Genomic DNA, 115,343 nt, shown 5'->3' on the forward strand with positions numbered 1-115,343 from the left:
TTGTTCTCGCCTGTCAGTTAGATCGTATCGAAGTTTGGGACAAAAAATCTTACGAAGATATTTTTGATGATGTTCCGGAGAATTTTGCAAACCTTGCCGAACAGGTAATGGGTGGAAAGAAAGGAGGTGCTGATGGCGAATAATTATCATGTGCCCGTAATGTTGCAGCCTTGCATTGATGGCTTGAATATTAAGCCTGATGGTGTTTATGTTGATGTAACCTTTGGTGGTGGGGGTCATTCAAAAGAGATTTTGAAACACCTTGGGCCAAAAGGGAGATTGATTGCTTTTGATCAGGATCCTGATGCGCAGGCGAATATTCCTGTCGATGATCGTTTTATTTTTATCGACCAGAACTTTGGTTTCCTGAAGAATAATCTCCGTTTAAAAGGTTTTAAACAAGTTGATGGTATTCTGGCTGATCTTGGTGTTTCCTCGCATCAGTTTGATGTGCCGCAACGTGGTTTTTCTATCCGTCATAATGCCGACCTGGATATGCGTATGGATCAGCACCGCGATTTAACCGCTGCTGAAATATTGAATACCTATACTGAAGATAAGCTGCATAAAATTTTTGGGATTTATGGTGAGGTGAAAAATGCGAAATCTTTAGCGCGTGCTATTGTTACTTCGCGTTTAGAGCAGCCTTTTACCGATATCGACAGTTTAAAGTCAGCTATTACCGGCTACATCCCGAAAGGAAAAGAGAATAAATATTTGGCGCAGGTTTTTCAGGCACTGCGTATAGAGGTGAATGCTGAAATTCAGGTGCTTGAAGATTTTTTACTACAAGCTGCTGATGTGTTAAAGCCCGGCGGTCATTTAGTGGTAATGTCTTATCATTCATTAGAAGACAGGCCAGTTAAAAACTTTATGGCTAAAGGTAAATTTCAGGGTGAGGTTGAAAAGGATTTCTTCGGAAATCAGCAGAAGCCATTTAATGTAATTACTCGTAAAGCGATAATTGCCACTGATGAGGAGATTGCTCAAAACAATAGGGCCCGCAGTGCGAAACTAAGAATTGCAGAAAAGATATGAACAGGTTTAGGGAAGAGATAGAAGAAGAAGAGGTAGGGCCCGAACCAGAGCTAAAAGCCGCACCCAAAAGGCCGAAAACTGCTGAAGAAAAAATGGATAGTAATTCATTTATCAGCAAGCTTTTTAATGATGGCTTAGTGAGTAAAGAGGCGGCAACTGACGCTTTACCTTATTTGTGTTTTCTGGCCCTTTTGGGGATGATTTATATTGCCAATAGCCATTTTGCGGTAAACAATGTTCGCCGCATTGATAAATTAAATAAAGAAGTAAAAGAATTAAGATGGGAGTATAAATCGCTTAAGGCCGACCTGATGTTTAAAAGTAAATTGACAGAGGTTGCCAAAAAGGTAGATACCCTTGGAATAAAAGAACTGATTGAACCACCAAAAAAAATAATTGTTAAAAGCGATGAATATTAGAGCAAACATCTTGCTTCGTGTATACCTGGCATTTGGCTTAATTGTGCTTTTTGCTTTCGCGGTGTTTTTGCGCCTCGGTCAGGTACAGTATGTGCAAGGGAAAAAATGGAAAGCTATGGCAGATAGTCTTTCTACGCGATATGTAAATGTTGAGGCTACCCGTGGGAATATTTATTCAAACGATGGTAGTTTGCTGGCTACTTCGATACCGGAATACGAACTGCGTATGGATATGTTTGCTGGCGGTATTGCCGAAGATAAAGTATTTAACGAGAAGGTAGATTCGCTGGGTTATAAATTATCGCAGCTCTTTCAGGATAAAACCGCTAAAGAATATGCGCGTTATCTGCGTAAAGGACGTCAGGATAGCGCACGTTATTTGCTAATCCACCGTAAAGTAGGTTATGCTGACCTTAAAACCATCAGAACTTTTCCATTATACAACATTGGTAAGTTTAGCGGGGGCTTAATTGCTGTTCAGCAGAACAAACGTATTCTTCCTTTTCAGGCTTTGGCTGCCCGTACCATCGGTTATAAAAACGAAAATGTTAAAAACGGTGTAGGTTTAGAGGGCGCATATAAGGAATATATCAACGGCGAAACCGGAAAAAGATTAATGCAGCGCATTGCTGGAGGGGTTTATATCCCGGTAAATGAGGAAGCTGAGGTGGCGCCGAAAGATGGTGCTGATATTATTTCAACCATTGATGTAAATATGCAGGATCTGGCGCAGAGCGCGTTAGAAAAACAGTTGATCAAATCGCAGGCTGATCACGGTACGGTAATTTTAATGGAAGTGGCAACTGGCGAGATCCGTGCTGTAGCCAATTTCTCGAAGGTAGAAGAAGGGGTGTACAAAGAAAAATTTAACTATGCTATCGCGGGTAATCAAGATCCGGGATCGACTTTTAAGCTGGCTTCGTACATGGCACTTTTGGAAGATAAGTTGATCGATACCAATACCATGATCGGTACAGGGTATTATCAGATTCCAGGTAAGCTGATTACGGATTCACATCCAAAAATTGAAACAGTTACAGCAAAAAAAGCCTTTGAAACGTCCTCCAATGCTGCAATCGCAAAGCTGATCAACATGCATTATGGCAGCGATCCGATGAAATTTACAGATCACCTGTATGATTGGCAGCTGAACAAAAAAATGGACTTGCAGATTCCGGGTGAGGCAATGCCTGTAGTTAAAAATCCTAAAACGAACAAAAGCTGGAACAAAAACATGACCCTTCCTCAAATGGCTTATGGATACGAAATGATGTTGACACCGTTAAAGATGCTCTCATTGTATAATGCGGTAGCCAACAACGGTAAAATGGTAGCGCCGATTTTTGTGAAAGAGATCAGAAGGCTGGGTAATCCGATCGAACAGTTTAAAGCCAGGGTAATCAATGATAAGATATGTTCGGATGTTACCCTGAGCAAGATCAAGAAAATGCTTGAAGGTGTGGTTACGGAAGGTAGTGGAAAGCAGATCGTTTATAATCCGCTATATGCGATCGCGGGTAAAACCGGTACTGCCCAGGTGGCTGATGCAAATAAAGGATATAAAGGGAAAAAACAATATCAAGCTTCTTTTGTAGGGTATTTTCCCGCCGATAAACCCAAGTATTCTTTAATCGTGGTAATCAACGATCCAAAAGGTGCTTATTATGGTGCTACGGTTTCGGGCCCGGTATTTCGGGAAATTGCCGATCGTATTTATGCCAGCGATATGCAGATGTACAACGATGTTCCTACGCGTTTGGTTGGGAATACCGGTACGCCACCTACAAAAGCCGGACAGAGTAAAGCTACTCAGAAAGTGTATAAAGCATTTGGTTTTAAACCGCTTTTTGCTTCAAAATCTGAGTATTACAATATTATAGATACCAGTGCAGGAACAATTTTCCAGGAAAATAACGAGCGTAAAGGGGTAATGCCAAACGTAGCAGGTATGGGACTGAAAGATGCGCTCTACCTTTTGGGAAATGCGGGTTTGAAAACAAAAGTTAATGGCTCGGGAAAAGTAGTCAGTCAATCCATTATCGCCGGAACAAAGGTGGGTAAAGGATTGGGTGTACAGATAGAATTGAATTAAGGTGTAAGGTAAAAGGTATAGGGTTTAAGGTCTTGTTACTCGATACTCACTACTTAATACTAAAAAAATAAAAAAATGCAATTACAAGATTTACTTTACGGCGTAACGATTAAAGAATTGGTTGGTAAAACCGATAGGGAAATCAATGCGCTGAATTTCGATTCGCGTAAGGTATGTAAGGATGATGTTTTCTTTGCAATAGTTGGTACAGCAGCAGATGGACACCAGTTTATTGAGCAAACCATTCAACAAGGCGCAGCAGTGATTATCTGTGAGAATTTACCGGAAATTCATGATTTTACGGTTACTTATATTAAAGTAGAAAATACATCGGTTGCTTTAGCGATTATTGCCGGTAATTATTTTGGAAATCCATCAGCAGATTTAAAACTGATCGGTATTACGGGAACCAACGGAAAAACTACCATTGCCACCATTCTTTTTAAATTATTTAAAGATTTAGGTTATAAAACCGGGCTTTTATCAACGGTAGAAAATTATATCAATGATACTGTTGTGGCGGCAACCCATACTACACCGAATCCAATTGCCTTAAATCAGCTTTTAAGGGATATGGTTGATGCAGGCTGCGATTATTGCTTCATGGAAGTGAGTTCGCATGCGGTATCGCAACACCGGATCGAAGGATTAACTTTTTCTGGCGGGGTGTTTTCAAATTTAACACATGATCATTTAGATTTTCATAAAACTTTTGATAGTTACCTGAAGGCTAAAAAAGCATTTTTTGATGTTTTGCCTAAATCGGCATTTGCATTGACCAATATCGACGATAAAAACGGCGTGGTGATGCTGCAGAATACCAAAGCGCATAAAAAGACCTATGCACTTAAACAACTGGCCGATTTCAAAGCAAAAATTATCGAGAACCAGTTCAGTGGGCTGCATTTAGATATCGATAACGAAGACGTCTACTTCAAACTTGTAGGCTCTTTTAATGCGTATAACCTACTGGCCGTTTACGGAACGGCAATCTTGTTAGAACAGGATAAATTAAAGGTATTGACTTTGTTGAGCCGTTTATCAGGTGCTGAAGGAAGATTTGATTATATCACTTCTGCCGATAAGATCATTGGTATTGTTGATTATGCGCATACACCCGATGCTGTTCAGAATGTGTTGAGCACCATTGCCAATATCCGCAAAGGAACCGAGCAGGTAATTACGGTAATTGGATGCGGAGGAGATCGTGATAAAACCAAACGCCCAATTATGGCCCAAGTGGCTTGCGATTGGAGCGACAAGGTAATCCTGACCTCTGATAATCCACGTACAGAAGATGCCCAGACAATAATCAACGATATGGAAGCTGGGGTTTCGCCAACAAATAAGCGTAAAACCTTATCCATTTTAGATAGAAGAGAAGCAATAAAAACGGCTTGTCATTTAGCACAGCCGGGAGATATTATTCTCGTTGCCGGTAAAGGACACGAGAAATACCAGGAAATTAATGGCGTAAGGAACCATTTTGATGATAAAGAAATTTTACTTGAACAATTAAAACCTATCAGCTAATGTTATATTTATTATTCGAATACCTGCATAAGCATTATGATATACCTGGGTTAAGGTTGTTTCAGTACATCACTTTCCGTGCATCTATCTCTATTATTTTATCATTAGTAATCACCACCGTTTACGGACGTAGGTTGATTGATTATCTGCATAAAAAACAGGTTGGAGAAACGGTAAGAAATTTAGGTTTAGAAGGACAGATGCAAAAACAAGGTACACCAACAATGGGAGGTATCATTATTTTGCTGGGTATTCTTATTCCGACCTTGTTATTTGCCAATATTTCCAATATCTATGTAATCCTAATGATTATCACCACCATTTGGATGGGGGCAATTGGGTTTCTGGATGATTATATCAAGGTTTTCAAGAAAAACAAAGAAGGTTTAGCTGGTCGGTTTAAGGTTGTTGGTCAAGTGGGTTTAGGCCTAATTGTAGGGACTACGATGTATTTTCATCCCAATATTGTGGTAAGAGAAACCGTTCAGGACAATGTTAAAAGCACTTCTACGGTTCCAATGGTGTTGCGCCAAAAAGGAGAAACCTTCTATTATACTCAAGATGTAAAATCGACCAAAACCAATATGCCTTTTTATAAGAACAATGAGTTCGATTATGCCAAGGTATTGAAGTTTTTAGGAGGCGATTATCAGAAATATGCATTTGTCATATTCCTCATCTTTACCGTATTTATCATAACAGCAGTTTCAAATGGGGCCAATATTACCGATGGTATCGATGGCTTAGCCACCGGAACGTCAGCTGTAATCGGGATTACCCTTGGTATTTTGGCCTATATATCTGGTAATACCATTATGGCCGATTACCTCAATATCATGTATATACCCAACTCTGGGGAGCTGATGATTTTTGCAGGAGCCTTTGTTGGGGCATGCGTTGGTTTTCTTTGGTACAACTCTTATCCTGCTCAGATTTTTATGGGCGATACCGGAAGTTTGGCCATTGGTGGTATTATTGCCGCATTTGCGCTCATGATCCGTAAAGAACTTTTGATTCCGATTTTATGTGGAATATTCCTGGTAGAACTGGTGTCGGTAATTATGCAGGTATCTTATTTTAAATATACCAAGAAGAAATTTGGCGAAGGACGCAGGATTTTCCTGATGTCGCCTTTGCATCACCATTACCAGAAAAAGGGATATCACGAAGCCAAAATTGTAACCCGCTTCTGGATTATCGGAATTATGCTGGCGATTATGACCATTGTAACATTGAAATTAAGATAGGTAAGCCTAAAGTTGAAAGACCAAAGCTGAAAGCTTGAATAACTGGAATAGAAAAATACTAAGATGCCCTTAGGTGTCTTAGATGATGAAAAAAATAAAGTAGTAAAATAATGAGCACGAATAACATCACATCAAGCAATACTAAGTCAGCGATGACTGGGCAGGGCCGTGTGGTTATTCTTGGTGCCGGAGAAAGTGGAGTTGGCGCTGCAAAATTGGCTCAGGCAAAAGGTTTTGATGTTTTTGTTTCCGATTATGGTATAATTACCGATAAATATAAAGCTGCTTTAGAAAAACTTTCCATTCCGTTCGAGTCCGAAAAACATACCGAGGAGCTGATCTTAAACGCTAACGAAGTAATTAAAAGTCCAGGTATCCCGCCTACAGCACCAATTATTAAAAAACTGGTAGAAAGCGGGATTTCAGTGGTTTCGGAAATTGAGTTTGCCAAAAGATACACCAACGCAAAAACCATCTGCATTACGGGTTCCAATGGTAAATCAACCACCAGTTTATTAACCTATCACATCTTAAAAAATGCCGGGTTAAACGTAGGCTTGGCGGGTAACATCGGGCAGAGCTTTGCAGCACAGGTGGCTACAGAAGATTACGAATATTATGTACTGGAAATCTCGAGCTTCATGCTTGATGATATGTTCGAATTTAGAGCCGATATCGCAGTTTTGCTCAACATCACCCCAGATCATTTAGATCGTTACGATTATAAATTGGAGAATTATGCCGCATCTAAAATGCGCATTATCCAAAATCAGACTGCAGAAGATGTTTTTATCTATTGTGCAGATGATGAAGAAAGCTTAAAAGCCATTGAGCTAAATGAGCCTTTGGCCAAAACCTATCCTTTTTCAATTACTAAAAAGGTTGAGCCGGGTGCTTATTTAGAAGAAACTACTATACATATCCTTACAGAACCAAATAACCTACTAACCATGACGATTTCAGATTTAGCCTTGCAGGGCAAGCACAATATTTACAATTCTATGGCCTCAGGCATTGTGTGTAAAGTTTTGGAATTAAGAAATGAAACCATCCGCGAAAGCATGGGCAATTTCAAAAATATTGAGCACAGGTTAGAGCATGTGGCCAAAATTTCTGGCATCGATTTCATCAACGATAGTAAAGCTACTAATGTAAACTCTACCTGGTATGCTTTAGAAAGTATGACCAGTGATGTGGTACTGATTATGGGCGGCGTTGATAAAGGTAACGACTACGACATGCTTAAAGATTTGGTTAAAAGTAAGGTTAAGGCGATTGTTTGTTTAGGCAAGGATAACAAGCGTATCCATGATGCTTTTGAGGATGATGTAGAAGTAATTGTAAATACTTTTTCTGCTGATGAGGCAGCACAGATTGCTTTTCATTTGGCTAAACGTGGTGATGTAGTTTTATTATCACCAGCATGTGCCAGTTTTGATTTATTTAAAAATTACGAAGACCGCGGTAACCAGTTTAAAGCGGCAGTTAGAGAATTATAATAGGAGGCTTATATATGTTGCAGGCACTACTTAATAAAACAAAAGGCGATAGATGGATCTGGTTGATCATCATCCTGCTTTCGCTTATATCTGTAATGGCAGTGTATAGTGCAACAGGTACCTTGGCATATAAAAAAGGAGAGGCAGTAGAAAAGCTTTTGCTCACCAAACACTTAATTTTTGTGCTGATGGGTATTGGGATGATCTATATTGCCCACCTGCTCGATTACCGCTATTATGCGGGTATTTCGAAAGTGCTGATGATTGTAACCATTCCTTTGTTGTTGTATACGCTAATATTCGGAACCAGTTTAAACGATGCTTCGAGGTGGGTTAAAATACCCGTAATTGGATTAACTTTTCAAACTTCCGATTTGGCTAAACTGGCATTGATTACTTTTTTGGCCCGGATGCTGACCAAAAAGCAGGAAAATATTAAAAACGTTAAAGAGTCATTTATACCAATTATGGGCTCGGTTTGTGTGGTATTTGTTTTAATCGCACTGGCCAACCTATCTACAGCATTAATGCTGTTTGGTGTAAGTATATTGCTGTTAATTATCGGTAGGATCAGTATTAAACAGATCGCGATTGTTTGTGCAGGTGGTTTCGTACTGCTGCTGTTTGTTTTCTTTTTGGGCCCAAGAAGAAAAACCTACATGTCGCGTATCAATACGTTTATACATCCTGAAATGCAGCATTCTGATAAAACTTTCCAGGCAGATCAGGCGAAAATTGCTTTGGCTACTGGTGGTGTTTTTGGTAAAGGACCAGGTAATAGTACACAACGCAATTTCCTACCACACCCGTATTCCGATTTTATTTTCGCCATTATTATTGAAGAATGGGGAACCCTGGGAGGAATTGTAATCATGGTGCTTTACCTGCTGCTTTTATATCGATGTATCAAGATCGTAACCCGGGCGCCCAAGGCCTTCGGTGCGCTCCTGGCAGCCGGACTGAGTTTTAGTCTCACCATTCAGGCTTTTGCGAACATGGCCGTAGCTGTTGGGCTGGGACCCGTAACGGGAGTTCCGTTGCCACTGGTGAGTATGGGTGGTACATCAATGATCTTCACTAGTGTGGCCTTTGGAATTATACTCAGCGTGAGTAGAGATGTAGAAGAAAATGCAAGTGCATTAACAAAAGAAGAAAAAGAGAAAGTAAAAAATAAAATAATAATAGGTGAAATACCTGCAATTGCTTAGATAAGTTGAATCGTCATTGCGAGGAAGAATGATAAAGCAATCTATTAAAAAAATATAATAAAGTAAAAAGTTTAACCACAGAGAACACAAAGGTAAGGCGCAGAGAAACACAGAGGTATGTTTAGACAGGCTGCTTAAACCTTTAAATTGAAAAACTTAGTGTTCTTAGTGTCTTTGTGGTTAAAAATAAACATAAAAACTCAGTGCCCTCAGTGAAAACTTTGTGCACTCGGTGGTTAAAATATAATTAAATTGTAAATGAATAATTCCCCAAAAATTATCATATCAGGTGGTGGCACCGGCGGGCATATTTTTCCCGCCGTGGCCATAGCCAATGCGCTGAAACGCATGGTGCCAACCTGTGAAATTTTGTTTGTGGGTGCTATTGGCCGAATGGAAATGGAAAAAGTTCCCGCAGCCGGATATAAGATTATAGGATTAAATATTAGTGGAATGCAACGCGGCTCGATTATTAAAAATCTGGCACTCCCATTCAAGGTAATCGGTAGTGTGCGTAAAGCGATACAGATTATTAATGATTTTAAACCAGATGCCGTAGTGGGTGTTGGTGGTTATGCCTCTGGGCCGCTGTTATACGCAGCCTCTTTGAAAGGAATTCCTTACCTCATCCAGGAACAGAATTCTTATGCGGGGGTAACCAATAAATGGCTGGGTAAAAAAGCTTCAAAAATCTGTGTCGCCTTTGATGATATGGATCAGTTTTTTCCAGCTGATAGGATTTTGAAAACAGGAAATCCTGTCCGCCAGGAAGTGGTTGATATTAAAGGGAAACATTTTCAGGGTGCCGAACTATTAAAGCTCGATCCATTGAAAAAGACCATTATGGTTACCGGTGGAAGTTTAGGTGCAGGTACACTGAATAAAGCAATTGAAAAACACTTGCCAGAAATTCTTGCACAAGATGTGCAGGTGATTTGGCAAACAGGTAAATATTACTACAAAGGAATTATAGAAAGATTGGGTTTGGAATACCATCCTAATGTTCGGATCCTGGAGTTTTTAAATAAAATGGATTTGGCTTATGCCGCTGCAGATGTAATTGTCAGCAGGGCTGGTGCGGGAACGATAGCGGAACTTTGTTTAATTAAAAAACCGGTGATATTGGTGCCTTCGCCAAATGTAGCAGAAGACCATCAAACTAAAAATGCGATGGCCCTGGTTAAAAATGGAGCAGCAATATTAATTAACGACCGCTCTGCAGAAGATACATTGGTTAGAGAGGCACTGGCATTATTAAACAATAAAGAACAGAGTGAAAAGCTATCGGAAAACATAGGTAAAATGGCATTGCCAGCGGCAGACGGAATTATAGCGAACGAAGTATTGAAACTAATAAGGCTGAAAGACTAAAGCAGAAAGACCAAAGCAAAGACAGATCGTCATTGCGAGGTACGAAGCAGTTTTAAAGCAGAAGAAAATAGAAAATAAAACGGTAGAAGGGCAGCTTTAAGCTTTGGTCTTTCTGCTTTTAGCTTAAAAAAATGGAATTAAGTAAAATAAATAGGGTTTTCTTTGTAGGTATCGGTGGTATCGGCATGAGTGCGCTTGCCCGTTATTTTGCTAAACGCGGACAGGTAGTTTGTGGTTACGATAAAACCAGGACTAAGCTGACCGAAACCTTAGAGCAGGAAGGTATTCTCATTACTTATCTTGATGAAGCCGCTTCATTGCCCTGTGTATTTTTAGATGATCATGATGATACCCTTGTGGTTTACACACCAGCAATCCCAAAAGATTCGAAAGTCTTAAACCATTTTATAAACAAAGGTTTTTCGCTTAAAAAACGTTCCGAGGTTTTAGGGATTATCAGTAAAGGGATGTTCTGTATTGCAGTTGCGGGTACGCATGGCAAAACCACAACATCATCTATTGTTGCACATATTTTAAAAGATACCGGGTACGATTGCACTGCTTTTTTAGGTGGCATAACCAGTAACTATAACAGTAATGTGCTTTTTGGGAAAAACAATGTGGTAGTAGTAGAGGCAGATGAATATGACCGTTCTTTCCTAACCCTGCACCCCGATGTTGCTGTGGTGACCTCAATGGATGCCGATCACCTGGATATTTACGGTGATAAGAGCCATCTTGAAGAATCGTTCAGGCTGTTTGCCGGTCAGCTTAAGGCGGAAGGTACCCTTTACGCACATGAAGGATTGCCGCTTGAAAACAGTATCAACTATGCTGCGAGTTCAACCGCAACGGCAAGGGCTGAGAACTTAAGGGTAGCAGGATCGAAATTTGTTTTTGATTATGCAGATGGTACGCAAAGTATCAAAGACATTAGTTTAATGCTTCCCGGTAAGCACAATGTCGAAAATACAACTGTTGCCATAGCGATTGCCCTGCAACTGGGTATCGATGCGGAAAAGGTAAAACAGGCGGTTGCAAACTTTAAGGGCGTTAAGCGCCGTTTTGAATATATCGTGAATAATGGTAATCAGATTTACATTGATGATTATGCACATCATCCAGAAGAACTGAGGGCTTGTTTTGATGCGGTGAGACAACTGTATCCTGATAAAAAGTTAACGGTAATTTTTCAACCACACCTGTTCACGCGGACAAGGGATTTTGCAGATGAATTTGCAAAAGTTTTAAGCACTGCTGACGAACTGATGCTGTTGGAGATTTATCCAGCAAGAGAATTACCACTTGAAGGGATAAATGCACAGTTTTTATTGGATAAAATCACTTTAGCAGATAAAAAAATATGTGGAAAAGATTTTGTGGTTCAGCATGTTAAGGATACAAAACCTGAATTAATTTTAACAGTAGGTGCGGGAGATATCGACACGATTATCGAACCTTTAAAAAACACTTTGAACAATGTTTAAAAGGATAAACTGGAGCGCAATTTTTACTGGCTTTGCCTGGCTGATTAGCCTGGCAGGGGTGGTTGTGCTTTTGAGTTTCATCAATGTGAAGAAGCAGACTGTTAAATGTACCGATGTTAAGATCCTGATTCCCGGAGCTGATAATTTTATTGAGCGTGAAGAGATTGATGCCATTTTAAAAGAAGATCAAGGTGTTCTTTTAGGCCGCAACCTCGAAAATATCAATATACATAAAATCGAGAAAAAATTGCAGTCCAATCCATATATCGGTTTTGCCAAGGTGTATGTAGATATGGATGGCGTGCTGCACATTGAAGTAAAACAACGCCAGCCTATCCTTCGCATATTGAATGAGAACGGGCAGGATTTTTACATCGATAATGATGGACTGAAAATGCCAATTTCATCAAATTTCACCGCTAACGTGCTTGTGGCAACAGGACATATTACGGAGGTTTTTGGGAGTAGAGTCGATACCTTGCACACACAACTGGCAAGAGATTTATATAAAACCGCACAGTACATTAAAAAAGATACCCTTTGGGATTCACAGATCGAACAGATTGTGGTTGATCAGAAAAACGATATCGAACTGATACCAAGGGTGGGTAATCAACGTATTATTTTAGGTAATGCCGATTCTCTTGAAAAGAAAATGAATAACCTGTTGTTGTTTTATAAAAAAGCCATGCCACAGGTAGGTTGGGATACTTATAAAACCATCAATATTAAATATACCAACCAGATTGTTTGCGAAAAAAGAGATTCGACAGCTTTAGGAAAAAAAGCTAAAACAATTTCAGCAGCTGATAGTTTGAGGATACAGCGAAGCGTGACCGATTCATTAATCAAGAGTACAATTGTTGCTGAGATGGATGACCGGCCCGAGGCTGATCAACCAGAAAAAGAGGAACCTAAAAAAACTGAAGTTCTAAAGGTTGCGCCCAAAAAAGTTGAACCAAAAAAAGTAGAGCCGAAAAAAACGGTAACAGCTAAAACAGAAATAAAAAAGCCAGCAGTTGTGCAGGCTACCAAATCAAAGGAAACTAAACCTGCGGATAAAAAAGAAAAACCGAAGCAAACGGTAACAACACAGCCAAAGCCGGCAAAATCTGAGGCCCAACTGAAAAAAGAAAAAGAAGCAAGAGAGAAAGAAATCAGGGCCCTGGAAAAACAGTTTAAAACTCAGCAAAATTAACGAATATGGACAAGGCAAAATTTACCAGTCAGTCGCCCATCGTAGTAGGATTGGATATCGGTACTACAAAAATTTGTGTTATCGTTGGTCGTAGAACACAACACGGTAAGATAGAAATCTTAGGAATAGGCAAGGCAGAATCGGCGGGTGTGACACGCGGGGTGGTTTCTAACATTCAAAAAACCGTGCAGGGTATTGCTCAAGCAGTTGAAGTAGCAAGCGGACAATCCAATGTAGAAATACAGGTGGTAAATGTGGGTATTGCTGGTCAGCACATTAAGAGCTTACAGCACAGAGGAATTTTAACAAGAAGAGAATTAAACAACGAAATCGGTAAAAAAGATATCGATAAGTTGATTGATGATATGTTTAAACTGGTAATGCCGCCGGGTGAGGAAATCATTCATGTATTGCCACAAGAATTTACCATCGATAACGAGCCGGGAATTAAAGATCCGATCGGTATGGCAGGGGTTCGCCTTGAAGCTAACTTCCATATCATTTCAGGTCAGGTTACGGCTGTAAAAAACATTATCAAATGTGTAAACAATGCAGGATTACAAACCCAGGATTTAATTCTTGAGCCATTGGCTTCTTCCGAATCGGTGTTGAGCGATGAAGAAAAAGAAGCTGGTATTGCATTGGTTGATATTGGTGGAGGTACAACAGATATTGCCATTTTCCATGAAGGTATTATCCGCCACACGGCAGTTATCCCTTTTGGAGGAAACAGTGTAACCGAAGATATCAGAGAGGGCTGCTCTGTAATGCGTAACCAGGCTGAGTTGTTAAAAACACGTTTTGGTTCGGCATTGGCTGAGGAGAATAAAGAAAACGAAATTATTTGTGTTCCGGGCTTACGTGGTCGCGAACCAAAAGAAATTTCGGTTAAAAACCTGGCTTACGTAATTCAGGCACGTATGGAAGAAATTATTGAACACGTGTATTACGAGATCAAATCTTCCGGATATGAGAAAAAACTGATCGGTGGTATTGTAATTACCGGTGGTGGTGCTTTATTAAAGCACTTGTCTCAAGCGGTTGAATATGTAACCGGTTTAGATTGCCGTATTGGTTATCCGAACGAGCATTTATCTAAATATGAAGATATGCCCAAAGCCATTTACGATGATTTGAAAAGCCCGATGTACGCAACCAGCGTAGGCCTACTAATCAAAGGAATCCAGAAAGCAGAAGAGTTAATTGAAGAAATGAAACAGCCTGGTGTTTTTGTAGAAAAACCAAAAACAGCAAAAGAAAAAGAGAAACGCGGACCAGGTTTGTTTGATAAATTACTGGCAAAAACAAGAACTTTCATTCAGGATGACATGAATGTAAGTGATGAAGATTACTTAAAAAGTTAATTATTTTTCCACAAAAGATGAGTTTTCCACATTATTAACAGTTGTGGAAAACGTCTGTGGAAAAAGTGTTAATATTACATTGAGTAATGAACAGAATTTAAAAATTTTTAAACAACTGATTCATAAAGATATGCAGTTCGAAATGTTAAAAGATAAGTCTTCAATCATCAAGGTAATTGGTGTTGGAGGCGGTGGCGGCAACGCAGTGAACCATATGTACCTGTCTGGTATTACTGGTGTGGATTTTATTATTTGTAATACAGATGCCCAGGCTTTGGAATCTAGCCCGATACCTAACAAGGTACAATTAGGTGCTAGCTTAACCGAAGGAATGGGGGCTGGCTCTATTCCTGAGGTTGGTAAAAACTCGGCGATAGAAAATATAGATGATATTAAGGCAATGTTAGGTAGTACAACCAAAATGCTTTTTATTACAGCAGGAATGGGTGGTGGTACCGGAACAGGGGCTTCTCCAATTATTGCTAAAGCGGCTAAAGAACTTGATATTTTAACTGTTGCCATCATTACTACACCATTTTCCTTCGAAGGAAAAAGACGTAGACTGCAGGCCGACGAAGGAATGGAAGAGTTGAAGAAGTATGTAGATTCTTACCTGGTGATCTCTAACGATCGCCTCCGTGAAATCTTCGGAAACTTAACCTTGGGTTCTGCCTTTGGTCAGGCCGACGATATTTTAACAACGGCAGCAAAAGGTATCGCAGAAATCATTACAGTTCCGGGTTATATCAACGTGGATTTTAAGGATGTGCGTACGGTAATGAAAGATAGTGGCGTAGCCATTATGGGTAGTTTTGCCGCTGAGGGCGAAGACCGTGCATTACAAGCTGTAGAAGGTGCTTTGGCTTCACCACTTTTAAAAGACAATGAAATTGAAGGTGCCCGTTATATTTTATTGAACATTAGTTCTGGTCTGCGTGAAGTAACTATGGATGAAGTTTCGATCATTACCGATTACATTCAGGAGAAAGCTGGCTTATCGGCTGATTTAATCTGGGGTAACTGTACCGACGAATCTTTAAGTGATAAGCTTTCTGTAACCATTATCGCTACAGGTTTCCAAACATCAGAAGAACGCGTAAACGAAGAAAAAAATAAAAAGAAAATATCACTTTTAACACCAGAAGAAGCGCCGCTAGTTCGTCCCGTTGAACCAGTAAACTCTTTCATTCAGCCTAAAACAACGCCATCTTATGAGCCTGTTTTAAAAACGAAGGAAGAAGTTTCGCAAGCAGATCTTTTTGGTGGTATGTTCAATAAATCTGAACCTCAAAAAGTTCAGGAGCCTGAAAATAATGCGGTTCGTCATACTTTAATGGAAGAAGAGCCTCAGGTGGAAGAAGCACAGGAAACTGGTTTTGAGTTTGAAGTAAAATTAGCTGAAACTAATTTTGTGTTCGAGACGCCTGCTGCCCAAATGCCGCCAATGCCTGAGCCTGAACCAGAAATCGAAATGCCGGTTGTAGGTTTAGACGATGACAAAAGTGATGAATCGATGGAAGAGCAATTGAAAAAATCTAAAGAACGTATTTTACGTTTAAAAGATTTAAGCATGAAATTGCGTACCACCAATGGTTTACAGGAATTGGAAAACGAACCTGCTTATAAACGCAAGCAAATGCAGTTGCAACAAGTTCAGCATTCTTCTGAATCACAGGTAAGCCGCTTTACATTAAGCAACGATCAGGACGGCGGTACGGAGATCAGACCGAACAATTCTTTCTTGCACGATAACGTTGATTAAATCAAACCAAGTATAATTTTAAAGCCCCGATATAATACCGGGGCTTTTTTGGCATAAAATTAGCGTGTTAAAAAATCTTAATTAACATCTAATGCACCAAGTAGGTTGATTTTAAGACGAATAAAGCTTAAATTCGCAAAATTTTATTATAAAAAACACATATTACATTGGATATATTTGATAAGATAGCAAAGCACATGGGGCCCCTTGGCCAACACCAGAAATGGTCTCATGGGTATTTCTCATTTCCAAAATTAGAGGGAGAAATTGCACCTCACATGCAGTTTCGTGGAAAAGAGCATTTGGTTTGGAGTTTAAACAACTACTTAGGTTTAGCCAATCACCCAGAAGTTAGAAAAGCAGATGAAGAAGCTGCTGCAAGATTTGGTATGGCTTACCCTATGGGTGCCCGTATGATGAGCGGTAACTCAAACTATCATGAGCAATTGGAGCAGGAGCTTGCAGAATTTGTAGGTAAACCGGATGCCTTTTTATTAAACTATGGTTATCAGGGTATGGTATCCATTATCGATACTTTAGTTGATAGAAACGATGTTGTGGTGTACGATGCAGAATCGCATGCCTGTATTGTAGATGGATTACGTTTACACATGGGTAAACGATTTGTTTACAAACATAATGATATTGAAAGTGCCCGTAAGCAATTAGAACGTGCTACCAAACTGGTAGAAGAAACCGGAGGTGGTATCCTTTTAATTACTGAAGGTGTTTTCGGAATGAGCGGTGCTCAGGGTAAACTAAAAGAAATTGTTGAACTGAAAAAAGATTTCAATTTCCGTATCCTGGTTGATGATGCACATGGTTTCGGTACAATGGGTAAAACCGGTGCAGGTACACACGAAGCACAAGACTGTATTGAAGGAATAGATGTTTATTTTGGAACCTTTGCTAAATCTATGGCAGGTATTGGTGCTTTTGTTGCTTCAACAGAGCAAATTACCAATTTCTTAAGGTATAACATGCGTTCTCAGACTTTTGCTAAAGCATTACCTATGCCAATGGTAATCGGTTTGTTAAAACGCTTAGAATTGCTGAAAAGCCAGCCCGAGCTAAAAGATAAACTTTGGGAAATTGCAATGACCCTGCAAAAAGGATTACGCGAACGCGGATTCGATTTAGGTGTTACCGATTCAGTAGTTACTCCGGTTTTCTTAAAAGGTGAACTTTCTGATGCCACTGCAATTACTTACGATTTACGCGAGAACTATAGCATCTTTTGCTCAATTGTAGTTTATCCGGTAATTCCAAAAGGTATGATCGAACTGCGTTTAATTCCTACAGCTGTTCATACGCTGGAAGATGTTCAACGTACTTTAGATGCTTTTAGCGAAGTTGCTGAAAAATTAGAAAACGGATATTATAAAGAGAATCTCTTCGCTACCGTTTAAGATCAATTAAAATCTTACAAAGCCCTTTAAATGTATTTAAAGGGCTTTTTTGTAAAAGTCGTTTTTGTAAAAATCTGTATTTCAGTTACTTGATATGATTCTTTTCCCCATAATATGTTTATAAATGCATAGCATGTGGAAAAAAACGGCGTGGAAGGCTGTTTTTTATTGTTCTAAAAATTTTTTTATTTCATCAAACCCTTTAAATTAGAGTAGATAATTAAAAACTAAACCTTAAAGAACCATAGGAGTAATTAAAAATGAAAAAATTCGAAGAAGTAAAAAGTTTAGTAGCAGCTTTAGAAGCTGATGCAGACAAATTTTATAGCAAAGGTAACAGCGCTGCTGGAACCCGTATACGTAAAGGTATGCAGGATTTGAAAAATTTAGCTCAAGCGATCCGTTTAGAAGTTCAGGATACGAAAAACAAAGCTTAAGCGATCAAAATATTATTATGAAAAGCCTCAGAATATTTTCTGAGGCTTTTTTTTTCTATGTTTTTAATTTTTACATCAAATATGTTTTTTACTATAAAATATATAAGACAAATAATTTTTCCTTGAAAAGTTTTCTTAGTTTCCTATTTTTACAACTGATATGCTCTACTGGAGAAATACATCTTACCAGAAACCTAATTATTACCAATTTGTATAATATTCATTTTAGTATTTAAACGTAGAACGTAATAAACGCTAAAAAATAGCTTTTTCAATTTTATCACACTTTTTTGGTGCAATAACAGATAAATGGGAATAAAGTGTTAACATTATTAACCGTTACTTAAGTGTCAAAATATTTGCAATATACTCGGCCAGCTAGTGAAGATGTCAGCCATGTTCTGAATATCATGGGCGCTGTTCATCCAATAGATAGTGAATTAATTGAAGAGTTTGATAGACATTTGTTAAGGCTGAGGATTAAGAAAGATCAGATACTTTTCAATGAAAATGAAGTGTGTGAATACATGTATTTTATCATTAAGGGAGCATTGAGAGGTTGTACCACGCACAACAAACAAAAAATAACCACCTATATTTCTGTAGAGAATGATTTTGTAAGTTCTATTTCAGGTCTTCATGGACTGGGCTATTCGCAGGAATATGTAGTAGCTGTTGAAGATACCGATCTTCTGGCGATACATAATAACGAACTCAATCGTCTTTTTGCACATCACTTCGAGCTAAATTATATCTTTAGGGTTATTTTGGAGAAATATTACAAGGATGCCCAGCAGAGAGCGCATATTATACGAGTAGGAAATGCAAAAGAAAGGTATCTGTATTTTGCTAAAACCAATCCGGGTTATTTAGATCGCCTTCCTTTAGAACTGGTGGCTTCTTTGCTGAATGTTAAGGCCTCTACATTGCTATCCATCAGGAAAAGTTTTTCAAAACCTAAAGAGCGCAGCAAGGATTTAGCAGAATTTGGGCGAAAATTAGAACTTCAAGTTAACAAACATCAATTATTTAGGCACAAGGATATCAGACTGCATGCTCTTGCTCAAAAGATAGGCCTAAGCAGTCATGAACTTTCTGTTGTATTAAACAGCCATTTCAATAAAAGCTTTATTGATTATATTAATCAGTATCGGGTAAACTGGATTAAGGATAGTATCCGCAATCCGGAGATTATGCAAAATTTCACGCTAGAGGCATTGGCTTATAGTGCAGGTTTTTCTTCCAGGAGTGCTTTCTATAACTCTTTTAAAAAATTAGTGGGAATGAGCCCTGTTGAGTATTCAAAGAACATCGAGAAACAAAAGAGTTAGATTAACGTTTTTGTGACAGAAATGCCACTTTGAGCTGGTTTTTGCAAGTTAGTTGTATTGATTTATAATATAGGACAAAGTTAGTCCTCCTATCTTCGCCAGAGGAAACCTGATTGGCTAATTTCGTTAAATAAACATTAACGATATAGCTTTCACTGGCTTTTTTAGCCACAATTGGTTAAGACTATGATAAGAATGATGCGTGCTGCAGACTGGAGTGAGGTTAGTGCTATTTATCAGGAAGGAATCGATACAGGTACTGCGAGTTTTAGAACTCCCGACGCTTCCTGGAAAGATTGGGATTCATCACACCTTAAAGCTTGTAGGTTTGTAGCTCGAAAAGGTAAAGAAATTATAGGCTGGAGCGCTCTTTTGCCAGTATCTGCAAATTATGATATCGGTAGGGTAGGCGAGATAGAAGTGTATGTTAGATATGGTTATAAAGGTCAGGGGATAGGTTCTTTATTGTTAGATGCCCTGGTTAAAGAAAGCGAAAATAAAGGCATTTGGATGCTTCAGGCTGGGATATTTTTGCAAAATTCGGCCTTACTGAAAATTCATGAAAAAGCTGGGTTCAGGCTAGTGGGATACAGAGAAAAAATTGGCAAAGCTAAGGGTATATGGCAGGATAACCTGCTGATGGAAAGAAGAAATAAATTGATTGCATGATAAACAAAAGGCCTAAGAAAATAATTTCAAAGGCCTTTTGTTATTTTTAGTATCTGAATGACTTATAATCATCAGCATAAATTCCTTTCTCAAACCTCACAAGTTTTTCATTTCGAAAAAAGAAAAATTTGTAATTCGTGCTGGCGTAATATGTGCTATAAATTCTGGTTCCATCTTCTTCATTCGCAGCGACCAATTCCGGCTTGTTTTTCTTTTTGAAATCAGATTCTGACATGCCCATCGTAAAAGTAGGTTCGAAGCCAACAAAGGCCCTACAGCTCAGCATAACCAGTGCCAGGCCAATTAAAATTAATTTTTTCATTGTGTGTTTAATTTGTGTGTATCGAAGCCAATTCAATAATGATGCCCTTAATATTCCTAAAACTTTTGTGGGGTTATAGTTTTTGGTGTGTGTATTAAGGTGTTGATTGTCAGTTGATTTATTTGCGTAATTTTTTATTTACACACAAAAAAACAGATTGTCCTCATTTGCGTTTTTAGCAAAATCTAACAATCTGTTCTAAAATTTAATGTGGATAGTGATTTAAACTACCACACTTAGTTTTTCTATTTCTACTATAATTGATTTCTCTAAAGATGCAGAAGCTTTAACCAATGGTAGTCTTACCGTATCGCCACAAACACCTAAATGTTTTAATGCGGCTTTTATTCCGGCCGGATTCCCCTCAGCAAACGCCAAACGGGTAAACTCTATTAAGCTTAAGTGAGCAGGTAAAGCTGTCTTGTAATCGCCAGCTAAACATTGTCTAACCATATCAGAAAGTTGCTTAGGCAATGCATTGCCAATTACCGAAATTAAGCCCGATGCGCCCAAAGCAATCATAGGTAAAGTAATCGGATCGTCGCCAGAGATTAAAAGAAAATCTGCGGGTTTATCTCTCATAATCTGGTTAAACTGATCGAAACTTCCTGAAGCTTCCTTGGTAGCGATGATGTTTTTAAAATCATGCGCCAGTCTGCAAGTAGTTTCCGGACTCATGTTGCTTCCTGTACGGCCTGGTACATTGTATAAAATCAAATCCAAAGGAGAAATTTCAGCCAGGTATTTATAGTGCTGATAAATTCCTTCCTGTGTGGGCTTGTTGTAATAAGGACTAACCGATAAAATGGCGCTATAGCCGGTAGTATCAAAAGTTTTAATGTCTTCAGCAACGGCTAATGTATTATTGCCGCCAATTCCGGCAACTAAAGGTAATCTGTTATTGTTAATTTCAGCAGTATAAGCCCACACCTTCTTCTTCTCGTCCTTGGTCATTGTAGCGGTTTCGCCGGTTGTACCTAAAGAAACGAGGTAATCTATCCCTCCGTCTACCAAATGATTAATCAGGTTTTTTAAGCCGTTATAATCAACTGATCCATCTGTGTTGAAAGGTGTAACCAATGCTACACCAGTACCCTGAAATTTGTTCATTATATAATTTACTTTTTGTTTTTACCACGGAGCCACAAAGGACACCAAGGTTTTTATTTTTTGGTTATAAATAGCCATTTATAACTCTTTTTATCCCATCTTTTATTTTTGCCTCGTTAAAGTTAATGAGTAATCCTAGCTTACAGTTAGAGAGCTTTAAGTAGGTTATTGTTTGTGCTAAGTGAACATCTTTAAGAATATTTACAGCTTTCACTTCAATAATAACTTTTCTTTCAACCAAAATATCTATCCTGTAATTACAATTAAGCTTTATATCCTTGTAATGAACAGGAAGATCTATTTGATTGGAAACCTGCAATCCTGCATTAATCAATTCATAAACCAGACAAGCCTCATAGGCTGACTCTAACAATCCTGGACCCAGCTCAATATGAACTTGATACGCAGCATTAACAATTAATTTAGCAATTTCATCTTCAGTCATCCCTTAATATTTTAAAATAATTTATTTTGAAGCAATAGGGATGCTTTAATCAATTAACTTTGTGTTCTTAGTGTCTTTGTGGTAAAATATTAACCATTTATCATTTCTAAAAGCTCGGCATCGCTGATGATCGGAACGTTTAGTTTATTCGCTTTTTCCAATTTCGATGGACCCATATTGTCACCTGCTACCAGATAATTCAATTTGCCCGAAATACCACTCAGCATCTTACCTCCATTGGCCTCAATCATATCTTTTAGCTCATCGCGGCTAAAGCTTTCAAAAACGCCCGAAATTACGAATGTTTTTCCAATAAGTCTATCACTATCAAGCGTAATTACTTTTTCTTCAATTTCAAACTGTAATCCGGCTAATTTTAATAATTCTACCTGCTGTAAATGCTCCGATTTTCCAAAATACTCAACAATACTTTCCGCAATCCGCTGCCCAATTTCATCAATGGCGATTAATTCTTCTACAGTAGCCTTAGAAAGGTTGTCGATATTCTTTACGCCGGCCGCAGTTTTTTTCGCAACTGTTTCGCCAACATACCGGATACCCAAGCCAAAAAGCACTTTCTCAAAGGGCATTTCCTTCGACTTTTCAATTCCTGCAAGCATGTTCTCGATTGAACGTTCTCCGAAACGGTCTAAGGTTTTCAGTTGATCCGATTTTTGATACAGCGTATATAAATCGCTGATGTGATTTACCAGGCCATGTTTGTAAAACGTTTCGATGGTTTCATCACCAAGCCCATCAATATTCATGGCCTTGCGCGAAATAAAATGCTGGATTTTCCCAACAATCTGCGGTGGACAGCCTTCATCGTTAGGGCAGTAGTGTACCGCTTCACCTTCTTTTCTGATTAGTTCAGTTCCACATTCAGGGCAGTTATGAAGATAATGTACCTTGGTTGAGCCAGGTAAACGTTTATCGAGATTTACCTTGATGATTTTGGGAATAATCTCACCACCTTTTTCAACATAAACGGTATCGCCTTCATGTAAATCTAAACGCTCTATCTCATTTGCGTTGTGTAGGGTGGCACGTTTAACCGTTGTTCCGGCCAGTAATACAGGTTTTAAGTTGGCAACAGGTGTAACTGCTCCGGTTCTACCCACCTGATAGGTTACCTTTTCTAAAACAGTTTCAACCTCTGCGGCTTTGTATTTATATGATATGGCCCAACGCGGAGATTTTGAAGTGAAACCCAATTCTTGCTGTTGTGCATAACTATTTACTTTAATTACAATGCCATCAATATCGTAACTTAGTTTAAAACGTTCGTTTTCCCAATGGTGGATAAAATCAAGCACTGCATCGATGTTAGAAACCAATTTATTGTGTTCGCAAACATGGAAACTCCAATCTTTTACAGCATTTAAACTTTCCCAATGGGTTTTGAATTCATTTTTATCAGTGTACAAGAAATAAATAAAACCATCTAAAGGCCGTTTAGCTACTTCCTTGCTATCTTGCATTTTTATGGTGCCCGATGCAAAGTTGCGGGGATTTGCATATGCAACTTCACCCAATTCCTCTCTGGCTGCATTTAGGCGTAAAAAAGCAGCCTTGTGCATAAAAATCTCCCCACGGATTTCGAAATGTTCAGGTGCGACAGTCGATTTGATCTGGTGCGGGATAGTATGAATGGTTTTTACGTTATTGGTCACGTCATCACCTTTAGTACCATCGCCACGGGTAACTGCACGTAAAAGTTTGCCCTTTTCATAAGTAAGGCTAATGGATAAGCCATCAAATTTTAATTCGCAAACGTATTGGAAATTATCACCAATCGCTTTACGGATGCGTTCGTCAAAATCACGGAGATCCTGTTCGTTATAGGTATTCCCCAACGATAACATGGGGTATTTATGGTTTACGGTAATGAAGTTTTTGGTGATATCGCCACCAACACGCTGAGTAGGCGAATTCGGATCGGCAAAATCTGGATTTGCTTTTTCGAGCTCGGCGAGGTACTTTAATTTTTTATCAAACTCATAATCGCCAATGGTGGGCATAGCCAGCACATAATAGTTGTAATTGTGCTGGTTTAATTCGGCCACCAGGGCATCCATTTCTTCTTTTATTGCAGTTAGCGACATAGGACAAACTTAGAAAAAATACTTCTTTTTTACTTGGCTAAACCCAGAAATTATATTGTTTTTGTGTGCCAGTATATCTTATATAAGGGCTAACAGAGATTTATTGATCTAGTAAAAATTTAGGCTAACTTTCCTTCAATCTCTTTAAAAATATCCATATAGTCTTTTTCTAAAACTGCCTTGAAAATCCCCAACTGAAAAGTAAGCTCCAGAAGTTGTTTCTCACTTAACGTTTCTGGCCATAAACGCATACAGATCCTGTTAAGGGCGTAACTGATATTTTCGAGTTTTTGGTAACTTAACAGGTATTTACTGCTGATGAATTTTGCTAAAAAACCAAAAAATATTTCAGGATCTTTTAGTTTACAGTGCTCCAGAAAATCGCTTAACGATTCTTTTTTTACCGTTTCGAGTTTATCGTAGAAATGATTCACCTGAACCAGGTTATGCTCCACTAATAAATGATCCAATAAAAGTTCTAAGCCAATATGAGCAAGAAATGACGGGCGAACAGCAGTATTTTCTACAATAGGTTTAATGAGCTGCTTAAGTTCGGTGGTTTTCTCCAAAAAGAAATTAGAGGAATGAAAAAGCAGGTCAACAGCTAAATGTCTTTTCCAGCCAATTAGTAGGTTTTCTTCATCAGGATTTCCTTTAAATAGAAATTCATTCTTCTGGGGATATAAATTTGCCTCTTTTGCAGCATTTTTAATCAGATCAGGCAAAACCGTTCCCATTACCACATTGGCATCATTATTTGTCCGGTCGAAATAATAATGGGATAAAAAGTTCATCTTGCAAGGTAATGTTTTCTGATATGGTTGTAAAGAGCCAATGGTAAAATATTGGTAAGGATAGAGGGCTGTAAAGTGCAATTGCGATAACTCATTCACAAAACCAACTAATTTGCTTTAAACTAAGCTAAAATTTTATCTTTGCACGCACATTATTAAAGTGTTTGTACAATGACGAATTTTGTTGAAGAGTTAAGATGGCGTGGCATGCTGCATGATATTATGCCGAATACTGAAGAAAAGTTAAACGAGGGTATGACTTCTGGTTATATCGGTTTCGACCCTACTGCAGATTCGTTGCACGTTGGTCACTTAACGCAGATCATGACACTGATTCATTTTCAAAACGCTGGCCACAAGCCATTTGCTTTGGTTGGTGGTGCTACAGGTATGGTAGGCGATCCTTCAGGGAAATCTGATGAACGTAACCTTCAGACGCCTGAAATGATTGAGCATAACCTGAAAGGGATGAAAAGCCAATTATCCAAATTCTTAAAATTTGAAGAAGGCGGAAATGGCGCAGTAATGGTTAACAATGCCGATTGGTTTAAGGATATGAATCTTTTCACCTTTATCAGAGATGTAGGTAAACACATTACCGTGAACTACATGATGGCAAAGGATAGCGTTAAAAGACGTTTGGAAGGCGATTCTGGACTATCTTTTACTGAATTCTGTTACCAGTTGATTCAGGGTTACGATTTCTATCATTTATGGAAAAACGAAAACTGTCTGGTACAGATGGGTGGATCTGATCAATGGGGCAATATTGTTACCGGAACGGAGCTGATCAGAAGAAAAGATGCAGGTACAGCTTATGCCATTACAACACAATTGATTAAAAAAGCAGATGGAACCAAATTTGGTAAAACCGAGAGTGGCGCAGTTTGGCTAGACCCGGAGAAAACTTCTCCATATAAATTCTACCAGTTTTGGTTAAATGCATCAGATGATGATGTGAAAAAATGGATTCGCATTTTTACCCTTAAAAATAAAGAAGAAATAGAAGGCTTAGAAAAAGAACACGATGCTGCTCCGCATTTGCGTATTCTGCAGAAAGCTTTGGCTGAAGATATTACAGTAAAGACCCATTCAGTAGAGGCTTTGGAAACTGCTATTAAAACTTCAGAATTTTTGTTCGGAAACGGATCTTTGGAATTTTTAAGAGGCCTATCTGATAAAGAAGTGCTGGATATATTTGATGGTGTACCACAATATAAGATTTTGATAGAAGAACTTGGTGCCGGAATTGATGCAGCAAGCTTACTTGCCGAAAAATCGGCTATTTTCCCTTCAAAAGGCGACGCTAAAAAAACCATTCAGGGTGGAGGTGTTTCTGTAAATAAAGAAAAGGTAGCTGAAATGGCTCAGATCTTTAACGCAGATCATTTAATAAACGACAAATTTATCGTGGTACAAAAAGGAAAGAAAAACTATTTCCTTTTAATCGCCGAATAATATTTTCGAGCCCAATGAAATTAAAGATTTATTCATTGGGCTTGAATTTAAAATTGAACGGGAAGTTAATCTCCCGCAAGAGCTTCTGTTAAGCTGTATCGCCCATGAGTTACGAAACTGGATGATGAAGGTATTTATCTGTACCCGAATATGGTGAAAATGCCCTCATCTTCTTCATAAGGTATATGCAACTCTTTTAAAAGGTTTTTAAATTCTTCCGTTTCGTCAAATATTTTAGGGGCAACTAAATTTCCTCTATGTTCCGCATAACATGGTCGTACTTTTATATACTCAATAGTAAAAAACAAATACATGCCCTCATTGTAAAACGGTTCCCAATTTCCTAACCAATGCGGGGTCTTACTTATTTTTACTTCTTCATAAGTTTTGTCTTCAATAATGAGTTTTTCTATATATGGAGGTGGGAAAGGCAATTGTTTTATAGCATTTTGAAGTTTCAACCATTTTGTATCGTTCATTACTGATGATAACCCTTTTTTTGTAACAATTTTTCTTATTTTTTCTTTTTCCACTAAAACATTCGAATTGTTTAAGGTATAGTATTTATACTTTTCTCTTTCAGAAATATCAGGATTTCCGAAGAAATCATTGTAAAAATCGCTTCTCTCACTCATGTCCATTTTAGCTTTGACAACACTTAAATATTTGCTTTAAGTACACTGCATCTTAAAAAGAAAAAAGCCACTAGCGTGGCTTAAATGAGATGCTAATTAATAGATTTTAATTAAATACGTAAAACTTATTAAAGCACTTATAACACTTGTATCTCTTAACTGAAATCCACGGCATAAGCGTTTTAAAGAGAAAGCTCCTTGGTACCCTATAAGTTTCGAAGTTTTTACACTTCGGGCAAGATAGGCGGGTTTTAACTAAAGTTAGTTCTTCTGAGGGTTCCATAATAAGCATAGTTTGGTTGGGTAAATCAAATTTACGCAAAATAAAACCTAAGAATATCATAGAAAAACTACCATTTTATTCATTTCATCGACTATTATTTTGTGTTAAGATAAAATATGTTCAAAAGGATTCTTAAAGCTGTTTTTTGTTTTGTAAACTTTTACTTCTGTATCAGTTAATAGACAGTATTCGAGTGATTTTTTTAGCTTATCGCCATTCATTTCCTGGCCAATAAACACAAGTTCATTTTTACGGTCTCCAAAATCATTATCCCAATTTGCATCAATTTCAGTTCTGTTTTCCAGGTAATCGAGGTATTGTTCACGTTCCTGTTGGTGCATACTTGCCCACCAAACTCCAGCCAGATCGATGCGTAAAGAGCCACCTGCCTGAGAGAAGTTAATGGCCTGCTCGGGCAGGCAGCTAAGTAAAAGATGCCTTTTGATCGGATAATGTTCTGTGGAAATTCCTTATTGATGTAATTCCATAATCTTTCAGGGTGAAAAGGTTTTTTAGCGCGGAAAACTATTGAGCTTATTCCATATTCTTCAGTTTCGGGCTGATGGAATTCTTCTAACTCTTTTTTCCATCCGGCACCTGCTGATGCAGATTCAAAATCGAATAGGCCGGTATGTAAAATTAAAACAGGATCTATTTCTCCAAAAAGTGTCTGATAAATTTTGGCGGTTGGATTCAGTTTTGCAATTAACGCCTTTAATATTTTAAGATCGGTATCGCTTACCAGATCTGTTTTGTTCAATAAAATTACATTGGCAAATTCGATCTGGTCGGTAAGCAGGTTTACAATAGTGCGTTTATCTGCCGCATTATCAACCATATTACGATCGGCAAGCTTTTCTGCCGAACCAAAATCCCTGTAAAAATTATAAGCATCTACAACAGTTACCATTGTATCTAACCGGCTAAATCTACTCAGATCTATACCTGAAGCTTCATCAATAAAAGAAAATGTTTGTGCAACAGGAATGGGTTCAGATATCCCCGTGCTTTCGATCAAAAGGTAATCAAAGCGGTTTTCTTTTGCCAGTTTTTCCACTTCGATCATCAGGTCTTCCCGCAGGGTACAGCAGATGCAGCCATTGCTCATTTCTACCAGTTTTTCTTCAGTTTTAGATAAGATATGCTGACTTTTAACCATGGTAGCATCGACATTTACTTCACTCATATCGTTTACAATCACAGCCACTTTCAAATCTTGCTTATTCCTTAATATGGCATTGAGCAGCGTGGTTTTGCCGCTGCCTAAAAAACCGTTTAATACGGTAACAGGTAATTTCTTTATCATTTTAATGCAATTATGTTGCAAATATAAGCTTGATTATTGCAAATGCAACTAAATTGCTTTTATATTTGTGCACTAAATTTATTTTAATGAAACTACGGAGTTATAAAATCAACCTCGACCGGATCGGTATTACCGCCTCAGCGCTTTGTGCCATACATTGTGCTGCATTACCATTTTTAATCACCGTTTTACCCATGTGGGGAATGGGTTTCCTGGCCAATGAAGCGTTTGAGATTACGATGATTGCAGTTTCATTGATTATTGGTATCTGGAGCTTAAGTACGGCATACCGCAAACAACATCGCCGTATTATACCAATTCTGGTACTTATTGCAGGCTTTGCATGTATAACATTGGGGCATTTTTCGGGCATTGAACCGCTGGAGCCAATCTTGATTCCGATTGGTGGATTTACCATTGCTGCGGCCCATTATATCAATTTACGAATGCTTAAGTCTTGCCCATTGGGCAATTAATAGTTAATTATGTCAATGAGTTATAAAATCTTATTTATCCCCGCATTGTTGTTTATTACGATGTTAAGCCCTGCCTGTAAGCATGGTACAAATGATGGAATAGAACTTTACAGGCGTTATGCCATCAAAAACCTGACAGTTAAAAAAAAGCAAAGCGTGTTGCATCATGATTAAAATCAGCTCATTAGCACATGTTTATGAGAAGGGGAGAAGATTAAAATTTCCATGCTGGGAAATTGCCGATATGGAGCAATGGCTTTTACTAGGTGCATCTGGCAGTGGAAAAAGCACATTGCTCAATATTATTTCTGGTCTTTTGGAGCCAAGCCAGGGTGAAGTTTTAATTAATGGAACTGATTTATATACTTTGCCTGCAAGAGGGCGGGACAGGTTTAGGGGAAGGCATATCGGCATCATTTTTCAAAGGCCGCATCTTATTCGTTCTCTTGATGTAATTGATAACCTGGAGCTTGCTGCGGTAATGGCTGGGTTACCTATAGATCATAAACGGAACCATTCACTTTTGCACGATCTGGGTATTGCCGAGCTGGCTAAAAATTATCCCGACGAATTAAGTCAGGGACAGTTGCAAAGGGTTTCGGTGGCCCGTGCATTGGTAAACAAACCCGACTTGTTGATTGCTGATGAGCCTACTTCTAGTTTAGATGATGGGAATGCCAATCAGGTAATCCGGATGCTGACTACCCAAGCTAAAGATAATGGTGCTGCACTGATCATTGCCACACACGATAGGAGAGTGCAAGAATATATTACTAAAACCTATCTACTCAATGAACATCTTTAAAATCAGCAGCAAAAACCTCATCAGGAATAAGCTAACAACAGTTTTGAATATTATTTTAGTTGCCTTTGGCATTGGCATCCTGTCTATTCTCTTTTTGGCTACCAACCAGATTGGAAATAAACTGGAAAAAAATGCTAAGGATATTGATTTGGTTGTTGGGGCAAAAGGAAGTCCGTTGCAGTTGATATTAAGTAGTGTTTACCATATCGATTATCCAACTGGAAATATCCCTGCTAAAGATGCTTACAAGTTAATGCAGAACCCTATGGTTAAGCGGGCCGTTCCTTTGGCATTGGGCGATAATTATAACGGTTACAGGATTGTTGGCACCGATAGCACTTTCTCGAATCTTTACGGTCTATCTATCCAAATGGGCAATTTTTGGCATAAAGATTTAGAAGTAACCCTTGGTAGCACCATTGCTTTAACATCCAAGCTGAAGATCGGTGATTCTTTTTTCGGTGCACATGGCTTAACTGGCAATGGAGATATTCATAAACAACATGCTTACCTCGTAAAAGGAATTTTAAAACCACAGGGAAATATAACTGATAATCTGATCCTTACCAATATTGGGAGTGTGTATAAAATGCACGAAGAAAAGCATAAAGAGGGGTATAGTCATACTTCTGCAGAAGAAGCCAAAGAAATTAATGATAAACAGATTACTGCCTTGCTGATACAGTACAAATCACCAATGTCGGTTATTCTTTTCCCGCGGATGGTTAATCAAAGTACAAACATGCAGGCCGCTTCTCCGGCAATGGAAAGTGCAAGATTATTTTCACTGATCGGTGTTGGAATTGATACTTTACAATGGTTTGCGATGTTTATTATGGGGATTGCTGCCCTCAGTATTTTTATCAGCCTTTATAATGCGATGAAAGAGCGAAAATACGACCTGGCCATTATGCGCTGTCTTGGTGCATCAAAATCGAAACTGTTTTTCCTGGTGATGTTTGAAGGGGTTTTGGTTACATTTATCGGTGCCTGTTTGGGTTTGTTGATCGGGCATTCAGCGCTTGAAGTAATCGGAGCCTATCAGGAATCTTCACAGGCAAAATTAACAGGGTTTACTGCAGTTCCTCAGGAAATATATTTAATCTGGATCGGGCTGTTTATCGGCACTTTGGCCTCGCTTATCCCTGCTATGCAAATTTACAAAGTGGATATTGCCGAAACTTTAACGAAAGACCGTTAAGTGATGAAGAAATTGTTTTTTTTAGTTTTTTTATGTTTAGGTGTCCAGGTACTGGCGGCGCAGGTTAGGGTACATACCGACATGCGCACGCCAACTTGGAATGTAATCGGGCTAAGGTATGATGCCGAAATCGCCCCAGGCAAATGGGGAAGTGTTTTTCCACCTGCTTTAAAAGCTTTAAATAATAAGGTAATCGAGCTGCCTGGCTACATCATCCCCACAAAGGTAGGGTCGAAATTTAGCGAATTTATGTTTTCTATTGTGCCCATTGCCTCCTGTCCTTACTGTGGCTCAGGCGATATTCCGGCAATGGTGCAGGTAAAAATGTTAACAGCTATTCCCATTACAGAAAAACCAATCAAACTCAGGGGAATTTTCATTATTAACGATTCCGCGGATGATAGGAGTGAATTTTTTCTTTTAAATGCAAAACTTTTATAATCTCATTCGATAATGAAGAAATACATTTGGGTGCTATTGGTTTTAAGCTCCATTACAGCAGCGGCTCAGGTATCTGTACACACAGAGATGCGAACCGCTACATGGAATCTTATCGGTTTAAAGTACGATAAGCAGGTAAAACCATTGGTTTGGCAGGCTGTTTTTCCACCTGCATTAAAGGCAATCCATAATAAGATAATTGAACTTCCTGGCTATATTATCCCTACAAAAGTGGGCAATAGCTTCAGTGAGTTTATGTTTTCTATCGTGCCCATTGCCTCCTGCCCGTATTGTGGAACAGGCGATATCCCTTCGATGATAGAAGTTAAGACTTTAAAGCCCATTAACTGGACTGAAGAGCCCATTACCCTGAGAGGAAAATTTATAATCAATGATTCTGGTGATAGCCGATCTACTTTTTTTCTTTTAGATGCCACAAAACGATGAGACATTTGCATTTTATTTTCTTTCTGTTTTCGGTTTGCACAGTTGCCGCACAAACGCAAAAGCACAACCCAAAAGACCAGTTGCGATCTTTGAACTGGGATGTAATCGGCTCGGTGAAATTTGAACTTACCGAAAAGAACGAACTTTTGCCCCTCTTTACAGAATCGGTCAAACGTTTTGAAAATAGGGAGTTTGATTTAACAGGTTATTTAATCCCAATAAAAAGTGGACAGAAACAGCAGAAATTTCTGCTGGCAACCCTGCCCATTAACCAATGTTATTTTTGCGGGCAAAATGGCATTCCGGTAATGATTATGATTGAGATGGAAAGTGCAGTGCCTTATAGCGAAAAACCTATCCGTGTAAAGGGGATTTTAAAATTAGAAAAAAAGGATGCGAGTTATGCACCACCAATAACCATCAGAAATGCCAAACTCATTAATTAATTGCTTATTTTTGTAGTGTTATGGGAAATAATACATCGCGTTTCGAAAAACTTTTGGTTAAAAACGGACTAAAAAGAACTGTCCCTCGTTTGCAGGTGCTGGAGATTTTGAGTGGAAGAGATTCTGCAACATCTCAGCCTTATTTAGAGCAGGTGATGGGTAAGGATGCAGACCGTGTTACCTTGTATCGTGTTTTGCAGGCTTTTGAAGAAAAAGGAATTATCCATAAGGTTTTAGATCAACAGGGCACCGCGAACTATGCTATTTGTTCTGATGGTTGCAGTGCACACGAGCATCATGATGAACATGTGCATTTTAACTGCGATAACTGTCATAAAATTTACTGCTTGGATACTGTTAAAATTCCGGCATTAAAAGTTCCGGCTGGCTTTAAAGTAGCGCATCTTAATCTGATTGCTACTGGTTTATGCGCTAGCTGTTCGGGTAAGGTAAATTAGCGTTTACTGCACCAAAAGATTACATCCCCTTATATCGGCATTGTCAAATCTGCCCAATACTTCAAAACGCTGATCGGGATTAATCCTTCCCAGATCTTGAGTGGCAATAAATGAGCAAGAATTGAGATTGGCCAGATCGATTACATTGATGCCACCAGTTCTGCCATTTTCAATTAAACTTAAAGGATCATTGGTATCGCGGATTAAAACCTGCATCCAGTTAGGGCAGTTGAAAACTCCGTTTCCTAATGAATAAGCCTGAGAAAGTAGCTCGGTCATTCCATATTCACTATGGATAGCTTTTACACCAAATCCTTCTGTTAGCTGTTCGTGTAGCTCCTCCCGCACCATTTCTTTACGTTTCCCTTTCATTCCTCCGGTTTCCATTACAATCAGTTCGGGGAAATCGATATCAAACTGTTCTATAAAATCGAGCAGGGCATAAGTAACACCAATTAAAACGGTTTTTTGTTTTTTTGATTTAAGATCTAGGAGGGTTTTAAGCAATTCATCGTGGTTGTATAAAAAGTATCCACTTTGTGGATGTCTGCTCTTTTCGATCAGATCGTTAACCATGTAGATCAGCGATGAACCAGATCGCTGTTGATAGGATGGGAGCAAGGCCAAAAAGCAATATTCGGTGATATCTCCGTAAAATTGCGCAAAAGCTTGTAGATAGCTCTGCTCATATAATTTAACATCGGTTACATGATGGCTGCTCTGTACCATACCCGTAGTGCCTGAACTACTGAAGGTAATTTCAACAGGATCGGTACTGCTTAAAATAGAATGGCTTTTAAAAAAGCTGATCGGTAAAAATGGAATCTGTGTTACTTCAGTTACCTCTTCTGCATCTACACCTAAATGAAAGATATATTCACGGTAAACATTGCAGTTTTGGGCCTGTAGCTTAAAAATGTTTAAGGCAAGCGAGTTAAACTCATCGGTACTTTTTATAGAAAATATATCCTTAGCTGTTAAATTCACAGGGTAAAAGTACAAAGCATTATGCTATTTTCTCGTCAGTTTTTTTAGCCAGCATAGCCATGCGAAACTGATAACCACAATAACCGCTTATTCCGGCAACCAGGCCACTTAAAATCCCCGTAACCAATAGCAGTGCCCACCAGAGTTTTATGCCCGTCATTATGGCCACACGGCCAGCAAGTACATTATCATTAGGTAAGCTTTTAAATAAAGCATAGCCTATCCAAAGTAACGAAATGGCAAGGAAAGATTGCCAAAAGGCTATTTTTCCTGTTTTACCGATAATTCCACAGGTGGCAAAAGAAATTACAATGATAATCCACCAAGGGGCAATCATTTGCAAAAGAAAACAGATTATTAATATAACAATGAAAACCATTTTAGCCTATTTAGAAATTTTTAAACGAGAAATAACTGTACCCGATTTATCATCAGGACCTTGCATATAAAATAGATCGTACAATTTACCATTTGCCCAGGTATCGATCATGTTATCATAAAATTTACTTCCAGGGTTGCCTGATTGACCGCCTGGATAAACACCATGTCCTTTTGGCGTTTTACCCAGTTCAATTACCATCCGCCACGAAGGTCCATTGGCTTCGCTTAATGCGTTAATCGCTGTTTTCGCGCCGCCAATCTGTAAAACTTTCGAACCGAATCCTGGTATTTTGGCCAGATGCGGTACATTGGTCTGCTTTACATTTGCCCAGTCCCAATCTTTGTTTATTGGCCCAAAGCGTCTTTCTAAACTATCGCAGCTATATTTAAAAGCTTCGTTAACCAGATCAGATAATATTTCCTTTTTGCTGGTTTTAATATTGTCGTACCAGGTTGCATTGGGTTCTTTCAAAATCATCTCAACCGTGCGGTCTCTTGAGGGGTAACGCATCGGGATTCCTTTAACCTCGAATTCATCAGCCCAGATATTGTGCGATAAGCGTTTTGTCCATATTTCGAATACACTGGCTGCAATTTCATGGGCATCATAACGTTTGTTCCATTTGCCCAAGTAAGCCAATGCTTCTTTTTGCGTTGCATTTAACTGTTCGTTGTTTAGTAACGGTAAGAGCGCAGGAACCAAGTTTTGCGCCATAATACTGTAATTGTCGGTCTGCATGAGGCGGATGCTATCTAAGGTAGCTTTGTTCATTGCCGATAGTCGATCGTTGATCCGTTTGCCACGCTCATAAGGTGCAAATTCCCAGTTAATATAATATGGATAAGTAGTATCGGTAGAAGATTGATTGGCTGAACTAACAAAACCCCGTGCCGGATTCTTAACCGTTGGGTTCTGTGCATTTGGAATCCATCCCTGCCAATCGTATGATGGGTCGGTACCATCCAATATAAACTTGCCCTGATCTTTCCATTTTAATGGGAATTTTCCATTTGGCGTGATGGCGATATCATTATCTACACTGGCAAAAACGAAGTTCTGTGCAGGAGCAGTATAAAAAGTTAAAGCCTTGCGGTAGTCATTGTAATTTTTACCGCGATTTAAATAATAAAAAGTCATGAGTTCGTTCGATTCATCATGCGCTATCCACCTTAAAGCATCGCCAACGGGTACATTATCAGCCCTGCCATATTTTGGCTTCTGGAAATATACCACCGGCCCGTGGTGGGTATAGTAAACCGTATCTATTTCGTCTTTTCCGCCACGTATTTTAATCGTTTCCAATCGCTTGGTGGTAGCTTTCCATTTATTATCGTACCAATATTCGTTGTGGGTCGAATCCTTAAACTTGATCTGATAAAAATCCAGCACATCGGCAGCAACATTGGTTACGCCCCAGGCTATTTTCTGGTTAAAGCCAATAATCACCCCGGGCGCACCAGGTAAAGAAACACCATAGGTATTTACGCCAGGTGCATGTAACTGAATCTGGTACCAGATTGATGGAAGCGTTAAATCCAAATGTGGATCGTTTGCCAAAATCGGGTATCCCGATGCGGTTTTAGCGCCCGATAATGCCCAGTTATTACTGCCAATGCCTTCTATTTTTTCGGTTGTTTTTACCTCGCCAGTTTGAGCCCTGGTGAAGCTTTCTGGCGTTTTAGGTGTTGGTAAGGGAGAGAAATCCCATTTTGTGCCAACTGGGATGATCGGGTCTTCGCGGAACGGATAATCTGGGAAAAGATTTTTGGTAACCTCTGGCCCAAATTTTTTCAAGATGTTGGTCATGTAAAATTCGTCGGAACCCATGGCTAACACTGCCGACATCTGTTTTAGGAGCAGAGCACATTTTACAGGTGTCCAGTTTTCGGGTTTAAAATCGAGTATCTTGTATTCTAAGGGATAATTGGCTTTAGAAAGTGTTTTGATGTAGGCATTAATCCCTTCGGTATAAGCTAAGATCATTTCTTTGGCTTTAGGATCGGCCATCATGCCTTTTAACGAGTTTTCTGCACCATAAACCATACCCATCCGGCGCTGATAACGGTCTACTTCTATGGCTTTATCGCCCACAACTTCACTAATTCTTCCGGCTGCAAAACGGGTTTGAAAATCCATTTGCCAAAGGCGGTGCATGGCGGTTACATAACCCTGCGCCAGATACAGATCATGATCATTCTGCGCGAAAATATGTGGAATCATGCGGTCGTCAAAAACGATTTCGATTTTATCTATCGCCCCCTTAATCTTCGCTGTATGGTTAAACATAAAATGATTGTTCTCTGCATTTTGCCAAAAACCCATAAAAGGATTTAGGAATTTTAACAATGGAGGCGTACTGCCTAATTTGGTGTTAAATAAAAAAGCTAATGCTATCGGAATGATGATACAGAACAGGGCTTTAATTTTATTCATAATGGCTAGCTAACAAGTCAGTCTACTAAGGTAGGGCAAAATGACGGTTTATGTTTAATGCAAAATACAACAAACTGTATATCAATCAAAATTATAATTTGAATTGAAATTATTATGCTAACATAATTTGTTTAATTCAAAAAAAGAATTTAAGTTTATATAACTAATAATACAAACAACCAAATTAACAATCGTTTATGAGCAGAATTTTTACACAGATCTTCTATGTGTTATTATTTGTGTACGCAGGCAATAGCGCGGCACAGGCACAAAGTATTACGGTGAGTGGAACCGTAAAAGATAAGCAATCGAAAGAAGGACTAGCAGGGGTTAGTTTAACTATTAAAGGTCAGTCAGGTGGTACGGCCTCCACGAGTAACGGTAGTTTTACTTTTACCACAACAGCAAAAGTTCCCTTCACTTTAGTCGCATCTTATGTAGGTTATGGTACAGTTGAACAGCAGATTACCGGAAGCACTTCTGGTGTTAATCTGGAGCTGGAAACCGCGGTTGTATTGGGAGGTGATGTAGTTGTTTCGGCATCGCGTACACCCGAGCGTATATTAGAATCGCCAGTTTCTATCGAGCGGATGAGCGCAGCCTCTATTAGGGAAATCGCCGCACCATCATTTTACGATGCCTTGAACAACATGAAAGGCGTAGAAAGCAGTATGCAAAGTTTAACTTTCAAGTCGATTAATACACGTGGTTTCAATTCTAACGGTAATACCCGTTTTAACCAATACATTGATGGAATGGATAACCAGGCACCTGGATTAAATTTCTCGGTAGGTAATATTGTGGGTATAACTGAACTTGATATAGATAATGTAGAGCTTTTACCGGGTGCTTCTTCTGCCCTTTACGGTGCAGGTGGTATTAACGGTACCTTGTTAATGACTTCCAAAGATCCTTTCAGATATCCTGGAGCAAGTTTCCAATATAAAACAGGAGTAAACCATGTTAACGATGATAATAGCAGTGTGCAACCTTTCAATCAGTTGGATGTACGCATGGCAAAATCATGGAACAATAAGTTTGGCGTAAAAGCTGCATTTTCATTCTTACAGGCTAAGGATTGGATCGGTAATAATTATTCTAACTTTGACCGGGTTTCCAGAAGCGTGAAAGGCGGTGATAGAAACAGCGATACGAATTATGACGGAATAAATAGCTATGGTGACGAAGTGAGCCAAAATATGCGAAATGTGGCGCTAAGTGTTCAAAATGCAACCATTGCCGGAATTAATACAGGGTCTGGTGGTTTAATACCAAACATTAAAACATTAATGGACGGAACTTTTGGCGCTGCTATTCCGAATCCAGCACAACAAGCGGGATTTTTGGCAGGATTACCATCTGCACTACGTGGTCCGGTACAAAATTATTTTCCTTTTTATGTTGGCTTAAAAGCAGGTTTAATCCCTGATCAGAATATTTCGAGAACGGGCTATAACGAAGAAAACCTGGTTGATTATAATACAAAGTCATTAAAAGCATCAGGTGCATTATACTACAACATTAGTAATACCGTGCAAGCAGTAGCGTTGGCTAATTGGGGTACTGGAACTTCAGTTTATACTGGTTCTGACCGCTATTCTTTACGTAATTTTAATATTGGCCAATATAAATTAGAGGTAAAGGGCGAAGACTTTTTTGTGAAAGCCTATACTACTCAGGAGCGCTCTGGCGATTCTTATATTTCTTCTATTTTGGGTAGTTATGTTAACGAGATATCTAAACCATCAACAAGTTGGTTTCCGCAATATATTGGCAACTATGTTGGTGCAAGAGCAGCAGGACAAAATGATGCCGCCGCGCATGCATTTGCGAGGGGAATTGCCAATCAAGGTCGTTTCGAGCCAGGTAGCCCGCAGTTTGAAGTTGCGAAAGATAAAGTAATGAATACCACAATCAGTGCAACAAGCATTAATGCCCTCGATCCATCAAAAAGCGTTTATGGCGCAAAATTCGATGATAAGTCAAATCTATATCACTACGAAGGTATGTACAACTTTACCAATCTTTTCGATAAAGTGGTAGAGTTTCAGGTAGGCGCATCATATCGTTTATATGACTTAAATTCGGCCGGAACAATTTTTAACGATTTAACTGAATCGATTGACATTAAAGAATACGGTGCATTTGCACAGATCGGTAAAAAACTCTTTAATGATAAAGTTAAATTTACCTTTGCTGGCCGTTATGATAAAAGTCAGAATTTTGAAGGCCGGTTTACACCAAGGATAACCGGAGTGTTCACTGTGGCCAAAAACAACAACATCAGGGTTTCTTACCAAACGGGTTACCGTAACCCAACCACGCAAAATCAATATATAGACCTGTCTGTAGGTGGAGGATCTCAAAGATTAATTGGTGGTTTGCCAGAAATTATGTTCAATAAATACCATCTTGATAATAATAAAGCATTTACTGATGTAAGTTACCGTGCGTTCTTAGCATCTGCAGCTGCAACAGGAACGCCTAACCCGGCGTTATTGCAACAATATACTTTTGATGCAAGAGGTGTTCGTCCGGAGAGTGTTCAGTCTTATGAGTTAGGTTATAAAGGTTTGCTCCTTCCTAATTTATTGCTTGATGCCTATGGTTATTATAACATTTATAAAGATTTTATCACTGCAGTGGATGTTTATCAGAATGTTAACGGAAGTTTTGTGAAATTCGGTGTTCCGGTTAATGCAGAAGGTAAAGTAACCTCTTATGGAGCAGCTTTAGGTTTAGATTATTTAGTAGGTAAATATACCATCAGTGGTAACGTTTCTTATAATGAAATTGGTGATTTACCAGTTAACTATATTAACGATTTCAATACCCCGAAAATCCGTTATAACCTGGGTTTTGGCAATAAAGAAATTATTAAAAACTTTGGTTTTAATTTGGCATATCGTTGGCAAGATCAATTCTACTGGAATTCTTCTTTTGCCTCAGGTCAAGTGCCTGCTTATAGCTCTTTAGATGCGCAGGTGAGTTTAAGAATCCCTTCAGTACAATCTATTATTAAACTTGGTGGTTCGAACGTACTAAATAAATATTATTTTACTTCTTACGGTAACCCACAGGCTGGTGCAATCTATTACCTAGCCATTAGTTTTAATCCATAATCAGTTAATTGAGTTTTAAGGGCCTTCTATGCTAAAAGTATAGAGGGCTTTTTTGTGCGCTGGCTATCAGGGTTATTTTTTACTGCATTATTGCTCAATAGTTTAATGTCAATAAAGGCTGAAAATAAATGGCTTAGTGTAAAATTCACACTATTGAAATAATCTTTTCAAAAAAAGCTACATCCCTTTTGTAAAATATTTGTATTATAGTACTTTCTTAAGCACATCCCGGTTTAAGAACCATGAATTTAAAATTTTGAATAAATAAGGATGGAAGCGCAAAACGACAAACCTAACGAGACAAGTGATCTGATCGAAAAGGAGCAAGAAATACAGCATTTAAACAATCCAGTTGATATATCGGTAAAACCAATTGTTAAACAATACCTTGGTGCGGTTAAAAAAGTAAAAAAGGAGGGCAACCGTTTTTATTTTTCTGATGGGGATGCAAGAGTAGAAGTTAGGGTGGTAAGCGACGATATTATCCGCGTTCGCCTGGCTCCACATGGCGTTTTCTTAGATGATTTTTCTTACGCTGTGCCCGAAGTAGATCAAAAAGTTTCTGTTTTTAAAATGCAGGAACACGACGATCATTTCACGATTTCTACCCATGCGGTAACCTGTAAAATAGAAAAAGCAAACTTTCATATTTCTTTTTCTGATAATATCACCAATGTGGTAATGGTTGATGAACCCAATTCTATGCACTGGGAAGAAAATGTAGATTTTGGCGGTTATTATATCTATGCAACCAAAAAATGCCACCCTGAAGAAAATTTCTTCGGTTTGGGTGATAAATCTGGTAATTTTAACCTACGTGGCAGGCGGTTCGAAAACTGGAATACCGATGCTTACTCTTTCGGTTGGAACCAAGACCCACTTTACCGCACCATACCTTTCTATATCGGTTTGCATAATCAGGCTGCCTATGGTATCTTTTTCGATAATACCTTTAAATCGTATTTCGATTTCGGTTCGGAAGATGTAAATAAAACCAGTTTCTGGGCCGATGGCGGAGAACTGCAATACTATTATATCCATGGTCCACATATTATGGACGTGGTTAAACGTTATGCAACTTTAACGGGAACGCACCCAATGCCACCAAAATGGACTTTGGGCTATCAGCAGTGCCGTTGGAGTTATTACCCTGAAACAAAAGTTAAAGAAATAGCTAAACAGTTCAGGGAACGTAAAATTCCTTGCGATGCCATTTATCTGGATATCGATTACATGGATGGCTACCGCTGTTTTACCTGGAATAAAAAATACTTTCCAGATCCACGGAGAATGATTAAAGAACTTTCTGATGATGGCTTTAAAACCGTGGTAATGATCGATCCGGGAATTAAGGTAGATGACGATTACTGGGTTTTTAAAGAAGGTAAAGAGAAAAGATTTTTCTGTCGCCGCAGCGACGATTATTATATGGAAGGGCATGTTTGGCCAGGGCGCTGTCAGTTTCCCGATTTTACCAATCCAAAAGTACGCAGCTGGTGGGGTAATTTATACAAAGAGCTGGTAGATATGGGCGTTGCAGGTTTCTGGAACGATATGAATGAACCAGCCGTGTTTGGTTCAGGAACTTTCCCTAATGATGTCCGTCATAATTATGATGGTTACCGCGGCTCACACCGTAAGGCACACAATGTTTATGGCATGCAGATGGTGCGTTCTACCTACGAAGGGTTAAAAAAACTAATGCGCAATAAACGTCCATTTACCATTACAAGGGCTGGTTATTCGGGCATGCAACGTTATGCAAGTGTTTGGACCGGCGATAATATTGCCACTTGGGAACATTTAAAGATCGGAAATATCCAGTGCCAGCGTTTATCGGTTTCTGGCGTGCCTTTCTGCGGAACAGATATTGGAGGGTTCAGTGGTGAACCAGATGGCGAATTATTTACCCGTTGGATCCAGCTAGGTACATTTTCTCCCTTTATGCGTGCACACTCTGCCGGCGATACTGCCGAAAGGGAACCTTGGAGCTTTGGCGAATTTTTCGAAGATATTAACCGCAAGTTTATCGAATTAAGGTATCGTTTAATGCCATACCTGTATTCGGTATTCTGGGAGCATCACCGTTATGGTTTTCCTATTTTAAGGCCGTTAGTGATGCTTGAGCAGGAAAATATCAGCAACAGTTTCCGTCAGGATGAATTTTGTTATGGTGATAAACTATTGATCTGTCCGGTTTTAGAGCAAGGTGCAATATCTAGAAAAGTTTACCTTCCAAAAGGAACATGGTATAATTTCTGGACCAACGAAATTTTAGATGGCGGTAACGAATATACGGTTGATGCTAAGATAGACAGTATGCCAATGTTTGTAAGGGCAGGTACAGTTTTACCAGAATATCCTGTAATGCAATATGTTGATGAAAAATCGATTACTGAAGTAGTATTGAATATTTATCATAGCGATTACGAGGTAAATTCGTACATGTACGAAGATCATGGTGATACATTTGCCTACGAGCAGGACATTTATCTGGAAAAGAAATTCACTGTAAAAGGTGATACCCAGGCCATTAAAGTGAACCAACGTAACGAAGGATTGTACACGCCTAATTATGAATTTTATGTTTGCAATGTTATCGGCGTAAAATTCCAGGTGAAAAAGATCATTATCGATAATAAAGAGGTTAATGATTTTTATACTGACGATCAGCATATCCTGCATTTTAAATGCAATAAGAACTTCTCAGAAATACAGATATTGAGTCTGTAATATTGAGCCCCAAATGCTGTTTGGTATTTGGGGCTTCATTTAATCTAACCAAAATACCTATGCCAGCAGCAAAAAATGTTCCTGTAAAAAAAGCATCCCAACCAAAAATTGATAAACAGAAATCCGTTTGGATCCACAGTTTATTTACCGATTACGATATCGATCTTTTTCTTGTTGGAAAGCATTTTAGGCTTTACGAGAAAATGGGCTCACACTTAATTACTGTTGATGGGACCGCCGGAACTTATTTTTCGGTTTGGGCTCCCAATGCCATTTGTGTAAGTGTAGTGGGTAATTTTAACGATTGGAACAACAGTTCGCATCCACTGAGCGTGCGGTGGGATAAATCGGGTATTTGGGAAGGTTTTATCCCTGGTATTGCAAAGGGCGAAGTTTATAAATATTTTGTTAAAGGTTTTGATGAATCTGAGCATTTAAAAGGCGATCCTTATGCCAGAAGATGGGAACATCCACCGCAAACAGCTTGTATTGTTTGGGATACCGATTACACCTGGAAAGATAAAGCTTGGCTCAAAAAAAGAGCAAAATTAAATGCTTTGGATCAACCCATTTCAGTGTACGAGATACATTTAGGCTCCTGGGAACGCGATCCGGATAATCCAGAACGTGTTTTAACCTGCAGGGAAGTAGCTGGGAGGTTGGTGCCTTATATAAAGGAAATGGGTTTTACACATGTAGAACTGATGCCTGTAATGGAATTTCCATATTTTCCGAGTTGGGGTTATCAGATTACAGGTTATTTTGGGGCAAGTTCACGCTATGGTTCTCCACAGGATTTAATGTATCTGATCGATGAACTTCATAAAGCCAATATTGCGGTGATATTGGATTGGGTTCCTTCCCATTTTCCAGGCGATAGACATGGCTTATATGAGTTTGATGGAACCCATCTATACGAACACGCCGATATGCGGAAAGGCTTTCATCCCGACTGGAAATCATATATTTTCAATTATGATCGAAACGAAGTACGCTCTTTCCTAATTAGTAATGCCTTGTTTTGGATTGATCAATATCATGCAGATGGGTTAAGGGTAGATGCCGTGGCATCGATGTTGTATTTCAATTTCTCCAGAGAAGATGGAGACGCCGCAACAAACGAATATGGAGGAAGTGAAAACCTTGGCGCCATACAGTTTTTGCAGGACCTGAATGTTGCCGTTTATGGAAATTTTGAGGGTGTACAAACTATTGCAGAAGAAAGCAGCACTTATCCTGGCGTAACCCACCCGGTACATGCGGGCGGATTAGGATTTGGGATGAAATGGATGATGGGCTGGATGAATGATACTTTAAAGTATTTTAAAGTTGAAACCCTTGGCCGGAAACACCACCATCACCAGCTAAGCTTTAGCATGACTTATGCCTTTACCGAGAATTTCATGTTGCCTTTCTCTCACGATGAAGTAGTGCATGGTAAGTCGCCAATGCTGTATAAAATGCCTGGAGATGACTGGCAGAAATTTGCGAATTTAAGGGCGCTTTATGGTTATATGTTTACCCATCCAGGAGCAAAACTGCTGTTTATGGGGAATGAGTTTGGCGAAACCAATGAATGGAACTTTACACAATCGTTAGATTGGCATTTACTGCAACATGCACCACATAAAGGCATGCAGGAAACGGTTAAAGCTTTAAACTTTCTGTACCGCAAAGAACCTGCATTGTATCATTTCAATTTCAGTTATGAAGGTTTTCAATGGATTGATGCAGATAATGCAAACGAATCTACATTTGTGTATATGCGTAAAGGACCAAAGGCAAAAGATACTTTGCTTGTTGCCATAAACTTAACACCTGTGGTTCGGGAGAACTATAGAATTGGGGTGCCTTTTAAAACCAAATGGACAGAAATTTTTAATACCGATGATATTGTTTATTACGGAGGTGGTATTAATAACAGGGGGGATATTGTTCCTGATCTGGAAAATTATAATGGACAGGAATATTCAATAATTGTCGATTTGCCACCGTTGGCTGTAGTGATTTTTAAAAGCAAGTAAAAGATTATTGCTTGCTATATCACGCCAAAACTGCACGTAAAATATAGTTTTGGCGTGATATAGTTTTTTATATCACGCCAAAACTTCATGTAAAAACATAGTTTTGGCGTGATATAGGTTTTTGTATTACGCCAAAACTTAATTTTTTCTTAACTTTGTTGCTATTAATTAATTGTTTATGGAACAGGTTGTAGGAAGGAATGAAGAAAAATTGCTGTTAAACAAGATTGAAAAATCTGGTGAAAGTGAACTGATTGCTGTATATGGGCGTAGACGGGTAGGAAAGACTTATTTAATCAGAAACGGGTTTACTAAAGAAATTGCATTTGAATTTTCTGGCATCCATCATGCAACATTAAATCAGCAGTTGGAAAACTTTAGTTTGGCACTTACAAAAGTAACGGGAGGTTTTCCTTTAGCCAAACCAGAAAGTTGGATAGCTGCCTTTGAAATGCTGGTCAAATACCTCACTCCCTTGGTAAAAAGGGAAAGAACAATAATTTTTATTGACGAATTTCCCTGGATTAATACGCCCCGCTCAGGATTCTTGCCTGCATTTGAAAATTTTTGGAACAGTTGGGCTTCGAGGGAAAAAAAGCTCATTGTTGTAATTTGTGGTTCGGCAGCTTCTTGGATGATCAATAAAGTGATTAATAACCGTGGAGGATTGCATAACCGTGTAACGAGGAGAATAAGACTTCTTCCTTTTACTGTTGGTGAAACTGCAGCATATCTTAAATACAGAAAAATAAAACTCGATAAGTATCAGCTTTTGCAGGTGTACATGGCTATGGGTGGGATACCACAGTACCTTAAAGAAATAGAACCGGGCGAGAGTGTCGCCCAGATCATAGACAGACTATTTTTTACCAAAGATGGGCTACTTCTTGAAGAATTTAAGAATCTGTATTATTCGTTGTTCGATAAAGCAGAAAACCACATCGATATTGTTCAGGCACTGGCAAAAAAAAGTAAAGGACTTACCCGTACAGAAATTATTAATGCCTGTAAGCTAAGCAGTGGTGGTTACGCTACACAGTTACTGGCAGAACTTGCCGAGTCTGGTTTTATTACGCCTTATATTCCCTTTGGGAAAAGTAGTAAAGACTCTTTATATAAACTAACCGATGAGTACTCTATATTTTATCTCAAATTTATTGATGGTAATAAGGCAAGGGGTGCTGGAACCTGGTTGAAATTTTATTCGGGTACATCATGGAAAAGTTGGAGCGGATATGCCTTTGAAAGTATTTGTATGAAACATACTTCGCAGATTAAAAAAGCGATAGGGATAGACAATGTTTATACAGAAATATCTGTTTGGCGTTATCTGCCCAAAAACAAAGAAGAACAAGGTGCGCAGATTGATCTGCTTATTGATCGAAATGACTCTTGCATCAATATATGCGAAGTTAAATTCTCTATTATACCTTTTGAAATCACTAAATCTTATGAAAGGGAATTAGTTAACAAACTAAAAGTATTTCATTATCAAACCAGAACAAGAAAAGCATTGTTCTTGACCATGATTACAACTTATGGAGTCTCAAATAGTGAACGTTACCCTGGTCTGGTGCAAAAAGAGATTACTATGGATGTGCTTTTTGATGATTAGCCAAGCTAATCAATTTAAAATAAGAAAAGCCTCCCATTGCTGGAAGGCTTTCTTAAACTCTGGAGTGGAAGCTTCCAGAGAGGGTGCAAAGATACAATAACCATTGTTTTTTGCAAGTATTATTTTTTAAATAATTTTTAAGGTAAAAACCTTTATATAAAATATTGTTATAAAGTGTTGCCTATTAGAGTTTAAGCTTTATACCTGCATTAAAAGTTCTTCCTTCGGTATGGGTCCAAATATCATCGAAGCTTGGGTTAAGGTGCGAACCGTTAACCACACTTTTGTACCTGCTCTGCCTGGTATCGGTAAAGTTCTCTGCATTGATAAATACCGAAATTTTTCCAAAAACCTTTTCTGCCATAAAACCAAACTCCCAAAATGGACTAGTCTGCTGGTTGTTGTAAAGGTATTGCCTATCGGTAAAATAACCCTCCAGGCCCATTTTAAAATTCCTTTCCTTTTCGTAAAGCAGCGCCAGATTGAGTTTGTTTTTAGGTAGCAGTCTAATGTCTTTCACTACAGAAAGATAATCTGCTTTTGCATTTGTAAAAGTATAGCCTGCAAAAAGCTTAAAATATTCCTTAAATATGATCTTGGCATTGGTTTCAAAACCTAAACTCTGCACTGGCAAGTTCGTATTGTCAAAATAAAAATATCCCGTAGCATCTTGTAGCAGGATGGTAGAGTTAGTGATCCGGGTGTAAAAGAACATTTGGTTCAGGCTGATCATCCAATCGTCGCCAATGCTGGTTTTATAGTTTACATCGGCAGTACCACCATAACTTTTTTCTGCTTTTACATTATTTAAGGGAAGTAAATTCTGGTATTGAAACGTTTCAGTCTGTTCGGTAAATAGGGTAGGGGTTTTATAGCCTAATCCACCACCAATTCTCGAACTCCATTTATCGTTAAACTTATAAAGTGCAGAAACACGAGGCAATACAAAAACTTCATTTTTACGATAGAAAGCGTTAAAATAATGGACAAAATCGGCCCTTAATCCGCTTTCTAATTTGAATTTTGTGGTAATATCCCAGGTTTGTTGTGCGTACAGCCCCCCCGTTTTGGTAGTGAAGTTTTTTGCCAGGCTTAACTTTTGATTTTGTTCGATGAAATCATCATAAACCAAATTTGCGCCAAAAATTAAACTCTGGTTTTTAATGTTCTTCAAATAACTGATATCGGTGTAAGCATTATAGTTGATACCATCAAAGCGGTAATCAGGAATGGATATACCTCGCTTAAAATAGTTAAAGCTCGTTTTAACGCGTAACAGGTCTTTTTCGTTGGTTTTGTAACTGAAATCCAGCGTAGAGGTATTGCGAATACTGTTATTGGTTTCAAAATAACGGTGGGCTGCATCTGCATCATTATTCACTACAAAGATATCACCTCCCGTTCTATCGCTCTTGGTAAAAGCATTGCCAATAATTAGGGTAGCTTTTTCATTCGGGTAAAAGAATAACTTTGGGTGAATGGTAAAATCTTTCGTTTTAGGTAGCTCCGTAAAGTCATCCTTGTCTACATCATATGCCTTTTGAAAATTTGCCAAGGCCAACAGGCTATAACCGAACTTTTTATTGCGTTGCATCCCAAAACCGCCAATATTGGTTTGGCCTACGTTAGATTGGTTTAGAATAAAGTTAAATTCGGCTTTTTCTTTTGGTGTTCTCGAAATAAAATTAACTACACCTGCAATTGCACCAGCACCATAAAGCGTAGAAGAAGGACCTTTTATAATCTCCACCTGACTTAAATCTAATGGTGGGATTTCCAAAATACTCAATCCACTGGCAAAATTACCAAAACTGGCATAACCATCTTTAAGTAGTTGTGTATATCGTCCATCTAGTCCCTGTATTCTAATACTCGCATTGGCGCTTGTTGCCGAGGTTTGCTGTACAGAAATACCGGTACTTTCGTGTAAAATCATCGAAACGTTGGCTGGGCGCATATTGCTTTTTTCATCAATTTCTTCCAGTTCTATCGTTTCTACCCTTGTTGGCGTATTTTGTATGCTACGGCTTGTCCTCGTAGAAGAAACAATCACTTCTTCCAGCTCATCTTCCGATTCTGCCAAAAGAATTTCCAATGGACCTGTTTGTTTTACAGGGAAATTTAATGGGATAAGCTGTTCGGCATAACCAACATATCTAATAATCAGGGTTTGGTTGCCCGCTGGTATATTATTGAAGCTGGCCGTTCCGTTTTCTCCTGTTTTAGCGATAACGTTGGTTCCTTTAACCAGGATGGTTACTCCGTTTAACGTGGATTTACTTTTTTGATCTTTAATTATAATCTTAAAGGTTTCTTGTGCATAGGCACTTACCGTGCACACGAGCGCGCACAACAATACTATTATTTTTTGCATGTATTCTTTTAATAAAAATGATTGAATAAATAGATCGTTTTTGGTTACGATCTGAAATTATCGGTTACCCGATGGATGTTTTATTCAATTTTGGTGGCTGCCAGATATGCTGAAGATAAGAAGAAATAAACTGATCGCTATAAGGGGTGTTCAGTTTCAGAACAGGCTCGTTCTTTAAAAAATTGAATGAAGAAAAAGCAAGGCTGCTCACAGAAGGCTGTCCACAGCAATTACAGGTGCACATGGGCGAGCAGTTATCTTTATCGGCGCTGCTTTCCGTTTTGCTTATTTTGGCTGATAATACTTTAGTCTGAATATCATAGCCAAATTCCGGTAAATCCTCGCAGGTGATGCAAGAGATAAACAAGATGCTAAGGCTTAACAGGTAGACTAAAATTTTCATTCTTGAAGCAAATGTACAAATCATGTTCGAATGATTTTGGTTTTATTGATAAATATCAACAAAACAGGCTTTTACGTTTCAGTAAAGGACTTAATGAATAAAGTGAACGGATAATGTGACATTGGCTCGCAGTACTTTTGTATCACGAGCAAACAAACAAAATTTAATTTTCACGTCATCCCAAACTTACATTGAAAAGGCGCTCTTGTCTATCTTTCTTGGTGTTTGTGTTGTTTTTTATGCCTGCATATTTATATGCACAGTGTGAAAATACCGCACGGACTTATGCAAACTTTCAAGGTTCTTACATTGATGGATTAGGTATTTTAGGCGCAAATTTATATGGAAGTATTTCAGATGCATCAAATGCTGTAAATGGACAGGTTAAAGATGCTTCAACATTATCTGTTCCGATAGGAATTCTTGGTCTTACCGGATCGGCCACCCAATTTCTCGAATTTACTACAGATGGCACTAATGCAAATAAACGCACAATAGCTGCAAATACCCCTGTAACGGTGAAACTGGCACTTCCAAAAGAATTATTGGGGCTTTTGAGCAGCTTTGAAATCGGTAGTTTTACAGACCTTCATGCAGTTCCCGGAAACAAGCCGTTAATTGGTTATGGATATGAGCCAGGCTACGATGCAACCCGGACTCCTATTTATACATCTGCAAATATTGCCGGTGTAATTGGTGGAGGGGGAGAGATTGAAATTACAGTAACGCCAACGCAGGCTTTTAACGGGATCTATGTAAAGATTGCCGGTGCCGTGGTTTCTACAGCGTTATCATTAAAGGTTTTTCATGCTTATATCATGGAGCTGAGCACAGGATCAATCAACTGCGATGAAGCAATAGATGTGCTCTCTGGTGTGAAACCAACTGCCTTGGGTGGGATTGCAAATTTAACAGGTACAGTTGCCAATCCCTTTAATGCCATTGATCCAGATCCAAATAGCTACGCCTTGATTGATGTTGGTGCGTCCGTTTTAAATCAGGTATATCTTAATGCGATTTTCAATAAACCATCTCAACCGGCTGATTCCGTAACCATTATCCTCGAAAATCCCGGAGGTGGTCTTTTAGATCTTAGCCTTTTAACTGGCTTTACTATACAACCTTATTTAAATGGAGTTGAAGCTGGACCTGCGTTTGAAAACACAGGTACTTTTTTGAATCTGAAATTATTACCTGGATCAACCAGCAAATATTCTTTAACCTTTTTGGTAACTGATGTGTACGACCGTTTGGAGATTACAATGGGCGGGCTTACGGGTGCTTTCAGCCGTTTAAGGATTTATGACATTAAGCGCAAGCTGGCAAAACCACGCACACTGGTGGATCCATCTACTACTGACGAGAAAATTATTTGTCAAGGAGGTTCCGCTTCATTTTCTGTTCAAAATGCTCAAGATTGCACAGAATATAAATGGTACGATGCCGAAAATGGAGGTAATTTAGTCCATACTGGTTTGACCTATACCCCTCCTTCTACTCTTGCCGCCGGAGAATATAATTATTATGTGCAGGCAAGTAGAACATATTGCGTTACTGCTGTTTCTGAACGCTTAAGGGTAAAACTTAAGGTTAACCCTTTACCAACGCTCATGGTGCCCGGCGCAACAATCTGTAGCGGATCTTCTACCATACTAGCGGTTACCACGCCAGATGCTGGTTTTACCTATAACTGGTATGATTTACCATCGGGAGGTGCGCTAATAAAAACAGGTACAACATATACAACTCCTATTCTTACAAACACAACCAGTTATTACGTAGAAGCTGTTAATACCCTAACGGGATGTAAAAATGCCGGAGGTGCGCAGGTGGTAGAAGTTAAAGTAAAACAATATGCCTCTGTTCCTGCAATTGGTGGCCTTTCAGTGATGTGTAGCGGAACTACTGCAACATTTACAAATACTTATCCAAATGGAGTATGGAGCACTAGCGATGCAGCCATTGCAACTATAGATGCTACAGGAAGAGTTACTGCTGTTGCTACTGGAGGTGCTGTAATTAGTTACACTGTTGCTGATGATGCTACGTATTGCGGAAAGAAAGTGGATTTTAACTTAACTGTAAACCCATCACCAAATTTAACCTTGGGGCCAGATCCAAGCATTTGCGAAGGACTTACGACAACCAAGATTGCTTATACCAATCCGATTTTTGACCCCATTACCTATAGCATCTCTTGGACAGGAAATTTACTTCCTTCCGTTTCAGACCAGACTTTGCCAGCAAACGAAATTACAGTCAATATCCCATCAAATGCGCCTGTTGCGGTGTATCAAGGAATATTAACCATAAAAAATGCAAACGGCTGCGAACGTGTTATCCCTTTTAGTTTTAGGGTAAAGCTCGTGCCACATAAACCAACAGTATCTATTAATTAAAAAAGAAAATAAATTATTCATCTCTAACAAATTAAAATCATGACAAAAAAATCTACAAAACGAAATTTAAGAATCTTTGTATTCTTGTTGTTCTTATTACCCTTGGGTGCTTTTGCACAAAGCACGCCAAATGTGTACCTCTGCGGAACTGGTACTGTAAAACTCACCCCAACATTTACGGGGTATACTCCTGTTGCTAATGATAAAATTATCTGGTCGGTTGATGGTACTCCGCAGGCTCCTGTTACATATGCTACCGCAGCTGATGCAATCTACAACGTTCCCGCAACACTAGCCACTGGAACACATACTTATTCTGTCCAGGTTGTACCGGCTGATGCGAACCTTTGTCCCAGTGATGCCTCAGACAATACTGTTGTGGAAAAACTTCCTCCTCCTGCAATTGCTGTAAATGCACCAGGAAGCGTTTATTGTACTGATCAGACTGCAACCACAATAATTACTGCAAGCAAGGATGCTGGACTCACATTACCGACAGGTGTTTCGTTGGTTTACACATGGTCTGCAACCAAAGCTGGCGTAGCAATTACTGATCTTACAACGGTTGGTGCATCTTCTGGTACAAACAATGAATTGTTTACTTTAAAAGCAGGAGTTACGCCTGATGCATATGTGTTTACTGCAGAAGGTAAATATTCAGTTGGGGCTGCTACTATTGTACCTTCTACAAGTTGTACTGCAACTGCATTTAAAGCAATCACTGTTACTGTTAAACCAGGTAAAGCAACTATTGCTATAGCACCATAAGGTGTTAATGTTTATAAGGTTTAACCATCATGATGTTTAACAGGTTAGGGATAATTGTGTTCGGTGTGCTGCTGCTTACTGCAGCAGCATGCTTTGCGCAATCTACCAATCCGAATACGCTTAACCTTAAACCAGGTGTCACCGTTAAACTCAGGGCCAATGGTACAGGAGCTACATCTTATCAATGGTTCAGAAATGGCGAGGCTATTCTAGGTGCCACAACGCAAGATTATGTTGTAAATACTGCTGGGAAATATACCGTTATTACTTTTAGTTTGGGCGGTTGTAGTTCTGATCTATCCGAAGAAATGGAGGTGATTATGGAGACAGCCATATCAGCAGATGTTTCCATAGTTAAAAGGTCTGAAAGCAGGCAGGTAATCAATACAGAGGTATTTAAATACAATTTATTGGTGCGCAATAATGGGATGGGCAATGCCACCAACATACAAGTAAAAGATGATCTTCCAGAAAATCTAACTTTTGTAAGTGTCGGCCCTACAATTGTAGGTACGGCGAGTTATAATGAGCAAACCAAGACAGTTTCGTGGGCAATACCTACATTGGCCAACGGCAGTTTTGTAGAGCTCGTAATTAATGTAAGGGCCATGAAACCTGGTAATGTGGTAAACAGCGCCTCCGTTACCATCAATGAGGTAGATCCCGATCCATCCAACAATATATCAGTTGATACCAAAGAAATCACCGGGCTTAAAATACCAAATGTATTTACGCCAAACGGCGATGGAAAAAATGAAACCTTTTTTATTGAACGCTTAGACCGCTATAGCGAAAATCAGCTTACCATTATTAACCGCTGGGGAAGTACTGTTTATGAGAAAGACAGCTATTTAAACGACTGGACAGCTAACGGTTTGGTCGATGGAACTTATTTCTATGTGCTTAAAGTAAAAACGGCAAGTGCTCAATGGCAGGAGTTTAAAGGTTATGTTACCGTGATCAGATAAATGGATTTAAAATTTGAGGATATGAACCATCATGATTTTTCAAACCACATAATAGGATGAATAATCTGATCGCTTCATCGCACTTGAAACTAAATTATACAGATGAAAAATATAGTTTTAACGGCATTGTTTAGTTTAATCTGCGTTTGTTTGTTCGCTCAGCAGAATGCGCAGTTTGGGCAATATATGTTCAATGGTTTATATATTAACCCAGCTTATGCAGGCTACAAAGAAGAGCTATATATGCAGGCTTTTGTCCGGGCTCAATGGACTGGTATTCAGGGTGCTCCCCAAACACTTTCCATATCAGTAGATGAAGCGGTTAAGGAAGAAAGTTTAGGTTTGGGTTTATTGGTGTCGAAAGATAAAATAGGCGCACAGAACTCGTTAAACCTATCGGGGAATTTTGCTTACCGCATTAAACTAGACCGTACCGAAACCAATGTGCTTGCTTTTGGTGTTGGTATAGGAGTAATGCAAATGGGGCTTAACGGAAGTTTGTTAGATCCAAATGAAACTGGCGACAATAAGATTCCAACGGGATATGAAAGCCGGATTGTACCCGATATTAGGGCTGGTGTACATTATTCGAACGAAAAATTCTTTATCGGTTTCTCTGCCAATAACCTGCTTACACAGTATCTTCCTGTTTTTAGGGATAATAATCTTTTAAGTATTACTTCCAAGCCACATTTTTATTTAACGGCCGGAATGGTATTTCCAATGAACAATGATTTTATGTTCAAACCTACTTTTTTAATCAAAGACGATTTGAATGGGCCAACCTCATTGGATCTTAATGCTTTTTTAATGATCAAAGAAAAACTTTGGTTAGGTGCTGCATATAGAACCTCCGTAAAATTTTATCCTAAACCAGCATTACAAAGCGATTTAAGGGCAAGGAGTGCAATCGGATTGATTACCGAGTTCTTTGTTCGCGAAAATCTTCGGATTGGCTATGGTTACGATTACAGTTTAAATAAATTCGGTAGTTATGATTATGGCTCGCACGAAATTTCTATTGGCTATTACCTGCAAACGGCAAAAAGCCGAAGGCCAAAATGTTACTTCTAATAATTGGGTGCCTTCCATCCAAACTTTTCTGATTTGCTGGCTTTTTTACCAGTAGTTGCATTGTTCTTAAGAAATCCAAATCATAAAGGGATTTAAACATCATAATTGTCTCAATAATCTACTTTATTTTTATATCCCGTTAAAAATCGCTATAATTAAGCGTCTAAAGTCTATCCCTATTTGTGTATGCTCGAATCCCGAAAGGTATTTTTAGTGAACGCTGTATTAAATTATTTCAGCAGTTTATGCCCTATAACCTCTGGATTTATCCAGGAAATAGAAAAAAGTGTAGAGCCTCTTCTAATCAAGAAGAATAAATACATTTTATCTCCTATTGATAATAATGATTATGTTTTTTTTGTAGTATCAGGTTTAGTAAGGGGGTTTATTAAAGATGATAATAAAGAGATTACCACTTGGATAAGTTTAGGGAACGAGTTTATTGGAGCCATTCAGCATCCCAATGAAAACACCCAACCCTCTATTGAATATTTACAGGCATTGGAAAATTCAGAATTGGTTGCCATTCCGCACTTATTGATTGATAAGCTTTACGCCAGTTATCAGGAAACAAATGTTATTGGCAGAAAAATTTTAGCACTCCAGTATCATGCCGCCTCAGAACGGGCCATAATCGCACGGATCCCTTCGGCAGAAAGGCGTTATGAAAAATTTTTGGAACTAAATTCTTTTGATGTATCTAGAGTGCCTTTAAGGTGCATAGCCAGTTATTTAGGTATGCGTTTGGAAACACTCAGCCGTATACGGAGTAAGTTGGTAAGAGAGCTGGTATAGTATGATAAAACACCTGTTTCTCGGTTGATTATCATAATCACAAAAGGTTAGATCGATTCGCCTGCAAAAAATACTCATTTTAAACGCTATGTTTACATAACATTATACACTTTTTACAAATTGATGTACAACATGAATTTGCCCCTACTAAACACCGCATTTGTAGTTAAATTTGGTTAAGTAAAAATTAAATCAACGGGACGATTTAGATTACACTCGTAAGCCTCTCTGTTAAGGGAGGCTTATTTCGTTTCAACCAATCGGTTCAACATTCCCTATAATCAAATGGATTTTGTTAAAGTTTTATCAAATGCTATTATTTAATTAAAATCTTCATCAAATCTTAATCTTTCTATAGTAATATTGTACCCATAAGGGGTGAGAGCCTTATATCAACTTTTAGTTGAGAGCGTTAATTTAGATAGAGGGTGTAGCCAGAGGCTACACCCTTTTTTTCTTGGCTGTTCTTTATTTGGGTGGACTATCTACATTTTCTTTTTAAAGCACCCGGTAAGCAATAAAAAGGGGCTAAATATTAACTACACCACCGTAAGATTTGCTTCTTCCAGCTCCTTTAATAAACCTGATACCTCATTCCAGTGATTTATCCTTTGATGATGGTCTTTCTCTACATTGTGAAATGCTGTAAACATTAAGGGTTTTCCTTTGCAGAAATCGAGGTTTTTGCAATGGTCATCAATCAAATAATCGGTATCTATAATGCTTTTATCGCCACAAAAGATAATGTTCCTCCAGCCGATAAAAGGAAAATGCTCCGCAAGCCATTCGCGTTTTTCGAAGAGCGATAAGGGAAATTCCATAGCGGCCGAAACGATATAGATCTCGTAGTCTTCCATTATTTTTTTTACGGCTTCAACTGCGCCCTCCATAACAGGAAGGTTCCTGAAAAAGCCTGCTCTGTTGCAAATCTTCATTACCATTGCCCTATCCGGAAAAAGTTCTTCTTCCGATTTGCCTTTTATATCATTGCGGGCAAGGGAAATACCTGTTTCTTCCTGGTATGTCTGGAGTATATGATCTTCTATATCGGCGAGAACGCCGTCCATGTCAATGCCTATTGTTTTTCTCATGATTTGCTATATTTTGCAACAAAAATATTTAATATTGCAATAAATTGCAAATTTTAATCCTGATAAATTTATATATTTGCAATATATTGCAGTAATATGGTGAAAGAAGAGCGTCTACAGATCATTATAAATACCCTGGAAAAAGATAATAAGGTACGGTTGGATAAGTTAAGTTCATTGCTGAATGTATCAGAAGATACTGTACGTCGTGATATTAAGGAACTTGATATGCAAGGGTTGCTCAGGGCGGTTAGGGGTGGTGCAATTTCTCATTCACCTATTCCACAGCACTACCGAGATAGGGAAAAGTACAATCAGCAGCACAAACAGGTTATTGCAAATAAAGCCTTACAGTTTTTGAAAGATGGTCAGGTAGTATTTTTTGATGGTGGTACCTCTGTAGTTGCATTGGCTGCAGCGTTGCCTAAAGATTTAAAAATCACCATCATTACCAATAGCTTTCCGGTTGCCAATATTTTGGAAGACCACCCCAATGCCGAAGTGATATTTGCTGGCGGAAGATTGCATAAAACTGCATTTACCACCATGGGGCAAGAAACTATTGATACTTTTAGAAAGGTCAGGGCCGATATTTGTATGCTTGGTATCTGTAGTTTGCACCATAGCATGGGCATTACCTCCATTATATATGAAGATGCCCAGTTGAACAACATCATGATTAACCAGGCACAGAAAACCATTGCGCTCTCGGCACTCGAAAAAATAAATACCGTGGAACCCTATTATGTTTGCCCGGTTACTGATGTAGATGTGATCATTACCGAAACCGATTCAGGTAATACGATCTTGGAGTCCTATAAACAGTTGGGGATTGAGGTAGTTTAAATACTTGTATATCAATACTAAATAAATGACTTAATTTGTGTAATCTAAATTTTAATCCTCATTAAATACTTTCTTCTGTTTTGCCAAGCTACATTTTGCAAGAACAAATGCTTATTTATGCTTGTTGGAGTGTTGGGCTATTCTTCTTTAGAAAAACTGAATTTATCAGCAAATTTGATATCTCCATTATTTGGCTGATTAGGGTTGTGGGTATTGTGTATTTCTTGGAGATTCCTGTAATTTTATTATCTGATTGGTTTAGTGGAAACTATGTTCAGTATGCACTCGTAAATCGCTTTACAGGACCATATTGGTTCCCGGCAGTTTTTTCTCTATTGGTATATTTATCTTCCACACAAAGTCTTTGGTTAGTCTATTTCCAGAAGGCGAGGTATTGGCGTTTAAGTTTTGGGTTATTGATATTAACCATAACATTTATTAGTAATATAATATTATGGCTTAGCGGCTTACAAAGAGATTGTGTCTCTCCTTCTTGGAGGATATCTTATCAATTGCCTCTTTTGCATATCGAATCAATTATCGTATTTGGTTTGATAACAGGATCTGGTTATTTGATACTCAGAGAAAAGGATAATTAAGTTGTTATACGCTGCAGAATGATAAATATTTTTTAATGAAAATACAGATCATAAGTGATTTGCACCAGGAATTTGGGCTTTCTGAATTAAACTTCAGAAATGCCGATTTGATAATTTTAGCAGGTGACATCAATTTAGGAACAAAAGGTATCGAATGGATTAAAGAAACCATTCCCAGTAAGCCTGTAATTTACGTTTTAGGTAATCATGAATATTATAAAGGAACATATCCTAACACGCTCCATAAAATAATAGAAGCTTCAAGAGGTTCGAATGTTAGCGTTCTGGAGAATGAAAGTATTGAATTCGATGGAATAAGATTTCATGGAACAACTTTATGGACAGATTTCTCCTTATTTGGAAACCCCATAGAATATGGTATGATTTGTCAGGGTAAAATGAATGATTACCGGGTGATTAGAAGAGATCCTTCATATTCAAAATTAAGAACAATCGATACGTATAAAATCCATCAGATTTCTAAAAAATGGCTTGAGAAAAGTTTAGCGGAATCAAAATCTGATAAAAATGTGGTTATCAGCCATCATGCCCCAAGTATAAGATCTATACCTCAGGAATATAAAAATGATCCTGTCGCATCAGCTTATGCATCAGATCTTGAGTATATCATGATGAAATACAAACCTGGTTACTGGATACACGGTCATGTTCATACCCCTGTAAGATACAAAGTAGGTCAAACTGAAATAATCTGTAATCCACATGGGTATATTAGTGAAAGGTATAACGGTTATGATAAAGAATTGATTGTTGAAATTTGATGTGTTATTTTGAATAATATTTGAATATAGAAATAGAATGGTCGTCATATCGACTGAAGCGTGGCGAAATGGAGAGGTCTATGATAGATTTCTCGGCTGCGTTGCACTCCGCTCGAAAAGACGATCTCTTGCGGACTTTCATCGCGCTCCTATGTTTGTGTAAAACTGATAAGTTCTCTGCGGGACAATGGATTTAGTTTCAATTTCCCCTTAAATAAGAAAAGAGACAATCTATCCAGACTTGTCTCTTTTTTCTAACCAAATATAAACCTGTTATGAGCCAGGCTTTGTCTTTAATCTTCTATCAGAACCGAAGCGCTTCAAGAAAATGATTTATCTTTTTTAGTGGTGATAAACATCGTTCCGTTTATTACTCTACAAATATAGTAAAAAATTTGATAGTGTAAAAAATACACTAAGAAAAATTTAAGTATTTTTTTTGTCATTTTTTATTTACCGACCCTTTTGTAAGAGATTTTGGTGTTTAAAACGACTGTGATGCAAATATAGTAGAAAAATATGTTAATTAATTGTTAAATATTGTCAATTTATGGTGCGATTTAGTCAAACGTTTGTTTAATTCTTAGTAAAAATTCGATTTTATAAAATTTATTGGTGATTTTTTGGTTTTTGTAAGATATTAAGTGAATTTTTGACGTGAAAATTGAATAAAAATAATTTTACATATGGTTTTGAAATTGAATTTTATAGGTGAAAATTGTGTTTAAAATAAAAAGGCAACATTAAATGAATAATGTTGCCTTTTATATAGCCTTGTAAAGCGCTTAAAGTACTTTTTTGTTACAAACTTGCGTAATATTCTACAAATTTAGCTAATGCAGAAGAATATCCCCATTCGTTATCGTACCAAGATACCACTTTAACGAAATTATCGTTCAATGAGATACCAGCTTTAGCGTCAAAAATCGAAGCGTGATCATCACCGATAAAGTCAGAAGAAACAACTTCGTCTTCAGTATAAGCCAACACGCCTTTTAATTCGCCTTCAGAAGCTGCTTTCATAGCTGCTTTAATTTGCTCATAAGTAGCTGGTTTTTCTAAACGTGCAGTTAAATCTACTACAGAAACATCAGCAACAGGTACACGGAAAGACATACCGGTTAGTTTACCTTTTAATTCAGGTAAAACCATTCCAACTGCTTTAGCAGCACCTGTAGAAGAAGGGATTATGTTAGAGAAACCACCACGGCCACCTCTCCAGTCTTTAGCCGAAGGGCCATCGACTGTTTTTTGAGTTGCAGTTACCGCGTGGATTGTGCTCATTAAACCTTCAACAATACCGAAGTTATCGTTTAAAACTTTAGCTATTGGTGCTAAACAGTTTGTAGTACAAGATGCATTAGAAACAATAGTTTGATCTGCAGTTAATTTATGGTGGTTAACACCCATTACATAAGTAGGGATATCGTCATCTTTAGCAGGAGCAGAGAAAACTACTTTTTTAGCGCCAGCAGCGATGTGTTTTTCAGCATCAGCACGGGTTAAGAATAAACCTGTAGATTCGATTACTACTTCAACACCTACAGCGTCCCATTTTAAATCAGCTGGATTTCTTTCTGCAGTTACACGGATTGTTTTGCCATTAACAACTAAATTACCATCAACAACTTCAATAGTGCCATCAAATTTGCCATGTGTAGTATCATATTTTAACATGTATGCCATATAATCAGGCTCGATCAAATCATTGATCGCTACAATATCCAATCCTCTTTTTAATGCGGCTCTGAAAACCAGTCTGCCAATACGGCCAAAGCCGTTTATTCCAATTTTGCTCATTGTTCTGTTAATTAATGTAATGTTTTAATAAATTTTGTATTGGTTCTTTAATAATGCTTTTAATTGTGATGTCGTATTTACCAGCTACAAGCTTTAATCGGTCTTCGAGCTCTGCAGCTACTTTGCCTACAATATGTACATCCCGATCGCTGTATTTTTCGGTCATTGGCAAAACATAAGTTTCGATATATTTTTCAAAGCCCTCATCAATCAGCTTACGGATGTATTCGTGTTTGCTGTTTTGCGTAATGAAATCAAAAAAAGAGGTTAAAAATATATTAGCATGTGGCTTATTGTAAATACGTTCTAATATTTGAGGGCGGTCTAAATTGTAATTCAGCATGAATTTGGTTTCAATATCTTTAGGCATTTTAAGGCTTAGAAATTCTTTAAGGAGTATTTTTCCAAAGTAATTCGAAGAACCTTCATCACCCAATATATAACCTAATCCAAAGTTGTTGCTTATTGGTTTTTTTCCGTCGAAGTAGGCGCAATGTGCACCACTTCCCAGCATGCCAACAATTCCGGGTTGATCATAACAGGCCGCTTTAGCGGCGCCAAATAAATCATTTTCTACTACAATTTTACTGTATTTGAAAAACGACGAAAGGGTTTTGGCCAATTCTTCTTTTCTGTCTGCTGATGATGCCCCAGCTGCAAAAAAATAAATTTTCTTTATGTTTTCTGCATTGTTAACCAAAGCAACTTTTTTGTTTAAAATCTGTAAGATCGTTTTTGGATCAACAAAGCAGGGGTTTAAGCCCGTAGTATTGCAATGTGCTACTACATGTCCATTTTGCGTTATTTTCCAAAATGCTGTTTTCGATCCGCTATAAACAACTGCTACCATATTATATTGAAAGTACCTCTGTCATTTCCATTAAATCGGGCTCGAGTTTAAAGGAATGAGCGGTTAAAGCTTCTCTTATGCTGGTTAATTTTATTTCGTTTCCTTTTAAACCTACCATTTGCTCCGTTTCGCCTGCAATTAACGCATTTACTGCGGCAAAACCTAAACGACTGCCCAAAATTCTGTCGAAACTGCTCGGGCTACCACCCCGTTGAAGGTGGCCAAGTATGGTTACTTTGGTGTCGTAATGATCAAAAGTTTCTTTTACCTTTTTAGCAATATCGTAAGCACCGCCTTGTTTATGACCTTCGGCCACGATAACGATGCTTGATGATTTTTTTGTAGCTGCACCTAAGGCCAGTTTAGTAATCAATTCGTTAACGCTGGTTTCCTTTTCAGGTAATAAAACAGCTTCGGCACCACTGGCAATCGAACTTCTTAATGCAATACATCCAGAATCGCGGCCCATTACTTCTACAAAGAATAACCGGTCGTGCGCATCGGCAGTATCTCTGATTTTATCGATCGCCTCGATTACGGTGTTAATAGCAGTATCGTAACCTAAAGTGAAATCAGATCCAACTAAGTCGTTATCAATAGTACCCGGTATACCGATTACCTTAACGCCAAAGGTTTCTGAAAAGCGTTTCGCTCCTGTGAATGTTCCGTCACCCCCGATTACCACCAGTCCATCAATACCATTTTTCTTTAAGTTATTGTAGGCAATCTGTTGACCTTCGTCTGTTTTAAACTCTAAACAGCGCGCAGTTTTTAATATGGTACCACCCAAGTGTAAAATATTACTTACAGAACGGGCATCCATTGGTTTTATGTTGTCGGTAATTAAACCTTGGTAACCTTGCATTACACCAAACATGTTAATGCCATGGTAAATTCCAGTACGAACAACAGCTCTGATTGCAGCATTCATTCCAGGGGCATCGCCTCCAGAAGTTAGTACAGCTATATTTTTTATATTTGGCTCCATCTTTATAACACGAATATAGTGTGTATTTTTTACACTAAGTAATTTATTTTATTTTTTTTACTTAATATTGAAAGTCATACCTTTATCTGCTTAAAATAACTAAATTTTACTTTGGAACAAATTTTACCTCATTTAGATTCTGTATTCTCGATAGATTGCGTTTTGTTTGGATTTGATGGTAAGGAATTAAAAATCCTGCTCATTGAAAGGAATGAAGAACCATTTAAAGATTGGTGGGCATTGCCCGGTAACATTGTTGGCCCTGATGAAAGTTTAGATCAATCAGCCTCCCGGATTTTGTACGAACTTACTGGTTTGCGTGGTATTTACATGGAGCAGTATTATGCTTTTGGCGATCCGCATAGGCACCCGCAGGGTAGGGTAATTACTTTGGCTTATTATGCTTTGATCCGTTTGGGCGGAGATAAAGAGCTTAGGCCAATCAGTAGCTATGCCAAGCGAGCCAACTGGTTGCCGATTACCGATCTGCCTAAACTGGCTTTCGATCACCAGAAAATTTACGATAAAGGATTAGAAAAAATAAAACGCCGGATCAAACACCAGCCAATTGCCTTCGAACTCTTGCCAGAGAAATTTACTTTAACGCAATTGCAGCATGTTTATGAACTGGTGCTGGGTAAAAAACTCGATAAAAGGAACTTTAGAAAAAAGATTGTGAGTTTTGGCGTGTTGAAAGAACTTGATGAAAAACAAAAAGGTGTGTCTTACCGTGCTGCTACTTTATACCGTTTTGATAAACGTAAGTACGCGAAACTTTTTGGTAAAGAGATTTCTTTTTAAAGATCTGAGATACTAGATTTGAGACAATGAAGAGACAAGATTCGTCTAGAATAGATATAAAAATCCCCGATTTGAAATTTCAAATCGGGGATTTTTTGTTGTAATTATAATTTGACTCCGGACTAAAGACTCCAGATTTAGGACTTAAGACTAAGCCTTAGGAGCCAGCTCCAAGTGGTAATGAACCAAATCATCTATAGGAGAACGGATAATTTTACCCACGCCCATTTCGTAACGGTCGGCTACAATACTTAAAATATCACGGAAACTATAACCTACAGAACCTACACAGTTTAATTTGTGGTCTTTGTAGTTAGGGTAGTGAATGACCAAAGCTTCGAAAAATGCGGTAAAAGCATAATCAATGGTAGTAAAAGCATAATCCTCGTAGTTATCTTTAAAATCGTATAAGAACTTACTAAAGCTTGCGCAGAAACGGTTTGGCAATGGCTTATTATAAATGTTATCGAAAATATCTTCGTTGGTTAAAGCATAATTATCGTAAAAAGCTTCACGTAAGCCTTTCGGCATGTAACCTTTCATGTAATCGCTCAAAATACGTTTACCAATGTACGAACCGCTACCTTCATCACCTAAGAAATAACCCAATGAATCGATGTTCATGGTAATTTCAGATCCATCGTAAAGACATGAGTTTGTACCTGTACCTAAAATAGCAGCAAATCCTGGCTCGTTTCCAAGAAGTGCTCTAGATGAAGCAAGTAAATCATGGCCTACAAAAATGGTTGCATTGGTAAAGATCTGTTGCATGGCATCAGCCACAATCTTAACATTTGCAGGTGTAGAACAGCCGGCACCGTAGTAATAAACTGCTGTTAATTTCTCTCTTTCCAAGTGGTCTGGAAGAGTGTCATTCAAAGACTTTACAATGTATTCTCCTTTTGAAAAATATGGATTGTAACCTTCGGTGTTAAAGTAAATTTTTCTGCCGGCCTCGTTAATCAAACACCAATTTGTTTTGGTAGATCCGCCGTCTGCAATTACTATCATTTTATTTATTTTTGGTTTTAGCAAGATAAAAGTATAAAAAGTCTTATATTTTGTATCCTTTTTTTTAATAATTTTTTAACAATTTGTTGTTGTTAAAAATTAAGTGTGTAAAAAATACACTATATAAGGCGTTTAATCGCCGAAAAACCTTAAAATTATACCAGAAAAGGCATTGGTCTTTTTTTTAAACGTCAACAGTATTTTACAACCAGATAGCGAAATGAACAACAGATTTTTAGATTTCAGGAGTGATACGGTAACCAAACCAACCGCCGGAATGTTGGATGCCATGATGAATGCAAAAGTGGGCGACGACGTTTTTGGTGAAGACGAAACGGTACATGCATTGGAAACAAAACTGGCTTCGACCTTTAACATGGAAGCAGGATTATTTTGCCCATCCGGAACGATGACCAACCAGATTGCAATTAAGTATTTTACCCAGCCTATGGATGAGGTGATCTGCGATCAGACCGCACACGTTTACCGCTACGAAATTGGGGGTATTGCCTATCACTCAGGCGCATCGGTAAGGTTGTTGTATGGTGAACGCGGTATCTTGACACCAGAGCTTATTGAGCCAGAAATAAACGAAGATAATATCCACTATCCCAATTCGAGTTTAGTTGTTTTAGAAAATACAGTAAATAAAGGTGGAGGAAGCTGTTATACCTTATCACAGATTGCGCCGATTCATCATTTATGTAATATAAAAGGATTGAAACTGCATTTAGATGGTGCGCGTATTTTTAATGCGCTTGTAGCCACAGGCGATCAGGCGAGCGAGTACGGTAAATATTTTGATGGGATTTCGGTTTGCCTATCTAAAGGACTTGGTTCACCTGTTGGTTCAGTGCTGTTGGGCAGCAAACAAATGATCCATAAAGCACGGAAGATCAGAAAAGCTTTTGGTGGGGGTATGCGCCAGGCAGGGTTTTTAGCAGCTGCGGGTATCTATGCACTCGATCATCATGTAACACGCTTAAAAGACGATCATGCTCATGCACAGGCATTAGCTAATGCTTTAGCAACTGCAAAATATGTAAAATCGGTAATGCCGGTTGAAACCAACATTGTTATTTTCGAAGTAGAAAAGGGATCGGCAGAGAAAATTGTGCAACATTTGAAAGAAAAAGGCCTGCATTGCAATACCACTAGCGCGAGCACGATCCGTTTGGTTACCCATTTGGATCTGAGTGCAGAAATGATCGATCAGGCAATTGAAATAATATTACATTTGTAAGTATAGTTGGAGGTCCGAAGTCGGGAGTCCGAAGTCAATAGTTTTATAGTTCATGTTCAATAGTCAGATAGTTTATTTACAATCTGCATTTACATAAAGTCTAGCCAAAATGTCTAACAACTCCAACCTCCTAACTCCAATCTCCAAACTTTTAGTTGCTAACCGTGGCGAAATTGCTTTGCGCATTATGCGCTCGGCGAAAGAAATGGGAATTAAAACAGTTGCAGTTTTTTCTGAAGCAGATCGTAATGCACTGCATGTACGTTACGCCGATGAGGCGGTTTGTATTGGGCCAGCCCCATCTAACCAAAGTTATCTGGTAGGAGAGAAGATTATCGAAGCCTGTAAATTAACCGGCGCAGAGGCCATTCATCCAGGCTATGGTTTTTTATCTGAAAATGCAGGTTTTGCACAAAAAGTTGCTGATGCCGGGTTGATTTTGGTTGGGCCTTCGCCAGCAGCGATGGAAACAATGGGCAATAAACTCTCGGCAAAGGCAGCAGCGCTAAAATATAACATCCCAATGGTACCAGGAACGGAAGAAGCCATACAGGACGTAAACGAAGCAAAACAGCGTGCTATCGAAGTTGGCTTTCCGATTTTGATCAAAGCAGCTGCAGGTGGCGGGGGTAAGGGTATGCGTATTGTAGAACGGGCTGAAGATTTTGAAGAGCAGATGCAGCTAGCGGTAAGCGAGGCTACATCGGCTTTTGGCGATGGGGCTGTTTTTATCGAACGTTATGTTACTTCGCCAAGACATATCGAAATACAGGTTTTGGGCGATACCCATGGCAATATTGTTCATCTTTTTGAACGTGAATGTTCTGTACAGCGGCGTCACCAGAAAGTGGTAGAAGAAGCACCTTCTTCTGTTTTAACTGAAGAAATAAGGCAACGGATGGGCAAGTGCGCAGTAGATGTAGCCCGTTCGGTAAATTACACAGGAGCCGGTACGGTGGAATTTATTTTGGATGAGAACCTCGATTTCTTTTTCCTGGAAATGAATACCCGATTGCAGGTAGAACATCCCGTAACCGAATTAATTACTGGCGTAGATCTGGTAAAAGAACAGCTAAAAATCGCCGCTGGCGAAAAGCTGAGCTTTACCCAAGAAGATTTAAAAATCAATGGACATGCCGTAGAACTTCGCGTTTATGCCGAAGATCCAGCCAATAATTTTCTACCTGATATTGGTACTTTACTAACTTATAGCACGCCCAAAGGAAATGGAGTAAGGGTTGATGATGGATTTGAGCAAGATATGGAAATCCCTATTTATTACGACCCGATGATAGCCAAACTGATTACTTATGGCAAAGATAGGGCGGAGGCCATTGAGCGCATGGTGAGGGCTATTGAAGAATATGATATTACGGGGATAGAAACTACTTTGGGTTTTGGTAAATTTGTAATGCAGCACCAGGCTTTTAAAACGGGTAATTTCGACACGAATTTTGTAGGCAAACACTTTAAACCCGAAAGTTTAAAGGTACACGACGAAACAGAAGCCCTAATTGCAGCGGTAATTGCGGCAAAGTTGTTTGAGAAGAAGGATGTGAAGCTGGGCGATAGCCTGGTTAAAAAGACCTCTGATTGGAGAAAAAATAGATTGAAATATTAGAGAATAGATTAGCGCGATCGTCATTCCCAACTTGATTGGGAATCGTAATGCCTCGGTAGGATTGTATGGGGAGTTAAGATTCCCGCCTGCGCGGGAATGACGATGTAAAATAATAAAATTAGATTATAAATGTTCACTGGAATTATAGAAACACTTGGCGTGGTTACCGCCATTAAAAACGATCATACCAATATCCACTTTACCATCTCTTCTGCAATTAGCCACGAGTTGAAAATCGACCAAAGTGTAGCTCATAATGGGGTGTGCCTCACAGTGGTAGCCTTAAATGATGGAACACATACCGTTACGGCAATAGATGAAACCTTGAACAAAACCAATCTTGATGGTTTAAAAGTAGGTAGTAAAATTAACCTTGAACGCTGCATGCAGATGAATGCCCGTCTGGACGGACATATCGTGCAGGGCCACGTAGACCAGACTGCCATTTGTGTGAAACGTGAAGAACTGGATGGCAGCTGGGAATACCGCTTTAAATATGATGCTTCGGCTGGAAATGTAACGGTAGAAAAGGGCTCTGCTTGTGTAAATGGCATTAGCCTAACCGTTGTAAATTCTGAGGCCGACGAGTTTTCGGTATTTATCATCCCTTATACTTTCGAACATACCAATTTACAGGAAGTTGAAGTTGGCGATACCGTAAATTTAGAGTTCGATATCATCGGTAAATATGTTGCCAGATTAATGAATCGGTAATCTTTATTTTTTTTAAGTAACTGAATTATAGGTGATTGTTTGTTTATTTGCGTTATGTTGACGTTTAATTATCATAACAGTGCAGGATGGTTGGTTGAATAATATTGCTGAATATCGTATTGTTAAGATTAAAAAATTAAGGCTAGCCATTTATGAACAAGATTTCCCGTACCTCAAGTGTAATATTAACTATTGCCTTGCTGTTTTCATTCACCACGCAAATATTCGCACAGAAAATCTCAGTAAAAGATTTAACTGTTGAGCATTTAGTAAATCCTTTTAGTATTGACAATCCAAAACCCAGATTTAGCTGGAAAATTATTTCGGATATCAAAAATACCAAGCAAAGTAACTTCGAAATTAGATTGGGTACATCAGCTAGTATTGATAAAGTTTTATGGAAAGCAAACGTAAACAACGATCAATCAGTACTGATTGCCTATGATGGTCCTCAACTATCGTCGAAAACTAAATATTATTGGCAGGTTAGGGTAAAAGACAATCATGGTAACACCTCTAAGTGGTCGCCCGTTCAGTTTTTTCAAACAGGTTTAAAACCTGAGGATTGGGCTGCAAAATGGATCTCGGTAGAAGGAAAGGATACTTCGCTGGCCAGTCCTATGTTCAGAAAAGAAATTAACCTGAAAAAAAAAGTTAGGACTGCAACGGCTTATATTACTGCTAAGGGTTTGTATGAGGCCAATATTAACGGCGAGCGTGTTAGCGATGCTTATTTTGCACCAGGCTGGACAAGTTATAAAGATCATATTCAATATCAGGTTTACGACATCAAAAAATCACTAAAGAAGGGCTCCAACGTAATTGGTGTTTCACTTGGCGATGGCTGGTACAAAGGACGTATTGGGTTTAGTAATCAAAAACATTTTTATGGCGATACCAGGGCATTATTACTGCAATTGGAAGTGGAATATACTGATGGAACAAGAGAAGCCATTATAAGCGACAACAGCTGGAAAACAGCTTATGGACCTATACTCGCTTCCAATATTTACGATGGTGAAACCTACGATGCCCGATTAGAACTGCGTGGATGGAATAATATTGGCTATAAAGAAAACGCTAGCTGGAAACCTGTGCAGGAACTGGCCAAGGGGCCAGAAAAACTGGTTGGGATGAGCGGACCGCAGGTAAGCAAACACGAAACATTTAAAGCTTTAAAAGTATTTAAAACCCCAAAAGGTGAAACCGTTGTCGATTTTGGACAGAATTTAGTAGGTTGGGTAATGTTAAAAGCCAAGGGTGCGGCAGGTACAAAAATTAGCATCAGCCATGCTGAAGTATTAACCAAAGAAGGGAATTTTTATACCACAAACCTCAGATCGGCCAAGCAACAGAACAATTATATTTTAAAAGGTGAAACCGAACAGGTATTCGAGCCACATTTTTCTTTCCAGGGGTTTCGGTATGTAAAAATAGATGGATTCCCTGGTGAACTGAAACTGGGAAATCTTACTGCAGTAGCTGTTTATTCGGATATGAAAACCAGTGGAAAATTTACTACTTCAAATCCTTTGCTCAATCAATTGCAACACAATATTAGTTGGGGACAGAAGGGGAATTTTGTTGATGTACCTACCGATTGTCCGCAAAGAGATGAACGTTTAGGCTGGACAGGCGATGCCCAGGCATTTGCCACAACAGCGGCATATAACATGGATGTATCGGGTTTTTTTACCAAATGGCTAAAAGATGTTTCTGCAGATCAGCTTCCTAACGGTAGTGTTCCTTTTGTAGTACCAAATGTGCTGAACCAAAATGATGCGGGTTCTGCGGGCTGGGCCGATGTAGCCACTATTATCCCCTGGGACATGTATGTATCGTACGGAGATAAAGGTATTTTGGAAACGCAATACGGCAGTATGAAAAAGTGGGTCGATTATATTTCATCCGTAGCAAAAAATAATCTTTGGAACACAGGTTTCCACTTTGGCGATTGGTTGTTCTACCGTCCTAATGATGATAACGATGGCCGTGCAGCAGTGACGGATAAGTACATGATCGCCCAAACATTTTATGCGCATTCTACGCAATTGCTTATAAATGCCGCAAAGGTATTGGGTAAAACAGATGATGTAACCAAGTATAGCTCACTATTGGAGCAAATTAAAGCGGCTTATATCAAAGAAAATATGACGCCGAGTGGAAAATTGATCTCTAACACCCAAACTGCATATGTATTGGCATTACAATTTGATATGCTGCCTGAAAACTTACGCGCACAGGCCGCACAAAGATTGGTAGACAATGTAAAAGATTATGGAAACCACCTTACTACAGGTTTTTTGGGCACACCATATCTTTGCCATGTATTGAGCCGTTTTGGGCACGAAAATGTAGCTTACGATTTATTACTGCAAGAAAGTTATCCTTCATGGTTATATCCTGTTAAAACGGGGGCAACCACCATTTGGGAGCGTTGGGATGGCATTAAACAGGATGGCTCTTTCCAAACGGCAGATATGAATTCTTTTAACCACTATGCTTACGGAGCCATTGGCGATTGGATGTATAAAAATATTGCCGGTATTAATCCGGTATCAGCACAACCAGGTTACAAAACCATTTTAATTGCACCAAGACCTGGCGGGAAATTAACCAATGCCTCAGCAGAACTGGAAACAGTGTATGGTATAGTTAAGTCATCCTGGACGATTGCAGATGGTGTTTTTAAGCTGGATGTAACTGTGCCAGCTAATGCAACCGCTACCGTAATATTGCCAAAAACCGATAAAAAAGAAGAAATAGGCTCAGGTAGCTATCATTTTGAATATAAATATTAATCGCTTATAATTGCAGCTTCGTTAAAAGAGATTATATCAATATTATAGGTTTTTGAGGAGCCGTCATTCCCAACTTGATTGGGAATCTTAATGCAATTAGTTTTAAGATTCCCGCCTGCGCGGGAACGACGGCTTAGTCAAATTATGATACAATCTTCATCAGATGTGGTAAAAATAATGTACAGTAAAGAAGAAGCAGCCCGCCTGCGCCAACAATTTTGGATCAGTTTTGGTCAATATATGAAACCCGTGCCTTCAGCAAGTGGTTCAACCGTAAACTGGACGAACTACAAAACAGGGGTGAAGAATATCTTCTTTAAAATGGATGTTGACGGTAAAAAAGCATTTATCAGCATTCAGCTGTCGCATCCCGATTCCGACATCAGGTATCTTATCTTCGAACAATTTGAAGAGTTTAAACTCCTGTTTACCAATACTGTAAACGAGGAATGGGACTGGATTAAAGATGCAACCGATGACTTCGGCAAAACAGTATCACAGATTTCGATCAGTATTACTGGGGTAAGCATATTTAACCAGCAACACTGGCCCGAGCTGATTTCCTTTTTTAAACCCAGAATAATTGCGCTGGATGAATTTTGGGACAATGTAAAACCTGTTTTCGAAGATCTGGTTTAATCAGTGAGGTTGAGTTGAGTTATTCTATCCTTTGAAAATTTAATTTCTTCTTTATCATCCGTTATGCTTCATTTTGTGTGTAATCGGTTAAAATTAAACCTAATAAGACCAACAACGTAAAGAGCTTTTTCATCAAGAATATTTATTAGTTGTTTTGGTAATTCCAAATCTGTTTATTAAAAGATTGGCGAAATAAAACAAAATAAGGCCTAAGGGGTTTATAAGGAATAGTTTAACTAAAAATAAGAACCTATGAACACTTTAAAGAAGTTTGAATTAATGGAAAAGATCGTGCGTGAATTGGAAGATTTACAAAACTCTCAGCAGGCACTTATTCAGAAAATTGGTAAAATTGAAGTAGATAATATCGAATTGGGCGATAACCGCCTGGAAAAAGATTTACCAGATATTCATCAAAATTTAGCCGATAACTTAGATACTATTTCGGGAATTTTAGATTACTTTGCAGGTAAAACACAAAACTTTGGTGATAAAAACAATGTTGATGCTTTAAAAGAACAAGAAGCCATTAACAATGCCACCAGCTAAAATTAATCGCATATGAAATTTTTATCTTTAACCGTTGCCTTTTTGCTTGTTGGCTTATTCGCCAGCGCACAGGTACTGCCGTCTTTCCAGCTGGGCATTAAAGCTGGTGCAAATTTTTCGAAATTTGATAGTGAAAACACTTTTAATAGTAATAACCGCGCTGGTTTTTACGGTGGCCTTTGGGCTAGGGTAGGTGCAGCAGGCGTTTACTTTCAACCTGAACTTTATGTATCAGGAAAGAAAGCAGATTTGGTAAGTGAGTCAACGGGAGAGGTAAATAAAGTGAGTTTTACAAGTCTTGATGTGCCTTTGTTGGTGGGTACTAAGTTTGGTGCCGCTGGTATTGGACTTCGTTTAAACACCGGACCAATGTTTTCGTTAATATTAGATGAAAACCAAAGTTTTGGTCAGGCTGCAGGAAGCGTTTTCAGGGCCGACTTTAAAAATCAGGCTATGGCCTGGCAGTTTGGAGCAGGTTTAGACCTTAAAAAATTAAGCTTTGATGCACGTTATGAGCTTGGCTTATCAAAAATCAATAAAGCGGGTTATCCAGGTACTAAGTTAAACTTATTTACAGTTGGCTTAGGGTATAGGATTTTGTAATACAAGTTCGGTATTACCGGAACACTTCACCATGATCTGAAAATTCAGCATGACGATGCTAGTTAAGTGAACTCAATTAATCAGAAGGGAGATAATTAATTTTATCTCCCTTTCTTTTTAATCCTCTTTTTCCGATTCAACCTCTGTGAGCTCGTAAGCAAAAGATCCGTTTTTTGGTACGATAGGAGTTGCCCTACCAATGCTCAATGCTTTGATAAATGATGCGCCAAAATAAAATATCAACGAAGAGTAGAATACAAAAAGCATAATTACAATGATCGATCCCGCTGATCCATAAATATTGCTGATGTTACTCAGTGGCAATAAAATTCTTAAGATATACTTTCCTGCGGTAAAAAGGCATCCGGTTAACAAGCCGCCAGAAATTGAGGCACGCCAGGTTGGCCTTCCATTAGTTAAATACCTGAAAAGTATGGTAAACCAGGTGGTTACGATGATCGCAAAAACCAATTGATTGATTATCGAAGTCAGAACTAATCCAAAAGAAGGGGCACCATTTTTTAGATAGGCGCCAATATAAGCCTGCACACTATCGGCCAGTAAACCGATAAAAAATAATATCCCAGCCAATAAGATAATTGTAAAAGATATGGCTCTCGATTTAAGGGTGTTGATGATTCCTTTTTTATCTTTTTGGCCTATATTCCAGATCTGCTCTAAAGAGTTTTTAATCACATTGAATAGGGTGGTAGCTACAAAAAGGAAAAATATAAAACTGAACAAAGTAACATACCAGGCCTGATCGATACCACGGATGTTTCTTAAAGTGGTTCTGATCTGTAAAATACTTTCATTGTCGAGAATACTAGCCAAACGTTCAAAAAGATGTGTAGCCAATAAACGTCTATCGGTAAACATACCAAACAGCCTGATCAGGATAATTAATATGGGGGGTAAGGCGAAATTGGTGAAAAAAGCAGTAGCACCAGCCAGGCGTAAGGGATCATTCTCCTGAAATAAATTAAATGCTTTTCTTATGGTCGAGAAAAAAAATTTTAGATCTTCTGTTATGGATGGCATCACTCCTGCGTTAAACTCAAAAGGCCGAAAATAGTAAAAATACTTTATTCAGCCTTTTTTATGCATGTAAAGATTCTAGTTTGTTTTGGTGAAAACCAACAAGGTTTTATCTCCATTTAACAGATGTAGTTTATTATCCGTTATTTTAGCACCATTAATCTGGTTAAGCGCATGTAGGTAAGCGCGTTCGGCTGCATCAGTTTCCTGACAGAACATTTTTGTGCCAAAAACATTTTTAACCGTTATTTTATTATCTGCAATTTCTCCCTGGCCGCCGTAATTGTTACAGAACGATTTTCCGCTGATTTTAAGGCTATCAGCAAAGTTTAGGGTTGCTTTTGCTGCTGTGGGTAAAGTTAAACCTGGCAGCTCTGTTAACTCCCATTTTGTATTGTTAAAGCTTGCCGGATCTAATTTTTCTTTACAAGAACTCAATAATAAGATCAGCATTCCGCAGAAAATAAGGTGTTTCATAATGTAAGGTTTAAATGATTTCCTTTTTAGCATCAAAAACTAAACCATAAAAAGTAAAATCAGCTTTTGATTAAGCTAAACTGATTTTTCAATCTTCATCCAATGGTGTTTTATACCATGGTAATCGAATATGTTAATCCGTTTTAATCCCACTTTTTCCAGCACATGGATAGATCCCAAATTGCCAACATCCGCTATGCCGATAATCTCATTCAGCTTTAGTTCATTAAAACCATAGTCTCGCGCCGCTATTGCTGTTTCAGTAGCAAAGCCCTTTCCCCAATACCGTTTGCTAAACCGATAACCAAGATCGTAATAATGGCTATGGTTATTGACAGTTTCTTTAATTAGCTTTAAGCCAGACCAGCCCATGAAATTGCCCGTTGCTTTTTCGATAACCGCCCATCTGCCAATATCATTATCGATATACTGTTTTCTGATAAATTCGATCTCTGCTTTGCTCTGTTCTATTGTTTTTACAGGCTTGTTTCCCAGGTAAAGATGAACATCAGGATCACTATCCATCTCAAACATGCCTTCTGCATCTGTTGGCATTAGCTCCCGTAGAATTAAACGTGCTGTTTCGGCAAAAATCTTCATTAACTTGGCTTTAAAAAACTGCCATCAATGATTAAAAGTTTCACGCTTTCCTGCGATACTGACCGGTGTGAACTTAAATCGTCAGAAACTACATACGTCATCCCCGTGCTAAGCGTGAATGTTGTTCCATCTTCCATTTCACTTATAAAGCTACCTGTTAAACAATGCACAATGTGGCCCTTCTGGCACCAATGGTCAGCAAGATAACCCGCAGAATAGGTTACGAGCCTTATTCTCAAGCCATCAAAATTTAAAGTTTGCCAGGTTGCTGTACCCGTTTCGCCCAGATATTCTACTTTTTCTACGTTGCTCCAATCTATATTGGTAAAGGGAATGGTGTACATGGTTGTTTAAAGATTAAATTAGTAAGATTGATCAGATGTCGAAGCCGCCAAACTAGGCGGCTTCTGCGGTTAGTGGTACGCTTGGTTTTCTTTTCAAGATGAGTGCAGCTACCAGCGACACTAATATGCCAACAGGTAAAATTTCCATATAGGTAAACAAAATAACCATTATAGGGTTTTTATACAATTCTTGATTAGCTGCAAGATCTTTAGCTTTTTCAGCAAGTTCTGCTGTTGATGCACCACTCGCTTTGGCTTCTCTCATCGCCTGAGCAACATATCTATCCATAAAATCTGGCATGAATACATAATAATCAACCAACCATACCAAAACGTAAATGGTGGAGGCTATTAGACTGATGCATAATCCGATTTTAAAGGCTTTTCCAAAAGTGATCAGGCCATCATTATATTTATCCCGGTAGTTTTTTATGCCCACAAAAATAAAGGAGAATGCCAGCACCATAGAAGCGTAGCCAATAAGCATGCTGTGTTCCAGGCTCGGGTCGCTGTAACATCTTGCCATAGAGAGTACCATTAATACGGATACAATTAAGCCAGCAATTAATCCGAATACAATTACGTTCTTTTTCATCTGTTTATAATTTTAAGAGGTTTAGACCACAAAATTGCTCCGATTATTTGTTCTAATCCTCATACTTTAGGGTGATTTTTAAAAACCAGAGCTATTTAATACTTAAGTACTAGCCGTCTATGGAATAATGCTGAGTTTTTTAGCTGTTTCTATGGCTTGTGTTCTGCGTTTTACTTCTAGTTTTTCGAAAAGCCTGGCATTGTGAGTTTTGATTGTATTTAAAGAAACGAATAACTTTAAAGCAATTTCCTGATTGCTCAGCCCTTCTGACATGAGCTTTAAAACTTCTAACTCTCTTTTACTGATATTAAGCCTGATAAGTTCTTTTTCGTTGAGGATAAATGTTCCTCGTTCGGTAAAAACTTCTTTTTCGATCAATATGGTTTTGGGCTTGGTTAATTTAAGTGCCAGCCAAATGCCCAAAGCGGTAAAAAGAACCGCTATTGAACCTGCATAAATTTCGAAAGCATGGTTCATGATCATGAAACGAAGCTCAAGCCACTTCAATAAAAAAAGCAATGCAGCCAGGAATAACCCATATAAGACTATACTTTTATTTTTAGTCAGAAAGTTTGATGTGTTTGCCATTGCTTATCGGTTGATCAAAAATAAGGAAATTAGTTTTAAGTCCTTAGTCTTTAGTCCAAAGTCGAGAATCGGCAGTTCGTAACATAGGTTGTTATAGGGTCCTATACTAGAATAAGTTTACAGTCAGAAAGTATATTACTGTTAATTGCTTAATTTTAATTAACTGTGGTAATTTTCTGGTGACTTTAACAAAAGAAAAGCTAGAAAGATTATAAATTAGCGAAAAAAATAAATAAGAATTATACCTATGAAAATTACGCTTTATGCACTCTTACTTTCCGTTGTTTTATTTGGCTGCGGTAAATCAGAAAAAGCCTACAAGGCCAGACCATTTGCTACCACTGACGATTTTAATGTATTTCCGAAGTCGAAGAAAAATGTACTTACTTTAGTAAAAACAGATTCAGGCGCCTTGGCAGCAGCCGATCGCTTCGCCATTCAATATAAAGATACCACTATCATTGTTGATGATGCTCCAAATGCCGCTGCGCAGAAATTTATTGTTGCATCATTCATTAATACGCAAAAAACTGCCGTATTGGTTCAGGTAGCAAACGAAACTGGCAAAATGGCTCCATTTTATATCATATCTGTTAACGACGGAAAAACCGAAGTGGTAAGCTTGAATAAGCCATCAAAAGGTGCTGAAGATAAAAAATACACAAATGGGCTAGAGGAATTAACCCGTAGCAATATTTTGGTTAATAACGATTTCTTTATCACTACTATAAATTCAAGGGTTTATCCGGTTAAGAGACAAAATCCTGATGAACGTATCCAGGGGAAATTTTTTATGTACTCTAGTGATAAAACCACTTTAGCCTTTTTAACCGCTAATTCTTTGTACCAGGTAAATACGGCAACAGGCGAAACTTTTAATCTTCCTTTGCCAGCAGCATTAATCAATGAACCTGAAACCCTTGTTGGAAATATTCAAAGAGATTATACCTGGGTAGTGAATGCAAATGGCACTTCTTTTTTAAAGAATAGTGCTGATGATGACCGTATTGTAGATATTAAAGAGTTTAAACACTAATATTTTTTGAAGGTTATTGGCTAGGATTTTACTATGCCTCAACTCAATTAAAATTGTTGTTAGTCTGAGTCTCCCGAATAGTCGGGACAAGTAGTCGAAGAACTTTTATTAGTCGAAACAAAAATATTTGTCCTTCGACAAGCTGTATATTGACACATTCCAATAGAGTGGTCGTCTTTCCCGCGCAGGCGGGAATCTTAAAGCGCTTGCATTACGATTCCCAATCAATTTGGGAATGACGACCCTCATAATCTAACATTTGCAAAAAAAAATCATTCATTTATATTGATTTTATACAATAAATTATCCCTCAGGATGACAATATTTTGTATTTCCTTAAGTAAATCCCATTTAAACTAAACCACCATTGTTCTGAAGGTTAGGTTTATCCTTGGCTTGTTTACTTTTTTGGTTGGTGGAAGGCGGTGCAGCCAGTTTGTTTGTGTTTCATCTTTCATCACCAATAAACTTCCGTTTTCTAAAAATAAGGTTACCGTTTCTTTAGTTTTTTTGTGTTTGAAGAGAAATCTTCGCTCTGCACCAAAACTTAATGATGCAATGGCAGAATCTTTTGCTAAAGCCTTTTCATCGTCACTATGGTATGCCATTCCTTCATCACCATTGTGGTATAGATTAAGTAAACAAGAGTTAAATGCAGTACCTGTTTGCTCTTCTGAGATTTTTTTTAACTCCAGTAATTCCTTTGTCCAAGGTAGTGCCATTTTCGATTTATTGGAGTAGGTATAAGAATAGGCTTCATCTCCATACCAGGCTACTTTTCTTTTGGTGATAATGTGTTTGCCCATAATAAAAGCTTCGTCATTCTTCCATTCAATAGTTTTCATCAGCATATCAAAATAATAATCGGCTTCCGATATCGAAAATAACTTGCCATAATAATTTACTGTTCCGCCGTGTGGAAGCAGATTTTGGTTACTATCTATTGTTGTGTTGAATAAATCCATTGTTTATATGCTATTTTTAAGCAATGCCCGCACGGACGGTAACCATGTTGAAGTGCTTCTTCCATTGAATGGAAAAATACACGGTTTTCTTTCTTCATCCGCTTTCCCGATCTGCATTTAAGTAGCCCGTAAATTTTCAATCTGGCATTTCCGCCGAGGCAAATATCTTTGTTTCTAAAACGCTTTTTTAATTCTTTTGTTGAAATATCGACATGTTTAATCATATAGATTAAACATTGGTCTTTGCTGCTTCCCAACCAATCATAGCTGTTTTTCGGTTTACTCCCCAATGGTAACCGCCCAAAGCACCGCTTGATTGTATTACCCGGTGGCAAGGAATGAGAAAGGCTACCGGATTATCGCCAATCGCTGTACCAACAGCTCTGGACGCGTTAGGGTTTTGTAATTGTTTGGCAATGTTGCCATAGGTGGCTAATTTGCCCATAGGGATTTTTAACAAGGCTTCCCAAACTTTTAACTGGAAATCCGTCCCTTTTAAATGCAGTTTAATCTTGTGCAATTTGCTCCAATCATGACTGAAAATATATAAAGCATTTTGCTGTTCTTTATCCAATATCTGCTGATATTGAGCTACTGGGAATTGGCATTGCAAATTCGCAAAAGCAATGTTTTCGTCGTCATAAAAAGCGATATGGCAGATTCCTTTTGAAGTGCTGGCTACAATGATATTACCAAACGGACTTTCTGCAAAACTATAATTGATATGAAGGTTTTCACCGCCGTTTTTATATTCTCCAGGTGTCATGCCTTCAATGTTTACAAAAAGATCGTGCAGTCTGCTGGTTCCTGATAAGCCGGTTTCTAATGCGGTATCGAATAAACTTTGGTTTTCTTTCAGCATTTCTTTGGCATAACCAATGCTAATGTATTGCAAAAAGCGCTTAGGGGTTGTACCAGCCCATTCGCTAAATAATCTTTGGAAATGAAAGGGACTTAAATTTACTTGTTCTGCAATTTCTTCTAAACCAGGCTGTGTTTTAAAATTCGCCTTGATATAGCTAATGGCTTCGGCTATTCGATTGAAATTGATTTCTTCTTGTACTTTCATGGTCTTGACTAATTTATATCCAAAAGTAGTTTGGAAAGAAACGGTAAACTACCCGAAACTTGCTAAGTTTAACCGGGATTTTAAAATCCTGTGTATTTAATTCAGTTGCCAATTAATTTCTTTGCCCTTGCAAGATCGGTATTTCCATTGGTGTCAATCTGAAGAAAATAAGGCGTTTGCCATTGCTGGGTCTTCTCTGCCTGTTTATTTGTCACTATATCCCAGGGAGGATAAACCCTGATCCCTCTTTTGCCCTCTATTCCATTTTTGGTGATAATTTTATGTTGTACCAATATGGCTTTTGGAAAAATAAACTGGCCAGATAGGTCAACACTATTAGCAGATATTATTAATAGGTCAAATTCATCCTGGTCATCAAACGGAGCAGTAATTCCTGCTTTATTCCGCTTCCATATGGTTACAAATTGCCCGGTCTTGGTTGGGGTGATTTTAGAAAGGCGGTGTTTAATTTTTAGCCCACCTAATTCAAAAGTACAGGCTGCATATTCCAGGCTTTCACTTTCTATTTGTAGGTTATTTATTTGATAATCCAGCGGGCTGTAAACTAAATTGGATGCGGTTAGTAATATCAATGGTAATTGGTTTATCGCATTTTCTTTTAGTGACATATTGGGCTTACAAATTGGAACGGGGATCTATTGGTCGAAAATAAGATTTTCAACTATGATTGGTAGTATCTAAAGTATATTATCAATATTGAATATAAGGTTTATATTTTAGATAGCGCCGTCTTAATTAGCTTTCGATAGTATAGGTGGCTAAATTCAATTTTGACCATTAAGGTATTAAGATCGTTAAGGGATTTACTGCTGTACTCGTCTGTTATTCTCAATTATAATTAAAACAGTTTCTAATCTTATATATCTCAATAAGTTAAATAATTAAACTTATTGCTCTTCGATGATCGATTGCCCTTTCGATTTATCTCCCGATGTCCACTGCCAGGTTTCATGAAGTCTAATTTTGCCATTGGCCAATTGTTCTGGCTTTGAATTGCAGATTCCGGTCATGAGTTCACCTTGATCATTTACCTGGTGATAGTGCATTTCGATGTTGCCGTTTTCATCAACTAAGCCAATTAAATGACCAAAAATAATTTTTCCACCCGTGTATTCGGCAGTAAGGATATTTCCTTTTTGTTTATAGCTAAAAATGGTTTCATTAGACGTTTCGCCATTTTCTGTATTGCTGATGGGTTTAAAAAGCTTGTTGTTATAGTTTATCATAAGCTGATAAATCTAACCATCTCCTCCTGAATAAAAAAATCATACGCTTAGCCTTCAACAAATTTTAAGTATTTAAATTTAGTGATAAGTTAAATGTATAATGGTTATTAATTTCCTGCTGATCACTCAGATTAACGCAGCGTAAATTACAAATCAGCGCTTTTCTGCGAAATTTACGGGAGATTATATGCGTCTTTTTATGCTGAATATAATACTAGCAAACCGAAGCGTTTTAAACTACGTTAACCAAAGCTTTTCCTCTTTTTTTACCAGCAGGTACGTGTCTTCACTTAAAATTAGATAACCGTATTCATAGCAGAAAATGTATGTGTTCCCATTCTGGGTTTCATAACTATAGGTATGGTATTCAAAATTAAAACCTGCCGAGTTCAACTTTTTGCGTGTAACCTTTGCCTTGCCACTTGGGTTAAGGGAAGCAAGAATGGCACGATTCTTCTTTAAGATGCTATTTACCCGTTTGATCACAAGATTGTCTTCAATCTTTAAACGATTGTTATAATTGTTGCGACAAGCATCATCGCAGTATTTTTTATCGGCCCTTCCTCTAATCAGGGTTCCGCAGTCTAAACATAAACGTTCCATAATAATTTCTTTTTTATTATTATGGGATGATGACCTAATTTATAAAATAAATGGTGGAATAAAAAAAATATAAAACATCATTTGGAGGCTTTAAATACATATTTTTCGTGTATAAACGTTTATAAACGACTATAAATGTTTAAAATCCGACTAATTTTTGATCATCTTGGCACTTTTGTCCTGTCGGTTATCGAGGTGATGACTGTTCGTTAAACATTTAGAAACTTAAAATTTAAAGATCATGGAAAGTGCAATTAACAAAGTAGTATTGAGCGGATTTGCAGGAGCAGATGCAGAGATTAAAACTTTTGGAAATCAAAAATTAGCGAGGGTTAACCTGGCCATAAACGAAAGCTATAGAAATGCTGCAGGTGAGGACGTAAAAAAAGTACAGTGGTTCAATTTAACTTTCTGGAATGCAAAAGCCGACCTTGCCGAAGCTCAGGTTAAAAAGGGTACAGGCTTAACTGTAGAGGGCAGGTTACAGGCAAATAGTTATGACGGTAAGGATGGGAAAAAACGTTATGCAGTAGACATAGTAGTTAGCGATGTGGTAATTAGAGAAAATGAAAAACAAGAGGCTTTTTAGCTTGTAGAATAATCGCATCATGTAAATGTTTGATTTATATGATGCGATTTAATGATTACAGTTTAATAGAAAGACCCGTGTAAAAATTAATTCCTGCTGCTGGGTTAAAATACCTTCCATTTGCGGCATTTAAATCATTGCCCAAGCTGTAATCAACATTTAGTAGATTGTTTAAGCCTGCAAATAAATCAAGACGGGTTCTGCTTAATCTTAGATTTTTTATTCCGGCTTTTACTTCAAGCAGATGGTATCTTTTAGAAAAAGTGGTATTGGCATCATTTAAGGGAATGGCTGAGGTGTAGTTGTGTTGAGCAAAGAAGTAAAGATCTTTCTTGAAGTTAAATTCGAGACTATTAACCCATATATTTTTTGGAACACCAGTAAGTTGGTTACCTGCATAATTGTTAGTGCCGCTTACAAAATCTTCAAATTTAAATCGGCTCCAAGTGTAATTGCTTCTTAGTTGTAATCCTGTTAGCCATGAAGTATTGTTTTTGATAATCCATAAGGCGGTTTCTAATTCAACGCCTTCTTGTTTTGTTCCACCTGCATTTATGAAATATTCAGCATCATTTTGATTTAGCCTTCTTACAATAGCATTTTTTAACTGATAATGGAATATATTTCCGTTGGCGTAAAAACGGTTATTCCCTGTTTTATACCTCAAGCCCAGTTCATAATTCCAGCCTGACTCTGCCTGCAGGTTATTATTGATGTTGTTATCAGATGACCTTACTTCTGCGATAGTAGGTGTTGAATAACCTTTACTTACTGAGGCCCTAACGGAGAGATCACTTGATATCAAGTAAGATAATGCCGCCTTTGGCATAAATTGGGTATTAAACTTACGCTCTTTTGTAGAAATGACTGCTGGGAAGTAGCTTTCATAGTTGTAGCTAAAAAAGTTTAAACTCGATGCAAGCTCAATCAAAAATTTATTGTTGATGTCGAAGTTTAATCTAAGGTAAGCAAAATCCTGACTGGCTTTTAAGCGGTCTGATGCCTGCATTGTGGTAGCTTCCCCGCCATTGTTATTAAAGTTTTTAATCTGACTTTTGGTGGCAGAACTTTCTAATCCAATTTGAACATTAAATTTAATGTTTTCTTTTGCCTGAGCGTATTCTAAAAATGTTCTTAATCCAAGCGTACTTTCGTAGCGTTTTTCATAATTGGTTATAAACGGGTTCTTAAAATCGGTATAAGAGGTGAACAAAGCAATAACGTGTTTTAACTGTTTATTGATCTGATAGGAATTAGATATTCCTCCAAAAATGGTTTTATTGTAAATGGCAGCTTGCTGTGAAATGGCCCCAGGTAATGTTGGGGTTGCCGGACGGGCCAGTTTAGGATCTTGATCTAATTGTGCAGCCGTTAATCCGCCTGGTGTTTCGTAATTTAAATCGCTATAAAAAGCAAAAGCTTTTAAACTGCCAGCGTTGCTGTAATTCCATTGCTGCAAAGTTTGAAAATATTTTCTGCCTATTGCACTGTTTTGTCGATAGCCATCACTTCTCTGATATCCTTCGCTAAAGCTGAAACTGTACTTTTTATATTGCTGTTTGATTGATGCAGTTTGATGGAAGAGACCATAGGAACCGCCAATCGCTGAAATATTAATTTCATTATGATTTATGGCAGGAGGATTAATCAAAATGGCACCACCTATATTTGCACCAAAAATACTGGCTTCCGGTCCCTTATAAATTTCTATCATACCTACCGCAGAAACGTCTAAGGCATTTAGGTAGGTATTACCACCTGCATCAGTTAGGGGGAAATCATCAATGTAAATTTTAATATTTCGAATGCCAAAGGGAGATCGGAGTAAACTGCCACGAAGCGATAAACGATAGCTACCCGGCGAACGTTCTTCCATTCTTACACCAGGAACAGTGTTTAAGGTGCTCACTAAGGAACTGCTCGGCTGATTTCCGATTAAATTGCTATCAATCAAAGTTACGGCTGATACCGATCTTAATAATGAATGCGAATTGTAATAGCCTTTAACGGTAACTTCTTCGAGTTTTTTGGTCGAATCAGGTTTTATCGTTTGCGCTAAACCAGTAAAAGAAAATAGAATTAAGAATAAAGTAAGGTTCGGTTTCAATAGAATGATAGTTTTAACCACAGATTGGCAGATAAATTTACTGCATATTCTGCTAACCTGCGGTTATTTTATAAATTATTTAGCGGATACTTTCCAAATGATGCCGCTAACATCATCTGCAATCAATAAGGCTCCATCAGGCGTTAGGGTAACACCAACAGGCCTTCCGTAAACCTCAGCCTTATCGGCATCAGCTACAAAACCACTTAAGAAATCTTCAGGTTTACCTGTTGGTTTGCCATCTTTAAAGGGTACAAATGCCACTTTATATCCAGATATCGTTGATCGGTTCCATGACCCATGCTGACCTATAAATGCACCTCCCTGATATTTTTTTGGGAATTTTGTGCCTTTGTAAAAGGCTAAGCCCAAAGAAGCGGTATGTGCGCCCACTGCAACATCAGGAGCAATAGCTTTTTTAACCAGCTCTGGATTTTTACCTTTTAAACGGGGATCTTCATTCTGACCAAAATAAGAATATGGCCATCCATAAAAGGCGCCTGGTTTAACACTGGTTATATAATCTGGAACAAGATCATCTCCTAATCCATCGCGTTCATTTACTGCTGTCCAAAGCATGTTTGTAACTGGTGCCCAATCTACACCCACGGGGTTGCGCAAACCCCTGGCATAAATTTTCTCACCTGTTCCATCTGGATTAATTTCCAATATGTTGGCTCTTCTTACTTCATTTTCCATTCCATTTTCACCAACATTACTGCCCGATCCAACGGTAATATAGATTTTGCTTTTATCTGCATTGGTAATTAGATTTCTCGTCCAATGATTGTTGTATCCACCGGCCGGTAGGCTCAAGATTTTTTTTCCTGTTGCGGTGATTTTGGTATCGCCGGTTTTATACGGATATTGCCACAATCCATCGGTATTGGCTACATAAAATGAATGACCAATAATTAGCATTCCAAAAGGTTGATTAAGGCCATTCAAAAATGTAGTAACGGTTTCAGGCTTGCCATCTTTGTTTTGATCGCGGTATAGCAAAATTGCGTTGGCACTTTTGCCAGGTACTTCAGACTTAGCCTTACCTGTTATGGTATTTGCCACTGCTTCTACAGTGCTTCTTTCTGAATTAGAAAGGGCCACAAGCACATCCCCGTTTGGGGCAATATAAGTATTGCGTGGACTTTTAATGTTCGAAGCAAATTTGGTTACCACAAAACCCTCTGGAGCAATAGGGGTTTTACCTTCAGGCCAACCGATAACTTTGCTAAATTTACTTTTGGCTGCATTCGTATCGGGTGCGGGTAAATCTATAGCACCATTTTTGGTTGTAACTGTTGTATCTTCTCCCTGTTTTTGTGAATTAGAATTGGATTGGCATCCAAAGAGGAGGGCAGTGGAAAGCATTGATGCGTAAAAAATCTTGTTTTTCATGTTAACCGATTTTTGATTAAGAATTTGTCTCAAAAATATAACATCGAAAACGGGGAGAAGTTTTTAGCCAGGGCATAATTGCCACAACCCTAGAATAATAAAAGGAAAGTACCCTGGAGTACCTTCCTGGAGAGCGCATAATATTTTCCCTGGTTGAATGCTAGATCAACAGGGAAGTACTTTTATATAATTTTTTTTAAAATTGAGATGTTGTTTGACCAACAGAAATCTTGTCACCGAAAAGATGATGCATTTTTAAGATTATAGGAGCGTAGCAAAGGAATTTGAGCATAAATTTCCAGTAATTAGTTTGAAAGCGATTAGTTAAAACTAAATTACAGCATTATACCTAATTTTTTAGTTAAATTTTGTTAAATCGTTTCTAACTCAAAACCTGTATGGGCAAAGCAAAATAGAACATAACGTTTTGCCGCTTGGCGATGTGGCGGAATTTAGCATAAAAGTTCAATAGAATTCTTGCCATTCAACCTAGTGCAGATGTTTCATAGAAGTGCTTCAGCCGTTATATTGGCAAACTGATGTTATGCAGTCTGCTTTATTTCACAGTACTTTAATTTTAAATTTTTCAAATACTTGTCTTTTGTTGTCGTCAAGCATTTCTTCAATAACTTCCCATTTATTAGGCTTAAAAGAAATTCCGTATGTTTAACTATTTTGTCGTCAAGTTTAATTTTTCTATACTTTGTCAATCTGTCTATAAGAATTTCAGAACTTTTTAATGCTGCTTTATTTGCTAACTCACAATATAAAATGAGATTAGCATTTCTTTCGGTAATCTCGGTTATATTATCAAGTTTAAATTTTGTCAGATTGTTCAAAACGTCTCTCGAAGATTTGTATTGTGAAAAGTATGGTAAAATGCTCTCCCGAATTTTTCTCGTCAAAAAATCGGCTAAAAGTGGATATTCCTGAGTAATTCGGTAGTAATTTCTGATTTTTGCAATTAAGTCTTCAATTTTTTTTGATGCTGTCAGTTCATAGTTTAAAATAAAAGTGTCAGCATCGTAAATAGAGCAAATAGAGATTTCAGTTTTAAAGCCGTCAGAAGTTCCCATCCAACTCCCTCTTGTGTCAAGGTGAATTATATGAAAAAGGTCATTAGATTGTTTGATAAGTTTTCTTCCTTTTAGCTTAAAGCCGTCTGCACTAAGATTATCAGCAATAATCTTAGTTAAGTCTTTATAAGCTGTTTTTAAGCGCTCCTTTTTTAAAGGGGTGTAGACTTTTAAATCTTCCCAATTCATTTTCGATGTTCCGTTTTAAGCTGCCACATAACCATTTTTACTTTGCTGGTACGGCACTGTCACTGAGTCATTTTGTATTTATTGCTTTGTTATTCGTGTTGTTTGGGCGGTTTCGAATTTCTTTCCAATATTCTTCCTTTACATCTTCGTCAATATGAATTGGGATTCTTTCTCCGTAGAGCCTGTCACCTCCGTCTTTTTTGCATCCCGAAATCCAATAATGTTCTCCAGTCTCTACATCAAAATAGTTAGCCTTATATCCTTGTCCACCTAAAGTTTGAAAGGTTTTTCCATCGTAGTGAATCGATTTTCCGGTCTTGGAAAATTGTACTCTTCCGATCCTAGCCTCACCTGTCAAACTCTCTCCTTTAAATTCGATATACATTATTCTTGTTTTCATGTGGATGGGGCTTTAGTCACTCGTCTTTAGCAAACGTTTCTTTATTTGTGTTATGGGACGTAAACCAAATAGATATCAACAACATAATTATTGTCTTTTTCCCTTACTTCAACGTTAAGTACTAAATCACTTAAACCCTCATTTTTAGTGAAGAGGTCAATTATCACGTTCCAATATTCACCATAATAAATGTAAACAGATGTATCCCAAGTTTCGTCTGGTAAATCAATGAGTTCCTCTCCGTAGTCCTCGATGTACTCTTGTATTTGTTCCGCAGTTTCATCTGAAACAAGATTTACATTATTCACACCTAAACTTAGGTTGTAGTCTTTATTTACAAATGCCGTAACTATGTTTTTAAAAATGGGTCTCCAAATGTGTGGTATTGGAAGTTCTTCTTCTTCGTTTTTTTCTACTAGGATTTCACTCATTGTCTTTAATGTTTGCTAAAGTTTTGGGGCTTGGCGAATGGTGGCGGTTAGGATAAATTTATTAAAAACTTGAAAGATTTAAATGATTTTCCGCCAATTTAGCAAAATCGCTTTTAGTGGAAGGCAGATCATATATTATCTCTTTTATTTGCATAGGATTTATATTTTTCTCCAAACTCTAATTCCAAAGTGATTCTGATTAACGCGGGATAGGCAAACCAAAACTTATTTTTGATTCTGTCGTCCATATATTCTTCACCATATTCAGACTTATAGTGTTGAATATGGAAATCATCTAAAGGAGCCTCATCTATTGAAAGTAATTCTTTTCTGTGTTTGACAATAAGATCTAAAAATTTCAACTTGCTGGTCACCCCGAAAGCTAATAGTTCTTTAAGCTCGTCTGTATAGTCACATGATGCAAAGTCATTCTGCTGTGGTAATGTCTGACGTAGAACATCATAGATTTCCTTTGCCGTTAGTGTTGGTTCCATGTTGAATCGTTTAGGGATACATTTTGTCGGGCTTTGCATTCGGGTGGGTTTCACAGCATAGCGCTTTACATTTGCACATTAGCCCGTTTTGGAAAATTTTACTTATTTTAGATTATTTAACTAAGTTTTCCTGTAATTTTTTTTCGATGTCTTTAGCGTTTAATATTAACGCAGAGAATTGCGGATCTGATTTTACCAGTAAGAATTTTCCGTTCGGAAGGATAATTGCTGAGGTTCCACAAGAAGTTGCTTCTTTAAATAGTAATTTTTTAAGAAAGCCAGAATCGGTTTCTATTTCTAAACCCTTCGATTTAACCGGGCTGAAACTTTTTCCTTCCTCCCGGTATTGGTAAATGGCAACTTTTGGTCTGGCCTCGGCTTTCTCGAGAATGTTTTTTTGAAAGGTCCACCTTACATTGTTCAAAAACTCTGCGTTCTGATAGCTAAGGTCTTTCCAGCAGTCATCTTTGTTGAAATCGTATTTGATGATAATGGTATCTTTTAGGACAAGTCTTTGGTTTTCTTTTAAAAAAACATGAAGAGAATCTACTTGTGAATCGGTTAATGTTCCTGCTTGATAGCGTTTGTTTTCATCTAGGTACAGTTTAGGCGAACAGCTATATATCACAATAGTAAAAATAATAAGGGCAAATAACTGCAGTTTAATTCTGGTGCGGTTTTTCATTTGTGTGAGCATTAAAATTGAATTTTCTTGGCCCGATTTTGATCATTTGGCTAAGAAAATTGTTAAGCATAAATTTATAACTAAAATTTTAATGAACAATATAGAATTAGCGTCATTTCCCCATTTTGCCGCCAATTGTATATTTCTATATAATAATCGTCATTATAAGAAGGCTTTTTCAGCCTTCGAAGCAATCTTACAACGATCGCTATTAGCGAGCGCATTAAGATTGCTTCATCCAATGAAAAATTGGCTTCGCAATGACGACTATGGCAGCTAACTTAACCTTTTAATATTTTGGTCTTTTCTGCATCAAATTCTTCCTGCAATAAAATACCGGCATCTAATAATTCTTTCAGATCTAAGAGCGCCTGCTTTTTTGATGTGATATCATTTTTAGCCTGCTCGGTACTGTTTTCAGCAAGTGCTGCACTCTTAGTTGGCTGGTTAGAAATATTTGAGGGACCAAATTTTAACAAGAGTTCTGTAATTTCATTAAAACCCTTAATATTCGAATAATCTATTGCTTTCTGTTCCTTTACATTTACAATGCTTGGATCGGCTGATTTTTCGAGTAAAAATTTTACTGCATCTTTTTTACCATTGGCAGCCGAGTAATGTAAAGCTGTGTTCCCGCTTTCATCCTGAATATTAACATTTGCACCTTTTTCTGTTAATAGCTTTAACATGCTTAAGTGGCCGCTTTTGGCTGCTACATGTAACATACTTTCGCCTCCATAGTTGTAATGGTTATCGAAAGAGAAGCTGGCAGAAATGGAAATGTTATTGGCGGTTTCTACCCATTCTAAATACGAATACATCGAATCGTCGTTACCTGAAAGTGGTTTTGCATAGTTTACATCTATACCATTGGCCAAAAATAAATCAACAATTTCTTTCTGGTTATTGGCGCAGGCATACCAGATTGGCGACAGGCCATCTTTTGACGAAACGAATACATCTGCGCCCTTTTCTACCAATATTTTGGTTAACATCCTGTTGGCATCATAACAGGCAATTAATAAGGCCGATTCTCCAACATGATTAACGTGGTTGATATTGCCACCTTTTTCGAGAATAAGCTCAACCATTGGTGTGTTTTTAGATTTAACCGCAAAAATTAAAGGTGAATCGCCGTGTTTATTGGTGGTGTTGATATTGGCACCGAATTCCAATAATTTTTGAACAATTTCTTTGTTCCTCCAGTTTGCAGCAATAAGCAAAGGGGTTTCTGCCTCGTTATTTTCACCGTCAACTTCAAGGCCTTGATCGAGTAGTTTTTCTAACACTTCAATCTGTCCGCTTTGAGCAGTAAGGTGTAATAAGCTGTTGCCTTTAAAATCCTTAATATCAACTCTTGCACCCTTATCTAAAAGAAACAGTGCGGTTTGTTTCTGTTTTTGTAAACAGGCAAAGTAAAAAGGTGTTTCGCCAGCATGATCTTCGTAATCTAAAGCTGCCCCACAATCTATTAAAATCTGTACAAGGTCTAAATACCCACGGTGGGCGGCATAATGGAGAGCTGTTCTACCTTTTTCATCTGTATATCCTACCTCTACCTCTTGGTTGGCCAATAAAAGTTCGGCTATTTTGCGCTTGCCGCTCTCGCAGGCAATAATAAATGACATCGACATATTTTAAGATTGTTTCATGAGCAGTTCAACAGTTTTTATTTTCAGGTTATCATCAGATGCAAGCATCAGTGCGGTTTGATCCTGATCGTTTGTAACCGCAATATCTGCTCCGTTTTCGAGCAGGAGCTTTACTTTTCTATAGGTTTCTTTTGCTTTTTCTGCTTCGTAGTTTACATTGTAGGCACAAACTTTATGTAGCAGGGTATTCCCTTCATTATCGGTCCTGTTGACATCTACCTGTCCGGTTTCTAGAACGGCCTGTAAAATATCAGCCTGTTTTTCGGCAATTAAATCCAGTGGTGTTTTATCTGCACTATACCAGGTACTAGCCTGATATAAATCAGCGCCATCTTCAATCAGTTTTTTAAGGAAGTTGATGCCACTTTCACTGTTCGACATCATCCGCACATATTCGAATAAAAGTGTTACCCCATTTTTATTTATTTGATCGAACTGTGCTGAGGCATAATTGCGCAAGGTATCGTATATATTTTCGCTTTGCAGGTGCGCCACTGCATAAAAGAAAGCTGAGTTTCCATCGCGGTCAGTATGATTGGGATCGGCACCATTTTCGAGTAGATGGGCAATTAAATTTTTCTTGTTAAATTTTATTGCGGTAATTAATGGGGTTTCCTGCACCACACTGCCCTCGTTAATATCAACACCTTCGTTAAGGAGAACATCGATATATCCTTTAAGTAGATCAGTAGCCTGTTCGTCATTTAGGTTATGCCTGCGGAAACTGCTTTTTACTACCTGATGGATGTAGTTTTCTTCTGCATTGTTTTTGAAGTTAGCGCTGCAACCTGCGTTGATGCCGGCTTTGATTACGGCTAAACTCACCCCGTTTTCGAAGAGATAACTTAATAGTGTTTTGGTGTTTACCTCATCATTTAAGTTATCGAAATGGGCAATAAATTCATTGAAAAATGCGATGTCTTCATCTTCATTGCCAAGGTTCCGAACAATAGCCTGAAAAATGCTTTTGTCAAAACTATCGAATTCATAAATATCGGTTTCGATGGTTTTGTCTTTCAGCATCATATTCAGGATTTCATACTGTTTCTCTCTAACGAGGTTATCAAAAATAGAAGATTTTTGATGTTCTTGTAAGTTTTTGGAGAGTTTTTGGCCGTTCTGCATCAGGCTTTTGGCCTCTTCGAATTTACGGGCATTTAACTGTTGATCTAAGGTAGGTTCGGTCATTTCAATTAAAATATTTAAATAGATAGATATATGCTTTTGACGCTACAAAAGTTTAGCCAAAGAAAAGGTTAGTAAAAAAAATATAGATCTTGAACTAAAAACAGATAAAACCAGACCTTATTACATCGCTGCTTATTTTTTTGGAAAGCAGTTGAAGCATTCCATAGGTTGCTTTCTTACTGCTCTACCTTTCCCGATGAAAAATCGGGACCGTTCGATCAGGTTTAGTTTTGGTAGTTTTCTGCTACTATGCTGTTTTTCCATAGCACAGGCTTAAGTTTCTAGCCCTGATCGGAGCGAACACGAAGTAAAGCAGAGAGCAGGAATGACTTTAATAATTGCAAATGACCTTGCGCTCCAAAAAATGATATCTGAACATCATTAATATTTTACCTTATATATATAAAGGATGGAACAATCTACACCATAAATAACATTGCGATGTTCCTTAATTCATTCGATTATTTTATCTTTAGGCGATTTTAAAAAGATTGGTTTACAAACCTAGAAACCGATTGAATAATTAACCTTAATAAGCAAAATCAATATAAACATGTCAAATACATCAAAAATTATCTACACCAAAACCGATGAGGCGCCTATGTTGGCAACCTACTCACTTTTATCTATCGTACAAGCTTTTACCGCATCAGCTGGTATTGATGTAGAAACCAGAGATATTTCTTTAGCAGGAAGAATTTTGGCAAACTTTCCTGAGTATTTAAAAGACGATCAAAAAATTGGTGACGCTTTAGCAGAGCTGGGTGCTTTGGCTACCACTCCAGAAGCTAACATTATCAAATTACCAAATATTTCTGCTTCTATCCCTCAATTGGTAGATGCAATTACTGAGCTACAGTCGCAGGGTTTTGCAATTCCAAATTATCCTGATAATGCACAGAGCGATGAAGAAAAAGCAATTAAAGCTAAATATGCAAAAGTTTTAGGTTCGGCTGTAAATCCGGTTTTACGTGAAGGTAACTCTGATCGTAGAGCGCCTAAAGCCGTTAAAAACTACGCTAAACAAAACCCACACTCGATGGGTAAATGGTCGGCAGATTCGAAAACTAAAGTGGTCAGCATGACTGAAGGCGATTTTTATGGTTCAGAAAAATCTACAACTGTTGCCGAAGCAGGTCAATTTAAAATAGAATTTGTAGCTGCTGATGGTACTGTAACTGAATTAAAAGGTTTATCGCCATTAAAAGCAGGAGAGGTGATCGATAGTTCTGCATTGAGCTTATCGGCATTGAAAACTTTTGTAGCCAAAGAAATTGCTGAAGCTAAGGCAGCAGGCGTATTGTTATCTGCGCACTTAAAAGCAACGATGATGAAGGTTTCCGATCCAATTATTTTCGGTGCTATTGTTGAAGTTTATTTCGCAGATGTTTTTACTAAATACGCCGATCTTTTTAAGGAACTGAACATCGATACCAGAAATGGTTTAGGTGATGTTTATGCGAAGATTGCAGGCAACGCTAAACAGGCAGAAGTTGAAGCCGCTTTGGCGCAAGCCATAGAAAATGGACCAGCTTTAGCTATGGTAAATTCTGATAAAGGAATTACCAACCTACATGTGCCATCTGATGTGATTGTTGATGCTTCTATGCCGGCAATGATCCGTACTTCGGGACAGATGTGGAACAAAGAAGGTAAAGCACAGGATACCATCGCTTTAATTCCAGACCGTTCTTACGCTGGTGTTTATACTGCAACCATTGATGACTGTAAAGCAAATGGTGCTTTTGATGTAACCACCATCGGCTCTGTACCCAATGTTGGTTTAATGGCTCAAAAAGCTGAAGAATATGGTTCACATGATAAAACTTTCCAGGCTACTGGAACGGGAACTATCCGTGTTACAGATGCAGCTGGTAAAGTGTTTTTCGATCAGAAAGTAGAAAAAGGCGATATCTTCCGCATGTGCCAAACTAAAGATGCACCAATTCAGGATTGGGTAAAATTAGCGGTTAACAGGGCACGTTTATCGGAAACCCCTGCGGTTTTCTGGTTAGATGAAAAAAGAGCGCACGATAGAGAAATCATCGCTAAAGTAAATACCTATTTAAAAGACCACGATACTACCGGTTTAGACATCCGTATTTTGGCACCAATTGAGGCAACGAAGTTTACTTTGGAGCGTATCCGCAAAGGTTTAGATACCATTTCGGTTACTGGTAACGTATTGCGTGATTATTTGACAGATTTATTCCCGATTTTAGAATTAGGAACATCTGCTAAAATGTTATCCATTGTGCCTTTAATGAACGGTGGTGGTTTGTTCGAAACCGGTGCTGGTGGTTCTGCTCCAAAACACATTGAGCAGTTTATTGAAGAAGGTTATTTACGTTGGGATTCATTAGGTGAGTTCCTGGCACTTCAAGCTTCTTTGGAGCATTTATCTCAAACACAAAACAACACAAAAGCGCAGGTACTGGCCGATGCTTTGGATGAGGCTAACGCTAAATTTTTGGCAACAGACAAATCTCCAGGTAGAAAATTAGGTACTATTGATAACCGTGGTTCTCACTTCTATTTAGCTTTATATTGGGCTGAAGCTTTAGCTGCTCAAAATAAGGATGCAGATTTGCAAGCAAGATTTGCACCGTTGGCTAAAACTTTATTAGCAAACGAAGCGAAAATTAACGAAGAGTTGATCAGTTCTCAAGGCAAGCCTCAAGACATTGGTGGTTACTATAATCCTAATGATGAGTTGGCAAGCAAAGCAATGAGACCTAGTGAAACATTAAATACTTCTTTGGCTTCTTTGTAGGCTAAATTAAATGATAATGGAGCGTCCCGGTGTAAAATCGGGACGCTTTTTTTATGAGTTGTCAACTTTAATGTGCTACTGATACGGAAGTTGACAACTCTTAAAATATTCTGGTATTTTGAGGTGAAATCGAGCGGCTTTTTAATGGCATAGCGTTATTAAATATATAATCATTTTTAGAACGTTGACAAACTTTGGTATTTGGAAAGCAGTTGCAGAAGCTTTTAGGTTATATCAGTCCCGCTCCCGCTTCTGCTCCCGATGAAGGATCGGTAGCGTCTCGCTTTGATCGGGTTTAGGTGGCTTAAATAGTACTGCTGTTCTAGGTTAAATAAACCCGACCGGCAGCGTTATTCCGATTTTTCATCGGAATTAAGCAGAGGGCGGGGCTGATATAACCGAAGTACCACAGGTATTGCTTTCCCACAAAAACCAGATAATTTTTATGATTGTGCTGCAACGAACAAACCTTATCCATATCATTTTGTTATATTCATATAAATTATAGGAGACCCATATCATGGCAAGTAACGAGAATAAAGGATCGCAGGATAAAATACATAGCACCACAGAAAATAGCGAAATCAATAAAGAGAACCTCTCTTATGATGAAAATAAACAAAGTTATGAGCTTGATGTAAAAGGTAAGGATAAGGATTACGATCATCCGATGGGATACGAAACCGTAGCGGCTGGTGCCAAAGATGATGATTCTACCTACGATGAGGCCAATCCCTACGTAGGTGATGAATATGCACGTAATGAAGAGGTTGCTGAAGATAACCTGGAAGAATTAGGCATGCATGTTGATCATGGTGAAAGCGTTAAACTGAGCCCTGAAGATGAAATTCTTGCCCGTACACCCGAAGATAATCGCGATGATTTAGATGAAGAAGGATACCCGATTAACGATACGCCGAAAACCAGTTAGTAGTTTCCAGGCGGCAGTTTTCAACTACCGAGAACTGAAAGCTGTTAAGCGAAAACTGACTAAGGATTAACATCTAAATTAAATCTCCTGCGCAGTTCGTCGAGTTTTGGATTTTTTGCTACCAGGTAATCATACTTTTCGCGGTTGCCGTAGAGCCTGTTTTCTATCTTGCGCTCCATTAACTTATAGGTAACCTCAACACCAAAGTTTCGGAGCTCGTTCCTTAAGAAATTTAAAAGTTCAACAGATTCTTGTTGTACAAGATGTTCTTGCGTTTTACTCTCTACTGAAATTTCGATCAGTTCAGGATTTAAAAGTGTTGGCGCAAAATTATTTAGGATGGTAAAAAGATTAATCCTATCGGTAGCCTTCATCTTTTGGGTAAAGACATTCCATACTTCCAGTAAACGGTCGTAACTAAATGCTTCACGGGCATCACCGGTCACTTTCTTTGGGCCGTCATCGTCATCTCCCTGGGCTATACGTTCCAGATCATTTAATGAAGGGATAAGGGAACTTACTGCGTTTGTTTTCGGAATATTGATACTGATGGAAGTTGCCGATGGCGGCGGACCAACCCGCAGATTTTCCTTTGGTTTTTCTTCTGTAGGAATATGAGGTAAAACAGCACTTTTAACAACGGGAGCTGCGGCAGGCACCGTAGTTTCGATTTCTGTTTTTGGCGTTGGTGTTTCTGCCTGTCCGGCTACGACATTAGTTTTTTTTTTATCCTGATCTACGTCAGTTGCTGTGTTATTAGGGCTTAAAGGCTGTTGTGCTAAATTGACGACTGACCGGATATGGCACATTTTAATCAGTGCCAGCTCTACCTGTAAACGTTGGTTTTTAGAATTCTTGTAATTTAGATCGCAGGTATTGGCCAGGTTTAATGCCGTTAACAAAAATGATAATTCTGTTTGCCTGCACTGATCAAGATATTTTTGTTTGATGTTTTCGCTAACTTCTAACAGTTTAATGGTCGATGCATCTTTACCCACCAATAAATTACGGAAGTGAGTGGCCAGACCATTAATAAAGTTATTGCCATCGAAACCGTTATTTAAAATTTCGTCGAACAGGAGTAGGGTTTGGCTAACTTCTGCTGCGGTTAAATAAGAGGTGAGCTTGAAAAAATAATCGTAATCTAAAATATTAAGGTTATCGATTACAGCCTTATAAGTAATGTTCTTGTTTGCATAACTGGCAATCTGATCGAACATTGAAAGTGCATCACGCAATCCACCGTCTGCCTTTTGGGCAATAATGTGCAATCCATCACTTTCAAAAGCGATATTTTCGCGTTGGGCAATGGTTGATAAGTGAGTGGCAATATCTTCTACCTGGATCCGGTTAAAATCAAAAATCTGGCAACGCGATAAAATGGTTGGCAGGATTTTATGTTTCTCGGTAGTGGCCAGGATAAAAATAGCATAAGAAGGTGGTTCTTCCAATGTTTTCAAAAAGGCATTAAATGCACTTTGTGATAACATGTGAACCTCATCAATGATATAGATTTTATATTTTCCGGCTTGTGGCGGTATTCTCACCTGCTCAATTAAGCTACGGATATCATCAACAGAATTGTTTGAGGCCGCATCTAATTCGTGAACATTAAAAGAATGCCCGTTCTGGAAAGAAAGGCAATTATCGCATTGGCCACAAGCTTCCATTTCTGCTGTAGGGTTGGTACAGTTAATGGTTTTTGCAAGGATACGTGCGCAGGTTGTTTTACCTACACCCCGAGGTCCGCAAAATAGAAATGCCTGGGCAAGCTGATTGTTTTTAATGGCATTTTTTAACGTACCTGTAATGTGCTGCTGGCCAACAACGGTTTCGAAGGTGGCTGGGCGGTATTTACGGGCAGAAACGATAAAATTTTCCATCGGCACGAAAATAGGAATTTTTTATCAGTTGGAATGTGGTAAGGTTGGAATGTTGAAAAGTTGTAATATGAAAAGACTGGAGGTTTAAGCTTAAGGTTAAAAGAACAAAGTTACTTATGATAGTTGTAAAATAGCTTATATCTTTCTTCAAACGAGTCAAAGCTACCAAAAGTAAGTTCAATCGCTTTATCGGTATCGTAACCCTGAGTATTTAGCTTTATTATTTTTTTAAGCAAGTCTGTTCTTTTAGATTTTATAAAAAAGTAGATCACACTGTATGCTGTGTTGTAATTGTCGTCTACATCATGTCCGTAAAATGAACCGCTGTATATTTTAAAGAAATTTTTTAACCTTTCAGTGTCTTTTGAATTTATTCCCGCTTTTATACTTTTAATTCTACCGCTTTGCGGATAGGAGTATAAATTTCCCTCGCTGTCAAAATCTAGTGTTTCGAAAAATTCTGCAAGCCCTTCATTTAACCATTTGGGCGATTTTTTAAAATTAAACTGAAAAATACTATGGCTTGCCTCATGGAGTGCTACCGAAATGAAATCGCTGCTCTTATATACAAAGGCTTCGTTAATTGCGGCAATGTAAAATCCAGCACTATTTATTGGTGCACTATATGTTTTTTGCGCTAACCGATAATCTTTACTTTTTCCATAGAGGTTTATTTTAACAGGTGCGGTAATGTTCTCTCTGGTTTCGAAAATTTCATTGCAAAACATGCGCTCATATGCAATCAGTTTTTCTATCTTCTTTTGCTCGGTTTCACTTATTTTGCAATTAACCAGATTGATCTCTACATATTGTGCATAAGTGGAGAGGCTGATCAGGTTAGCAAATATTAAAAATATCAATAGGAGAGGCTTGTTCATATCTTAAAAACTGTTCCAATATATTATTTAATCACCGATTTAATCCATCTAAATTCTTGAATTTAAATTTTAAAAATATTTTTATTTATATATGGCTAAAATTTATCTTCGTGAAAATATTTTTATGAAACGCCAAACGCTCATTCACTGCCTTTTATCATGTTTATTACTAATCGTAACCTCTTGTAAAAAAGAGCCAATAGATGATTTCAAAAGCAAAATTATTGGCGACTGGAAATATGTGAAACTGGTTGAAAAGAATTACGATTATACCGGTAAATTGCTAAATGAACAATATATTGCGACAACCAGGGGAGAATATTATCATTTTAAAAAAGACGGAACAGCAATACAGTATTTTGATCAGATTTCTAACAACACCTATAAAGTGATTTCAGATAGTAGGTTTGAAGTAAATACAGGGCTTGTAAATCCGTGCAGATTGGTGAGCATTGATAAAAAATCTTTTGTTTTCATTGTCGAAGGGCCTAGAAGAGAAAAGGCAGACTATACAGAATATACTCATTACTTAAGCAAATAACCTATTATTTTATAATAGACTTTAGCTCATGCCTGTATTCTGAAGCACTTTTGCCGGTAAACTCCTTAAATAATTTATTAAAATGGCTAAAGTTGTTGAAACCGCTTTCGTAAGAAATATTGGCAATGCTGGTTGGTTTTTCGGCCAAAAGTTTTGATGCATGAACTACACGGTATTCGTTTACGAAATGTGTAAATGTTTTCTTGGTGATTTTTTTGAAATACCGGCAAAATGAGGGAACAGTCATACTCGACATTTCTGCAATATACTGTAAGCTGATTTGCTCCTGGAAATGGTCTTTTACATAGTTAAAGATCATATTAATGCGGTCATTATCCTGCACCTGCATTTCCATCGAAAATCCATCGGCATTTAAAATCTTATAATCTTTCGAATGTTCGAGTTCTTTTAACACGCTGAGTAGAGTTAAAAGTCTTTCAAAAGGCGGCTGATCGTCCATCATTTCTATTCTGTCGCCAACTGTTTGCATGGTTTCATGGCCAAAAGCAATTCCGGCCTTCGATTTGTCGAACAATTCTTGTATGCCTCTGATCTCCTGTAGACCTAAAAAAGTGCTGCCCAAAAAATCGGGTTTCATCTGGATGACTGTTTCGTTTTTATTCCCGGTATTGGTATCGGTAAAGCCACAATGGGGGAGATTGCTGCCGATTAAGATTAAATCACCTTCGGTGTAATAGGATACGTGGCTGCCGATCTGCCTTTTCCCGGCTCCGCCATTAACAAACACCATTTCAATTTCAGGGTGATAATGCCAGAGGTGCGCCATATTATTGGCGTTCTCTACATATTTTGAATAATAAAATGAACTTCCGAAAGAAGGCTCAACAACTTCAAAACTGGGCTTCATGATTTACTAAATTATTGCTCCAAAATACATAAAAAATATGCTTTATTATAGGTTTTGTTAAAATAACAGTTAGTTAGGGGTAATATAGCATAGATATTGGAAAATATGCAATCATCTATCCTTCAGATACCTCTGTACCTTAGTGGTGTCATATAATTATTAACTCTTTAAAAATATTGGTTATGAAAAAGTTCTTAAAAATCGGTTTAATAGCAGCGTTATTTTTTACTGCTACGGGTGTTCACGCTAACGATGATAATTTTACGCTAAAAGTAAAAGGCGAAAAAGAAAAGTTTATCCGTTTTTCTGTAGATAAGGCAGAAGACGTTAATCTGTCGCTGATTGGTGCAGATGAGGAAGTTTTGTTTGAAGAAAATATCCATGCTTCAGCTTTCTCAAGTAAGATTTATGATTTAAACGCACTTCCTGATGGAAACTATGTGCTTAAAGTTGAGTCTGAATTAAAACTGGCTAAATATACAGTAACCATCAAAGATGGTGAGGCACTTGTATCAGAGCCAAAAGTATCTAACGTATTTAAACCGGTTTATACCAAAAACGATCAAGTGATTACCCTTAACCTAGAGAACTTGGATAAAAATCCGATCGAAGTTAAAGTATACAACGAATACAATGATGAGGTTTACAAAGAAGAATTTAAAGATAAAGCTCAGTTAACAAAAAAATTCAATATCAGTAAAACAGATTCAAAAGAGTTAACCTTTGTGGTTAAGTTTAAAGATGAAAGTTTTGTTAAAACGATACAAACGTATTAAATATTACAGCTAATTGATAAGGGGAGATTGTCGGATAGATAGTCTCCCTTTTTTTATGTAAGATGGATGAGGCGAAGTCTTGCTACTTTTCCATTCTCCGCAGGTAAATTGGGTTCTTCCATCTTCCCTTTTACATCTTCCGTTTATCTCTTCCATCCTCCATATCCCATTTTACATCTTCCATTCTCCTCTTTTCCTCATAAAATCTAATTAATCATTTGATTTTAAGAAATATATTGTTACTTTTGCATCCCCGTAATATACCTCGGGATTAAAAAATTAAAACATAATTTATAACAATGAATCAGTACGAAACTGTTATCGTTCTAACCCCTTTGTTATCAGAAGAAGTTGCTAAAGAGGCATTAGCCAAATATAAAGCAATCCTTGTTGATAACGGAGCCGAAATTGTCCAAGAGGATAATTGGGGTTTGAGAAAATTAGCGTATCCAATTGAGAAAAAATCAAACGGATTCTTCAACTTAACTGAATATAAATCTTCAGGTGATTTGATCGCAAAATTAGAGCTTGAATTAAAACGCGATGAGCGTGTGTTGCGTTTCTTAACTATCCGTTTAGACAAACATGCTGTTGCTTACAATGAGAAAAAGCGTAGTGGTGCTTTTAACAAAAAAACTAAGGAGGTTGCAGCGTAATGGCAAGAGAACAAATACAATACGTAACTGCCCCTAAAGTAGAGGATAACCGTAAAAAATATTGCCGTTTCAAGAAAAACGGAATTAAATACATCGATTACAAGGATGCAAATTTCTTGTTGAAATTTATTAACGATCAAGGTAAATTATTACCACGCCGTTTAACTGGTACTTCGTTAAAATTCCAACGTAAAGTGGCTCAGGCAGTTAAACGCGCCCGTCACATCGGTTTGTTACCTTTCGTTGCTGATCAATTAAAATAGGAGGCTAGAGATATGGAAATTATTTTAAAACAAGATATTAAAGGCCTTGGTGAGAAAGATGATGTAGTTACAGTAAAGCCAGGTTATGGCCGTAATTATTTAATCCCTCAAGGATTTGGAGCATTGGCTACTTCTTCTGCTAAAAAAGTTTTAGCTGAGAACTTGAAGCAAGCTGCTTTTAAACAAGATAAAATTAAGAAAGATGCTGAAGGTGTTGCTGAGCGTTTAACTGATGTTAAACTTTCAATCGGTGCTAAAGCAGGCGAAAGCGGAAAAATCTTCGGAGCGGTTAATACAATCCAGATTGCTGAAGCATTAAAAGCACAAGGCTTTGATGTAGACCGTCGTCGTATTACTTTCGAAACTGAACCTAAATTTGTTGGCGAATATGTGGCTAACTTAAACTTACACAAAGAAGTTAAAGTTCAGGTTCCTTTTGAAGTAGTAGCTGAATAAGCATTCTTTAAAGAATCATAAAAAAAGGTCTCGATGCAAATCGAGACCTTTTTTTATGGAAAATGGATAAGGTAAGATGGATGATGTTGTCGATTGAGTGAACTATAATAGATGTTATTTGTAACAAAGTAAGGGCATATTTTCTTAAATTTTGTAACAAAGTCAGGGCATTTTAGTGCATCGACAGTGAGGGTATTATGAAAATGTAATGAACTTGCTATGAAAATGTTTGATGGGCGCTGAATCAGCAAATCTGTGGGAAACCTTTATAGATTCCTCACAGACTTAAGTGAACGTAGCTGATGACTATACAATATGATTAATCTTTCATTACCCTTTCGGCGTGGTTGGCCTGATTTCTACCTTACTCGGTAGTGTTCTTGCTGGCATGGCCAATAAATCAACAATCAGTTTACCCATATCTTCTGGCTGGATTTTCCAGGCATCATCTTCAGCATTGGGCTGGTGATCGTTAAAATGACTGGCTACCGAACCGGGCATAATGGTACTCACCTTTACGCCATACTTTCTCAGATCGAGCATAACCGATTGTGTGAAGCCCGTTAAACCAAATTTACTGGCATTGTAAGCAGAACCTCCTGCAAAAAAGTTTGTACCTGCCAAGCTGGATATGGTAAAGATATGCCCTTTCGTTTTTTTGATTTCTTCAACAGAGGCTTTAATGCTGTAAAAAACGCCTGTTAAATTGGTATCGATGGTTTCTTTCCATAAATCGATGTTCAGCTCGTCAATGGGAGCAAAGTGCCCTATACCAGCGTTGGCGATCAGTATATCCAATTGTCCCCATTTTTCGAGTATCAGGTTTACAGCATCTTGCTGAGATTTAAAATCTACAACATCTGCTTCAATGGCCAATACATCACCATGTGCCACCAAATGTGATGCCGCCTGGTTTGCACTGGCAATCGTCCTGCTTGTAATGGCTACTTTATAACCTTCTTTTAAAAGGGCTTCGGCAATGCCGAAACCAATTCCTTTGCTTCCTCCTGTAATTAATACAACTTTCATGTTATTGTAACGTATGATATTGAAAAATGTTTAATTAGATTTTTTCTTGCCATTATTTGGGAGTTCCATAATCTCGATATCCTTAAAATCGACAGGCTGCCCTTCACTCTGTAAAGCAATAAAACCTTGTGTAAGTGCTTTTCCATCAATTTTAATTTTCGGATCGTAACGGTTAGCGACGCCTCCGCCAATTTGTGGCTTGCTGTACTGCAATACAGTATCACCATTAATAATATGTCTTACTATCGAATCGCCCATAACAATAAGTTCTGCAGATACCCACTGGTCGCCATCGTATGTTTTCGATTTAGAATCCAGGCAATGACCTGGAAAAATACTGCCATTGTAAAAAATTTCTGTACCTGGCGAACACATATTTCCGGTAGGACGGGGACGGCCATCGCTCAAGCCACCTAAAAACTGCATTTCGATCGAAATTGGCCAATCCTGTTCTTTAGGCATAGTTTTCGGATCTTGAGAATGGAACATTACCCCACTATTGCGTAAGGTATAACTTGGCGCACCTTTTTGCAGCTCGCCAACAAAACGGTATTTTAGTTTTAGATGATAGTAAGAGAAGGGTGTTTTGTAATAAAGATGACCAAACTGATCATTGAAATCGCCGTATTGATCATATCGAACCTGTATGGTTCCATCTTCAACCCTAAAGGTATTTCCGTAGTTTACATTGTAGTCATGGTGATGAATTTTAACATTCCAGTCTTTAATGTCTTTTCCGTTAAAAAGTGTTATCCATTTTTCAGATCTGTTATTGATGTTTTTGGTTGTACTACAGCTCCATAGTGTAACAGCAAGAAAGAGATAGCCTAGTTTTTTCATTTGGTTAATTTTGTTTTGCACTCTGTTTAAAAATGTGAATCACAAAATACATAAACAAAGTGATTTTAATGTACATTAAGGGTTTACAACGAGAATTTTGCATTTCGGTTTTGTTTTTTTTGCACTATTCCAGTCTCCTGCATTTCCCATCTTCCATCCCTTTAATTACCTTTGCGACATGGCGAAAACGCGGACAACCAGAACTAAAAGCAAAGCAAAACATCCCCTTCTAAAAAAGATTACCAATATTGCTACGAAGGTATTTTTATATTTTCTGCTGGTTTCTGTGTTTTGGGTAATCGCACTGCGTTTTATCAATCCACCTATCACGCTTTTAATGGTACTGCGGAATATTGAGCGTAAAGCTGATGGAAAGTCTTTTAAAACAGAGAAAAAGTGGGTGAAGTTTGACGATATGTCTGATAACATGAAACGGGCTGCAGTATCTGCCGAAGATCAACTCTTTTTAAAACATATCGGTTTCGATATGAAAGCCATTGAAAAAGCTTTTGCCAGTAATGCTAAAGGGAAAAAGGTAAAGGGTGGAAGTACCATTTCGCAACAAACGGCTAAAAACGTTTTCTTGTGGCCTGGCCGATCATGGATAAGAAAAGGTTTTGAAGCTTATTTTACTTTACTGATTGAACTCTTTTGGAGCAAAGAAAGAATATTGGAAGTTTACCTGAACGTAATTGAAATGGGTGACGGGATTTATGGTGCTGAAGCCGCTGCCCAAGCCTATTATGGTAAACCCTGTACCAAGTTAACTAAGAAACAAGCCGCTTTAATTGCTTCGTGTTTTCCAAACCCCAGAAGATGGACGCCCAAAAATGCAACCCCATACATCAGGCACCGCCAATATTTGATTTTAAGAAATATGAATAGGTTGGGACCGTTGGATTTTTAGTCCTTAGTCGTCAGTCCCTAGTCGGTTTTTTAGGTGAACTAGACTCAAGACTAACGACTCCGGACTCATGACTGATGCCTATTCATGATCCTTATTCCACCTGATTTTTATTCCACCTTTTTCATCATCAACAGCTTTTAAGTGCAATACGATGCCACGCATACGGGCTTCTCTTTTTTCTGATCTGGTTAGAATTTCATCTCCCTTCGGATTTCTCAATGGAATGTCCATCTCTACGTTTGTGCCATATCCTAAAGCATAGGTGCCTTTTACGTTAAAGTTTAAAGCGCTAGAGTTTACCTGCATCGGACTAATTTCTACCTTATCACCACGCACGTTAAGTGTTCCATCAAGATTTTTGATTTCTACGTTTGATAAGTTCCTGTTGGCAAAGGCAAACTTTCCTACCTTAACCATTGGATCGAAATTAACCAACGCAGCATTATTTAGATTAAACACCACCTTGCCATTTATCGATCGTGGAAGAATTTTCCCAGTATGCGATATTCTTCCGGAAATGTTAACCAACGATGATAAATAACCTTTTAAATTCTTGTTGGTAATGGTATTCTGTCCGAAGTTATCAAACGAATAAAAGAAATCTTTAACACTCACATGGCTGATTTTTGAATTGATTTTAAAGCTATTTGAGGCGGCTTCCTGCATAATATTTCCATTTAGCGATAGCTGGCCTCCGGCGTGAGCCACACTTATTTTGTTGAAGAATATACCTCCGCTGCGCAAGGAAATATCGGCATCGAGGTTTTTAGCCAAAAAATTATCATAAATGGCTTTACCAACCGTTAAGCGGATATTCATTTGTGAAAGCTCCAATACATTGCTTAGCTCTTTTGAAACTACTTGTTTATTTCCGTTCGATTTTTTCTTTGCTGTTCTTGGCCCTAAGAAAGGTAAAAACTCTTTTAGATAGAGTTGAGGACTCGACATTTTTAAGTTTACCAATATTTTCTCCGGAGCGGTATAATACAGGTTGGCAAAATTGGCGATGTTGCAGCTTACATTAAGCTCGCTTTTGCCCAGCTGAAAATGTCCATTCTGTATCGATAAATCGTTCTGGTTAAAATTGATGTTTAAAGCACTTTTTACCAGATGAAGTTTTCTTGGGATATAAAGGATGTCGGCATCTGCAATCTCTATTTTTCCCGAAACAACAGGTTTGGTAAACCTGAAGTTATCAATATCAGCCTTGCAGTATAACCTTAAGTTGGCTGTTCCGTTTTTAAATTCAAAATCGTTCGTGCCTAATGAATTGTTTAAATTGGATAAGGGGAATTGCGAGGTTACCAGTCCGGTAGCAATTGGGCGCGATAAATTATTTACCGTGAAAGTGTCGATCTTCAGCGGTGCATTAAAATATTTTGCCGTAAGCCTGTGGAATTTGATGGATGAATTTTCATCACCAATAATACCGCCAACGGTATCCCGATTGGTAAAGGAACCATCAAAATTACAGGCCGTTAGTTTCCCCGCTGGAATAGAAACCACATTATCTCGAACGGTTATGCCCACTTTGATCAAGGGATCCCCGTATTTTCCTGATCCGTCATCAACAATATTTCCGCGGATATTGATCGGTTTTTCTATGCCGAACTTTAAGAGTTTGGAGGAGATATTGGGCGATAGGAGTAAAGCAACATCTCTAAATAAAATATCATCAACAGCTATGCTAATGGCAAAAGCAGATTTATCTAAATCTATTTTAGCGCCTATTTTAAAAGGATGGCCACCAATGTTTAATATTTCAGGGCTTAGAATTACCGCATCCATATTGCGGCTGTACCGTGCATTCAATGTTCCATCAAGCGTTTTGTCTTTCAAAAAGCTTCCTTTGCGCGTATTAAAGGCGAAACTATTCACCTTAGTCATCAATTTAATTTTACCTGTCCATCCGCTATCAGGATATTCCATTCTGCCCTGGATCTGATCGATATCGAAATTGAATAATTTGAATCTCTTTTTATTGTCTAATATGAGGCTAACCTTATTAAAATCTATTTTCTTAACTTCTAATGCGGAAGATTTTGCTGACGATTTTTTATCGGTTTTCGGTTTGCTTTTAAAAATACTGGTGTTGCTATAGCCTGTAGAATCGGTGTAGATATAAATAGATGCATTGTTAATGGCAATCTGTTTAATGTTAATGTTGCCCACAATAAGCGAAAGTACGTTTAGCGATACATCTATATCCTGCGCTTTTAAAAGATCGTGTTTATGTTGAGCCCACAGGCTATCTCTCAGTAAAACACCATTTAAGGATACCGAAACCCCGGGAAAACTTTTCAGGAGTGTTGGCTCCATGCTTGTAGCGGTAATTTTTCCGTTTAAATTTTTATTGAGCTGCGACAGGATAGAAGCGAGTACTTCTTTTTTATTTCTACTGATATAAAATGCACCCGCCATCCAGGCTAGGATAATCAGCACAACAATAACCGATACGATTTTTAAATAGATTTTGAGCCAGCGCTTCATAGACATTATTTGATTTAACCAATATAATGTTTTTTGCTAGTTAATTGTTTGACCAGTAGTGAAAATAATGTAGCATATCACTACTGGTTTTAAGAATCATTTTCCTAAAAGTAATTCGAGATCTGGATGATATTGTGAGGTTAAGAACTGGGTAATGGTGAAATCGGCCAATCGATTGATGTAAAACGGATCTTCCATCAGGATTTTTTTTAAAGCCTCTCCATCCTGTGCCAGGGCTAAGATAATTCCACCGGTACGGGGTACTTTTCGGCCAGAAGCTACAAAGATGTTTTTTTTATAGTATTTCTTTAAATATTGAACATGCGCCTTCATATGCTCATCCAACTCGGTTAGTGGAACAATATATTTAAGATCTACAATGAACATGCAGCTTACAATAAATGTGCAAAAACAGTAGAATGCCAACTATTTTGAAAAGGAACTTCCCATTTGCTTTCCAACTCAGCTAGATTTTGTACCATATTGTTAAACACAATCGTTTCTGGTGTTACCTGTTTAATATTGACCAAAGTTTCAAAATCTTCTTTGCTGTTCACTACAACCTCTCCATTTACTTTGTAGGCAATGTTGAAACGGTTAAAAAGATCTACATGGAATTCTTGTTCAATTTCTTTAATTAAGCGCACAGAACTGTCAATAGAGCAACCGGTAACACCCGCCTGACTTTCGTCGACTGTTAGGATAATAAAAAAGCCATAGCGGATTTCTGCTTTTGCAAGCAATTCATTTCCATGTGCTTTCCACTGGTTAGTAAAAGCTGCTAATTTGTTTAAGATCTCACTTTCTTCGGTAGAAGTAAATTTGCGATCGCTTTGGTATATCCAAACTCTTGATTGTGGAGAAAAACTCATATACAAATTTATGATTTTAATTAAATTGGTGTGTTTAAAACGCTAACCTGATGAAAAAGTTTACACTCTGCTTGAAAATATCCCTTCTTTCGGCTTTTTGTGTGTTTTTATGTGCTTTTTCCAACCCCGAAACCATAGCGCAATCAATCAGCTCCCTTCAAAAAACATTTACCGATCATTACGATAACAGCCAGGAAAGTGACGAGGTAAAGCGTTATGAGCTAAATGTTACCAACAATGGCTTTTGTCGTTACAAGCGGTATTTTAATAACGGTAAAACGGAGTATTTCGCATTTAAGCTATCGAAATTTAAGGATATGGACTATTATGGTACAAATACTTCGGGTAAATTATATATCCATACTAAAGGTGATGACGTCATTGTGCAAACCTATAAAGACAGGGGAGGCGACGTAGATTCGATGGCTACACAGCTAGTCATTCCATTAAAAAATATGGAGGCCGAAGATTTAAACCTGATTCGCGATAACTTAAATAAAATAAATGCAGAGGTTTTAATTTCTCAGAAGCCATAACTTGTTCTAATAATGAGCATTTCAAGCTAGTTGATTATCCTTTTCTGATCTTATTAATTCAATTTGTTAACACCATTAGGGTATAAATTAAGATGTTAAGCTTATTGCCTGTTTTGGAGCGCTTGTCGTTCGCTTTTTTTAAGTTAGTCCTGCTCTTCGCTTTATCCCGATGAAATATCGGGGATGCCACTTCGATCAGGGCTATAAACTTGGATCTGTGGCACGGAAAACCGACATAGTAGCAGAAAATGGCTAAACTAAACCTGATCGAACGAATGCCATTTTTCATGGCAGAAGGTAGAGCAGGAAGAAATTGATCTATGGAATACTGCTATTGCTTTCCTGAAAATAAAAAACCATCAAATAATAAAGGTTGAGTTCGTCGGTTATGTTTGGAGCGCTTGTTGTTCGCATTTTTTAAAGTTATTCCTACTCTACGTTTTATCCCAATGAAATATTGGGAATGCCGCTTTGATCAGGAATATAAACTTGGCCCCTGCGGCACGGGAAACCGACATTAGTAACAGAAAAATAAACAACCTAAACAGTACAAGGATCAAGAAATTTTTGAATATAAGTTAAAACACTTATATTCAGTTACATTTAAACCATCTCATCTTGAAACGTAGAAACTTTATTTATTTAACTGGCGTAGGCGCTGCTGCGGCAATGCTGCCTGCTATTCCAGTTTTTGGGAAAGAGATTTCCCCTGAGCAGGCCTTAGAATATATAGACCCGGTAGCTAAAAAAATCATGTCTGATGTTGCCCTTAATGCGGCACGCTCAAAAGGGGCAACTTATACTGATGTGCGTGTAGGCAGGTATCTTAACCAATATGTAGTTACACGAGAGGATAAAGTAGAGAATATTGTAAATACCGAATCTTATGGGATTGGGATCAGGGTAATTTCGAATGGCAGTTGGGGATTTGCGGCAACCGATAAATTGGATAAAGATAGTATTGCCAAAGCGGCCGAACTGGCGGTAACTATTGCCAAAGAAAATGCCCGTTTGTTAAGAGAGCCTGTAAAGCTGGCGCCACAAAAAGGCTATGGTGAGGTAAGCTGGAAAGCTCCGATTGAGAAAAATACTTTTGAGGTACCCGTAAAAGAAAAGGTAGATTTATTGTTGGCGGTAAACGATGCGGCTATTAAGGGCGGTGCAGATTACATCAACTCCATCTTATTTGCGGTAAATGAGCAAAAATATTTCGCTTCAACTGATGGTTCCTACATCGATCAGGATATTCATCGCATCTGGCCTACTTTCTTTATCACTAAAATAGATAAAGTAACCGGTAAGTTCGAAACCAGAAATGCATTAAGTGCGCCTACAGGCAAAGGTTACGAATATTTAAACGCAAGGCCACAGGATAAAATACAAACGGTTTCCGGTACGCTTTATAAAGGCAGGTACGATATGCTTGAAGATGCTACGCAGGCAGCAAAGCAGGTGGGCGAAAAGATGAAGGCAAAATCAGTAGAACCAGGCAAGTATGATCTGGTATTGGATCCTTCACATTTATGGTTAACTATTCACGAATCGTGTGGTCACCCAACCGAGCTAGACCGCGTATTGGGTTACGAGGCCAATTATGCAGGAACCAGTTTTCTAACTTTAGATAAATGGGAATCTAAAAAATTTAGCTATGGTAGCAAGGAAGTGAATATTACTGCCGATAAAACCGAAGTTGGATCGTTAGGGGCCGTTGGTTATGATGATGAAGGTGTAAAATGCGGAAAATGGGATGTGATTAAAGATGGTATACTGGTAAATTACCAGGCCATCAGAGATCAGGCACATATATTAGGATTAAATGCATCACAAGGTTGTTGTTATGCCGATAACTGGAGCAGTGTTCAGTTTCAGCGTATGGCCAACATTTCTTTGCAGCCTGGTAAAGCCAAATTGAGTATAGCCGATCAGATCAAAAACGTAGAAAAAGGCATTTACATTGTAGGCGATGGCTCTTTTTCTATCGATCAGCAGCGTTATAATTTCCAATTCGGCGGTCAGCTTTATTACGAAATTAAAGCAGGGAAAATAGTTGGTATGCTTAAAGATGTAGCTTATCAGGCTAATACTCAAGAATTCTGGAATTCGTGTGTGGCCATTTGTGATCAAAGCGATTACCGTTTAGGAGGCTCGTTTTTTGATGGTAAAGGCCAACCCGGTCAGGTAAGTGCTGTATCTCACGGATCGGCAACCACACGTTTTAATAAAGTTAATGTGATCAACACCGCTAGAAAAATCTGATAGAAATTATGCCAATCTTAACAAAAGCAGAAGCAAAGGCACTTTTAACTAAAGTACTTTCTTACTCTAAAGCAGAACAATGTGAAGTAAATTTAAATTGTTCGGATAGTGGCAACCTCAGGTATGCCAGAAACGCGGTTTCTACCAGTGGTGGAATTAGTTCTAACAGTTTGGTGGTTGGCTCAGCCTTCGGAAAAAAACTCGGTACAGCAACTATAAACGAGTTTGATGATGTTTCATTACAAAAAGTAGTGCGCAGAGCAGAAGAACTTGCGCAGCTTGCACCAGAAAATCCTGAGTTTATGCCTTTTCTTGGTCCTCAGGAATATGGTGCCGATTCACCTACATTTTCTCCAGCTACAGCGGCCGTTACGCCAAAAGACAGGGCCGATGCAGTGCAGGCCAGTTTAAAACAGGCTATGGATAACAAACTCAATGCCGCTGGATTTTTATCAAATAGCGTGGGTTGTTCAGCAATGATGAATAGTAAGGGTTTGTTTGCCTATAATACCTCAACCGATGTCGCTTTTAACATTACGGTAAGAACCGATGATGGTAAAGGCTCAGGTTATGCCACAAGGGGATACAACGATTTTAGCAAACTTAATGCAAAGGCCGATACTGCAATTGCTGCAAAAAAGGCAATGTCGTCGGTAACCGCAAAGGCTATAGAACCAGGTAAATATACCGTTATTTTAGAGCCAACCGCCGTAGCGGTAATGTTGGAGAATTTATTATACTCTTTAGATGCCAGGCAGGCTGATGAGGGGCGAAGCTTTATGAGTAAAACCGGAGGTAAGACAAAATTAGGAGAACAACTGGTAGATGAACGGGTAAATATTTATTCAGATCCCTGGAATCCTGAGCTGCCAACTTCAACATGGTCTGGAGACGGGCGGCCACAGCAGAAAGTAAACTGGATAGAAAAAGGAGTGGTTAAAAATTTATACAGCTCGAGATATTGGGCGCAAAAAACCGGCATTAAGGCGATTCCAACCCCTGGAGGTACCATTATGAAGGGTGGAACCAAAACTTTGGAAGAGTTGATCAAAGGAACAGAAAAAGGCATATTGGTTACGCGTTTATGGTATATCCGTACGGTAGACCCACAAACCTTATTGCTAACCGGGCTGACCAGAGATGGTACTTTTTACATCGAAAATGGCGAGATCAAGTTTCCGGTAAAGAATTTCCGTTTTAATGAAAGTCCGATTATTATGTTGAATAACCTCGATGAAATCGGAATAGCGGAAAGAACAGTGAGTGCCGAATCGGAAGCCAACTATCTCTTGCCACCATTAAGGATCAGGGATTTTACCTTCACCTCCTTATCTGATGCGGTATAACAAATTAGGAATTAACAATATAACAAAGCCTGAGCATCGTCGATGTTCAGGCTTCGTTTATTTAGTTGAAATGATGGCTACAGTCCGTTTGCCCTTGCTGTAATCTCAGCAATATCCAATACCTTAACTTCCTGTTCTTTATCTTTTAATTTAATGCCATCACTCAGCATCGTCATACAGAAAGGGCATCCTGCAGCAATAACCTGTGGGTTGGTTTCCAGCGCCTCATCAATGCGTTCTACGTTGATATCTTTATTTCCCTTTTCCGGTTCTTTAAACATTTGGGCACCACCGGCTCCACAGCAGAGGCCGTTGCTTTTGCAGCGTTTCATTTCTACCAACTGTGCATCAAGCACCTCCAGAGCTTTTCTTGGCGCTTCATAGATCCCATTTCCCCGGCCTAAATAGCAAGGATCATGATAGGTGATCTTTTTACCTTTAAAACTTTCTCCTCCTTCGGCCTTTAATTTGCCCTCATTGATTAAATCCTGGATCAGCTGGGTATGGTGAATCACTTCGTAAGTGCCGCCCAAGCCTGGATATTCGTTTTTAATGGTATTGAAACAGTGTGGGCAGCCTGTCACGATTTTTTTAATGTTGTAAGCATTTAATACCTCGATATTGGTCATGGCCTGCATCTGGAAAAGGAACTCGTTCCCTGCACGCTTTGCCGGATCGCCTGTACAGCTTTCTTCTGTGCCTAAAACAGCATATTTGATGCCTACATGATGCAGGATCTTACAGATGTCGCGGGTTATTTTCTGTGCTCTCTCATCGTAACTTCCAGCACAACCTACCCAAAATAATATTTCCGGTTCTTCGCCTGCGGCCATTAGCTCGGCCATTGTAGGGACTTTAAATTCCATTTTTATAAGGTATCATTAGTTAGTATCAGTTCAAAGCGCTGATGTGTACTATTGTTTTGTCTTTAATAATTTAATTAACTCAGTTAAACCTGTTAGGGCTCCAGTATAATAATCGTCTTTTTTAAAATGTGGGATGATATATTTGTCTATCACTTCTTTTGTTTCCCTGTCGGATATCATTTTTTCGATTCCATATCCATTGCATATTCTGATCAGCCGGTGTTTGCGCGAAAAAGCAATTAAAATTCCATTGTCTTTTCCTTTTTCTCCAACTCCCCAGCTATTGGCCATTCTTAAAGCGAGGTCGTTAAACTTCTTTTTGCTAGTCATCAAAGTATCGATGGTAACCATTGCAATCTGGATAGCCGACTCTCCTTTAAACTTTGTAATCAGATTGGTTAATGTAGCAATTTGTTTTTCGTTAAAATTATACTCGTAATCATTAACCCAACCTTTGGGTTTCGGGATATTGTCCCAAAAGCCTTTTCTGTAATCTTCAAGCTTCTGTTTTGTGGGATCTTTCTGTGCCTGAGCCCTAAAGGGATTATTGAGTATGATCAGGACGGATAAAATCCAAAAAGCTTTAGCCTTCATATTTAAAATTATTTTTCTTCTGCCCAGTTAAAACGGTCGGCTGGAGAGTATTTCCAGGGTGCCTGGTTATTCTCAATATTTCCCATCATGGCATTAATACTTCCAGGTGCCTGCGACTCTTCCATCACGGCAAAACGGCGAAGCTCCATAATAATCTGTAATGGATCGATATTTACCGGACAGGCCTCTACGCAAGCATTACAGCTGGTACAGGCCCAAATTTCTTCTCTGCTGATGTAATCATCCAATAAAGATTTTCCATCCTGATGTTCAGCACCATGTTTATCTATGTTTTGCCCCACTTCAGTAATACGGTCGCGGGTATCCATCATAATTTTCCGTGGAGACAGTAGTTTGCCTGTAATGTTTGCCGGGCATACCGAAGTACACCTTCCGCATTCGGTACAGGTATAAGCATTCATCAGGTTTACCCAACTTAAATCGGTAACGTCTTTTGCGCCAAATTTTCCAGATTCGGTTTCTGCCGGTACGAAAGATGGATCAAGCATGGCCTTTACCTCATTGGTAACCGATACCATGTTGGTAAACTCACCTTTAGGCTCCAGGTTAGAAAAATATGTATTCGGAAAAGCAAAGAGGATGTGGAAATGTTTTGAGTAAGGCAGGTAATTTAAGAATGCCAGTATACCGATAATATGGAACCACCAGCAGCTGCGCTCTACAATAACCAATGCACCTTCTGTTGATGGCAGTATATTTATTAAGTACTGGCTCACCGGAAATGCACCTGCGTTTACATAATGTGCTGAGCCTAACAATTGTAGTTTAGCGTCGGCTGCATTCATAAGCAAGAAAGCGCTCATTAATAAAATTTCGGTAATCAGGATGTAATTGGCATCAGATTTTGGCCAGCTTTTCATCTCAACACCGCTAAAGCGTTTAAGCTTAAGTATATTTCTGCGGATAAGGAAAATGGCGCAGGAAACCCAAACGGTAAAAGCCAATATCTCAAAAGATCCAATCAGGAAATTATACAGGCCGCCCAAACCATTAAAAATACGGTGTGTACCGAAAAGACCATCGATCATAATTTCGAGCACTTCGATGTTGATGATCACAAAACCGATGTAAACGAAAAAGTGCAGAAAGGCGGGGATGGGGCGGACAACCATTTTTGATTGGCCAAAAGCTACCCGGAGCATAGTCATCAGTCTTTTTTGAGGCTGATCCTTGCGGTCGACTGATTTGCCTAAGCGGATATTGCGAATTATTTTACGCAGATTAACTGTAAACAGCGCAATTGCTGCAAGTGTAAGTACTAGAAAAAGGATCTGTGCTACCATGCAATATTAGATTGTTATGCTAAATTAGGATATTAATCTAAATAAATTGCTATGCATGCATAAAAAAATCGATAAAATAGTTTGTTTGTACTCATTCTAAGCTATAATTAGGACTTTTTATACATAGAGCGAAAAATTAATTAATTGATAATCAGAGCGACAATGAAATAATCGAAAAAAAGTTTTGCTTTTGAAAAAAGAACGCTACATTTGCAATCCCAAACGGATGGTGCCATAGCTCAGTCGGTAGAGCAAAGGACTGAAAATCCTTGTGTCCCTGGTTCGAATCCAGGTGGCACCACTTCCAAAAGCCTTTCAGAAATGAGAGGCTTTTTTGGTTATATACCATTTCATTGGGCAATGTCTAATCCAAAATGAAAATATTTTTTTATACATCTTCCTGTTTATCAAAAAGATGGCTTTACCAAGGATGTATCCGAAGAAAAAAACTGAATAAAATCTAAAATCCTTTTTTGGATTTGAAAAAAAGAATGCTACATTTGCAATCCCAAAAGGGGGTGCCATAGCTCAGTCGGTAGAGCAAAGGACTGAAAATCCTTGTGTCCCTGGTTCGAATCCAGGTGGCACCACTTCCAAAAGCCTTACAGAAATGTGAGGCTTTTATTTTTTAAAGTAATTTTAGATAGGAGAAACTGTTATCTTCTTTTTTGAAAACATATTCTTTCCAAAAAAAATCATCGTCCATCGTGCACGATGAATCAAGAAAAGCATCGTAGTCCCAATTTGAAATTGTCTTTAGATTATTTATGATTAAGTCGCTGTAGAAAAAGGAGAAATCATATTCATCGTTTTTAAAATACACCCACTCATAAAATTGCCTGTCCTCGGTGTTTAGCAAATAATACCTTAATCGCCATTTATCCTGATAATCGGCTACTAGTGCACAAAAAATAACCTGTTTTTTATGCGCTGGAAAAATCATAGTATAATTAATTCTTAAAGGGGATAGTTCTGTATATTCAGATGGAAAAGTTATCCGAATCTTTTCAAAAAACGGATTAACAAACTCTTCGTCGCAATAATTTGCAAAAGCCCGGTTTATTTTTTCTTTTTTTTCCTGCTTTAAAATAGCAACCAAGTAGGGTGACTCTTTAAATTCTTCGAATTGTATATCTCGTAAACCAACCGTTTCGCCTAGTACATCATGCTGGAGAGATGCTTTGGGAAGAAATAAGTAATCATGCCAAAAATTGGCATCGTTACCCTGTTTTTGAATGTCATCCCTAAGTTCGATTTCATCTTTCTGATTGCCATAAAAGGTAAGGCTTTTTAAGATAAACCACTCGCCTTCAAAGAACATGCCTATAAAGGAAACTGAAAAATAGGTATATACTTTTTCATCAATAAGCTCACGGGTTGATTTTCTTTGCCAGGAATCTGGAGTAATGAATCTTTTTGCCTGTTTAAAATCATAGAACAATGAGCTAGAACCATGAAATAGATCATGATGATATTCAAAATCGTCATAATCTATATCCGATATTTTTGTTAAAGTTGCAGCATAAAATTTGTTATGTTCTTTATTAAAGACGCCTCCAAAATAACCTTCTAACAGTGGTTTTTCTACTCTTGGCCATAATATTGACCGTAGTTCTTTGGAATCTGAGAAATTCATATTGTGGATTTTGCATAAATCTATCAGTTTGAATTTTTTAAACCAAATATTAGTCTGAGTCTA

The 115,343-nt window shown here is 38.2% G+C and carries 109 protein-coding genes, 2 tRNA genes and 1 pseudogene (1 of these 112 cut by a window edge); 61 read left to right on the forward strand and 51 right to left on the reverse strand.

Annotated elements, in window-relative coordinates:
* The 17 genes from mraZ to EZ456_RS02305 all read left to right on the forward strand — a co-directional run.
* A protein-coding gene (gene mraZ, locus EZ456_RS02225; RefSeq protein WP_086544998.1) for a division/cell wall cluster transcriptional repressor MraZ crosses the window boundary here: on the forward strand, nucleotides 1-143 show its end. The gene continues 325 nt to the left of window position 1, outside the view; the window shows 143 of its 468 coding nt (coding positions 326-468); its start codon lies beyond the left edge, outside the window; it ends in the stop codon at nucleotides 141-143.
* Nucleotides 133-1,038 (forward strand): 16S rRNA (cytosine(1402)-N(4))-methyltransferase RsmH, encoded by a 906-nt coding sequence (gene rsmH / locus EZ456_RS02230; RefSeq protein WP_131526922.1) that lies wholly within the window; start codon nucleotides 133-135, stop codon nucleotides 1,036-1,038. Before mraZ ends, rsmH begins: the two co-directional genes overlap by 11 nt.
* Entirely contained in the window at nucleotides 1,035-1,457 is a 423-nt protein-coding gene (locus tag EZ456_RS02235) for an FtsL-like putative cell division protein (protein WP_108199761.1), read from the forward strand. The genes rsmH and EZ456_RS02235 overlap by 4 nt, the downstream gene beginning before the upstream one ends.
* Nucleotides 1,447-3,549, forward strand: a complete 2,103-nt coding sequence (locus EZ456_RS02240; protein ID WP_131526924.1) for a penicillin-binding protein — start codon at nucleotides 1,447-1,449, stop codon at nucleotides 3,547-3,549. Before EZ456_RS02235 ends, EZ456_RS02240 begins: the two co-directional genes overlap by 11 nt.
* Before the next feature lie 75 nt (nucleotides 3,550-3,624).
* Nucleotides 3,625-5,082, forward strand: a complete 1,458-nt coding sequence (locus EZ456_RS02245) for a UDP-N-acetylmuramoyl-L-alanyl-D-glutamate--2,6-diaminopimelate ligase (protein WP_131526926.1) — start codon at nucleotides 3,625-3,627, stop codon at nucleotides 5,080-5,082.
* The gene (gene mraY, locus EZ456_RS02250) at nucleotides 5,082-6,329 is read left to right on the forward strand and encodes a phospho-N-acetylmuramoyl-pentapeptide-transferase (protein ID WP_131526928.1); all 1,248 of its coding nucleotides are present in this window, start codon (nucleotides 5,082-5,084) and stop codon (nucleotides 6,327-6,329) included. The genes EZ456_RS02245 and mraY overlap by 1 nt, the downstream gene beginning before the upstream one ends.
* Nucleotides 6,330-6,439: 110 nt before the next feature.
* On the forward strand, nucleotides 6,440-7,828 hold the full coding sequence (gene murD, locus EZ456_RS02255; RefSeq protein WP_131526930.1) for a UDP-N-acetylmuramoyl-L-alanine--D-glutamate ligase: 1,389 nt from the start codon (nucleotides 6,440-6,442) through the stop codon (nucleotides 7,826-7,828).
* A 14-nt stretch (nucleotides 7,829-7,842) separates the two neighbouring features.
* Entirely contained in the window at nucleotides 7,843-9,036 is a 1,194-nt protein-coding gene (locus tag EZ456_RS02260) for an FtsW/RodA/SpoVE family cell cycle protein (RefSeq protein WP_205945010.1), read from the forward strand.
* A gap of 258 nt (nucleotides 9,037-9,294) precedes the next feature.
* The gene (gene murG / locus EZ456_RS02265) at nucleotides 9,295-10,407 is read left to right on the forward strand and encodes an undecaprenyldiphospho-muramoylpentapeptide beta-N-acetylglucosaminyltransferase (RefSeq protein ID WP_131526932.1); all 1,113 of its coding nucleotides are present in this window, start codon (nucleotides 9,295-9,297) and stop codon (nucleotides 10,405-10,407) included.
* 131 nt (nucleotides 10,408-10,538) lie between these two features.
* Complete coding sequence (murC, locus tag EZ456_RS02270) at nucleotides 10,539-11,894, forward strand: UDP-N-acetylmuramate--L-alanine ligase (RefSeq protein WP_131526934.1); 1,356 nt, start codon at nucleotides 10,539-10,541, stop codon at nucleotides 11,892-11,894.
* Nucleotides 11,887-13,092, forward strand: coding sequence for a cell division protein FtsQ (locus tag EZ456_RS02275; RefSeq protein WP_131526936.1), 1,206 nt, complete (start codon nucleotides 11,887-11,889; stop codon nucleotides 13,090-13,092). Before murC ends, EZ456_RS02275 begins: the two co-directional genes overlap by 8 nt.
* Before the next feature lie 5 nt (nucleotides 13,093-13,097).
* The gene (gene ftsA, locus EZ456_RS02280) at nucleotides 13,098-14,456 is read left to right on the forward strand and encodes a cell division protein FtsA (protein WP_131526938.1); all 1,359 of its coding nucleotides are present in this window, start codon (nucleotides 13,098-13,100) and stop codon (nucleotides 14,454-14,456) included.
* A 130-nt stretch (nucleotides 14,457-14,586) separates the two neighbouring features.
* Nucleotides 14,587-16,218 carry a cell division protein FtsZ gene (gene ftsZ / locus EZ456_RS02285; RefSeq protein WP_131527413.1) on the forward strand — a complete coding sequence of 544 codons (1,632 nt, stop codon included), beginning with the start codon at nucleotides 14,587-14,589 and terminating at the stop codon, nucleotides 16,216-16,218.
* Between the two features lie 167 nt (nucleotides 16,219-16,385).
* Nucleotides 16,386-17,627 (forward strand): aminotransferase class I/II-fold pyridoxal phosphate-dependent enzyme, encoded by a 1,242-nt coding sequence (locus tag EZ456_RS02290; protein ID WP_131526940.1) that lies wholly within the window; start codon nucleotides 16,386-16,388, stop codon nucleotides 17,625-17,627.
* A gap of 260 nt (nucleotides 17,628-17,887) precedes the next feature.
* Complete coding sequence (locus EZ456_RS02295) at nucleotides 17,888-18,064, forward strand: histone H1 (RefSeq protein WP_131526942.1); 177 nt, start codon at nucleotides 17,888-17,890, stop codon at nucleotides 18,062-18,064.
* A 347-nt stretch (nucleotides 18,065-18,411) separates the two neighbouring features.
* A complete protein-coding gene (locus EZ456_RS02300) occupies nucleotides 18,412-19,395 on the forward strand; it encodes a helix-turn-helix domain-containing protein (RefSeq protein ID WP_165501217.1) in 984 nt (327 codons plus the stop codon).
* 186 nt (nucleotides 19,396-19,581) lie between these two features.
* Nucleotides 19,582-20,064 carry a GNAT family N-acetyltransferase gene (locus tag EZ456_RS02305; RefSeq protein WP_131526946.1) on the forward strand — a complete coding sequence of 161 codons (483 nt, stop codon included), beginning with the start codon at nucleotides 19,582-19,584 and terminating at the stop codon, nucleotides 20,062-20,064.
* Nucleotides 20,065-20,110: 46 nt separating this feature from the next.
* Here EZ456_RS02305 and EZ456_RS02310 read toward each other — a convergent pair whose 3' ends face one another.
* The 5 genes from EZ456_RS02310 to EZ456_RS02330 form a co-directional block, all read right to left on the reverse strand.
* Nucleotides 20,111-20,386: a hypothetical protein gene (locus tag EZ456_RS02310; RefSeq protein ID WP_131526948.1), complete on the reverse strand. Its 276-nt coding sequence runs from the start codon at nucleotides 20,384-20,386 to the stop codon at nucleotides 20,111-20,113.
* A gap of 222 nt (nucleotides 20,387-20,608) precedes the next feature.
* The gene (dapA, locus tag EZ456_RS02315) at nucleotides 20,609-21,496 is read right to left on the reverse strand and encodes a 4-hydroxy-tetrahydrodipicolinate synthase (RefSeq protein ID WP_131526950.1); all 888 of its coding nucleotides are present in this window, start codon (nucleotides 21,494-21,496) and stop codon (nucleotides 20,609-20,611) included.
* A gap of 64 nt (nucleotides 21,497-21,560) precedes the next feature.
* A complete protein-coding gene (locus EZ456_RS02320) occupies nucleotides 21,561-21,941 on the reverse strand; it encodes a GxxExxY protein (protein WP_131526952.1) in 381 nt (126 codons plus the stop codon).
* A gap of 89 nt (nucleotides 21,942-22,030) precedes the next feature.
* Entirely contained in the window at nucleotides 22,031-24,046 is a 2,016-nt protein-coding gene (gene ligA, locus EZ456_RS02325; protein ID WP_131526954.1) for an NAD-dependent DNA ligase LigA, read from the reverse strand.
* A 119-nt stretch (nucleotides 24,047-24,165) separates the two neighbouring features.
* On the reverse strand, nucleotides 24,166-24,840 hold the full coding sequence (locus EZ456_RS02330; RefSeq protein WP_131526956.1) for an ACP phosphodiesterase: 675 nt from the start codon (nucleotides 24,838-24,840) through the stop codon (nucleotides 24,166-24,168).
* A 171-nt stretch (nucleotides 24,841-25,011) separates the two neighbouring features.
* On the opposite strand from EZ456_RS02330, the gene tyrS reads away from it, so the two are divergent.
* Nucleotides 25,012-26,298, forward strand: coding sequence for a tyrosine--tRNA ligase (gene tyrS, locus EZ456_RS02335; RefSeq protein ID WP_131526958.1), 1,287 nt, complete (start codon nucleotides 25,012-25,014; stop codon nucleotides 26,296-26,298).
* A gap of 134 nt (nucleotides 26,299-26,432) precedes the next feature.
* On the opposite strand, the gene EZ456_RS02340 is transcribed toward tyrS, so the two are convergent.
* From EZ456_RS02340 to EZ456_RS02345, 3 genes and pseudogenes are all read right to left on the reverse strand, one after another.
* The gene (locus EZ456_RS02340) at nucleotides 26,433-26,933 is read right to left on the reverse strand and encodes a DUF6678 family protein (protein WP_131526960.1); all 501 of its coding nucleotides are present in this window, start codon (nucleotides 26,931-26,933) and stop codon (nucleotides 26,433-26,435) included.
* A gap of 387 nt (nucleotides 26,934-27,320) precedes the next feature.
* Nucleotides 27,321-27,683 carry a CobW C-terminal domain-containing protein gene (locus EZ456_RS25610; protein WP_317129989.1) on the reverse strand — a complete coding sequence of 121 codons (363 nt, stop codon included), beginning with the start codon at nucleotides 27,681-27,683 and terminating at the stop codon, nucleotides 27,321-27,323.
* Nucleotides 27,684-27,685: 2 nt separating this feature from the next.
* A pseudogene (locus EZ456_RS02345) lies at nucleotides 27,686-28,522 on the reverse strand (GTP-binding protein); the annotation flags it as partial.
* 86 nt (nucleotides 28,523-28,608) lie between these two features.
* On the opposite strand from EZ456_RS02345, the gene EZ456_RS02350 reads away from it, so the two are divergent.
* From EZ456_RS02350 to EZ456_RS02380, 8 genes are read left to right on the forward strand one after another with little or no spacing between them, the layout of a single operon-like run.
* Nucleotides 28,609-28,998, forward strand: a complete 390-nt coding sequence (locus EZ456_RS02350; protein ID WP_131526962.1) for a MerC domain-containing protein — start codon at nucleotides 28,609-28,611, stop codon at nucleotides 28,996-28,998.
* A gap of 15 nt (nucleotides 28,999-29,013) precedes the next feature.
* Complete coding sequence (locus tag EZ456_RS25005; protein ID WP_165501218.1) at nucleotides 29,014-29,172, forward strand: hypothetical protein; 159 nt, start codon at nucleotides 29,014-29,016, stop codon at nucleotides 29,170-29,172.
* The gene (locus tag EZ456_RS02355) at nucleotides 29,165-29,803 is read left to right on the forward strand and encodes an ABC transporter ATP-binding protein (RefSeq protein WP_131526964.1); all 639 of its coding nucleotides are present in this window, start codon (nucleotides 29,165-29,167) and stop codon (nucleotides 29,801-29,803) included. The genes EZ456_RS25005 and EZ456_RS02355 overlap by 8 nt, the downstream gene beginning before the upstream one ends.
* The gene (locus EZ456_RS02360; RefSeq protein ID WP_131526965.1) at nucleotides 29,790-31,004 is read left to right on the forward strand and encodes an ABC transporter permease; all 1,215 of its coding nucleotides are present in this window, start codon (nucleotides 29,790-29,792) and stop codon (nucleotides 31,002-31,004) included. The genes EZ456_RS02355 and EZ456_RS02360 overlap by 14 nt, the downstream gene beginning before the upstream one ends.
* A gap of 3 nt (nucleotides 31,005-31,007) precedes the next feature.
* Nucleotides 31,008-31,445, forward strand: coding sequence for a hypothetical protein (locus EZ456_RS02365; RefSeq protein ID WP_131526967.1), 438 nt, complete (start codon nucleotides 31,008-31,010; stop codon nucleotides 31,443-31,445).
* Between the two features lie 12 nt (nucleotides 31,446-31,457).
* Nucleotides 31,458-31,892: a hypothetical protein gene (locus tag EZ456_RS02370; RefSeq protein ID WP_131526969.1), complete on the forward strand. Its 435-nt coding sequence runs from the start codon at nucleotides 31,458-31,460 to the stop codon at nucleotides 31,890-31,892.
* Nucleotides 31,889-32,338, forward strand: coding sequence for a hypothetical protein (locus EZ456_RS02375; protein ID WP_131526971.1), 450 nt, complete (start codon nucleotides 31,889-31,891; stop codon nucleotides 32,336-32,338). The genes EZ456_RS02370 and EZ456_RS02375 overlap by 4 nt, the downstream gene beginning before the upstream one ends.
* Before the next feature lie 20 nt (nucleotides 32,339-32,358).
* Entirely contained in the window at nucleotides 32,359-32,796 is a 438-nt protein-coding gene (locus tag EZ456_RS02380; RefSeq protein WP_131526973.1) for a Fur family transcriptional regulator, read from the forward strand.
* Nucleotides 32,797-32,799: 3 nt separating this feature from the next.
* Here the strand turns inward: EZ456_RS02380 and EZ456_RS02385 are convergent, their stop codons facing one another.
* The 3 genes from EZ456_RS02385 to EZ456_RS02395 are packed head-to-tail and all read right to left on the reverse strand — an operon-like array spanning nucleotide 32,800 to nucleotide 36,598.
* Nucleotides 32,800-33,798 carry a LuxE/PaaK family acyltransferase gene (locus tag EZ456_RS02385; protein ID WP_225876452.1) on the reverse strand — a complete coding sequence of 333 codons (999 nt, stop codon included), beginning with the start codon at nucleotides 33,796-33,798 and terminating at the stop codon, nucleotides 32,800-32,802.
* Between the two features lie 4 nt (nucleotides 33,799-33,802).
* Complete coding sequence (locus EZ456_RS02390; RefSeq protein ID WP_225876455.1) at nucleotides 33,803-34,120, reverse strand: hypothetical protein; 318 nt, start codon at nucleotides 34,118-34,120, stop codon at nucleotides 33,803-33,805.
* A gap of 48 nt (nucleotides 34,121-34,168) precedes the next feature.
* Nucleotides 34,169-36,598 (reverse strand): penicillin acylase family protein, encoded by a 2,430-nt coding sequence (locus EZ456_RS02395; protein ID WP_131526979.1) that lies wholly within the window; start codon nucleotides 36,596-36,598, stop codon nucleotides 34,169-34,171.
* A 197-nt stretch (nucleotides 36,599-36,795) separates the two neighbouring features.
* Here EZ456_RS02395 and EZ456_RS02400 point away from each other — a divergent pair, with 197 nt between their 5' ends.
* From EZ456_RS02400 to EZ456_RS02415, 4 genes are all read left to right on the forward strand, one after another.
* Entirely contained in the window at nucleotides 36,796-39,720 is a 2,925-nt protein-coding gene (locus EZ456_RS02400; RefSeq protein ID WP_131526981.1) for a TonB-dependent receptor, read from the forward strand.
* A gap of 270 nt (nucleotides 39,721-39,990) precedes the next feature.
* Entirely contained in the window at nucleotides 39,991-42,453 is a 2,463-nt protein-coding gene (locus EZ456_RS02405) for a glycoside hydrolase family 31 protein (protein WP_131526983.1), read from the forward strand.
* A gap of 59 nt (nucleotides 42,454-42,512) precedes the next feature.
* Nucleotides 42,513-44,477, forward strand: coding sequence for a 1,4-alpha-glucan branching protein GlgB (glgB, locus tag EZ456_RS02410; protein WP_131526985.1), 1,965 nt, complete (start codon nucleotides 42,513-42,515; stop codon nucleotides 44,475-44,477).
* Between the two features lie 178 nt (nucleotides 44,478-44,655).
* The gene (locus EZ456_RS02415; RefSeq protein ID WP_131526987.1) at nucleotides 44,656-46,092 is read left to right on the forward strand and encodes an AAA family ATPase; all 1,437 of its coding nucleotides are present in this window, start codon (nucleotides 44,656-44,658) and stop codon (nucleotides 46,090-46,092) included.
* Nucleotides 46,093-46,276: 184 nt separating this feature from the next.
* Here EZ456_RS02415 and EZ456_RS02420 read toward each other — a convergent pair whose 3' ends face one another.
* Nucleotides 46,277-48,466, reverse strand: a complete 2,190-nt coding sequence (locus EZ456_RS02420) for a TonB-dependent receptor (RefSeq protein WP_131526988.1) — start codon at nucleotides 48,464-48,466, stop codon at nucleotides 46,277-46,279.
* Nucleotides 48,467-48,530: 64 nt separating this feature from the next.
* On the reverse strand, nucleotides 48,531-48,893 hold the full coding sequence (locus tag EZ456_RS02425; protein WP_131526990.1) for a hypothetical protein: 363 nt from the start codon (nucleotides 48,891-48,893) through the stop codon (nucleotides 48,531-48,533).
* A 215-nt stretch (nucleotides 48,894-49,108) separates the two neighbouring features.
* Between EZ456_RS02425 and EZ456_RS02430 the strand changes: the two genes are divergently transcribed.
* From EZ456_RS02430 to EZ456_RS02450, 5 genes are all read left to right on the forward strand, one after another.
* The gene (locus EZ456_RS02430) at nucleotides 49,109-51,268 is read left to right on the forward strand and encodes an Ig-like domain-containing protein (RefSeq protein ID WP_131526992.1); all 2,160 of its coding nucleotides are present in this window, start codon (nucleotides 49,109-49,111) and stop codon (nucleotides 51,266-51,268) included.
* 39 nt (nucleotides 51,269-51,307) lie between these two features.
* A complete protein-coding gene (locus tag EZ456_RS02435; RefSeq protein ID WP_131526994.1) occupies nucleotides 51,308-52,036 on the forward strand; it encodes a hypothetical protein in 729 nt (242 codons plus the stop codon).
* 29 nt (nucleotides 52,037-52,065) lie between these two features.
* Complete coding sequence (locus EZ456_RS02440) at nucleotides 52,066-53,004, forward strand: T9SS type B sorting domain-containing protein (protein WP_131526996.1); 939 nt, start codon at nucleotides 52,066-52,068, stop codon at nucleotides 53,002-53,004.
* Nucleotides 53,005-53,106: 102 nt separating this feature from the next.
* Complete coding sequence (locus EZ456_RS02445) at nucleotides 53,107-54,078, forward strand: PorP/SprF family type IX secretion system membrane protein (RefSeq protein ID WP_131526998.1); 972 nt, start codon at nucleotides 53,107-53,109, stop codon at nucleotides 54,076-54,078.
* Nucleotides 54,079-54,264: 186 nt separating this feature from the next.
* Nucleotides 54,265-54,873: a Crp/Fnr family transcriptional regulator gene (locus EZ456_RS02450; protein WP_131527000.1), complete on the forward strand. Its 609-nt coding sequence runs from the start codon at nucleotides 54,265-54,267 to the stop codon at nucleotides 54,871-54,873.
* A 539-nt stretch (nucleotides 54,874-55,412) separates the two neighbouring features.
* On the opposite strand, the gene EZ456_RS02455 is transcribed toward EZ456_RS02450, so the two are convergent.
* Nucleotides 55,413-55,964 (reverse strand): 5' nucleotidase, NT5C type, encoded by a 552-nt coding sequence (locus EZ456_RS02455; protein ID WP_131527002.1) that lies wholly within the window; start codon nucleotides 55,962-55,964, stop codon nucleotides 55,413-55,415.
* A gap of 96 nt (nucleotides 55,965-56,060) precedes the next feature.
* Here EZ456_RS02455 and EZ456_RS02460 point away from each other — a divergent pair, with 96 nt between their 5' ends.
* The 3 genes from EZ456_RS02460 (at nucleotide 56,061) to EZ456_RS02465 (ending at nucleotide 58,191) form a co-directional block, all read left to right on the forward strand.
* Nucleotides 56,061-56,810 carry a DeoR/GlpR family DNA-binding transcription regulator gene (locus EZ456_RS02460; protein WP_131527004.1) on the forward strand — a complete coding sequence of 250 codons (750 nt, stop codon included), beginning with the start codon at nucleotides 56,061-56,063 and terminating at the stop codon, nucleotides 56,808-56,810.
* An 80-nt stretch (nucleotides 56,811-56,890) separates the two neighbouring features.
* Nucleotides 56,891-57,409, forward strand: coding sequence for a hypothetical protein (locus EZ456_RS25235; RefSeq protein ID WP_205945011.1), 519 nt, complete (start codon nucleotides 56,891-56,893; stop codon nucleotides 57,407-57,409).
* 35 nt (nucleotides 57,410-57,444) lie between these two features.
* Nucleotides 57,445-58,191, forward strand: coding sequence for a metallophosphoesterase (locus EZ456_RS02465; protein ID WP_131527006.1), 747 nt, complete (start codon nucleotides 57,445-57,447; stop codon nucleotides 58,189-58,191).
* Between the two features lie 801 nt (nucleotides 58,192-58,992).
* Here the strand turns inward: EZ456_RS02465 and gap are convergent.
* The 3 genes from gap to pfkA are packed head-to-tail and all read right to left on the reverse strand — an operon-like array spanning nucleotide 58,993 to nucleotide 61,829.
* The gene (gap, locus tag EZ456_RS02470) at nucleotides 58,993-59,991 is read right to left on the reverse strand and encodes a type I glyceraldehyde-3-phosphate dehydrogenase (protein ID WP_131527008.1); all 999 of its coding nucleotides are present in this window, start codon (nucleotides 59,989-59,991) and stop codon (nucleotides 58,993-58,995) included.
* Nucleotides 59,992-59,998: 7 nt separating this feature from the next.
* Nucleotides 59,999-60,841: a hypothetical protein gene (locus EZ456_RS02475; RefSeq protein ID WP_131527010.1), complete on the reverse strand. Its 843-nt coding sequence runs from the start codon at nucleotides 60,839-60,841 to the stop codon at nucleotides 59,999-60,001.
* A gap of 1 nt (nucleotide 60,842) precedes the next feature.
* Entirely contained in the window at nucleotides 60,843-61,829 is a 987-nt protein-coding gene (gene pfkA / locus EZ456_RS02480; RefSeq protein ID WP_131527012.1) for a 6-phosphofructokinase, read from the reverse strand.
* Nucleotides 61,830-61,940: 111 nt separating this feature from the next.
* Here pfkA and EZ456_RS02485 point away from each other — a divergent pair, with 111 nt between their 5' ends.
* Nucleotides 61,941-62,630 carry an NUDIX hydrolase gene (locus EZ456_RS02485; RefSeq protein WP_086545040.1) on the forward strand — a complete coding sequence of 230 codons (690 nt, stop codon included), beginning with the start codon at nucleotides 61,941-61,943 and terminating at the stop codon, nucleotides 62,628-62,630.
* 150 nt (nucleotides 62,631-62,780) lie between these two features.
* Here the strand turns inward: EZ456_RS02485 and EZ456_RS02490 are convergent, their stop codons facing one another.
* The gene (locus tag EZ456_RS02490) at nucleotides 62,781-63,641 is read right to left on the reverse strand and encodes an N-acetylglucosamine kinase (protein WP_131527014.1); all 861 of its coding nucleotides are present in this window, start codon (nucleotides 63,639-63,641) and stop codon (nucleotides 62,781-62,783) included.
* Nucleotides 63,642-63,861: 220 nt separating this feature from the next.
* Here EZ456_RS02490 and EZ456_RS02495 point away from each other — a divergent pair, with 220 nt between their 5' ends.
* From EZ456_RS02495 to EZ456_RS02525, 7 genes are all read left to right on the forward strand, one after another.
* Nucleotides 63,862-64,884 carry a threonine aldolase family protein gene (locus EZ456_RS02495; protein ID WP_131527016.1) on the forward strand — a complete coding sequence of 341 codons (1,023 nt, stop codon included), beginning with the start codon at nucleotides 63,862-63,864 and terminating at the stop codon, nucleotides 64,882-64,884.
* Nucleotides 64,885-64,993: 109 nt separating this feature from the next.
* Nucleotides 64,994-66,505 (forward strand): acetyl-CoA carboxylase biotin carboxylase subunit, encoded by a 1,512-nt coding sequence (gene accC / locus EZ456_RS02500; RefSeq protein WP_131527018.1) that lies wholly within the window; start codon nucleotides 64,994-64,996, stop codon nucleotides 66,503-66,505.
* A gap of 129 nt (nucleotides 66,506-66,634) precedes the next feature.
* Entirely contained in the window at nucleotides 66,635-67,219 is a 585-nt protein-coding gene (locus EZ456_RS02505; protein ID WP_131527020.1) for a riboflavin synthase, read from the forward strand.
* A gap of 152 nt (nucleotides 67,220-67,371) precedes the next feature.
* The gene (locus EZ456_RS02510; RefSeq protein WP_131527022.1) at nucleotides 67,372-70,020 is read left to right on the forward strand and encodes a glycoside hydrolase family 78 protein; all 2,649 of its coding nucleotides are present in this window, start codon (nucleotides 67,372-67,374) and stop codon (nucleotides 70,018-70,020) included.
* A 144-nt stretch (nucleotides 70,021-70,164) separates the two neighbouring features.
* The gene (locus EZ456_RS02515) at nucleotides 70,165-70,659 is read left to right on the forward strand and encodes a DUF4268 domain-containing protein (protein ID WP_225876453.1); all 495 of its coding nucleotides are present in this window, start codon (nucleotides 70,165-70,167) and stop codon (nucleotides 70,657-70,659) included.
* 252 nt (nucleotides 70,660-70,911) lie between these two features.
* Nucleotides 70,912-71,208, forward strand: coding sequence for a hypothetical protein (locus EZ456_RS02520; RefSeq protein ID WP_029277458.1), 297 nt, complete (start codon nucleotides 70,912-70,914; stop codon nucleotides 71,206-71,208).
* Between the two features lie 12 nt (nucleotides 71,209-71,220).
* Nucleotides 71,221-71,811, forward strand: coding sequence for a porin family protein (locus EZ456_RS02525; RefSeq protein ID WP_131527024.1), 591 nt, complete (start codon nucleotides 71,221-71,223; stop codon nucleotides 71,809-71,811).
* 117 nt (nucleotides 71,812-71,928) lie between these two features.
* Here EZ456_RS02525 and EZ456_RS02530 read toward each other — a convergent pair whose 3' ends face one another.
* The 6 genes from EZ456_RS02530 to EZ456_RS02555 all read right to left on the reverse strand — a co-directional run bounded on the left by EZ456_RS02530 (nucleotide 71,929) and on the right by EZ456_RS02555 (nucleotide 75,453).
* Nucleotides 71,929-72,852 carry a YihY/virulence factor BrkB family protein gene (locus EZ456_RS02530; protein WP_131527027.1) on the reverse strand — a complete coding sequence of 308 codons (924 nt, stop codon included), beginning with the start codon at nucleotides 72,850-72,852 and terminating at the stop codon, nucleotides 71,929-71,931.
* A gap of 75 nt (nucleotides 72,853-72,927) precedes the next feature.
* Nucleotides 72,928-73,326, reverse strand: a complete 399-nt coding sequence (locus EZ456_RS02535; protein ID WP_165501219.1) for an META domain-containing protein — start codon at nucleotides 73,324-73,326, stop codon at nucleotides 72,928-72,930.
* Between the two features lie 75 nt (nucleotides 73,327-73,401).
* Entirely contained in the window at nucleotides 73,402-73,926 is a 525-nt protein-coding gene (locus EZ456_RS02540; RefSeq protein ID WP_131527031.1) for a GNAT family N-acetyltransferase, read from the reverse strand.
* Nucleotides 73,926-74,270: a DHCW motif cupin fold protein gene (locus tag EZ456_RS02545; protein WP_131527033.1), complete on the reverse strand. Its 345-nt coding sequence runs from the start codon at nucleotides 74,268-74,270 to the stop codon at nucleotides 73,926-73,928. Before EZ456_RS02545 ends, EZ456_RS02540 begins: the two co-directional genes overlap by 1 nt.
* A 52-nt stretch (nucleotides 74,271-74,322) precedes the next feature.
* Complete coding sequence (locus tag EZ456_RS02550) at nucleotides 74,323-74,865, reverse strand: DUF4199 domain-containing protein (protein ID WP_131527035.1); 543 nt, start codon at nucleotides 74,863-74,865, stop codon at nucleotides 74,323-74,325.
* A gap of 117 nt (nucleotides 74,866-74,982) precedes the next feature.
* The gene (locus EZ456_RS02555) at nucleotides 74,983-75,453 is read right to left on the reverse strand and encodes a response regulator transcription factor (protein ID WP_131527037.1); all 471 of its coding nucleotides are present in this window, start codon (nucleotides 75,451-75,453) and stop codon (nucleotides 74,983-74,985) included.
* 247 nt (nucleotides 75,454-75,700) lie between these two features.
* On the opposite strand from EZ456_RS02555, the gene EZ456_RS02560 reads away from it, so the two are divergent.
* Nucleotides 75,701-76,489: a hypothetical protein gene (locus EZ456_RS02560; protein WP_131527039.1), complete on the forward strand. Its 789-nt coding sequence runs from the start codon at nucleotides 75,701-75,703 to the stop codon at nucleotides 76,487-76,489.
* Between the two features lie 356 nt (nucleotides 76,490-76,845).
* Here EZ456_RS02560 and EZ456_RS02565 read toward each other — a convergent pair whose 3' ends face one another.
* The 6 genes from EZ456_RS02565 to EZ456_RS02590 form a co-directional block, all read right to left on the reverse strand.
* Nucleotides 76,846-77,454, reverse strand: a complete 609-nt coding sequence (locus EZ456_RS02565; protein ID WP_131527041.1) for an alpha-ketoglutarate-dependent dioxygenase AlkB family protein — start codon at nucleotides 77,452-77,454, stop codon at nucleotides 76,846-76,848.
* Nucleotides 77,430-77,678, reverse strand: coding sequence for an Ada metal-binding domain-containing protein (locus tag EZ456_RS02570; RefSeq protein WP_131527043.1), 249 nt, complete (start codon nucleotides 77,676-77,678; stop codon nucleotides 77,430-77,432). Before EZ456_RS02570 ends, EZ456_RS02565 begins: the two co-directional genes overlap by 25 nt.
* Nucleotides 77,679-77,683: 5 nt before the next feature.
* Nucleotides 77,684-78,523, reverse strand: coding sequence for a methylated-DNA--[protein]-cysteine S-methyltransferase (locus EZ456_RS02575; protein WP_131527045.1), 840 nt, complete (start codon nucleotides 78,521-78,523; stop codon nucleotides 77,684-77,686).
* A gap of 101 nt (nucleotides 78,524-78,624) precedes the next feature.
* Nucleotides 78,625-79,152: a MepB family protein gene (locus EZ456_RS02580; RefSeq protein WP_131527047.1), complete on the reverse strand. Its 528-nt coding sequence runs from the start codon at nucleotides 79,150-79,152 to the stop codon at nucleotides 78,625-78,627.
* Nucleotides 79,153-79,431: 279 nt separating this feature from the next.
* The gene (locus EZ456_RS02585; protein WP_131527049.1) at nucleotides 79,432-79,770 is read right to left on the reverse strand and encodes a n-acetylglutamate synthase; all 339 of its coding nucleotides are present in this window, start codon (nucleotides 79,768-79,770) and stop codon (nucleotides 79,432-79,434) included.
* Between the two features lie 237 nt (nucleotides 79,771-80,007).
* A complete protein-coding gene (locus EZ456_RS02590) occupies nucleotides 80,008-80,373 on the reverse strand; it encodes a hypothetical protein (RefSeq protein WP_131527051.1) in 366 nt (121 codons plus the stop codon).
* Nucleotides 80,374-80,614: 241 nt separating this feature from the next.
* Between EZ456_RS02590 and EZ456_RS02595 the strand changes: the two genes are divergently transcribed.
* Nucleotides 80,615-80,962 carry a single-stranded DNA-binding protein gene (locus tag EZ456_RS02595; RefSeq protein ID WP_131527052.1) on the forward strand — a complete coding sequence of 116 codons (348 nt, stop codon included), beginning with the start codon at nucleotides 80,615-80,617 and terminating at the stop codon, nucleotides 80,960-80,962.
* Nucleotides 80,963-81,017: 55 nt separating this feature from the next.
* On the opposite strand, the gene EZ456_RS02600 is transcribed toward EZ456_RS02595, so the two are convergent.
* The 9 genes from EZ456_RS02600 to EZ456_RS02640 all read right to left on the reverse strand — a co-directional run bounded on the left by EZ456_RS02600 (nucleotide 81,018) and on the right by EZ456_RS02640 (nucleotide 90,579).
* Nucleotides 81,018-83,069 (reverse strand): TonB-dependent receptor, encoded by a 2,052-nt coding sequence (locus tag EZ456_RS02600; RefSeq protein WP_131527054.1) that lies wholly within the window; start codon nucleotides 83,067-83,069, stop codon nucleotides 81,018-81,020.
* A 75-nt stretch (nucleotides 83,070-83,144) separates the two neighbouring features.
* Nucleotides 83,145-84,464: a PQQ-dependent sugar dehydrogenase gene (locus EZ456_RS02605; protein WP_131527056.1), complete on the reverse strand. Its 1,320-nt coding sequence runs from the start codon at nucleotides 84,462-84,464 to the stop codon at nucleotides 83,145-83,147.
* Nucleotides 84,465-85,006: 542 nt separating this feature from the next.
* The gene (locus EZ456_RS02610; protein WP_131527058.1) at nucleotides 85,007-85,729 is read right to left on the reverse strand and encodes a hypothetical protein; all 723 of its coding nucleotides are present in this window, start codon (nucleotides 85,727-85,729) and stop codon (nucleotides 85,007-85,009) included.
* A 67-nt stretch (nucleotides 85,730-85,796) separates the two neighbouring features.
* Nucleotides 85,797-86,129: a 1-deoxy-D-xylulose-5-phosphate synthase gene (locus EZ456_RS02615; RefSeq protein ID WP_165501220.1), complete on the reverse strand. Its 333-nt coding sequence runs from the start codon at nucleotides 86,127-86,129 to the stop codon at nucleotides 85,797-85,799.
* Nucleotides 86,130-86,179: 50 nt separating this feature from the next.
* Nucleotides 86,180-86,560 carry a DUF7668 domain-containing protein gene (locus EZ456_RS02620; protein ID WP_131527060.1) on the reverse strand — a complete coding sequence of 127 codons (381 nt, stop codon included), beginning with the start codon at nucleotides 86,558-86,560 and terminating at the stop codon, nucleotides 86,180-86,182.
* A gap of 128 nt (nucleotides 86,561-86,688) precedes the next feature.
* Nucleotides 86,689-87,054: a hypothetical protein gene (locus EZ456_RS02625; protein ID WP_131527062.1), complete on the reverse strand. Its 366-nt coding sequence runs from the start codon at nucleotides 87,052-87,054 to the stop codon at nucleotides 86,689-86,691.
* A 112-nt stretch (nucleotides 87,055-87,166) separates the two neighbouring features.
* On the reverse strand, nucleotides 87,167-87,739 hold the full coding sequence (locus tag EZ456_RS02630) for a hypothetical protein (RefSeq protein ID WP_131527069.1): 573 nt from the start codon (nucleotides 87,737-87,739) through the stop codon (nucleotides 87,167-87,169).
* Between the two features lie 281 nt (nucleotides 87,740-88,020).
* Nucleotides 88,021-89,367: an ankyrin repeat domain-containing protein gene (locus EZ456_RS02635; RefSeq protein ID WP_225876454.1), complete on the reverse strand. Its 1,347-nt coding sequence runs from the start codon at nucleotides 89,365-89,367 to the stop codon at nucleotides 88,021-88,023.
* A 9-nt stretch (nucleotides 89,368-89,376) separates the two neighbouring features.
* Nucleotides 89,377-90,579: an ankyrin repeat domain-containing protein gene (locus tag EZ456_RS02640; RefSeq protein ID WP_131527073.1), complete on the reverse strand. Its 1,203-nt coding sequence runs from the start codon at nucleotides 90,577-90,579 to the stop codon at nucleotides 89,377-89,379.
* 553 nt (nucleotides 90,580-91,132) lie between these two features.
* Here EZ456_RS02640 and EZ456_RS02645 point away from each other — a divergent pair.
* Together EZ456_RS02645 and EZ456_RS02650 are read left to right on the forward strand one after the other, a co-directional pair.
* Nucleotides 91,133-93,352 (forward strand): NADP-dependent isocitrate dehydrogenase, encoded by a 2,220-nt coding sequence (locus EZ456_RS02645; protein ID WP_131527075.1) that lies wholly within the window; start codon nucleotides 91,133-91,135, stop codon nucleotides 93,350-93,352.
* Nucleotides 93,353-93,872: 520 nt separating this feature from the next.
* The gene (locus tag EZ456_RS02650; RefSeq protein ID WP_131527077.1) at nucleotides 93,873-94,283 is read left to right on the forward strand and encodes a hypothetical protein; all 411 of its coding nucleotides are present in this window, start codon (nucleotides 93,873-93,875) and stop codon (nucleotides 94,281-94,283) included.
* Nucleotides 94,284-94,342: 59 nt separating this feature from the next.
* On the opposite strand, the gene EZ456_RS02655 is transcribed toward EZ456_RS02650, so the two are convergent.
* Nucleotides 94,343-96,166, reverse strand: a complete 1,824-nt coding sequence (locus EZ456_RS02655) for a DNA polymerase III subunit gamma/tau (RefSeq protein WP_131527079.1) — start codon at nucleotides 96,164-96,166, stop codon at nucleotides 94,343-94,345.
* Nucleotides 96,167-96,276: 110 nt separating this feature from the next.
* A complete protein-coding gene (locus EZ456_RS02660; RefSeq protein ID WP_131527081.1) occupies nucleotides 96,277-97,044 on the reverse strand; it encodes a DUF1570 domain-containing protein in 768 nt (255 codons plus the stop codon).
* Between the two features lie 91 nt (nucleotides 97,045-97,135).
* On the opposite strand from EZ456_RS02660, the gene EZ456_RS02665 reads away from it, so the two are divergent.
* Nucleotides 97,136-97,585, forward strand: a complete 450-nt coding sequence (locus tag EZ456_RS02665; protein ID WP_131527083.1) for a hypothetical protein — start codon at nucleotides 97,136-97,138, stop codon at nucleotides 97,583-97,585.
* 4 nt (nucleotides 97,586-97,589) lie between these two features.
* Here EZ456_RS02665 and EZ456_RS02670 read toward each other — a convergent pair whose 3' ends face one another.
* The gene (locus EZ456_RS02670; RefSeq protein ID WP_131527085.1) at nucleotides 97,590-98,453 is read right to left on the reverse strand and encodes an AraC family transcriptional regulator; all 864 of its coding nucleotides are present in this window, start codon (nucleotides 98,451-98,453) and stop codon (nucleotides 97,590-97,592) included.
* Between the two features lie 182 nt (nucleotides 98,454-98,635).
* Here EZ456_RS02670 and EZ456_RS02675 point away from each other — a divergent pair, with 182 nt between their 5' ends.
* The 4 genes from EZ456_RS02675 to rplI all read left to right on the forward strand — a co-directional run bounded on the left by EZ456_RS02675 (nucleotide 98,636) and on the right by rplI (nucleotide 100,604).
* Nucleotides 98,636-99,229 (forward strand): hypothetical protein, encoded by a 594-nt coding sequence (locus EZ456_RS02675; protein WP_131527087.1) that lies wholly within the window; start codon nucleotides 98,636-98,638, stop codon nucleotides 99,227-99,229.
* Between the two features lie 299 nt (nucleotides 99,230-99,528).
* Nucleotides 99,529-99,885, forward strand: coding sequence for a 30S ribosomal protein S6 (gene rpsF, locus EZ456_RS02680; protein WP_029277408.1), 357 nt, complete (start codon nucleotides 99,529-99,531; stop codon nucleotides 99,883-99,885).
* Nucleotides 99,885-100,148, forward strand: a complete 264-nt coding sequence (gene rpsR, locus EZ456_RS02685; protein WP_010599582.1) for a 30S ribosomal protein S18 — start codon at nucleotides 99,885-99,887, stop codon at nucleotides 100,146-100,148. Before rpsF ends, rpsR begins: the two co-directional genes overlap by 1 nt.
* Before the next feature lie 12 nt (nucleotides 100,149-100,160).
* A complete protein-coding gene (rplI, locus tag EZ456_RS02690) occupies nucleotides 100,161-100,604 on the forward strand; it encodes a 50S ribosomal protein L9 (RefSeq protein ID WP_029277406.1) in 444 nt (147 codons plus the stop codon).
* Nucleotides 100,605-100,934: 330 nt separating this feature from the next.
* On the opposite strand, the gene EZ456_RS02695 is transcribed toward rplI, so the two are convergent.
* Together EZ456_RS02695 and EZ456_RS02700 are read right to left on the reverse strand one after the other, a co-directional pair.
* Nucleotides 100,935-101,633 carry an SDR family oxidoreductase gene (locus EZ456_RS02695; protein WP_131527089.1) on the reverse strand — a complete coding sequence of 233 codons (699 nt, stop codon included), beginning with the start codon at nucleotides 101,631-101,633 and terminating at the stop codon, nucleotides 100,935-100,937.
* A gap of 30 nt (nucleotides 101,634-101,663) precedes the next feature.
* A complete protein-coding gene (locus EZ456_RS02700; RefSeq protein ID WP_131527091.1) occupies nucleotides 101,664-102,473 on the reverse strand; it encodes a 3-keto-disaccharide hydrolase in 810 nt (269 codons plus the stop codon).
* A 178-nt stretch (nucleotides 102,474-102,651) separates the two neighbouring features.
* Here EZ456_RS02700 and mtgA point away from each other — a divergent pair, with 178 nt between their 5' ends.
* The gene (mtgA, locus tag EZ456_RS02705; RefSeq protein WP_131527093.1) at nucleotides 102,652-103,380 is read left to right on the forward strand and encodes a monofunctional biosynthetic peptidoglycan transglycosylase; all 729 of its coding nucleotides are present in this window, start codon (nucleotides 102,652-102,654) and stop codon (nucleotides 103,378-103,380) included.
* Between the two features lie 78 nt (nucleotides 103,381-103,458).
* Here mtgA and EZ456_RS02710 read toward each other — a convergent pair whose 3' ends face one another.
* From EZ456_RS02710 to EZ456_RS02720, 3 genes are all read right to left on the reverse strand, one after another.
* Entirely contained in the window at nucleotides 103,459-105,870 is a 2,412-nt protein-coding gene (locus EZ456_RS02710) for an AsmA family protein (protein WP_165501221.1), read from the reverse strand.
* 96 nt (nucleotides 105,871-105,966) lie between these two features.
* Nucleotides 105,967-106,257, reverse strand: coding sequence for a YciI family protein (locus tag EZ456_RS02715; RefSeq protein WP_131527097.1), 291 nt, complete (start codon nucleotides 106,255-106,257; stop codon nucleotides 105,967-105,969).
* 5 nt (nucleotides 106,258-106,262) lie between these two features.
* A complete protein-coding gene (locus tag EZ456_RS02720; protein ID WP_131527099.1) occupies nucleotides 106,263-106,742 on the reverse strand; it encodes an ABC transporter ATPase in 480 nt (159 codons plus the stop codon).
* 50 nt (nucleotides 106,743-106,792) lie between these two features.
* Here EZ456_RS02720 and EZ456_RS02725 point away from each other — a divergent pair, with 50 nt between their 5' ends.
* The 3 genes from EZ456_RS02725 (at nucleotide 106,793) to EZ456_RS02735 (ending at nucleotide 110,880) form a co-directional block, all read left to right on the forward strand.
* Nucleotides 106,793-107,278: a hypothetical protein gene (locus EZ456_RS02725; protein ID WP_131527101.1), complete on the forward strand. Its 486-nt coding sequence runs from the start codon at nucleotides 106,793-106,795 to the stop codon at nucleotides 107,276-107,278.
* Between the two features lie 618 nt (nucleotides 107,279-107,896).
* Nucleotides 107,897-109,534 (forward strand): TldD/PmbA family protein, encoded by a 1,638-nt coding sequence (locus EZ456_RS02730; RefSeq protein ID WP_131527103.1) that lies wholly within the window; start codon nucleotides 107,897-107,899, stop codon nucleotides 109,532-109,534.
* An 8-nt stretch (nucleotides 109,535-109,542) separates the two neighbouring features.
* Complete coding sequence (locus EZ456_RS02735) at nucleotides 109,543-110,880, forward strand: TldD/PmbA family protein (protein ID WP_205945012.1); 1,338 nt, start codon at nucleotides 109,543-109,545, stop codon at nucleotides 110,878-110,880.
* Nucleotides 110,881-110,957: 77 nt separating this feature from the next.
* Here EZ456_RS02735 and EZ456_RS02740 read toward each other — a convergent pair whose 3' ends face one another.
* From EZ456_RS02740 to EZ456_RS02750, 3 genes are read right to left on the reverse strand one after another with little or no spacing between them, the layout of a single operon-like run.
* A complete protein-coding gene (locus tag EZ456_RS02740) occupies nucleotides 110,958-111,746 on the reverse strand; it encodes a (Fe-S)-binding protein (RefSeq protein ID WP_025144610.1) in 789 nt (262 codons plus the stop codon).
* A 48-nt stretch (nucleotides 111,747-111,794) separates the two neighbouring features.
* Nucleotides 111,795-112,340, reverse strand: a complete 546-nt coding sequence (locus tag EZ456_RS02745; RefSeq protein ID WP_131527107.1) for a TPM domain-containing protein — start codon at nucleotides 112,338-112,340, stop codon at nucleotides 111,795-111,797.
* Nucleotides 112,341-112,348: 8 nt separating this feature from the next.
* Nucleotides 112,349-113,644 carry a 4Fe-4S dicluster domain-containing protein gene (locus EZ456_RS02750; RefSeq protein ID WP_131527109.1) on the reverse strand — a complete coding sequence of 432 codons (1,296 nt, stop codon included), beginning with the start codon at nucleotides 113,642-113,644 and terminating at the stop codon, nucleotides 112,349-112,351.
* 228 nt (nucleotides 113,645-113,872) lie between these two features.
* Between EZ456_RS02750 and EZ456_RS02755 the strand changes: the two genes are divergently transcribed.
* Together EZ456_RS02755 and EZ456_RS02760 are read left to right on the forward strand one after the other, a co-directional pair.
* Nucleotides 113,873-113,945 (forward strand) — tRNA-Phe (locus EZ456_RS02755).
* Nucleotides 113,946-114,161: 216 nt separating this feature from the next.
* A tRNA-Phe gene (locus EZ456_RS02760) sits at nucleotides 114,162-114,234 on the forward strand.
* Nucleotides 114,235-114,272: 38 nt separating this feature from the next.
* Here EZ456_RS02760 and EZ456_RS02765 read toward each other — a convergent pair.
* On the reverse strand, nucleotides 114,273-115,280 hold the full coding sequence (locus tag EZ456_RS02765) for a hypothetical protein (RefSeq protein ID WP_131527111.1): 1,008 nt from the start codon (nucleotides 115,278-115,280) through the stop codon (nucleotides 114,273-114,275).
* Between the last annotated feature and the right edge of the window lie 63 nt (nucleotides 115,281-115,343).

The organism is Pedobacter psychrodurus, assembly GCF_004331735.1.
Classification (GTDB): Bacteria; Bacteroidota; Bacteroidia; order Sphingobacteriales; family Sphingobacteriaceae; genus Pedobacter; species Pedobacter psychrodurus.

Coding starts and splice junctions, on each gene's coding strand:
- rsmH (WP_131526922.1), top strand. CDS start 133: ATGGCGAATAATTATCATGTGCCCGTAATGTTGCAGCCTTGCATTGAT.
- EZ456_RS02235 (WP_108199761.1), top strand. CDS start 1,035: ATGAACAGGTTTAGGGAAGAGATAGAAGAAGAAGAGGTAGGGCCCGAA.
- EZ456_RS02240 (WP_131526924.1), top strand. CDS start 1,447: ATGAATATTAGAGCAAACATCTTGCTTCGTGTATACCTGGCATTTGGC.
- EZ456_RS02245 (WP_131526926.1), top strand. CDS start 3,625: ATGCAATTACAAGATTTACTTTACGGCGTAACGATTAAAGAATTGGTT.
- mraY (WP_131526928.1), top strand. CDS start 5,082: ATGTTATATTTATTATTCGAATACCTGCATAAGCATTATGATATACCT.
- murD (WP_131526930.1), top strand. CDS start 6,440: ATGAGCACGAATAACATCACATCAAGCAATACTAAGTCAGCGATGACT.
- EZ456_RS02260 (WP_205945010.1), top strand. CDS start 7,843: ATGTTGCAGGCACTACTTAATAAAACAAAAGGCGATAGATGGATCTGG.
- murG (WP_131526932.1), top strand. CDS start 9,295: ATGAATAATTCCCCAAAAATTATCATATCAGGTGGTGGCACCGGCGGG.
- murC (WP_131526934.1), top strand. CDS start 10,539: ATGGAATTAAGTAAAATAAATAGGGTTTTCTTTGTAGGTATCGGTGGT.
- EZ456_RS02275 (WP_131526936.1), top strand. CDS start 11,887: ATGTTTAAAAGGATAAACTGGAGCGCAATTTTTACTGGCTTTGCCTGG.
- ftsA (WP_131526938.1), top strand. CDS start 13,098: ATGGACAAGGCAAAATTTACCAGTCAGTCGCCCATCGTAGTAGGATTG.
- ftsZ (WP_131527413.1), top strand. CDS start 14,587: ATGCAGTTCGAAATGTTAAAAGATAAGTCTTCAATCATCAAGGTAATT.
- EZ456_RS02295 (WP_131526942.1), top strand. CDS start 17,888: ATGAAAAAATTCGAAGAAGTAAAAAGTTTAGTAGCAGCTTTAGAAGCT.
- EZ456_RS02305 (WP_131526946.1), top strand. CDS start 19,582: ATGATAAGAATGATGCGTGCTGCAGACTGGAGTGAGGTTAGTGCTATT.
- EZ456_RS02310 (WP_131526948.1), bottom strand. CDS start 20,386: ATGAAAAAATTAATTTTAATTGGCCTGGCACTGGTTATGCTGAGCTGT.
- dapA (WP_131526950.1), bottom strand. CDS start 21,496: ATGAACAAATTTCAGGGTACTGGTGTAGCATTGGTTACACCTTTCAAC.
- EZ456_RS02320 (WP_131526952.1), bottom strand. CDS start 21,941: ATGACTGAAGATGAAATTGCTAAATTAATTGTTAATGCTGCGTATCAA.
- ligA (WP_131526954.1), bottom strand. CDS start 24,046: ATGTCGCTAACTGCAATAAAAGAAGAAATGGATGCCCTGGTGGCCGAA.
- EZ456_RS02330 (WP_131526956.1), bottom strand. CDS start 24,840: ATGAACTTTTTATCCCATTATTATTTCGACCGGACAAATAATGATGCC.
- tyrS (WP_131526958.1), top strand. CDS start 25,012: ATGACGAATTTTGTTGAAGAGTTAAGATGGCGTGGCATGCTGCATGAT.
- EZ456_RS02340 (WP_131526960.1), bottom strand. CDS start 26,933: ATGAGTGAGAGAAGCGATTTTTACAATGATTTCTTCGGAAATCCTGAT.
- EZ456_RS02350 (WP_131526962.1), top strand. CDS start 28,609: ATGAAACTACGGAGTTATAAAATCAACCTCGACCGGATCGGTATTACC.
- EZ456_RS25005 (WP_165501218.1), top strand. CDS start 29,014: ATGAGTTATAAAATCTTATTTATCCCCGCATTGTTGTTTATTACGATG.
- EZ456_RS02355 (WP_131526964.1), top strand. CDS start 29,165: ATGATTAAAATCAGCTCATTAGCACATGTTTATGAGAAGGGGAGAAGA.
- EZ456_RS02360 (WP_131526965.1), top strand. CDS start 29,790: ATGAACATCTTTAAAATCAGCAGCAAAAACCTCATCAGGAATAAGCTA.
- EZ456_RS02365 (WP_131526967.1), top strand. CDS start 31,008: ATGAAGAAATTGTTTTTTTTAGTTTTTTTATGTTTAGGTGTCCAGGTA.
- EZ456_RS02370 (WP_131526969.1), top strand. CDS start 31,458: ATGAAGAAATACATTTGGGTGCTATTGGTTTTAAGCTCCATTACAGCA.
- EZ456_RS02375 (WP_131526971.1), top strand. CDS start 31,889: ATGAGACATTTGCATTTTATTTTCTTTCTGTTTTCGGTTTGCACAGTT.
- EZ456_RS02380 (WP_131526973.1), top strand. CDS start 32,359: ATGGGAAATAATACATCGCGTTTCGAAAAACTTTTGGTTAAAAACGGA.
- EZ456_RS02390 (WP_225876455.1), bottom strand. CDS start 34,120: ATGATTGCCCCTTGGTGGATTATCATTGTAATTTCTTTTGCCACCTGT.
- EZ456_RS02395 (WP_131526979.1), bottom strand. CDS start 36,598: ATGAATAAAATTAAAGCCCTGTTCTGTATCATCATTCCGATAGCATTA.
- EZ456_RS02400 (WP_131526981.1), top strand. CDS start 36,796: ATGAGCAGAATTTTTACACAGATCTTCTATGTGTTATTATTTGTGTAC.
- EZ456_RS02405 (WP_131526983.1), top strand. CDS start 39,991: ATGGAAGCGCAAAACGACAAACCTAACGAGACAAGTGATCTGATCGAA.
- glgB (WP_131526985.1), top strand. CDS start 42,513: ATGCCAGCAGCAAAAAATGTTCCTGTAAAAAAAGCATCCCAACCAAAA.
- EZ456_RS02415 (WP_131526987.1), top strand. CDS start 44,656: ATGGAACAGGTTGTAGGAAGGAATGAAGAAAAATTGCTGTTAAACAAG.
- EZ456_RS02420 (WP_131526988.1), bottom strand. CDS start 48,466: ATGCAAAAAATAATAGTATTGTTGTGCGCGCTCGTGTGCACGGTAAGT.
- EZ456_RS02425 (WP_131526990.1), bottom strand. CDS start 48,893: ATGATTTGTACATTTGCTTCAAGAATGAAAATTTTAGTCTACCTGTTA.
- EZ456_RS02430 (WP_131526992.1), top strand. CDS start 49,109: ATGCCTGCATATTTATATGCACAGTGTGAAAATACCGCACGGACTTAT.
- EZ456_RS02435 (WP_131526994.1), top strand. CDS start 51,308: ATGACAAAAAAATCTACAAAACGAAATTTAAGAATCTTTGTATTCTTG.
- EZ456_RS02440 (WP_131526996.1), top strand. CDS start 52,066: ATGATGTTTAACAGGTTAGGGATAATTGTGTTCGGTGTGCTGCTGCTT.
- EZ456_RS02445 (WP_131526998.1), top strand. CDS start 53,107: ATGAAAAATATAGTTTTAACGGCATTGTTTAGTTTAATCTGCGTTTGT.
- EZ456_RS02450 (WP_131527000.1), top strand. CDS start 54,265: ATGCTCGAATCCCGAAAGGTATTTTTAGTGAACGCTGTATTAAATTAT.
- EZ456_RS02455 (WP_131527002.1), bottom strand. CDS start 55,964: ATGAGAAAAACAATAGGCATTGACATGGACGGCGTTCTCGCCGATATA.
- EZ456_RS02460 (WP_131527004.1), top strand. CDS start 56,061: ATGGTGAAAGAAGAGCGTCTACAGATCATTATAAATACCCTGGAAAAA.
- EZ456_RS02465 (WP_131527006.1), top strand. CDS start 57,445: ATGAAAATACAGATCATAAGTGATTTGCACCAGGAATTTGGGCTTTCT.
- gap (WP_131527008.1), bottom strand. CDS start 59,991: ATGAGCAAAATTGGAATAAACGGCTTTGGCCGTATTGGCAGACTGGTT.
- EZ456_RS02475 (WP_131527010.1), bottom strand. CDS start 60,841: ATGGTAGCAGTTGTTTATAGCGGATCGAAAACAGCATTTTGGAAAATA.
- pfkA (WP_131527012.1), bottom strand. CDS start 61,829: ATGGAGCCAAATATAAAAAATATAGCTGTACTAACTTCTGGAGGCGAT.
- EZ456_RS02490 (WP_131527014.1), bottom strand. CDS start 63,641: ATGATAGTAATTGCAGACGGCGGATCTACCAAAACAAATTGGTGTTTG.
- EZ456_RS02495 (WP_131527016.1), top strand. CDS start 63,862: ATGAACAACAGATTTTTAGATTTCAGGAGTGATACGGTAACCAAACCA.
- accC (WP_131527018.1), top strand. CDS start 64,994: ATGTCTAACAACTCCAACCTCCTAACTCCAATCTCCAAACTTTTAGTT.
- EZ456_RS02505 (WP_131527020.1), top strand. CDS start 66,635: ATGTTCACTGGAATTATAGAAACACTTGGCGTGGTTACCGCCATTAAA.
- EZ456_RS02510 (WP_131527022.1), top strand. CDS start 67,372: ATGAACAAGATTTCCCGTACCTCAAGTGTAATATTAACTATTGCCTTG.
- EZ456_RS02515 (WP_225876453.1), top strand. CDS start 70,165: ATGATACAATCTTCATCAGATGTGGTAAAAATAATGTACAGTAAAGAA.
- EZ456_RS02520 (WP_029277458.1), top strand. CDS start 70,912: ATGAACACTTTAAAGAAGTTTGAATTAATGGAAAAGATCGTGCGTGAA.
- EZ456_RS02525 (WP_131527024.1), top strand. CDS start 71,221: ATGAAATTTTTATCTTTAACCGTTGCCTTTTTGCTTGTTGGCTTATTC.
- EZ456_RS02530 (WP_131527027.1), bottom strand. CDS start 72,852: ATGCCATCCATAACAGAAGATCTAAAATTTTTTTTCTCGACCATAAGA.
- EZ456_RS02535 (WP_165501219.1), bottom strand. CDS start 73,326: ATGAAACACCTTATTTTCTGCGGAATGCTGATCTTATTATTGAGTTCT.
- EZ456_RS02540 (WP_131527031.1), bottom strand. CDS start 73,926: ATGAAGATTTTTGCCGAAACAGCACGTTTAATTCTACGGGAGCTAATG.
- EZ456_RS02545 (WP_131527033.1), bottom strand. CDS start 74,270: ATGTACACCATTCCCTTTACCAATATAGATTGGAGCAACGTAGAAAAA.
- EZ456_RS02550 (WP_131527035.1), bottom strand. CDS start 74,865: ATGAAAAAGAACGTAATTGTATTCGGATTAATTGCTGGCTTAATTGTA.
- EZ456_RS02555 (WP_131527037.1), bottom strand. CDS start 75,453: ATGGCAAACACATCAAACTTTCTGACTAAAAATAAAAGTATAGTCTTA.
- EZ456_RS02560 (WP_131527039.1), top strand. CDS start 75,701: ATGAAAATTACGCTTTATGCACTCTTACTTTCCGTTGTTTTATTTGGC.
- EZ456_RS02565 (WP_131527041.1), bottom strand. CDS start 77,454: ATGGATTTATTCAACACAACAATAGATAGTAACCAAAATCTGCTTCCA.
- EZ456_RS02570 (WP_131527043.1), bottom strand. CDS start 77,678: ATGATTAAACATGTCGATATTTCAACAAAAGAATTAAAAAAGCGTTTT.
- EZ456_RS02575 (WP_131527045.1), bottom strand. CDS start 78,523: ATGAAAGTACAAGAAGAAATCAATTTCAATCGAATAGCCGAAGCCATT.
- EZ456_RS02580 (WP_131527047.1), bottom strand. CDS start 79,152: ATGTCACTAAAAGAAAATGCGATAAACCAATTACCATTGATATTACTA.
- EZ456_RS02585 (WP_131527049.1), bottom strand. CDS start 79,770: ATGATAAACTATAACAACAAGCTTTTTAAACCCATCAGCAATACAGAA.
- EZ456_RS02590 (WP_131527051.1), bottom strand. CDS start 80,373: ATGGAACGTTTATGTTTAGACTGCGGAACCCTGATTAGAGGAAGGGCC.
- EZ456_RS02595 (WP_131527052.1), top strand. CDS start 80,615: ATGGAAAGTGCAATTAACAAAGTAGTATTGAGCGGATTTGCAGGAGCA.
- EZ456_RS02605 (WP_131527056.1), bottom strand. CDS start 84,464: ATGAAAAACAAGATTTTTTACGCATCAATGCTTTCCACTGCCCTCCTC.
- EZ456_RS02610 (WP_131527058.1), bottom strand. CDS start 85,729: ATGAATTGGGAAGATTTAAAAGTCTACACCCCTTTAAAAAAGGAGCGC.
- EZ456_RS02615 (WP_165501220.1), bottom strand. CDS start 86,129: ATGAAAACAAGAATAATGTATATCGAATTTAAAGGAGAGAGTTTGACA.
- EZ456_RS02620 (WP_131527060.1), bottom strand. CDS start 86,560: ATGAGTGAAATCCTAGTAGAAAAAAACGAAGAAGAAGAACTTCCAATA.
- EZ456_RS02625 (WP_131527062.1), bottom strand. CDS start 87,054: ATGGAACCAACACTAACGGCAAAGGAAATCTATGATGTTCTACGTCAG.
- EZ456_RS02630 (WP_131527069.1), bottom strand. CDS start 87,739: ATGAAAAACCGCACCAGAATTAAACTGCAGTTATTTGCCCTTATTATT.
- EZ456_RS02635 (WP_225876454.1), bottom strand. CDS start 89,367: ATGTCATTTATTATTGCCTGCGAGAGCGGCAAGCGCAAAATAGCCGAA.
- EZ456_RS02640 (WP_131527073.1), bottom strand. CDS start 90,579: ATGACCGAACCTACCTTAGATCAACAGTTAAATGCCCGTAAATTCGAA.
- EZ456_RS02645 (WP_131527075.1), top strand. CDS start 91,133: ATGTCAAATACATCAAAAATTATCTACACCAAAACCGATGAGGCGCCT.
- EZ456_RS02650 (WP_131527077.1), top strand. CDS start 93,873: ATGGCAAGTAACGAGAATAAAGGATCGCAGGATAAAATACATAGCACC.
- EZ456_RS02655 (WP_131527079.1), bottom strand. CDS start 96,166: ATGGAAAATTTTATCGTTTCTGCCCGTAAATACCGCCCAGCCACCTTC.
- EZ456_RS02660 (WP_131527081.1), bottom strand. CDS start 97,044: ATGAACAAGCCTCTCCTATTGATATTTTTAATATTTGCTAACCTGATC.
- EZ456_RS02665 (WP_131527083.1), top strand. CDS start 97,136: ATGGCTAAAATTTATCTTCGTGAAAATATTTTTATGAAACGCCAAACG.
- EZ456_RS02670 (WP_131527085.1), bottom strand. CDS start 98,453: ATGAAGCCCAGTTTTGAAGTTGTTGAGCCTTCTTTCGGAAGTTCATTT.
- EZ456_RS02675 (WP_131527087.1), top strand. CDS start 98,636: ATGAAAAAGTTCTTAAAAATCGGTTTAATAGCAGCGTTATTTTTTACT.
- rpsF (WP_029277408.1), top strand. CDS start 99,529: ATGAATCAGTACGAAACTGTTATCGTTCTAACCCCTTTGTTATCAGAA.
- rpsR (WP_010599582.1), top strand. CDS start 99,885: ATGGCAAGAGAACAAATACAATACGTAACTGCCCCTAAAGTAGAGGAT.
- rplI (WP_029277406.1), top strand. CDS start 100,161: ATGGAAATTATTTTAAAACAAGATATTAAAGGCCTTGGTGAGAAAGAT.
- EZ456_RS02695 (WP_131527089.1), bottom strand. CDS start 101,633: ATGAAAGTTGTATTAATTACAGGAGGAAGCAAAGGAATTGGTTTCGGC.
- EZ456_RS02700 (WP_131527091.1), bottom strand. CDS start 102,473: ATGAAAAAACTAGGCTATCTCTTTCTTGCTGTTACACTATGGAGCTGT.
- mtgA (WP_131527093.1), top strand. CDS start 102,652: ATGGCGAAAACGCGGACAACCAGAACTAAAAGCAAAGCAAAACATCCC.
- EZ456_RS02710 (WP_165501221.1), bottom strand. CDS start 105,870: ATGAAGCGCTGGCTCAAAATCTATTTAAAAATCGTATCGGTTATTGTT.
- EZ456_RS02715 (WP_131527097.1), bottom strand. CDS start 106,257: ATGTTCATTGTAGATCTTAAATATATTGTTCCACTAACCGAGTTGGAT.
- EZ456_RS02720 (WP_131527099.1), bottom strand. CDS start 106,742: ATGAGTTTTTCTCCACAATCAAGAGTTTGGATATACCAAAGCGATCGC.
- EZ456_RS02725 (WP_131527101.1), top strand. CDS start 106,793: ATGAAAAAGTTTACACTCTGCTTGAAAATATCCCTTCTTTCGGCTTTT.
- EZ456_RS02735 (WP_205945012.1), top strand. CDS start 109,543: ATGCCAATCTTAACAAAAGCAGAAGCAAAGGCACTTTTAACTAAAGTA.
- EZ456_RS02740 (WP_025144610.1), bottom strand. CDS start 111,746: ATGGAATTTAAAGTCCCTACAATGGCCGAGCTAATGGCCGCAGGCGAA.
- EZ456_RS02745 (WP_131527107.1), bottom strand. CDS start 112,340: ATGAAGGCTAAAGCTTTTTGGATTTTATCCGTCCTGATCATACTCAAT.
- EZ456_RS02750 (WP_131527109.1), bottom strand. CDS start 113,644: ATGGTAGCACAGATCCTTTTTCTAGTACTTACACTTGCAGCAATTGCG.
- EZ456_RS02765 (WP_131527111.1), bottom strand. CDS start 115,280: ATGAATTTCTCAGATTCCAAAGAACTACGGTCAATATTATGGCCAAGA.